Annotated in this window: 61 protein-coding genes and 1 tRNA gene; 30 read left to right on the forward strand and 32 right to left on the reverse strand. The window is 66.7% G+C overall.

Annotated elements, in window-relative coordinates; genetic code table 11:
* Positions 1–534 precede the first annotated feature (534 nt).
* The 14 genes from ACIRGA_RS06700 (at position 535) to ACIRGA_RS06765 (ending at position 54115) form a co-directional block, all read left to right on the forward strand.
* Positions 535–861 (forward strand): hypothetical protein, encoded by a 327-nt coding sequence (locus ACIRGA_RS06700; RefSeq protein WP_400937386.1) that lies wholly within the window; start codon positions 535–537, stop codon positions 859–861.
* Positions 862–935: 74 nt separating this feature from the next.
* On the forward strand, positions 936–42419 hold the full coding sequence (locus tag ACIRGA_RS06705) for a hypothetical protein (RefSeq protein WP_400937760.1): 41484 nt from the start codon (positions 936–938) through the stop codon (positions 42417–42419).
* Positions 42412–43089: a type VII secretion system-associated protein gene (locus ACIRGA_RS06710; protein WP_400937389.1), complete on the forward strand. Its 678-nt coding sequence runs from the start codon at positions 42412–42414 to the stop codon at positions 43087–43089. Before ACIRGA_RS06705 ends, ACIRGA_RS06710 begins: the two co-directional genes overlap by 8 nt.
* A gap of 384 nt (positions 43090–43473) precedes the next feature.
* Positions 43474–43740, forward strand: coding sequence for a hypothetical protein (locus tag ACIRGA_RS06715; RefSeq protein WP_400937391.1), 267 nt, complete (start codon positions 43474–43476; stop codon positions 43738–43740).
* 355 nt (positions 43741–44095) lie between these two features.
* A complete protein-coding gene (locus tag ACIRGA_RS06720; RefSeq protein ID WP_400937393.1) occupies positions 44096–44644 on the forward strand; it encodes a hypothetical protein in 549 nt (182 codons plus the stop codon).
* 305 nt (positions 44645–44949) lie between these two features.
* On the forward strand, positions 44950–45387 hold the full coding sequence (locus tag ACIRGA_RS06725; protein ID WP_400937395.1) for a hypothetical protein: 438 nt from the start codon (positions 44950–44952) through the stop codon (positions 45385–45387).
* Positions 45387–46505, forward strand: a complete 1119-nt coding sequence (locus ACIRGA_RS06730; protein ID WP_400937397.1) for a C40 family peptidase — start codon at positions 45387–45389, stop codon at positions 46503–46505. The genes ACIRGA_RS06725 and ACIRGA_RS06730 overlap by 1 nt, the downstream gene beginning before the upstream one ends.
* Entirely contained in the window at positions 46498–47253 is a 756-nt protein-coding gene (locus ACIRGA_RS06735; protein WP_400937399.1) for a hypothetical protein, read from the forward strand. Before ACIRGA_RS06730 ends, ACIRGA_RS06735 begins: the two co-directional genes overlap by 8 nt.
* Positions 47250–47552 (forward strand): hypothetical protein, encoded by a 303-nt coding sequence (locus ACIRGA_RS06740; protein WP_400937402.1) that lies wholly within the window; start codon positions 47250–47252, stop codon positions 47550–47552. The genes ACIRGA_RS06735 and ACIRGA_RS06740 overlap by 4 nt, the downstream gene beginning before the upstream one ends.
* Before the next feature lie 10 nt (positions 47553–47562).
* Positions 47563–48687 carry a hypothetical protein gene (locus ACIRGA_RS06745; RefSeq protein ID WP_400937405.1) on the forward strand — a complete coding sequence of 375 codons (1125 nt, stop codon included), beginning with the start codon at positions 47563–47565 and terminating at the stop codon, positions 48685–48687.
* A complete protein-coding gene (locus tag ACIRGA_RS06750; RefSeq protein ID WP_400937408.1) occupies positions 48687–50159 on the forward strand; it encodes an SCO6880 family protein in 1473 nt (490 codons plus the stop codon). The genes ACIRGA_RS06745 and ACIRGA_RS06750 overlap by 1 nt, the downstream gene beginning before the upstream one ends.
* Positions 50156–51589 (forward strand): ATP/GTP-binding protein, encoded by a 1434-nt coding sequence (locus ACIRGA_RS06755; RefSeq protein ID WP_400937410.1) that lies wholly within the window; start codon positions 50156–50158, stop codon positions 51587–51589. The genes ACIRGA_RS06750 and ACIRGA_RS06755 overlap by 4 nt, the downstream gene beginning before the upstream one ends.
* Before the next feature lie 728 nt (positions 51590–52317).
* The gene (locus tag ACIRGA_RS06760; RefSeq protein WP_400937750.1) at positions 52318–52968 is read left to right on the forward strand and encodes a helix-turn-helix domain-containing protein; all 651 of its coding nucleotides are present in this window, start codon (positions 52318–52320) and stop codon (positions 52966–52968) included.
* A gap of 232 nt (positions 52969–53200) precedes the next feature.
* A complete protein-coding gene (locus ACIRGA_RS06765; protein WP_007035048.1) occupies positions 53201–54115 on the forward strand; it encodes a LysR substrate-binding domain-containing protein in 915 nt (304 codons plus the stop codon).
* Here ACIRGA_RS06765 and ACIRGA_RS06770 read toward each other — a convergent pair.
* Positions 54081–54731, reverse strand: a complete 651-nt coding sequence (locus tag ACIRGA_RS06770) for a PQ-loop domain-containing transporter (protein ID WP_400937412.1) — start codon at positions 54729–54731, stop codon at positions 54081–54083. The genes ACIRGA_RS06765 and ACIRGA_RS06770 overlap by 35 nt on opposite strands.
* 207 nt (positions 54732–54938) lie before the next feature.
* On the opposite strand from ACIRGA_RS06770, the gene ACIRGA_RS06775 reads away from it, so the two are divergent.
* Genes ACIRGA_RS06775 through ACIRGA_RS06785 form a run of 3 tightly spaced genes read left to right on the forward strand, consistent with a single transcriptional unit; the run spans position 54939 to position 59062 of the window.
* Positions 54939–55694, forward strand: a complete 756-nt coding sequence (locus ACIRGA_RS06775) for an SDR family NAD(P)-dependent oxidoreductase (RefSeq protein WP_400937415.1) — start codon at positions 54939–54941, stop codon at positions 55692–55694.
* Between the two features lie 2 nt (positions 55695–55696).
* Positions 55697–57796, forward strand: a complete 2100-nt coding sequence (tkt, locus tag ACIRGA_RS06780; RefSeq protein ID WP_400937418.1) for a transketolase — start codon at positions 55697–55699, stop codon at positions 57794–57796.
* A 24-nt stretch (positions 57797–57820) separates the two neighbouring features.
* Positions 57821–59062 carry an aminotransferase class III-fold pyridoxal phosphate-dependent enzyme gene (locus tag ACIRGA_RS06785; protein ID WP_400937420.1) on the forward strand — a complete coding sequence of 414 codons (1242 nt, stop codon included), beginning with the start codon at positions 57821–57823 and terminating at the stop codon, positions 59060–59062.
* 231 nt (positions 59063–59293) lie between these two features.
* Here ACIRGA_RS06785 and ACIRGA_RS06790 read toward each other — a convergent pair whose 3' ends face one another.
* The 5 genes from ACIRGA_RS06790 to ACIRGA_RS06810 form a co-directional block, all read right to left on the reverse strand.
* Positions 59294–60502 (reverse strand): cytochrome P450, encoded by a 1209-nt coding sequence (locus ACIRGA_RS06790; RefSeq protein WP_400937423.1) that lies wholly within the window; start codon positions 60500–60502, stop codon positions 59294–59296.
* 20 nt (positions 60503–60522) lie between these two features.
* Entirely contained in the window at positions 60523–61494 is a 972-nt protein-coding gene (locus tag ACIRGA_RS06795; RefSeq protein WP_400937425.1) for an aldo/keto reductase, read from the reverse strand.
* Complete coding sequence (locus ACIRGA_RS06800) at positions 61491–62291, reverse strand: SDR family NAD(P)-dependent oxidoreductase (protein ID WP_400937426.1); 801 nt, start codon at positions 62289–62291, stop codon at positions 61491–61493. The genes ACIRGA_RS06795 and ACIRGA_RS06800 overlap by 4 nt, the downstream gene beginning before the upstream one ends.
* 73 nt (positions 62292–62364) lie before the next feature.
* Positions 62365–63558 (reverse strand): chromosome condensation protein, encoded by a 1194-nt coding sequence (locus ACIRGA_RS06805; protein ID WP_400937427.1) that lies wholly within the window; start codon positions 63556–63558, stop codon positions 62365–62367.
* Positions 63559–63937: 379 nt separating this feature from the next.
* Positions 63938–64552: a TIGR00730 family Rossman fold protein gene (locus tag ACIRGA_RS06810; RefSeq protein WP_400937429.1), complete on the reverse strand. Its 615-nt coding sequence runs from the start codon at positions 64550–64552 to the stop codon at positions 63938–63940.
* Positions 64553–64800: 248 nt separating this feature from the next.
* On the opposite strand from ACIRGA_RS06810, the gene ACIRGA_RS06815 reads away from it, so the two are divergent.
* Entirely contained in the window at positions 64801–64980 is a 180-nt protein-coding gene (locus ACIRGA_RS06815; RefSeq protein ID WP_400937431.1) for a hypothetical protein, read from the forward strand.
* Positions 64981–65255: 275 nt separating this feature from the next.
* On the opposite strand, the gene ACIRGA_RS06820 is transcribed toward ACIRGA_RS06815, so the two are convergent.
* From ACIRGA_RS06820 to ACIRGA_RS06885, 14 genes are all read right to left on the reverse strand, one after another.
* A complete protein-coding gene (locus ACIRGA_RS06820) occupies positions 65256–66281 on the reverse strand; it encodes an alcohol dehydrogenase catalytic domain-containing protein (protein WP_400937433.1) in 1026 nt (341 codons plus the stop codon).
* Positions 66278–66934 carry an O-methyltransferase gene (locus ACIRGA_RS06825; protein ID WP_400937435.1) on the reverse strand — a complete coding sequence of 219 codons (657 nt, stop codon included), beginning with the start codon at positions 66932–66934 and terminating at the stop codon, positions 66278–66280. Before ACIRGA_RS06825 ends, ACIRGA_RS06820 begins: the two co-directional genes overlap by 4 nt.
* 8 nt (positions 66935–66942) lie before the next feature.
* The gene (locus ACIRGA_RS06830) at positions 66943–68562 is read right to left on the reverse strand and encodes a CocE/NonD family hydrolase (protein WP_400937436.1); all 1620 of its coding nucleotides are present in this window, start codon (positions 68560–68562) and stop codon (positions 66943–66945) included.
* Positions 68559–69908, reverse strand: coding sequence for a cytochrome P450 (locus tag ACIRGA_RS06835; RefSeq protein WP_400937438.1), 1350 nt, complete (start codon positions 69906–69908; stop codon positions 68559–68561). Before ACIRGA_RS06835 ends, ACIRGA_RS06830 begins: the two co-directional genes overlap by 4 nt.
* Positions 69905–70450, reverse strand: coding sequence for a hypothetical protein (locus ACIRGA_RS06840; RefSeq protein WP_400937441.1), 546 nt, complete (start codon positions 70448–70450; stop codon positions 69905–69907). Before ACIRGA_RS06840 ends, ACIRGA_RS06835 begins: the two co-directional genes overlap by 4 nt.
* Entirely contained in the window at positions 70447–71817 is a 1371-nt protein-coding gene (locus ACIRGA_RS06845) for a class I adenylate-forming enzyme family protein (RefSeq protein ID WP_400937443.1), read from the reverse strand. Before ACIRGA_RS06845 ends, ACIRGA_RS06840 begins: the two co-directional genes overlap by 4 nt.
* A gap of 23 nt (positions 71818–71840) precedes the next feature.
* Complete coding sequence (locus ACIRGA_RS06850) at positions 71841–72707, reverse strand: patatin-like phospholipase family protein (RefSeq protein ID WP_400937445.1); 867 nt, start codon at positions 72705–72707, stop codon at positions 71841–71843.
* A 653-nt stretch (positions 72708–73360) separates the two neighbouring features.
* The gene (locus ACIRGA_RS06855; RefSeq protein ID WP_400937447.1) at positions 73361–73594 is read right to left on the reverse strand and encodes an acyl carrier protein; all 234 of its coding nucleotides are present in this window, start codon (positions 73592–73594) and stop codon (positions 73361–73363) included.
* Between the two features lie 20 nt (positions 73595–73614).
* Positions 73615–74577: a beta-ketoacyl-ACP synthase 3 gene (locus ACIRGA_RS06860; protein ID WP_400937449.1), complete on the reverse strand. Its 963-nt coding sequence runs from the start codon at positions 74575–74577 to the stop codon at positions 73615–73617.
* Positions 74574–76331, reverse strand: a complete 1758-nt coding sequence (locus ACIRGA_RS06865) for a type I polyketide synthase (RefSeq protein WP_400937451.1) — start codon at positions 76329–76331, stop codon at positions 74574–74576. The genes ACIRGA_RS06860 and ACIRGA_RS06865 overlap by 4 nt, the downstream gene beginning before the upstream one ends.
* Positions 76328–77596, reverse strand: coding sequence for an FAD-dependent monooxygenase (locus ACIRGA_RS06870; protein WP_400937453.1), 1269 nt, complete (start codon positions 77594–77596; stop codon positions 76328–76330). The genes ACIRGA_RS06865 and ACIRGA_RS06870 overlap by 4 nt, the downstream gene beginning before the upstream one ends.
* The gene (locus ACIRGA_RS06875) at positions 77596–78714 is read right to left on the reverse strand and encodes a monodechloroaminopyrrolnitrin synthase PrnB family protein (protein ID WP_400937456.1); all 1119 of its coding nucleotides are present in this window, start codon (positions 78712–78714) and stop codon (positions 77596–77598) included. The genes ACIRGA_RS06870 and ACIRGA_RS06875 overlap by 1 nt, the downstream gene beginning before the upstream one ends.
* A gap of 1 nt (position 78715) precedes the next feature.
* Positions 78716–79333, reverse strand: a complete 618-nt coding sequence (locus tag ACIRGA_RS06880; RefSeq protein WP_400937459.1) for a DoxX family protein — start codon at positions 79331–79333, stop codon at positions 78716–78718.
* Between the two features lie 170 nt (positions 79334–79503).
* Positions 79504–80154, reverse strand: a complete 651-nt coding sequence (locus ACIRGA_RS06885; RefSeq protein ID WP_400937462.1) for a TetR/AcrR family transcriptional regulator — start codon at positions 80152–80154, stop codon at positions 79504–79506.
* A 109-nt stretch (positions 80155–80263) separates the two neighbouring features.
* On the opposite strand from ACIRGA_RS06885, the gene ACIRGA_RS06890 reads away from it, so the two are divergent.
* A complete protein-coding gene (locus ACIRGA_RS06890) occupies positions 80264–80716 on the forward strand; it encodes a YybH family protein (protein WP_400937464.1) in 453 nt (150 codons plus the stop codon).
* An 82-nt stretch (positions 80717–80798) separates the two neighbouring features.
* On the opposite strand, the gene ACIRGA_RS06895 is transcribed toward ACIRGA_RS06890, so the two are convergent.
* The gene (locus ACIRGA_RS06895; protein WP_400937466.1) at positions 80799–80951 is read right to left on the reverse strand and encodes a hypothetical protein; all 153 of its coding nucleotides are present in this window, start codon (positions 80949–80951) and stop codon (positions 80799–80801) included.
* Here ACIRGA_RS06895 and ACIRGA_RS06900 point away from each other — a divergent pair.
* Positions 80935–81594, forward strand: coding sequence for a hypothetical protein (locus tag ACIRGA_RS06900; protein WP_400937469.1), 660 nt, complete (start codon positions 80935–80937; stop codon positions 81592–81594). The two genes, ACIRGA_RS06895 and ACIRGA_RS06900, sit on opposite strands and share 17 nt — an antisense overlap.
* A gap of 244 nt (positions 81595–81838) precedes the next feature.
* Here ACIRGA_RS06900 and ACIRGA_RS06905 read toward each other — a convergent pair whose 3' ends face one another.
* Positions 81839–82273, reverse strand: coding sequence for a DUF6069 family protein (locus ACIRGA_RS06905; protein WP_400937472.1), 435 nt, complete (start codon positions 82271–82273; stop codon positions 81839–81841).
* 663 nt (positions 82274–82936) lie between these two features.
* On the opposite strand from ACIRGA_RS06905, the gene ACIRGA_RS06910 reads away from it, so the two are divergent.
* Complete coding sequence (locus tag ACIRGA_RS06910; protein WP_400937473.1) at positions 82937–83770, forward strand: sigma-70 family RNA polymerase sigma factor; 834 nt, start codon at positions 82937–82939, stop codon at positions 83768–83770.
* Positions 83771–84168: 398 nt separating this feature from the next.
* On the opposite strand, the gene ACIRGA_RS06915 is transcribed toward ACIRGA_RS06910, so the two are convergent.
* From ACIRGA_RS06915 to ACIRGA_RS06930, 4 genes are all read right to left on the reverse strand, one after another.
* Positions 84169–84882, reverse strand: a complete 714-nt coding sequence (locus tag ACIRGA_RS06915) for a DUF2637 domain-containing protein (RefSeq protein WP_400937476.1) — start codon at positions 84880–84882, stop codon at positions 84169–84171.
* Positions 84879–86087 (reverse strand): tyrosine-type recombinase/integrase, encoded by a 1209-nt coding sequence (locus ACIRGA_RS06920; protein WP_400937478.1) that lies wholly within the window; start codon positions 86085–86087, stop codon positions 84879–84881. The genes ACIRGA_RS06915 and ACIRGA_RS06920 overlap by 4 nt, the downstream gene beginning before the upstream one ends.
* Positions 86068–86382 carry a hypothetical protein gene (locus tag ACIRGA_RS06925; RefSeq protein ID WP_400937481.1) on the reverse strand — a complete coding sequence of 105 codons (315 nt, stop codon included), beginning with the start codon at positions 86380–86382 and terminating at the stop codon, positions 86068–86070. Before ACIRGA_RS06925 ends, ACIRGA_RS06920 begins: the two co-directional genes overlap by 20 nt.
* 267 nt (positions 86383–86649) lie before the next feature.
* Positions 86650–86736, reverse strand: a tRNA-Leu gene (locus ACIRGA_RS06930).
* A 230-nt stretch (positions 86737–86966) separates the two neighbouring features.
* On the opposite strand from ACIRGA_RS06930, the gene ACIRGA_RS06935 reads away from it, so the two are divergent.
* Positions 86967–87989, forward strand: a complete 1023-nt coding sequence (locus ACIRGA_RS06935; protein WP_400937483.1) for an LLM class flavin-dependent oxidoreductase — start codon at positions 86967–86969, stop codon at positions 87987–87989.
* Positions 87990–88065: 76 nt separating this feature from the next.
* Positions 88066–88725 carry a S1 family peptidase gene (locus ACIRGA_RS06940; RefSeq protein WP_400937485.1) on the forward strand — a complete coding sequence of 220 codons (660 nt, stop codon included), beginning with the start codon at positions 88066–88068 and terminating at the stop codon, positions 88723–88725.
* A 116-nt stretch (positions 88726–88841) separates the two neighbouring features.
* Here the strand turns inward: ACIRGA_RS06940 and ACIRGA_RS06945 are convergent, their stop codons facing one another.
* On the reverse strand, positions 88842–89186 hold the full coding sequence (locus ACIRGA_RS06945) for a hypothetical protein (protein ID WP_400937488.1): 345 nt from the start codon (positions 89184–89186) through the stop codon (positions 88842–88844).
* Positions 89187–89287: 101 nt separating this feature from the next.
* On the opposite strand from ACIRGA_RS06945, the gene ACIRGA_RS06950 reads away from it, so the two are divergent.
* The 5 genes from ACIRGA_RS06950 (at position 89288) to ACIRGA_RS06970 (ending at position 95825) form a co-directional block, all read left to right on the forward strand.
* Complete coding sequence (locus tag ACIRGA_RS06950) at positions 89288–90445, forward strand: acyl-CoA dehydrogenase family protein (protein WP_400937490.1); 1158 nt, start codon at positions 89288–89290, stop codon at positions 90443–90445.
* Entirely contained in the window at positions 90442–91608 is a 1167-nt protein-coding gene (locus ACIRGA_RS06955) for a CaiB/BaiF CoA transferase family protein (protein ID WP_400937491.1), read from the forward strand. The genes ACIRGA_RS06950 and ACIRGA_RS06955 overlap by 4 nt, the downstream gene beginning before the upstream one ends.
* Positions 91609–91651: 43 nt before the next feature.
* A complete protein-coding gene (locus tag ACIRGA_RS06960) occupies positions 91652–92491 on the forward strand; it encodes an LLM class F420-dependent oxidoreductase (protein ID WP_400937494.1) in 840 nt (279 codons plus the stop codon).
* 117 nt (positions 92492–92608) lie between these two features.
* Entirely contained in the window at positions 92609–94237 is a 1629-nt protein-coding gene (locus ACIRGA_RS06965; RefSeq protein WP_400937497.1) for a GMC family oxidoreductase, read from the forward strand.
* Between the two features lie 13 nt (positions 94238–94250).
* Entirely contained in the window at positions 94251–95825 is a 1575-nt protein-coding gene (locus tag ACIRGA_RS06970) for a succinic semialdehyde dehydrogenase (RefSeq protein ID WP_400937500.1), read from the forward strand.
* Here ACIRGA_RS06970 and ACIRGA_RS06975 read toward each other — a convergent pair.
* Both ACIRGA_RS06975 and ACIRGA_RS06980 read right to left on the reverse strand, forming a co-directional pair.
* The gene (locus ACIRGA_RS06975) at positions 95822–97102 is read right to left on the reverse strand and encodes an MFS transporter (RefSeq protein ID WP_400937503.1); all 1281 of its coding nucleotides are present in this window, start codon (positions 97100–97102) and stop codon (positions 95822–95824) included. The genes ACIRGA_RS06970 and ACIRGA_RS06975 overlap by 4 nt on opposite strands.
* Positions 97099–98760, reverse strand: a complete 1662-nt coding sequence (locus ACIRGA_RS06980) for an amidohydrolase (protein ID WP_400937506.1) — start codon at positions 98758–98760, stop codon at positions 97099–97101. Before ACIRGA_RS06980 ends, ACIRGA_RS06975 begins: the two co-directional genes overlap by 4 nt.
* Before the next feature lie 212 nt (positions 98761–98972).
* On the opposite strand from ACIRGA_RS06980, the gene ACIRGA_RS06985 reads away from it, so the two are divergent.
* Complete coding sequence (locus tag ACIRGA_RS06985) at positions 98973–99878, forward strand: Lrp/AsnC family transcriptional regulator (RefSeq protein WP_400937509.1); 906 nt, start codon at positions 98973–98975, stop codon at positions 99876–99878.
* Here ACIRGA_RS06985 and ACIRGA_RS06990 read toward each other — a convergent pair.
* Genes ACIRGA_RS06990 through ACIRGA_RS07000 form a run of 3 tightly spaced genes read right to left on the reverse strand, consistent with a single transcriptional unit; the run spans position 99875 to position 103378 of the window.
* Positions 99875–101404 (reverse strand): AMP-binding protein, encoded by a 1530-nt coding sequence (locus tag ACIRGA_RS06990; RefSeq protein WP_400937511.1) that lies wholly within the window; start codon positions 101402–101404, stop codon positions 99875–99877. The two genes, ACIRGA_RS06985 and ACIRGA_RS06990, sit on opposite strands and share 4 nt — an antisense overlap.
* Positions 101405–101420: 16 nt before the next feature.
* A complete protein-coding gene (locus tag ACIRGA_RS06995) occupies positions 101421–102548 on the reverse strand; it encodes a DUF5938 domain-containing protein (protein WP_400937513.1) in 1128 nt (375 codons plus the stop codon).
* Positions 102549–102574: 26 nt separating this feature from the next.
* The gene (locus ACIRGA_RS07000; RefSeq protein WP_400937516.1) at positions 102575–103378 is read right to left on the reverse strand and encodes an SDR family NAD(P)-dependent oxidoreductase; all 804 of its coding nucleotides are present in this window, start codon (positions 103376–103378) and stop codon (positions 102575–102577) included.
* A gap of 165 nt (positions 103379–103543) precedes the next feature.
* Between ACIRGA_RS07000 and ACIRGA_RS07005 the strand changes: the two genes are divergently transcribed.
* Positions 103544–104152, forward strand: a complete 609-nt coding sequence (locus ACIRGA_RS07005) for a TetR/AcrR family transcriptional regulator (protein ID WP_400937518.1) — start codon at positions 103544–103546, stop codon at positions 104150–104152.
* The last annotated feature ends 260 nt before the right edge of the window (positions 104153–104412 follow it).

Below are 104412 nucleotides of genomic sequence, written 5' to 3' on the forward strand. Positions count from 1 at the left end.
ACTACCAAACACCCCACGAAACCCGCATAAGCTATCGTCAAGATCTCGCCCTCGTGGCATAAAACCCCGGTGTCCGGTTCCCGGGGACAACCTCAAAGTCACATCCCCGGCCTGGTGACGTGCATGAACGAAGAGGCGCTGAACATGACGCTGTGGCGACGGGATCACCGCGGACATCCAGTCTCGCGCCAGGACTCCTATGCGGCAGGTCCAGCCACGCCACAGGTGCCTACCTCTCAAAGGAACCCTCCTGCGTTCGCGGCCACCGCGGCTGACTGCGATCCCGTGCGGTCGGCGAGCCGGTCGCGGGGCGTCACGCCTCTGCCGCTCTCGGGTGAAGCAGGGCTGAGTTTGGGGGAATAAAGGGCAACAAGAACAAGAAAAGGACCCCAGGCCGCCTTGTCGATTGGTGCTAGGCCGAACGTGTGTAACCGTGGTCATTGTCCGGCGTTCGTGCCGGTCGTCCGAATGTGGCGGCAGCCGCGGCGAAGGCCGGGGCGCGCCAAGCGAGATCCAGTCGGGAGAGGAGGACGAATGGGTGAGACATTCCGCCTGGACCCGGAGGAGGCATCTGCCGCCGCCGCACGCCTGGGTGCGCTGGGAGAGAGGCTGAAGAACTCCCTGCAGGCGCTTGAGGTCACTCTCGACGACCATCACGGGTGCTGGGGTCAGGACGACATCGGCGAGGCGTTCGCCAAGAACTACGTGGACCCCGCGGAACAGACCCGTGAGGGCGCCCGTAAGGCCGATGAGGGGACCGGCCAGCTCAAGGACGGCATCGTCAAGAGGGTCTCCGTCCTGCGCGACTTGGATCAGGAAAGTGCCGCGCGGATCGACGCGGCGACGGGCCAGGGCAGCTGATGACGCGGGGAGCCTGAACTGCCCGTGCGTGGATGAGCGATCCAGGTGGCTGAGAGGCGAACAGAGGAGACGGGGTGAAGGAGAGCTCGGGCACAGGTGGTGGTGGTACTCAGCGGCCGATGGATGGCGCTGATGAGACTGTGCATCTGCCTCCGAGTTTGCAACATTTTTTCAAGGTTGTTCTTGGGATGGAGTGGCCGGAGGGTAGTGAGGGTGGGCTGAAGGCGATCAGTCGTGCGTGGGGGCAGTTTCAAGATGATCTTGATGCTGTTCTTGATGAGTTTCCTTCGGTGGCGAATCAGTTGGATCGGGCGTTCGATGGTGTGACGGCGTCGAAGGTTCTCGAGTTCATGCGTGGGGATTTGTCTGCTGGTCTCGATCAGTTAAGGCAGCAGGCGGCGGCTTTTGAGAAGCAGGCGAAGAACGCCGCGGCTGATATTCAGAAGAACAAGATCATGTTGGGCATTTTCGCGGCGTTGACGCTGGCTGCAATCATTCAGCTGCTGTGGACTTTGTTCGGTGCGATTTTCATTCCCGTGGTGCAGATGGCCGCCCGTCTGACGATCCAGGGGATTCTGCAGCTGTTGAAGGCCAAGCTGGGTCAGTTGACGGTTCGGCAGGTTGGCACGCAGTTGTGGAATTTGAGCTCGACGATCGGTAAGTGGGCGGCGGGTGGCGCGGCGTTGATGGTGGGGGTGGACGGGGGTATTCAGGGTGGTCAGATCGCGAGTGGTGATCGGGATGGGTGGGATACCGAGTCGTTGAAGGGTTCGGCGATCGGTGGTGCTATCGGTGGTGCGGCGGCCGGTGTGTTCCATGGTGTGGCCAAGGGGGCCGGGAATTTCTTTTCGAAGGAGATCCGGCATCAGTTGCCCCGGGGTTGGCAGAAGACGTTCGATATCGCGGGTCCGGCGGGTTACGGGATCGGCCAGGTCGCGATGGTCGCGTTCAGCAATCCCTTGGTCTTTCTCGCAACCAAGGACGACAAGGGCGTCATGTGGGAGGGGATCCTGGGTGCGTTGTCCGGCCCGGGTGGCAGGGGCGGCGGTGGTGTCACCGGGACCGGTGCGACGGTGCTGGGGCAATCCTTTTTGGGCAATCTCGACAAGCTGGGCCTGGGATGGCTGAAACCTGCGACGGCGTCGGTAGTGGGCAGCGACGAGAAGTCGGGGACTGGCGACGGTGACAGTGACGGCAGGGGTGAATCCGAACAGCAGTCACCTTACGCGGACTCGGAGAACAAGACGCCGTCCTTCAGCGAGAAGCCGGAGAAGCAACCGCTGGTCATACCCGAGGCGGGATCCACACCGGCAAAGAACGATTCCACAAAGGATGGCGTCACCGAAACAGTACGCGACGTCTCTGCTCCCGATAAGAGTCCATTAGGGACAATTTTCAGCTCGGACGCTCCTGCGCGGCAGGAAATCGCGACCGAGAGCGCCGGGCAGTCGAGCCTGCGCGACTTCCTTGCCGGCGAGGAAAAGGCGGCCGCTTCCGACGGTTCACCGAATGGACAGCAGCGTTCGCAAAGTCCAGCCACGTCGCAGGTTCCGGTCACGAGCGCAGAACCCGCCGTCCAGGCCGGTGGACGCACCGGTGAAGCATCCGGGCCCGCGGCGACCGTCGGGGGCGAGCAGACTCGGACGGACGGTTCTCGTGGGGAGACCACCGCCCCGGATGGTCGGCAGGAGCGAGTGACGGGCGTCACCGGGCCGTCGGTGGAGTCGGGTGAGCAGCCGGTCGCGGGTGTGACCGAACAGCTGGCGGCAGGTGAGGGCACTCGCGGGGAGTCTGTGACAGCGACGGATGGTCGGCAGACGGGCTCTGCGACGGAGTCCGGTACCCAGCAGGTTGCTGGTGGGCCGGTACAGGCAAGTGGCGGTGCCCGTGGGGACTCCGTGTCTGCACCGGCCGGCCAGCAGACCGGCGGGGATTCGCGTTCGTCGACGACGCCGGTAAGCCAGCAGGCGGCTGGTGACTCCCGTGCCGCGACGACAGGCGGCGAGAAGCAGGCGGCGGGGCTTTCGCGGCCGGCCATGGAGTCTGGCAACCAGTCGAGCGGCGCCGCGAACACACAGTCCCAGGGGCAGCCGGGCGCGGGTTCGCGCCCGGAGTCGGCTGCGCCTGCTGGGCAGACCCAGGGGCAGCCTGCCCGCCCCGGCTTGGCGACGGGGGGCCAACCGCAAACTCAGTCCCGTGCGGGTGGCGAGGTGCCGTCCGCCGCGCGGACACCGGGCCAGCAGGTTTCGCCTTCGTCACCTGGCGCCGTACCGGATCGCGTTACCACGACCGCGTCCGGCGCCACGACGCCGTCTGATCGTCCCGCGACGGCTCCGGGGACCGCCGATGGCTCCCGCACGGTAAGGGAGTCAACCCAGCCAGGAGCTGCGACGTCGACGACCGCCCCCTCACGACCGGGCGCGCCGGAGGCGCAGCAGACGCAGTCCCGTGCGGTTAGCGATGGGGCGTCCACTCGGCAATCGAGTGCTGCGAAGCCCGCGGGGCCGTTGTCGCCACAGGAGGGTGTGGGTGCGCGTCCGGCTCCGGAAACATCTACGCCCCGCACGACCTCCGCTCCTCGGTCGACGACGCCCGGCGCGGTCACTTCGGATGGCCCCGCCCGTCCCCCCACTTCGGACATGCCGGCACCCGCACATCTGACCGCTTCGGTCACGCCGAAAGCGGACACCGTAAGCGGGACCGCCGGTGCGTTGGGTGATCCGGTGTTGTTGTCGGATGTGGTGGGGGGTGAGTGGGTTGAGTTGTCTGATGTGGAGTTTGTGCCGTTGCGGGATGGTGCGGGGAAGGTGGTGGGTGTGTTTTTCCCGTTGGCTGCGTGGGAGGTGGGGGTGGTGCGGTCGGCGTTCGAGCGTGGTGCGGGGGTGCCGGGTGCGTATTCGGTGGTGGGTCATGGTGGGGGTGGTTTTTCGGTTCGGCGGAGGTCGGATGGGGTGCGGGTGCGGTTGGATGAGGTTGGGTTGTATCGGTTGCTCAGTAGTAGGGAGTTGCCGGGTGGTCAGGCGTGGCGGGGTAGCGGTGAGTTGGTGGTGTTGAGTTGCCGGGTGGCTGATCCGGTGGTGGGTGGGTTGCTGGGCAGGTTGCGGGGGTTGTTGCGGGAGAAGGATTATCGCGGTGATGTGAGTGGTCCGACGGGACGGGTGCGGGTGGTGGAGGACGGCCGGGTCCAGCATCCCGATGAGGACTCCTCGGCCGCCCGGGGTGAGGGATCAGGGGTGGGTGGTGAAGGGGCGCGGTTCGTGGAGCTGACTACTCCGCGGGAGTCAGATCCGGAGGCGCTGATCCCCCTGCCCTTCGCGACAAGTTCAGCACCTCGGCGTGGGGTCAGGATGCCAGGGGCGCCACGTGTGTCAGGTGCTTGGCGTGGTGCGATCTCGGGGACCAACCCGGTGCGGTTGTCCGAGACGCGGGAGGCCGAACTGTCGCAGTTCGCGGCTCGGTTCGCGAAAAACGTCAAATCGCTCCGCGCGGAGAACCGAGAGCTACCGGGTGTACGGCTGGAGGTGCACGACACCCCAGAGCGGCATAAGAAGTTCGGTCAGGCGCAGTTCTGGATGCTCGAGGAGAAGTTGCGGGCCGCGCTCCGCACCGAGGGGATGAACGCGGACGCGCTGGGAATCACCTTCGAGCGACGGACGTACGGACCTATCCAAGGCAAGGAATTCGGGATCTCGGTGCTCGATTCGCCGAACCGATCACCGCAGAGCTATCGGGCCGGGCGAGAACTCGACCTGAAGCTCAACCCAGCGACCGATGCCGACGCGTTACCGACTTCCGAGGTCCGCCGGCTGCGGTGGATGGTCGAGGGTCTGGTCCAGCGGGTCAACGACAATCAGGAACCGCAAAGGCTGCCTGTTCTCTACCTGCGTCTGGTGGCGCCCTTGAACTCGATGGTGGAACTTAGTAAAGGGGTCACGGCTGAGGTGAACGCGGCGGTGCGGGCCGCGCTGCCCGGCGCCGTCGAGGCAACGATCAGGAACTTCATCGACAATCACATCGAGCTCAAGCCCATCGGGCGTGTGGGGCACGGGGGGCTCCTCGCTTTGGATCTTTTCGGACCCGACCACGCCTTGGACCTGACTCCCCCGGATTCGCAGCTGGAATTGTCCTGGACCGGCGGTGGGCAATCTTCGACGCGAGAGGAGGCCGGGCAAGAGGCCGCGGCGGAGGCGGGGTCGTCTGCCGGCGGGCTGATTCCGATGCCTGCCGGTTCAGGTTCCTCGTTGCCTTCCGCGTCGACTGGCCGAGGTGAATACGAAGCCGATGTGGAGGCCGAAGTGTTCGTCGCGCTGACGACTTCCGATCCGCCGCGCATCTCCGACTCGGCTTGGGAGAGGCTGAACGGATTCCTCGATCAGGTCGCCCGCAACATCAAACTACTCGACCGGTACGGGCGGGAACCGCTGGACATCCAGCTGCAGCTGGTACTCCCTGTACAGCGGCTCAAACAGTACGGCGCGGGACTGCTGGGAATACTGGAGGAGGGGCTGCGGACACGCCTCAGGGAAAAGGGTGTTTCCCCGGCTGCGTTGCGGTTCTCCTTTGATCGATTCGAGCAGCTTCCAGACAAACGCAAGACCCGCGGAATGGGGATCTCCGTGCGCTCGTCGCCGAACCTGCCGCCGTGGAGCTATCAAGCCGCGAGAAGTCTTGAGTTGCTCTATCAGGCCCGTTCTGTGCAGCTTTCGCAGGCATCGCGTCGCCGCCTGAGCTGGATGGTGGAAGGCGTGGTGGAGCGTGTTCGAAGCAGTGCCGACTCGGGTCAGCCGGTTCGACTGATTCTCGATTTGCGTAGGCGGACCTGGCTCGTCGAGAAGCGGGCGGGAGTGGTCGAGGTCGAGGTGCGTTCGGCGGTGCGGGCGGCCTTACCGTGGGCGACCGAGGACCAGGTGACGAAGTTCATCACGGACCACATCAAGTTTCGTCAGGGTGATGAGGATACGAGTCAAGCGCTACATCTGAATGTCGAGGGACCGGAGCATGCCTTCGATCGGTTGCCGGGCGTGCGGGAGCTGGAACTGTCGTGGACCACGGAAGCCGGAGCGGCGTCCATCGCGGAGTCTCAGCTGAGGCTGCCGGATGGTGTGGTCCCGTTGCCGCCGGCGGCGATGGCTGTTCGTCCAGTGTCGGTTGGTGCTGGCGATCCTGGTGTGGAGGTGGTGTGGCGAGCCGGCTTGCCGGCTGGTGATCCGGTGGGGCTGTCGGTGGGGGACGAGGTGGTGTGGAGCGAGTGGGTGGATCGATTTGTGCGGAACAGTGTGGTGCTGGAGGGACTGGAGCGGGAGCCGCTGGATGTGAGGGTGCGGGTGGTCGAGAGGGCCGGGCGCCGGGAGGCGGTGTTCGAATTGGTGGAGGGGCGTTTGCGGGAGGCGTTGCGGGCTGGCGGGGTGGATGCGGATGCGCTGCGATACTCGTTTGACCGGCTGGCATCGGATGTGGAGGTGGATGGGGCGGCGAGTGTGGAGGTTTCGGTGCGTCGATCGCCGTATCGGTCGGCGGGTGCGTACCGGGCAGCGAGGTTGCTGGAGTTGCCGTTCTTGCCCGCGACCGCGGTCTTTTCACAGGCTTCGTGGCGTCGGTTGGGATGGTTTGTGGAGGGGTTTGCTCAGCGGGCGGCTGGGGGTGAGGGGCCTCGTCTGGTTGTCGATCTGCGGGCGCCGGCCGAGTTGGCGCCGGTGCTGGCCGAACTGGTGGCAGTGGCGACGGTGCAGGTGAACGCGGCGGTCCGGGCGGCGTTGCCGTTGGCGTTGGAGGAGCAGGTAAAGCGGTTCATCGAGGATCAACTCGAGTTCCGCCCGAGTCTGGTATCGGGTGATCCGGTGTTGGTCCTGCATGTGGAGGGACCGCTTCACGCGCTGGATTCATGGCCTGCCGAGCCCGAGGTGACGTTGTCGTGGACCGATCAGGGAACCGATACCGCGGAGCATGTGTTGTCGCTCTCCGAACCACCTGCGGTCGTTGACGAGGCTGTGGTGGCGAAGCTGCCTCAGACCGTCGAGTCAGTGTTTCCGTTGCCTGATGCCGAGGGCTCTTCGTTGCGAATGAGGGTCAACGGCAACAAGGTCGGGTTCGATGCTCTGGTGGAAGCGAGTTGGTCCGGGCCGGTGACATTGACCGACCCGCCCGCTGTTGACCGAGGTTCGCTGCTCGGGTTCGTGGAGGGTCTTGTTCGAGACAAAAAGGTGCCGACGCGTGCGCGAGAGCCGTTGGACATCAGGCTGCATGCGACGCTGAGTGTTGCCCAGGGCAAGCACCACGGACCTGCGGTGTTCGAGATGATGCATGATGCTTTGCGGAGGGCTCTGCAGGGCAGTGGTGTTGATCCGGAGTTGTTCCGCTTCGATTTCGATCAGGTCTTGCACCGGGCCAAGAGCGGTGAACCGACCACCGTCGGGATCACCATTCATCAATCACCGAACCAGTCCGCGGAAGCGTATCGGACGGTGCCGAGTCTGGAATTGGCGTTCTTGCGCCGCGGTAAGACTCTCTCGCAGGCGGAGCGGCGTCGCCTGGGATGGATGGTGGAGGGGCTTGTCCGGCGGGCCGAGGCGGAGGGCGATCCGGGCAAGCTGATGTTCGACCTCCGGAGCGCGGAGTCGATGATGGAGGACCGGGTGGCCTCGGTCACGACCGACGTGAACGAGGCGGTGCGGTCGGCGCTTCGGGGGGTGTCCGATGAGCGGATCAAGAGTTTCATCGACAAGCACATCGAGTTGAGGCAGAGCCCCACGACGCAGAACTCGGTGCTGTTTATCAACCAGGTGGAACCTGCTCCTGCTCCGACGTCTGTCCCGGATGGAGCCTACGCCGATGAAGTGATCCCTCTGCCCGACGCCACGGACGCCGTCCGATCCGTGGCGACCGCTCGTTCGCAGGATAGTCCGGTAGTGAAACGCTGGCGGGCCGAGCTTCCGGCGACGGGCAAACCACGGTTGTCGGCCGACCACGAGGCGTCACTGGAGGTGATTGCGGATCGCATCGCACGGAACGCCTTGAAGCTCAAGGAGGCCGGCTACGAGCCGCCGGACATCGAGCTGCGGGTGACCGACATGCCGGCACGACGCGTTCGGTTCGGTCCCACGTTGTTCGCGAAGTTGGAGGGTGCGCTACGAAAGGCGCTGCGGGAACAGGGTCTCGGTGCGGACGCGGTGCACAACGCCTTCGACCATCTGGAAGACGATGTGAAAAAAGACGCGTCTCCCGGTGTCGAAATCACCGTACGGGGTTTATTGAATCAGACTGTGCGGAGCTATCAGGCCACGAGGGATCTCTCGATACGTTTTCCCCCTCGTAGTAACAGTTTCGCGCATGCCTCACGGCGTCGGGTGAGGTGGCTTGTAGAGGGCTTGGCCGAGCGGGTGCGGGACAGTACCGGTCCCGGTGGGCGGCCTCGGCTGATTCTCGATCTGCGTAGTTTGCCCAAAACGACGGATAGTCGGCGGGAAGTGGTCACGGCCGAGGTGAACGCGGCGGTCCGGTTGGCGTTGCCGGGAGCCTCGCAGGAGACTGTCGAACAGTTCATCAAGAATCACATCGAGATTCACGTGGGTCAATCGGGCCAGAACACAGTGCTGTATCTGGATATCGAGGGCCCGGAGCATGCCCTCGACCGGTTACCGGAACAGCGCGGGATGCGATTGTCGTGGGATGACGAGGCGAACGGACACACCTCTTTGCCTGACGCGCCGGGTGTCTCATCGCGGTTCGAGATGGCAAGTAGGAATTCTGGGAAGGACCCTTTCGTCAAGGACGACTGGTCTGCTGTGGTGGAGGAGGGTGATCCGCCGCGGTTGTCTTCAGAGGATCAGAGGTTGTTGAGCGACCTGGCGGACAAGATCGCACACGACACCACGACCCATGTCCAGCAAGATCGGGAGCCGGACGACGTGCGGTTACACGTGACCGACGCGCCCGAAAAGCGGACGCGGTCGGCGCCGGGGTTGTTCGCGATGATGGAGGGCTTCTTGCGGACGGCCCTTGAGCGGCAGGGGCTGGACTCGAGTGCGCTGTGGTTCTCCTTCGATCATCTCGAGCATGACCTCGGTACGGCAGCGGCACGGAGTATCGCGGTCGCCGTGCACCGATCACCGAACCGGACAGTTCGGAGTTACCAAGCTGAGAAGCAGCTCGTACTGTCCTTCGTTCTGCGTAGCCCGTTGTTCTCTCAGGCTTCGCGGCGTCGACTGAGGTGGATGCTCGAAGGTTTGGTCGAGCGGGTGCGGGACAATACCGACCCGAGGCGGCTGCCTCGCATGACTCTCGAATTGTGGACCGCGCCCAAGCTGGCCGGGAAGCGGACGAGTGTCGTCGAGGCCGAGGTGAACGAGGCGGTACGGGCGGCGTTGCCGCAGGCTTCCGACGAGACGATCGAGCAGTTCATCAAAGATCACATCGGGTTCCGGCTGCGCGATTGGATCAGGACCCCGCGGGTGCTCGTGGAGATCGAAGGTCCTGAGCACCCCCTGGACGCGATAGGAGCCAATCCTGAGCCGGACTCCGGGCCGATTCCTTTGCCCGCCGCGTTGGACGGCCCGTTGCGGCTGCCGACGGCCGGCGGTGGAGAGCGGCCTCCTGTGATTGAGGCGGCATGGCGTGGAGTGTTGACGACGTCCAACCCGTCAGTGCTTTCGTCGGTGGTGGAGGCGTCGCTACGTGAGTTGAAGCAGCAGATCGCGCGGAACATGGCGGCATTGGAGCGGTACAACCTGGAGCCTCTGGACATCAGTCTGCGAGTGATCGACACCCCTGCGCGGAGGGAAGCGCACGGGCCCGCGTTGTTTGATTCGCTGGAGAACCATCTACGCACGGAGCTTCAGGTCTGGGGGGTGGACCCGAAGGCGGCGCGGATCACCTTCGACCACATCGAGGCCGACGTGTCCGAGGGCGAACCGCCCCGTGCCGAGATCACGGTGTACCGGTCGCCGAACCGGTCCCTGACGAGCTATCAGGCCGCGAGGACACTCGATCTGCTTTTCCTGCGTTCCAGCGGAGAGCTTTCGGCTGCCTCGCACCGTCGGTTGGGCTGGATGGTACAGGGGCTGGTCCAGCGGGTAACGGACAACGATGATCCTGGGCAGCGAGTCCGTCTCGTCGTCGATTTACGTCCGGGAGCGCGCAACGCACGACCTCGGGAGCAGTCGGTGACCGCGGCGGTGAACGCGGCGGTGCGGTCCGCGATGCCGGATGCCGGTCCAACACAGCTCAAGCAGTTCATCGAGAAGCACATCGAGTTCCGGCGACACGACTTGGTCGGTAAGCGCCCGGTGCTGTATCTGGACATCGAGGGTCCGGACCACCCCCTCGACAGGACGGCCACCGACCCCGAACCGATGTTGTTGTGGGCTCCCCTCGACGCGGCGGCAACGTCGAGTCCGGGGACCACCGGAATCTTCCTCCAGGTGGACGCGGACGGTGCCCGGTTGTTCAGTGACGACGAGGTCAAATTCCAGACGTACGGGCGGTGGGTGGGCGAGAAGATTCTGGCCCGGCATCCGGACACGGAACTTCCGGATGTGCGATTCACGGTACGGCTTCAGCGGAGGGCGGGTGACGAGGCCGTACGCCGGGTGACGCAGGACTACCTCACCCGGTTGCTCCGGGACGGAATGCGGGAAGCCGGCGTGACCGAGGCCGCGGCACAGGAATTCGCCTTCAGCTGGGTATGGGCACGTGGTGGTGACGGCTACGACGGCAAGGCGACCGTGCTGCGCCATCTCGACCCCGGCCAGACCCCGCAGGACTATCGGCAAGCGCGGGCACTCCAGGGCCTCTTCCATCGAAACCGCGACTACCTCCCGGTAGCGGTGGAGCGGCGGTTGATTTGGGCGGTGGAGGGCTTCTTCGACCGATTCAAGGCGGCCGCAGCCGAGCGGCCCAGCCTGGTCATCGACCTCACCGGGATCCCCTCGATCGGCCCGGAGCGCCAGAAGCGGATGGAGGAACTGGTCCGGGAAGTGCTGACCGAGCGGTGGAACGCCGGTGAGCGGCCACTTGGTTTGCCTGTGGTCCAGGCGATCATGCGCGAGCACGTGCGAATCACGTGGGATTCTTCGAAAAACCTGCGGAATCACAACGATTTCTCGCTTAGGGAGACGCCAGCGCGTGAGGTGGCCACACCGGTGGCGGACCTTCCGCCGGAGACACCGGAGACACCGAATGAGCCGGTATCGGGCGCGGTCCGCCCTGACGACTTGCCGAGCGTGCGGGATGAGACGGCGACGGTGGTATTGGGGGCTGACGAGTCCGAGGTCGTGGTGGACCGGTCGGGCGATGTGGTGATGTGGGGTACCGAGCCCCAGGTTGGTCAGGACCTGCCGGTTCCGTCGTGGAATGACGAGGGGCCGTCCCCCTTGGCCGACCCCGTGCTTTCGCTCTTCGACTCGGTTACCGATACTCAGCCGTCTTTGTCCTTTGTGGACCAAGGTGAGCTGTGGGCTGACGCCGGCGGGGTGGTGGATGACGCGTGGTCTGGGGATCCCGTGGATCCTGAGTTCTTCGCGTCGATGGGTTTCGAACCGGCGGATTTCGCTGCTTTCACGAGGAACTTGCCTGATGGTGCGAGGTCGGATCGTCCGGCGGGGGCGACGGAGACCCCTGTTCCGATAGCGGATATGGGCGGTGAGTCGTCGCTGTTCGTGGATTCGCCTCGGCCGCCCTCGGACTTGAGTGAGGGCACCCGGCTGATTTCCCTGCCGAAAGCCACAGGTCGGGAACCGGTGGGGCGGATGCCCAGGCCGGTGGTGCCCCATGTAGTGGATGGTTGGCGGGGCCGGACCCCGTTGGATAGCCCACTGCAGTTGTCCGGAGTGCAAATGGGGGAGCTGTCGGCATTCGCGGCTCGGTTCGCGGCCAACGTCAAATCGCTGTTCGTGCAGCACCGGGAGATGCCGGATGTGCAGTTGCAAGTGCACAACAACTCAAAGCGGCACGACGAGCTCGGGACGGCGCAGTTCTGGCTTCTCGAGGCGCCGTTGCGGGCCGCGCTCCGGGCCGAGGGGATGAACCCGGACACACTCGGAATCACCTTTGAACGTCGGCGTTTGAACAGCAAGTACAAGGAAATCACGATCGTCGTCTTCGACTCGCCGAATCAGTCACCGCAGAGCTACCGGGCCGGACGTCGACTGGACTTGTCGTTCAACTATGGCGGCTCCTTGGTGACTGCCGGGATCCGGCGGTTGCGGTGGATGGTGGAGGGGTTGGCTCAGCGGGTCGAGGAGAACAAGGACGCGAGCGATCCGCCTCTCCTCACCTTGCGCCTAGCCGGCGTGGCGAACATGTTGGAGTCGCGGACGAGTGCGGTCACGGCCGAGATGAACGCGGCGGTACGGGCGGCATTGCCTGGGGCCTCCGAGGAGAAGTTCAGGAATTTCATCGACAACCACATCAGGCTCGGCGTGTTAGAACGCGGTCGGGCGCTCCTCGCCCTCGATCTCTCCGGCCCCGATCACGCTCTGGACAGGATGTCTCCGGAGCACAAGGTGATGTTGCGGTGGGGCGGCGATCCACGGTCGGCGGAGGCAGGGACGTCGGGGTCCGAGCCCGCACGCGCGAGTGGCGCCACCGTGGAAAACCCTGAGGATCGTCTCGGTGGCGATCGGGCAACCGACGACGCTGAGCTTGTCACATCTGATCGGCTGTTCCGGTTACCTGACGCGGAGGGCCCGTCGTTGCGAACGATGGGCGTGAGCACCAGGGCCGAGGTTGATGCTCCGGTGGACGCCAGGTGGTCAGGGACAGTGGTGTTGACCGACCCGCCCGCCGTTGACCAGGAGTCGCTGGGGGCCTTTGTGGATGATCTTGTTCGTGCCGGCAGGGTGCCGGTGGCCGGGCAAGAACCGATGGACATCAGGCTGCATGCCAATATATCCCGTGCTCGGGGTAAGCGGTACGGACCCGCGGTGTTCGAGATGCTGCAGGATGGGTTGCGGGCGGCCTTCCGGGGAAGAGGCGTCGACCCGGATTTGCTGCGGTTCGGTTTCGATCAATTCCTGCACCGGGCTCGGGACGGTAAACCGGCCAACGTCGAAATTGTCGTTCATCGGTCGCCGAACCGGTCTGAGGACTTCTACCGGAGCGTGCCGAGTCTGGCTTTGTCTTTCTTGAAATTCGGTACGGGCATCTCCCTGGCGGAGCGGCGTCGGCTGGGATGGATGGTGGAGGGTCTGGTCCGGCGGGCCGAGGCGGGGGGCGATCCGGGCAGGCTGGTGTTCGAGCTCCGGAGCTTGGGGTCGTTGAGAGAGGAACGGGTGGGCTCAGTCACGGCAGAAGTGAACGCGGCGGTGCGGTCGGCGCTTCCGGGGGCGTCCGATGAACGGATCAAGCAGTTCATCGACGAGCACACCGCGTTGAGACAGACTTCGAGGACGGAGAAGTCGGTGCTGTTCATCGACCTGATCGGACGCGGGCCCGGTGAGGCTTCCACACCCGCTCCATGGGGCCAGGCATCGGTTTTCCCCCTGAATCCGGCTTTTACTGCTCCGGAGGCGTCGTCCTTTGCGGGGCAAGGCGACGTGGTTATGCCGGATTCGGGCGAAGCCTTGGCAGGTGAGCGTGAGGTGGGAGGTAGTGCGTGGTCTGGGGATCCGGTGGATCCTGAGTTCTTCGCGTCGATGGGTCATGATCCGGCGGATTTCGCTGCTTTCACGGAGGAGTCGCTGGAGGGTGTGACGTTGGATCGTCCGGTGGGGTCGGTGGGTGATCCGGTGTTGTTGTCGGATGTGGTGGGGGGTGAGTGGGTTGAGTTGTCTGATGTGGATTTTGTGTCGTTGCGGGATGGTGGGGGGAAGGTGGTGGGTGTGTTTTTCCCGTTGGCTGCCGGGGAGGTGGGGGTGGTGCGGTCGGCGTTCGAGCGTGGTGCGGGGGTGCCGGGGGCGTATGCGGTGGTGGGGCATGGTGGGGGTGGTTTTTCGGTTCGGCGGAGGTCGGATGGTGCGCGGATCCGGTTGGATGAGGCTGGGGTGTATCGGTTGCTCAGTAGCAGGGAGTTGCCGGGTGGTCAGGCGTGGCGGGATAGCGGCGAACTGGTGGTCTTGAGTTGCCGGGTGGCTGATCCGGCGTTGGGTGGGTTGCTGGGCAATTTGCGGGGGTTGTTGCGGGAAAAGGATTATCGCGGTGATGTGAGTGGACCGACAGGACAGGTGGAGATCCTTCGAGACGGCACCATTCGCGTTCCCGTCGGGGATCCTTCTCCGGACTCGGTGAGGCTTGGCGTCGCGGACTTCTTGCCGGAAATCGACAGGAACGCGTGGATGTTCACCGAGGACGTGCTTGCCGCGCTCGACGGCAAACCGGTTCCGGAGAACCGCCCCGAATCGGAGACGAGTTCGCTCGCCGGCACAGAACGCGCTTCCGAAGAACCGCCGAAGCTTCCCGAAATCGAACGCGAGGCGAATCGTTTCATCGAAGAGCTCTTCGATGATCTCGACCAGCATGTGTCGCCGGCGACGCCGGCGCCGCTGCTGCGGCAGAACAGCTGGGTCTCCCTTCAGTCCGCGCATTCGGATTTCGTCAGCGAACAGTCGCTCGAAACCCAGTACGGTCTCTCACGACAGGACCAGCGCCGGTTCCAGAAGATGGCCGATCGGTTCGGCGTGGTGTTCGACGTCCGCCCGGCCAACCCCGCCTCTGTGGGCTGGCGAGCCAGGGGCGCGGTGCCCAAGCCGGTGGAGATGAAGGCCAAGACACTCAACGAGCTCGACGTCCACCTGGGTATGCCGCGGGAGTTGATCGGCCTGGTGGCCTACTTCGAGCCGCGGAGGCCGGACCTCGACAGCCTGCCGCAAGATCTCCGTGAGCGCGTGACGAAGCGGTACCAGGACCGCTCGGTCGAGTACACGCAGCTGGGCGAGTCCATGCGTGGGCTGGAAGAGTCCGGCCGGTTCCGCGTCGTCGACGGCGTGGTCCAGGAACGCAAGGAAGACGGCTTCCGCAACATCACCGGCGACAACGACGTGTACGACATCCGCCTGCCCGAGGACGGGGCGAGCCTGCACCACGCAGACTACGAGCGCATGGTGTATCTGCTCACCGGGCGTGAGATGGGGGTCGAGCACGGTGCGCTCAAGTACTGGGAGCCGGAGACGGAGTTCCAGCGCAAGATCCGTGACGACATCGACGAACAGCACCGCACCGTGCCGCTCGTCCGCTTCGGGCCAGGCCTGCTGCCGACGCTGGTCCACGTGGGGGACGAACAAGGTGGACGGCGTCCTTCTGTCGCGCCTGTCGCGGCTCCCGCGCCGCGGCCGAACCTGACTTCCGGCTACCGGCCCGACCCCGTGGGCACGGAGCACTTCGAGTCTCTCCGGCCGCTGCGCCCGCAGGGCCGCACCGACGGCGCGTTCCCGGTCTTCGGCCGTCCGGAGACCGGCACCAAGACGGAGTATCGGCCGCCTCTGCGGGTAGCGCGGGACGGGACGCTGGGGATCAACGGCGCCCGGTCGGTGGACGACGGTGATGGCGTGATCGAGGCGAGGGAGTTCTTCGCCACCGAGGAGGTGCTCGAACAGGCTCGCGGAGCCCTGCGGCGTAGCAGGTCGGGAATCGAGCTGGAGGTGCGGGATTCCCGGATCGTTCTCGACGAACAGGGCCGGGACCAGACACTGCACCGGGTGGTTCCCCGGCTGCCCGAGCAGCTCACCGACGATTCCCGCGACTTCGCCGGGATCGTCCACGGCGCCACGCCGGACACGCTGCTTTTCGAAGGTTCCGGGGGGCACCGGGCGACGGCTCGGGTCGACACCGCCGACGGCGCGGAGGTGATCGGCACCTTCCACCTCGCCGAGGGCCTCGCCGAGATCGTCGAACAGGGTGATCCGTCCCTGGCGGACGAAAGCAGGGCCGCGGAGATCGCCGCACGGGACCAACGTGACACCGGCGGGACCGCGGGGCGCCCGCCTCCGGGACGGCGGTACGGGCGGATGCTGAACCACGCCTCGGAAATGCGGACGCAACGGTTGAAGCTCGACGAAGCCACCCGACGCATGGGTGTGAACCAGTTCGCCTGGGCGAAGCCAGGACAGATGTACGTGCGATCCTCGATTCCCGGTGAGAGCGCCGACGGCCACCCCGATTACCCGGGCATGGCCCGGAGCGGGGCGCACCAGCCGACGGGGTACCACTTCGCCACCGTGATCGCGGAGAGCGCCGACGGCCGGACGCAGATCACGCTGGAGAACCACCCGCACACCGCGGAACAGGACGCGGCCGTCCGGGACGCGATCGAGCGCAATCTGATGCACCACCACGCAGAACTCGAGAGTCTCTCGGCCGAGCTGTCGAGGCAGGTGTACCGCGCGCGGACCGCCGGAGACGACGCGGAGACTGCCCGGTTGGAGCGTCATCGCGAACTCGCGGAAGCCCTTGCCGGTATCGCGAGGACCGGGTATGACCGGGCTGAACCCTCAGCTCGGCAACGGGTCTGGCGGGCGATGGCCGACGAACTCGACCTCCTGCCCGGTCCAGAGCGTTGGTTTTTCCGGATGTACACCAAGGAACCGGGTGAGACCTTCTTCGACCAGCAGGCGCTGCTCCACGCCCCCGAAGGCACCGCTCCGGGGCTCAACCCGTTGGTGACGACGGCCCTCGGCGGGCTCCGTGAGATCCCTCCGGTGAAGGTGCGATTCGCACCGGGGCAGTCGATCCCGGACCAGGACGACCTCGCGGACGTCCGCATGGCCGCGCGCGAAGTGGCCCGTGTGGCCGTACTCCGGGAGGACCTGGGGCTGACCGGGGTCAAGGTGATGATCACCGGGTATGGCGGTGACAACGTCTTCTTCCCCGGACTGCGCGACACGACCGCTCAGCGACGGGCCGTCCAGGTGCGTGACCGTTTCCGCGAGACACTGGCCGAGGAACTCGCCGCGCTTCAAGACGACAACCAGACGGTCCGCTTGGAGGACGTCGAACTCCGTGTCGAAACCGGACCCGCTCCGACCCCGGGGGACCGGCACCGGGCAACCGTCGAAGCCGTCTTCGGCGACGTGTCGAACACCCCGGAGCACCAGGCCGCCGCCGGCTACGACCGCGCCATCCATGGGCTGCCCGAGCTGGAGATGCCCCGATCCGAACTGCGGGCCAAACTCGCCGAGTACACCGCGCTGGCCGGTGAAGGCAAGCTGGAGCACCACGCCCTGCCCGAAAGCACCCGGCAAAGGTTGATCGCACTCGACCGGTCGCTGGCCGCGCTGTCCGAAACCGCCAGGGCCCGCGTCCGCACTTTCGTCAACGACGCCCTTCTGTCCGCTTCCCTGGTGCCGACCCAGGAACAGCCGCTTCGTCCGAAGCGCTCCCACGGCGGCGTGGAAGTGGACCGGCGGGCCGTTCAGCCGGTGACACCCGCCCGGCTTACCTACTTGCTTGACACGTTGACCTCGGTGATCTCGCGCGGCGCGGACCCGCTCACGGCGACCACTTCACCGTTGCTGGGCCTGGCGATTTCCGCCGACGTCGCGCTGCCGGTGCGCCTGACGGTTCTCGGCTTGGCAAACCTCGACACGACCGCGCGGACCACGTTGGCCGGGGATCCGTTGTTCACCGCTTTGCTGGAGAACCCCGCGGTGCTGACGGAAGCGTTGTTCGCCGCCACGGGGCATGAGGAACAGTACTTCCTCAACACCGCCACACTCGCCGCCATCGACACGAGTGTCCGCAGCAGGGTGCCGACGCTGGCAGGACTGCTGCAGGTGGGCCGTGCCGTGGCGAACGCGACTGAACGCAGCCTCACCCAAGCGAGTACCGAGAGCCGATCCAGGCCCGATCGGCTCTTCGGCCGCACCCAGGAGGAGATGGTCCGGAAACGGGTCGCCGACGCACGAGCCGAGTTCTCCGCCCTCGAACAGCACGCACTCCGCCTGGCTGCCGCGGATCGGACAGACGGCGCCGGGCGGCGGGAATGGCGGGCGCTGACCGCGCGCTGGGCCAGGTCCATGCAGAAGCTCGCCGCCGCCGAATTGAATGTCGACCAGGTGCCGGTGCTCACGCGGAAGGTTCTGCGCGACAGCCGGCTGAGCAAGATGCTGGTGTCGCCGCTGATCGTGGACCGGGGAAGCCGCCGCCTGGCGCAGGTCGACCACGGGTCCTATCTGGACAAGGTGGGGACGCAGCTCGCGCCGGAACAGGACGACGCCCGGTTCGGCTCCGGCACGCTGCCCGACGACACGCGGGCAAATCTCCCGGTAGCGGGGACAGTGCGAACGCCGGCGCAGCTGGCGTCGTTCTGGCAACAGGTGGTGGCCGAAGGCGGCGCATTGCTGTCCACCCCGGATCACGCGGTCTATCTGCAGGCCACCACTGTGGACGGGAGGCAGGTGTTCGTACTGAACCACCCGAGGAACCCCGACCCGACCGTGTTCACGCCGGACGAGTTCGCCGCTTGGGCGGCCGACGGTGAGGTGTGGGCGAGCGCGAAGTTCTTCCCTTACCTCGCCGACGACGAGGCGAGTGCGGCCCCCGAGGAGAGCGGGGCTCCGGTCGAGGAAGTCACTGGCCCTGGCTCCGACGGCTCGCTTCCGCACCAGTCCGATGCGGAACAGTCGGATATAGCGTCCGTTACTTCCCGCGGACGCAGGCGGTCGAGCATCGCCTCGTCGAGCGGGGGGATCTCGCCCCTCGATCTACGCCGCACGGCGAGTGAAACCGAGTTGAACCAGCATCGGACGTCCAGCCTTACGTCGTCGCGAGGAGGCGGGACGCTGCGTAGCGACAGCCCCGAAACCTTCCGGCGCGGGCGACGTCCCTCGCCCGCGCGGAGGTTCGGTGGCAACGACGGCCTTCTGCAGGTTTCGGTCCACGGACCATCCGGTGGATTCGTCGGCAACTTCTTCCCGACGCACGAGTCCCCGCCTGAGACGTTCGCGCACTGGCGGTTTCCCTTCGACGACATGTACGGACATCTGCCCGAGACGATCCAAGAGGTGCCGGAGGAGGTGGACAACGTCGCCCGGCCGGTGGGCGACGCCGCCTTCGGGAACGGAGGGGCGGCGCCCATCCGGTTGGAGGGGACGTTCAAGGGCTTCTCGGATGACGCGGACGACGGGTATACCGACGACAGCCATTCCGAGGACGGGCTGGTCATGGAAGGTCCGGCGTCGCGAACTTCACCGAGGCCGTACCCCGATGTCGATTTGCCCGAAGCGGACTCGGTGGCCGTGCGCTCGCGTTCCGGTGCCGAGGTGGGAATCGGGTTCCCGCTCCCCGCTCTCGAAGACGTCGTGTCCGATATGGACAGTGAACGGCCGGTGTCGGCAGGACACGACGTCCTCGAGAGGGCGGACGTCGCCTTGGCGGAGTGGTCGGAGGCGATCATGGAGGTGGCCGGCCGGGTCGGGGAGCGGGAGGAAGGTTCGCTGCCGTCGGCGGTGCCCGTCGAGACGGCGCGTGCCGAGGCCGAAGGGCTGGTGCGCGAACCGCCGTCCGTGCGGTCCGCCGTCGACGAGGATACGTTCCAGTTCCTGCATGACGGTCTGGTGTCGATGCTCACCGACCTGATCGCCGAAGGGGTGCGTGCCGAGGCTGCCTGGGCGGAGGCGGATGTCACGCGATTGCGTTCCGAGCTCGAAGCGTTGCGTGGGCGAGTGGAAGGTGCGCACTACACGCTGACCGCGGCGGAGATTTCGCGGCAGGCACCGGAGCCGGAGACAATTGCCGATCTGGTCGCCGACGCCGAGCGAGCGTTGGAGAAGTGGTTGACGCCGATCATGGAGGCTTCGGGTCGGGTTGAGGAGCTGGAGGACGGTCCGCCGGAATCGGTGGGCGCGGTCGAGCGAGCGCGGGCCAAAGCAGAGGAGTTGACACGTGGGTTGCCCTCCGCTGTGGAGGGAGCGGACGAGGAGGCGCGTCAGCTTCTGCACGATGGTCTGGCGTCGATGCTGACCGATGCGATCGCGGGGGGTACCGAGCCGCGTTTGGCTTGGCACAGTCCGGTTGTGGCGGGGTTGCGTGGTGAACTGGAGGCGTTGCGCGGCCCTGTGGGGGAGGCGCATTACACGCTGACCGCGGTGCAGCTCCTCGGCCCGGTCCGGCCCGCTTCCGCGGAGGTGTCTCCCACCGTGTCCGATGTGGACCAATTGGCGCACAGCTACAGGGTCGACCAACGCGAGTTGACGGCTGTGGCGGTCTTCGATGTGCCTGTGAGCGAGATCGAACAGTGGGACCCGGTGTGGCGGACGTCGGACGAACCGCTCTACCGATACGACCACCGGACACCGGCGAACGTATTCGGCGACGGGCTGACACCGTACGGCCGGGTCGGTTACGACCTGATGGGCAGAACGGTCGCCGACTCCGTCACGGTCTTCGTCTCGTCGACCCGTGACCCGCGGCTACACCTCAACCCGCTGACCGGCGGGGCCTACCTGGGACGGTTCCGGTACGAGATCGAGGCGCCGGGCGGAATCGTCATCAACGACACTCCCTTGGCCCATGATCGGCTGTACGAGCATGAGGAAGAGATCGTGTTCCCCGGCGGCGTGCGGCCGCGCTTCATCCGTGGTGCCCATGAGATCTCCGAGGGTGGAGAGCTGGGGACGTATCATCCGAATCCCGGCTTCCGCCCCGGGATCGAGGCGCTACCCCAACCCGGACCCAGGACCTGGATCGATGAGGAGTTCTCGTGGTCTGACATCGAGCCTGACGAAGACGTCTCGTCACAGCAGACCGGCTTCGACGAGGACGGGCTTGCGGAGGCCGAAGAGAATACGCCGGCCGCCGAGGCCCGTGAGGCGACGCGGACGTGGTCCACGCCCATCACGGAGGTTCAGGCGCGGCTTGACGAGCGTGCGATCCACTCGCCGGATGAGGTAAGGCGAGCCCGTGGGCAGGCGGAACGGTTGCTGCGCGGGTTGCCCGACGCGGTCGCGGAAGCCGATGACGGGGTTCGCCTCTTCCTCCACGAAGGTCTTGTGGCGTTGCTGACCGATGCGCTGCTGAACGGGACCTCGTTCCAGGCCGCCTGGCGGGATCCCACGGTGACTCAGGTCCGGGAGGCTGCTGAGTCGTTGCGAGGGCCGGGACATCCGTCGCATTACATGAGGCTGCCGTTCGCTGAAATCGCGGCATTGGAAGCCGAGCGGGCCGAGGCCACCACCCAGACCTTGCCGGAGTTCGAGGAACAGTGGGACGGCGCCGCCTACGAGGACACCGGCTCGGTGGAGTCCGCGCGGCCGAGCGAGTCCGGAATGGACAATGCCGGATCGTCCGCTGCAGAGGATCCGGGCGAGCGGGCGCTGGAGGAGTGGCTGGAGCCGATCCTGGAGGCATCCGGTCGGGTGGAGGAGCGGATGGAGGGTTCGCTTCCGTCGGTGGTACCGGTCGATCGGGCGCGAGCCGAGGCCGAGGAGTGGGCGGGAGAGTTGCCGCCCGGATTGGCCGGTGTGGACGAGGAGACCCGCCAGACCCTGCACGACGGCCTCATCTCGATGCTGACGGACCTGATCTCCGGTGGCGTGAGTCGCGTGGACGCTTGGGAGGACGCGGATGTCACGCGATTGCGTGATGCTCTGGAGTCGCTGCTGGCACCGACGGAGAACCCGCACTACACCCGGACCGCGCTGGAGGTGCTGGAGCAGCTGGCGATGGGGAGGTGGATGGAGGCGATTCTGGCGGCGGACGAGCGGGTCGAGGGGCGGGAGGAGGGCAGGCCGGTCTCCAAGGTGCCCGTCGAACAGGCACGCCGCGAGGCCGAAAGATTGGTGGGCATGCTGCCGGCCGCGGTGTCCACTGTGGACGAGTGGTTGCGGCAGACCCTGCACGACGGGCTGGTGTCGATCATGACCGATCACATCGCCGACGGGAGGAACCCCCGTGTCGCCTGGCACCTTCGGGATGTCGTCCGGCTGCGCGAAGATATGGAGACGTTGCGTGGTCCGGCGGAGACCGCGCATTACACCCGGACCGCGTTGGCGATCCTGGGGCAGGTCCGGCAGGAGAACACGAACGAGCAGCCCGCGACCGCCGATCCGGCTCCGGCCGACGTACGGTCGACGGCCCAGCGGGAGTGGGAGAAGTGGAAAGAGCAGGTCAACGCCGCCGGGGACCGGGTACGGCAGCGTGAGCAAACCGCGCCGCAGGCGGTGACGTCCGCCCGGCAGGTGGTCCAGTCGCTGATCGGTGCGCTGCCCCCTGCGGCGGCCGGCGCGGACACCGCGGCCCGGCAACTCGTCCACGACGGCCTCGCGACGCTGTTGACGGACCGGATCTCCGCAGGCGCGTCTCCTCGCGAGGCCTGGGACGATCCGGATGTCACGCGGCTGCGTGGCAAGGCCGAGGACTTGCGGGATCTGTCGGGCGTCCGTACGCACTACACCGGTGTGCCGCTGGCCCTGACCAGGTTGCAGTCAACGGTCGCCGTGCCCGAGCCAGTGGATCCGGCCGCCCGCGAATGGCTGGGCTTTGAAGAGCCTTCGACACCTTCCCCGGTGCCGACCGAGACGGCACGCGGGGGCCTGATCACCGACGACTCGAATGAGCCGTCAGGCGACGACGACAGCCTCTATGCGGACGAAGACGTGCTCAGGCGCCAGGCCGACGGGCGGTACGTCACGGACCTTCAGGAGCCGGCCGAGTGGATGAGCGAGCCTGGCCCCGAAGGCGGATCCACTCTGGAACCGGGCAGGCTGCTCGCGGCGGTGGCCGAGTTCGAGGCCCCGATGTCCCGCGACTCCGGGCAGATGGCCCCGGTGGCCGCACTCCGCGAGGAGGCGGCGGCGCTGCTCGGAGAACGTCCGCGTCCCAGGGCGGGTTATGGTCCCGACGCCGCCGAGCAGCAACGGTTGTGGCAGTCGATGACCGACTCGGTGGCACTGGCGTTGTCGCGAGGTTCGGACGCCGAAAGCCTGGCCTCGGAACTTCGGGCCGGATTCGAGCGGCTGGCCGCGTTCGACGACCTCGCCGCATGGGCCGAGACGGAGCTTGCGCGCTTCCAGGAGCGGTTCGACCAGGCCCGGGCCCGCCTGGATGAACGACGGCGGGGCGAACCGCTGCCCTCGGAAGAGCACCAGAGCCGGGACGAGGACCAGCGACGACTGCGGGAACAACTGCACTGGCAGGAGCAGTTGCGCCGCCAGGAGGCGGAGGACCTGCTGGGCGCCCTGCCGCCGACGGTGCCGGGCGGGGTCCCCGAACGAATCCGGCAGGCGTTCCACGACGGCATCACGATGATGCTGACCGACCTGCTGGTCCACGGTGAGCACCCGACCTACGCGTGGACCGAACTGGGAGACGTACGCCAGGCGGCCGAAGCCGTTCGCCTGAGCAGCCGCCGAATGCGGAACGCGGACCGGGAGACGCCGTTCGGCCAGTTCCCCGAGCCGGGCCGCGGGTTCTACAGCGAAGATCTGCAGGAAGCGGACCTGCCGACCTACGACGAAGCGGAGAATGCGGGCAGCAGCACTCGGCACTCCGACGGTGCACCGGTCTACAGCGAGCATCTCGTCGCCGACGAGCCCCCGACCTATGAGGACAGCCTGGCGCAGTTCGACGAGGATTCGCGGTCGTCGCTGGCGCAGCAGGTGGAACAGATGGCCGATCTGCTCACCGAGATCCCGCGGAACGAGATCGTCGCGCTGCGGACGCGGCTGCTGCCCCACGTCATGCCGCCGGAAGGTCTGACCCCGGACGAACTCGCGCGGCGGTTCCCGCTGCACAACCTCATGTTGAGCGCGCTCGCCTATCACACCTTCCTCGATGGGGAACAGCCCGGCGCGGCGTGGGAACGTGCCGAGATGGTCGCGTTGCTCGGCTGGCCGGGCGTCAGCGACATTCTGGGGGCCGCGGCCCGGCGACACGATGTCCGCGACGACGCGCACCACGCCCTTCGGAACATGTTCACCGTCGCGAGGTCCTACGCCGAGGCGCCGCCGGAGACACTGGCCTCCGAGATGCCGGCCGCGCCGCGACCAGAACTCGCTCCAGTGGGGGATTTCGATCCGTCCGAAGTGGACTTCGTCCCGTTGCGTTCGCGTTCCGGCGTGGTGGTGGGCGTGGGGTTCCCGCATTCGGACTGGGAACGAGGCGTGTTGCTGGAGGCGTTCGAGAACCGCGCCGTGTCGCCGGGGGAGTTCAGCGTTCCGTTGCATCACGGCGAAAACGGCTTCTCGGTCCGAACCAGGAGCGGCCGCGTCGTATCGCTGGACGAGCGCTCGGTGGTGCGCTTGCTCTCCGGCATCGCTTTGCCGGGCGACGCGGGCCTGCTGCAACGGTCGTCCCTGGTGTTCCTCAGCTGCCGGGTGAGTAGCCCGCGATACGGCAACCGGGTGGTCACGCTGGCCGAGCTGTTCCATGACGCCGGTTTCCGGGGCGATGTCCACGGTTTCGACACTCGGGTGGAGGTGCGGCGGGACGGGACGGTGCTGCCGTTGGCGGATGGTGTCGAACCCGCGGAGGGCTCCGTGGTCTTCTCCGCACCGCGGACCGGAAATGAAGTGGTCAGCGAGCCGGACGCTGGATCCGGGCCGGGTGACACTTTCTCGTCGGACGGCGGTATCGAGGCCCTGCGGGCGGAACTCTCCGGACAGCGGGTTTTTGCCGTGGACCCCTCGGCGCCGCGAATGTTGACTCCCGCTAGCCGGCACGCTCTGCGGAAGCTGGCCGGCGCTCTGCGGTCCGTGACCATGCTCCAGCGGGCAGACAGACTGGCGGTGCGGGTCGACATCTCGGGTGCGCCGGGGGATGCACAGGTTGTCGCGGATCAGCTGCGGGCGGAGCTGAGCGGCGACCCGGCGCAGCCGAGGGCGGACATCGTGGTCGGCCTGGGGATCTCCGGCCCGGTCACCGTCGAGTTGTCGTTGGACGAGATTCCGAAGGGCTCCTCGTATGAGCCGACGGCGACCACGGCCGGCGGGCTCAGCTTCGATTCGGGCCCCTCCGCGGAGAACGCCACTTGGGAGCGCCTGCATGCCACACCGTCCCGCGAGCGGACCGTGGCCAAACCCTTCCACGTCTATGTCACCGGTCGAGACGGCAAATTCCTTGTCGGCGGCGCGTTGATCGACGGCGCTGCCCTGGCCCGCCATGTCCGGAATTCGCCGGCGTTCCAGGAGCGTGCCGGCAACCCGTCGGTGCCGGTGACCTTGATCGGGGCGGGGGTCCAGGGCATCGAGGCGGCGAAGGAGTTCGCGGAGGCCCTGCGGGGCGACGGGCCGTATCGCAGGGTGACCATCGCGACCGGATGGATCAAACCGGACGAAAAGGGACAAATACACATTTATGGCTCCTATTTGAGGGTTTCGGCGATCCAGCCGGACGACGTGCTTTGGGCGCCCTTCAAAGACGTCAACGGCCAGCTGTTCGGTATGGGCTTCAAGACCGACGAGGATGCCGCTACGGCCTACGCGGCGGACCTGGCGATGACCAGCGACCACAGCCTGCGGACGGTGGTCGAGATCTCACCCGGAACAGACCACAAAAAGCCGACCACCTCGCTGTGGGCCGCGGCCACGGAAGGCATACGGGCCCGTCCCAGGATGCTTTTGCTCAACCTCAGCGGAGACAACTTCTCGGCTCCCTTGTCGAACGGAACCGAGGAGGTCCTCACCCCAGAGGTGACCGCGGAGCTGCTGGCGAAGTCCACCGCGTTTCAGACGCTGAACCCAGGTCCGACGCGGCCGCCGCTGGTGGTGCTCTCGGGGACCGACCGAGAGGAACAAACCCCACTGAGAACGGCGAACAGGCGGTTGCTGGCCAAGCTGCGTGCGCTGACCGGGCCCCGGCTGACCTACGACCTCACCGGTTCGTTCTTCTACGACTGTTTTTCGATGCTGACCGTGCTGCCGGGTGCCGTATTCGCCGAGAGCCCTCCGCCGTCGTTGGCGGAATTGACGCACGTGTCGTGGGACGGCGTGTTCAGTTTTCCCGTTCCCGGTGGCATGCGGGAACCAGCGGCCGAGACAGCGGCCCTGAAGGATTTCGTGGACGCGGTCAAGAGCGGCGCCGCCGATCTCGACGGGGTGTGGGCGAAGAAGCCTTTGATCGTCTCGGTCGATTCCCCGGACGGGACTTTCGCCCGCATCGGCACGAAAACAGGGGCTGTTCTCGAGCTCGACGGCAAGCAACTTGGGGAGATGATGCTGGCCGATCCGGTCTTCCGGCGGCAACTGGAGAGTGACCGGGACCGGCCGGTGGTGCTGGTCGCCCGCAACGGTGGGGCCCGGGTCAACTTCGGACACCTGGGTTTCGACTTCGCGGGAGCGTTGCGGGCGCAGAAGTTCTACACCGATGTCTATTCCCCGGTCGGCGACGTGAAGCTCGAGTCGGACCGGAGGGTCGCGGGCGGCCCGGCCGGGTTCGCGAAGGTGTCCGAACTTCGCGTCGGTGACGTGCGGACCGACGTACTGCGAGACAGGAACGACAAGCCGGTGGCGCTGTTCGTACGGTACCCGGGAGACGCCGCGGACTTCGCACGGGCCGTTACGTGGGCTGAGAACACGACAGCCGATCGGCTGAGGAAGTACCGTGCCGACGCCGCTTCCACCAGGATGAAGTCACCATGGACAGCCGGCACCATCCCGATGTTCGTGTTCCACGGCACCGGAGACCGCGGTTCCCAGGCCATCCGCAAGGACGGAGTGCCCCAACAACTCACCCAGCTGGAGCTGGGCCGGATCGTGCGAAACGATCCCGGTCTGCGAGACGCGCTGGACCGCAGCCTCGGATCCGACTTCCGGTCGCTGGTGTTCGCCGCGCTGAACGGGGAAACGAAGGGGGCAGGCGAGTTCGCCCGGTCGCTGCCTTCCGGCGGCTACTCGCGCGCCGTTCATCATCCCCGGGGCACACTCACGCTCTCTAAGAGCGGGGGCTTCGCCACCTCCGGTGGGACTCTCGAAACCCAGCCCGCCCCGCCCACGCCGGAGGGCGTCGTCGGCTACGCCATGGCCAACGAAAGCCTCGGTGTTCACGGCGAGTTCTTCCCCCTGACGGAGCAGGACGCGCAGAGCATGTTCCTGGCCGCGCGGCACGACTCTCCGGCATGGCAGCGGTACTACTTCCGCCGGGTGAAGGATCAGGCAGACGGCGTGACCGAACGCCACGTCCCGGTGGTCGCCCGGTGGGCGGGGAGCAAGCTACCGGTGTGGTCCTTGGAAGGCCACGGCCACCGGACAGGATTCGCGTTCGCGCTGAAGACCGATCGGCCCTTCCACTTCGGCGACACCGTGCTGGTCAGTGGGGGTATCGCGGCTCAGATCGCGTTCGGCAGTGAGGTGTTCCGTAAAGCCGGCGTCGACCCCACTGCCCCGGTGGCGATCAATCACTGCCTGACGATGGCGGCACCGGGCGCCACGGACGCGACGCCCGCGGAACAGTTCAAGGCCGAGGGACAGCGAACCATGGGCAGAACCGGCCGCGTCTTCGGGGCCACCGACAAGGTCTTTGTCAGCGAGTCGAACGCCAGCCTTTCGGTCGCGAAGTCCGGAGTGTTCGCCGAAGCCCTACCGGACGAGGACCTCGCTCAGGAGGTCGAGCTGGCCGATCTCGCGGCGAACCGGATCGAGCCGGTGGAGATCACTTTCCCGACCACGAGCAAGGCGGTGCCGGAAACCGAGGCCGCGCTGGTGCGCGAGGTCGCACGGAAGGTGGCGCGAGCCTCGGCCTGGCGTCTGCGCAATGGCGTGGAACTGCCGGAGGTGACGATCACCGGCTTCGGCAAGATCGGAATCCTGGGTGCTGCCGGACGCGCCCGGAAGACGGGCAAGGAGCGGGCGAACGCCCTGAACAGAGTGTTCCACGACGAGCTGCGCGCCGAATCCGCGCGCTTGGCCGACCTGGGCCTGGAAATCCGGCCGGAGCAGGTCCGGGTGTCGATCACCGGCGTCGAGACGACGTCCGAAGCCGGGCCGAACGGCAAGATCGAGGTCACCATGCCGCAGCACGAACTCGGTGAGGAAGCCCTTCGTCTGGTCGACACCCACGGCAACAAGGACATCGCCGTTTTCGCGCTCAACAAGGCCTTCGCCCTTCTTGCTCCGGGGCAGGCCGTGAACCCGGCCGCCCAGCCTTCTGGCACCGGTAGGGAGACCTCTTCTTCGAGGGCGATCGACGGGCATGTGACCGCTCGATCCACTATGGACGTGGATTCGATCGGCCAGGTGGAACAGGCCGGCTCGATCGTTTACCTCCAGTCTCGGCCGGGGGTTTCCGGTGGATTGCTGTTGATGGCGGATGGCGCGGACGCCGGGTTCTGGGAGCGGGTCTATGCGTCGTTGCCGGTCGGGCCTGAGGCGGGGGCGCGGCCGTTCTTCGTCTTCGCGACCGCCCACGAGCGCGGGTTCGTCGTCGACGGCGAGGTGGTCGACACGGCGGCTCTGGTCGTGCTGGTCCGGGAAGCCGAGAGTTACCAGGACATGCTCGTGTGGGACCCGGATGCCGAAGTGGTTCTGGTCGTCGATGGCACAGCGGATGTGTCGACGCTCGTGTACGAGGCTGGTCGCTTCGCCGAGCAGTTGAACCGCGGAGAGAAGTATCGGCTCGTATCGTTCTTGTCCGCCGGACCCGTCGCCGATCTGAACGGCACTCCGTATCTGCCGGACGTGGAGGATCGCCGAATCGTCTCTTCGCCACCTTCGCGACTGCGCCCGAAGCCGCAGATCAACGCGCACGGCAGGGAGAGCGGTGCCGTTTTCGCTGCGACCAATCGCGTCCAGCAGGACCACACGACGCGATTCAATGTCCTCGACGGGGACTTCGTCGAGGCGTTACCACCCGGTGAGGTTCCTCCTGCCCGTGTCAAACACGCCGGTTTCGTCCACTCGACACCGAACGCAGTGGGAGGCATTCAGTACGGCACCGGTAGCCGGATAGAGGAGCTACCGGACGACTACCGGGTCGATGGGACCGAAACCGGTGAACCGGAGGTGCTTCCCCCAGCGACGGAAAACTCCCGCTCCGCGCCGGTGCGGGAGTTCTCCGGCTTGGGGCTGACTTCCGGTACCGGGCCCGCCCCCACCACCGCGGCCCCGGCTTCGTCGTCCCGGACATCCTCGTTCGAGTACTTTGTGGACGAGGACCAGGTGCTGCGCGACACGGTGAACGCCGAACTCGGCAGACAGCGCGTTTTCGAGGTGCGCGGCCGGCCGTTGCGTCTGGACGGCCCGGAACCGCAGCAGGAAATGCGGACCTTGGTGGACACGCTGAGAGCGTCCGCCGGATTCCAGCAGGCCGATGGATTGCCGATGCCGCGGGTGACGGTCCGCGGGCTGGGGCCGGGGGCCGAGTTCGTCGCCGCCTTGCTGCGCGCGGGACTCGAGGGCGCCGGGCCCGTGCCGCACGTCCGGACCCTGGCCACCGTGCAGAGCACGATCACTGTCGACGTGGCGGTGCAGACCGCCCCCCGCGGGTCCGTTCATGGGCCCACGGCGTCGTCCGTGGGCGCGATCGGTTTCGATTCGCTGGTCCAGGAGGCGGGCCGCTGGGAGCCGCTGCACCAGGCGATGGAGAGGGAGGGCAAGCGTCGGGCGTTCCGCGTGTTCGCCGAGGGACGTGACGGTGGCTTCATGCTCAACGGCACTGTGGTCGACGGTGCCACGCTTGCGCGGCACGTGCGGAATTCGCCGTGGTTCCGGGCGCTCGCACGGGATCCGAAGGTACCGGTGACGCTGATCGCGGCGGATTTGACACAACCGGATGGCGGTTTGCGGGCGGCGAAGGAATTCGCCGAGGCGTTGCGGGGCGGCGGGCCTTTCCGCACCGTGCTGGCGGCGTCCCAGCCGTTGACCATCGTCGACTCCGGACGGACGGTGCCCCTGCAGGACGGAAGGTTCTCGATGGTCGCGGAGATCCGGCCGGATGATCTCCAGTGGATTCCGCTGAAGGGTGTCGGCAAACGTCAGTTCGGTATGGGCTTCGCTTCAGCGGAACGCCTCGGCCAAGACCTGCGAAGCCGGGGGCTCCTGGTGAACGACCATACTCTGCGCGCCCGGCATGAGGTCTACGCGGACAGCGAAGGCAAGCGGCGGACGCGGACCGCCATGCAGGCCTGGGCATCGGCGACCGACGGGAAGCGGACACGCCCGGTCGTGCTCCTGCTCGACGAGGAGGGCGGCAGCTTCGCCGCGCCACTGAGCGATGGCAGTGTCCGGTATGTGCTCCCCTCGGCAGCGGCGGAACTCGTCTACAAGTCTTCGATGTTCCAGCAGATGACAGGGGGAGGGGTCCGTCCTCCTCTCGTGGTGTTCACCCGGAACCCACTTGTGGGGATCGGAAGGTCGAGCGCGGCCAATGCCAGGCTGCTGGCGAGACTGCGTGAGCTGGCGGGGCCGTGGAAGGCCTACGACTACGCGGGTAAGTTCAAATTCGCCAAGACCATGGTGGTCGAGTTGCCTCGTGGTGCGAAGATCGTCGAAAGCGGCGTGCCCTCCTGGCAGGACGTGACACTCGTGGCGTCGGGATCGGTGTGGGGCTTCCCGGTACCGGGTGGCGCGCTGGAAAGGGCGATGCTGGAGAACTTCGCCGCGGCCGCTGCGAGCGGCCGAGCTGCCCTGAATGGGGTATGGGGTTCGGAGGAGCCACTGATCGTGGCCGCGGACTCACTGGACGGGACCTTCGTCAGGATTTTCCTCGAGGCCGGTGTGCAGCTGGAACTGGATGGCCGTGACCTCGGGCAACTGCTGCTGAGTGATCCGCTGTTCCGGCACGCGCTGAGGACGGACCCGGGGCGGCCGGTGGTACTGGTGGCGCGGGGCGGCGGCAACCGAGTGAACTTCGGCGGCCTGGGCTTCGACCTTGCAGGCGCCTTGCGAGACAGGGGTCTCTACAACGACGTGTTCGCGCCCACAGGTGACGCGAAGCTCGAATCGGGCCGGATCGTCACGGACGGTCAGTCGGACTTCGTGAAGGTGTCGGAGTTGCGGGCCGGGGATCTGCAGACTGCGGTGCTGATGAACGCCGGTGGCGACCCGGTCGCGCTGTTCGTGCGCTTCCCCGGCGACCAGCTGTACTACGCAAGCGCCAAGCGGTGGGCTGAGAGGGCCACGGCGGACCGCCTCCGGACGTTCTTGCTCGCAGACGGCCATGGGGAACCTTACGCGGTGAACTCCCCGTGGCAGGTCCTGCCAGGGTTCCTGCTGACCGGGGTGGACCGGCGCGGTTACCTGGCCATCCGCAAGGACGAGGTGCATCTTTCGCTCACCCCGGCGGAGCTGGTGAAGATCGTGCGCGCAGATCTCGATCTGCGGGAGTTGCTGGGCCGGGGCGTGGCCTCGGTCAAAGACAAGGCGCTGGTGGTCGCTGCCCTGAACGGCAGGGCCACCGGACTCGCCGAGATCGCCCGTGGCATGCAACGCGGTGGCTACTCGCGCCTCGTCTATCGGCCTCCGGCCCGGATCAAACTGTCCATTGACGGTGGGATCACGGTGGATCAGGACGTCTTCGAGGTCGAGGAGCCGCTGGCTCCAACGCCGGACGAGGTCCTCAGCTACGCCATGGCCAGTGACCTTCTCGGTATCCACGGGCAGTTCTTCCCCCTCCACGAGGAAGACGCTCACTACATGTTTTTGGCCGCCTTCAACGATTCCGCGGTGCGGCAGTCGTACTACTTCCGGCGGACGACCGAGCGGGACGCGAGTGGCGCGACGATCACTGGACTGGCGCCCTACCTTGCACCGTGGGCGGGAAGTCCACGGCGACCTTGGTTCCTCGACGGCCATGGCCTCGAAGAGGCGATGCAGGTCGCGCTGAAGACCGATCGGCCACAACACATCGGGGACGAGGTGGCCGTCACCGGGCGGACGGCCGCGCACATCGTGTACGGCAGCGAGATCTATCGGCGGGCCGCGCCGGATACCGAGAGCCCGGTCGTGCTGGGGCAGTGCTCACTGAACTCTCCGGCCAATGGAGCTGTCGGCGCTCCCGCCCTGCATTACGTCGTGGAGTGGCGAAAGCTGGTGCGGAAGCCGGTCAAGGGCTACGGCGCCACCGACACCGTCCATGTGGCGGATACGACCAGCATCCGCAGGTTCAAGGAGAAGGACGGACATTTCACCGAGGCACTCCCGTACGGCGAGGCGTCCGACCCGCCGGTACCCTTGGGTGATCTCGCGGCGAGCAAGATCGGCCCGGTGACGGTCGGCTTCACCGGTGACGGCGGGACCCTGGCCGGAATTGAGATCGAGGACGTACGTGACGCGGCCCGGCGGGTGGTCAGGGCGGCGGCGTGGCGGCACCGGAACGGGGTCGCTCTCCCCGACGCGACGATCACCTGGTTCCAAAGCCGGGACAGCGCGGATAGCGTCGTCGCGGTATTCCGGGCCGAGGTGGAGTCGGAAGTACTGCGGATGGCCCGGCTGGGCCTGCCCGTCGACCCCGACGACATCGTCACCCGCGTCGTTCCGGCCGAGATGTCCCCGCGCACCGGCGTGGATGCGAGCACCCCGCGCCGCGTGACACTCGACATCGTGCTCCCGCCTGCGGAACTCGGGGAGTGGGAGATCGCCCGGACGGCCACGGACTCGAGTGAGAAGGCCATCAGGGCGCTCAACAAGGCGTTCGCCCTCCTCGTACCGGGGCAGCCGGCGAACAACTCGGCCGTGACCGGGAGCGCGCCGACCGAGCATGTCCGTGGATCCCGGACGGACGTCGGCTCAGACAGCGCCGCTCAGAAGCCCCTGGAGCGTCACGACTCCGCCTTCGACGAGGACGTCGTCCTGAACCGGCGGATGGAAGGACTGCGGCAGTTCGCGAATCGGCGGGCCGAGCAGATGAACTCCGTGGCTGAGCCTGAGAACAAGGGAGCGCGGCTGCCGGAGGAAGCTTCCACCAGCCGTGACACACCTTGGGGATCCGAGGTGGACGACCTGGCGGCCGAACGTGGCGCCTTCCGGCGCGTCGACGTACCGGAGCTCGTCATCGAGCAACAGCCGGCCGAGACCGGCCTGGCCCGGGAGCAGACGGGTGCGCTGGCGGAGCAGGCGCGTTCCCTGGCCGAGCACGCCTTCATCCGGGCCGCCCAGGGTTTCGCGCCGCCGGTGGTCACGCTGCGCGCGGGTGACAACGCCGACTTCGCGGCACAGGCGGCGCGGGTGCTGACAGGTGCCATCACCGAGCACGCGAGCAGGCTGAGCGGCGTTCCGACCACTGCTGCCGACCTCGGTGTGGTCCCGAGCCTCGAATCGACGCCGCCCTCGCGTCCGGGCACGGTCGAATTACGGGTGGACTGGGAGCTGCGCGGTCCCGGGCATCAGACACTCGGGAAGACCGGGCCGGAACGGCTGGTAAACGCACCGACCATCACCACCGAACTGCTGCCCGCGAAACACCCGATCCTCGACGACCCTGCCTGGGCCCACAGCAAGGCGCCTACCGCGGATTGGATGACCGACCCCGAACCGGTGACCAGGATGGAACTCGACGCCGCTCGCTCGCGGGCCGTCCCGGTCACCGTGTTCGGCGAGGACACCGGGCCGACGGTCATGGAGGCGGCGCCGCGGCCCGCGGCGGGCCGGTGGCGGCACCCGATCGCCTATGACCACGGCCGGTACGAGGTGTCGCCGGGCAAATGGGTGCAGGAGTACACGGTCCGGTTGAACTTCGTGGCGCCCGCCCGTTTCGACGTGAACGGCTATGTCGAACACGCGCAGGCCGGGCTCGACAGGCTCTACAACCATCAGCATCGCCTGCCCAGCGGAGATGCCTTCCACTTCCGGGTGGTTCACGATCCCACCGACGCGGCGCACGCGACGATCACCGTCGGCCCGGACGGCGGCAAGACCGACCAGTTGCACTGGGCCGCGGACATCGACGAATTCACGGTGGCCCACGAACTCGGTCACTTCGTCGGCGTCTATGACGAGAACGTCCGCCGCGGCCCCGCAGGCACTCCCTGGGTGTTCCGGAGCGCATCGTCGGACCGGGTGGTCGCCGACGACGGTCTGTTCACCGTGCATCTGAAGAACTTCTTGAAGGAACTGCGGGAGAACGGCCGTACCGACCTCGCCGAACCCTCGCTGAAGCCCCGCAATCTCTGGCTCGTGGAAAACCGGGCGAGGGCCTTGGGTGCGACGATCGACGTGCCGTCCGGTCGTCCGCTGCCCTACGACGACACGGCGCCTGTACCGGAAGCGCCCCGGCGGTCTCACGACTCCGGCGAGGGGCCGTCGTCGCCTGAGGACGGCGGCTCTCCGGCGAAGAAGGTCAGGTTCACCGCACAGGTGAAGACCTTCGACGGTGGGCCGCAAGCGGTCGGCGCGGTGCTCTTTTCCACCGACGAGGCCGAACTGACGCAATGGAGACGGATTTACGACGAATTGCCGGAGCTTCCGATCAACGGCCTTCGCAACCCATTCTACGTTTTCGTCACCGCGCGCGACGGGGGATTCGACGTCAACGGGCGACTCGTCGACGGGACCGAACTCGCCTCGTATGTGAGCCGGGACCAGAAGTACCGGGTCGCGCTCGCGGCGGAACCCGACCTGCCGGTGAGCGTGATCGGTGTCGATCCCACCCGGCCCGGCGAGTCCGATCGGGCGCTGCGGGAGTTCAGCGATGCCCTCCGCGGCGAAGGTCCATTCCGAGAGATGTTCGCGGCGGACCTTCCCGCGTCGGAGCAACCGCAGCACGGCGGTTTCCACCGCATCTCCCGCCCCCGGCTGGAAGACCTGAACTGGAAGCGGCTGGTCGACGCGCACGGACGGAACTACGGGGTGGGCTTCCCAGCGAGCAAGCGGTCGGCGGAGCGCATGGAGTCGGGCGCGCTCCGAGCCACGGATCACGCTCAGCGCGTGATCGCCGGACGCCCTGACGACGTCTCGGCCGCCCACTCTCGTGAGATAGAGGACGAGAAGTTGGTCGAGACGGTCGCGAACTGGGCCGGTGCCACCGAGGGTGACCGCGCACGGCCGCTGCACCTGCTGCTGGACAGCGATGACGGCAGGATCCTCGTGCAGTTCACGAACGACCTCGAGATGGAGCTGACGGAGACCGAAGCCGCGGAGCTGGCGCTGGCGACCGACGTGTTAGCGCGCGCGAGCGAGCAGGAGATTCGGCGGCCGCTGGTCGTGGCCATCAGCGAAACGACCGGAATCAGCGATATCCATGACCCTGCCCCCGGCATCCTATCGGCGCTGAAGGCACTGTCGGGCCCATGGCAGAGCTACTTCTTGACGGGCGCGGTGGTGCTCGACAAGAGAGCCGGCTTCCTGAGCGTGCCGGAGGGTGAGGGGTTCACCCGAACCCCCTTGACCCTCGGCGACGTCGACCACGTGGGTTTCGGCTCGGTCTTCGGCTTCCCCACCGGGCCGGATCGCGCCGCCGTCGCCGACACCCTCCGGCGGTTCGCCGAGGCGATCGCCGCGGGAACGGCTCGGATCGCCGGCGAGTGGGGCGACCGTGAGCCGATCTTCGTCTCCCTCGACGGCGCGATCGGCCACGCGAAGGTGGGACTGCCGAACGGGCCGCACGCGGAGGTCGAAGGCGGCGACCTGGGGGAACAGCTGCTGTCGGATCAGGCTTTCGTGCGCTTGCTGCGCGACGAGCCCGACCGGCCGATCGTGCTGGTCTCTTCGTACGGCGCAGTCCGGAAGAACTTCGGCGGGCTGGGCTTCGACCTCGCGGGTGCCCTGCGCGCGGCCGGCTACTTCCCGGACGTCTACGCGCCGACCGGAGGCGCCTGGATCGAAGCACACGGCATCACCCGGCAGACCGGTTCCACGTTCGAACTCGTCTCAGGCTGGCGCGCCGGCGATCTCTTGACCACCACGCTGAGGACTGACGACGGCTCCATCGTGGTCAAGGTGATGCGTTCCCCCGATGACGGAGACCTTCTCGAGCAACTGACGACCTGGATCAGCGAGGCGAGCAGCGACTCCCTGCAGGTCTTCCTCGACCAGCACGGTCGGCAGCAGAAGGTGCCGTGGAACCTAGACGCGCCGCCGGTACTCATCGTCGGTCGTCGCGGCCCTGGCGACAGCTACTCGGTGACCCGCAGCGACGGGGCCGCCGTCACCGTCTCGCAGAAATCGCTCGGTGAGGTGCTGAGCGACGACGAGGGGTTGCGGACGGACATGGGCGACCGCGGCTCGCCCCCGTTCCTGTTGGTCGGTGTCGGGGGCAAGCCGCTTCCGCTCGGGGACTTCGCCGCCGCGATGGCGGAGGGTGGCTACTCGCGCACCATGTACCGCCCGCTCGGTGATATTTCGTTCGCGGAGCCAGGAAAGCTCACCCTCGCCAGGAAGGGCCTCGAGACACTCGCCGCCATCCAGCCCGGGCCCGGACAGCTGCTCAGCTACCCGGTGGTGCGATCCGACGGCGTGGTGCACGGACAGATCTTCCCCGCTGACTCCATGGACTCACCCTGGTTCGCGTTGCACGGCCTGAACTTCGTCAGTGAGAAGCCGAGGACGTATTTCCGGAGGCTGCAAGGGCCAGGGCCGAACCCGCTCGACGAGGAGGTGGAAGCGCCTTGGGCTGGACGGGACCCGTGGCTGATCCACGGCCACGGCTCCCGCGGGGGGCTGGTCTTCGCGATGACCACCGGACGGCCGCACGTGCGCGGTGACCTGCTCGTGCTGAAGGGGCGGGAAGCGGCGCGGGCGTTCTACGCCAGCGAAATCTTCGTGACGGCGGGAGTCGGGCCGGAGCGATCGATACTGCTAGCCCACTGCAAGAGCAACGCCACCTCGGACGGTCCAGTGTCGGTGGCCTACCGGATCAAGCAGTCGTGGGAGGAGGACTTCCGGCCGGTGACGATGTTCGGCTCCGACACGGATGTGCTGACGAACACGACAGGGAAGAGCATGGCGGACGGCGGTCGGTTCTCCGAAATCGGCGCCGATCCCGACGCGGCGCAGCCGGTCGTCGGTTCGGGGCCGGGCGGTACTGGGCCGACCCGCCGCATGGGCGGCCCCGAGCGCGGTCGCGAATCCGAGCCGGACGGGGAGCCCGAGCCGGTGGACACGGTGCCCGAGGTGGGGCTTGCCGACGTTCCGGAACTGATCGGGCGGTTGTCCGGTCAGTTCGCTCAGATAAGGCGACATCTGGCGGTGTTCCCGCCGGACTTCGTACCGGAGGTCCGAGCGAGGGTTGAGTGGTGGACTCAGAACCTGGCCGGAATGGAGATCTCCGAGCAGGACATACCCGAGCTGATGAACCGGTTGGCCGATGCCCGGACACTGAGAACCGAGCTGCGAGACATCAGGCTGATGGGCCTGGTCCAGATCTACGAGGCCGCAGCGGTGAAGATCGAGGACGATGCCAGCCCGTTGACCTTCTATCCCGAAGGTATTCCGGGTGGAGTGAGCAGCAGACCGGACGCGAGGTTCGGCTTCGAAGTCGAGTTCCAGCTGCTGAAGGGCGATTTCGACGAACTGGTCCAGAGCCTCGGCCGGAAATTGGAGGAAGCCGACTATCTCGAGTGGAATGACGGCGCGCTCTTCAGCGACAAGTATGCCACCACGCTGGACAAATGGGCGTTGAAGATGGAACTGGCACACGATAGGGGTGCGGAGGTCGTCTCGCGGATCCTGCCTGGTGTGCCGGGCAGCTGGTCGGAGCTGCACGACGTGCTGGGGATCATCCGCAGTCACGGGGATGGTGATTCGCCGGACGCCAAGCGCACCGGCGGACACGTCAACTTCAGCTTCGAGCAGCAGCTCGACCTCCCCGTTTACGGGCGAGTGGCGCAGCTGAACAAGGCGTTCGAGAGCCTGCTCTACCAGCTGGGAAACCACCACGGCAAGACCGCCCCCCAGCGAAAGTTGGAAGCCGTAGGTCCCAACCCGGTTCCGCCGGATATCGCCTCGATCACCACGGACGGGGCGGTCCAGGCGCTGTGCAGCAGCAAGAAAGACGCGATCAGCTTCGAAACGATCCTCGACGAACCCGACGACCGCTTGGAGTTCCGGTTCTGGGCGGGAAGCCTCGATCCGGCGGTGTGGCAGATCCGCGCGGAGATCTCGGCGGCGATGGTGCTGGCCGCACAGGACCCGTCGATTTACCGTCGCCTCGACGAGCTGATGACCGAGCCGAGGCTGCTCGGCCATGATCCACAGTCCAGCACCAGGGAGGAGCGGCTGGGCCTCCTGCTGGACTTCCTGGAGCTGCTGCCCTTGAGCCCGGCCGCGCAGCAGCTTGCTGTGGGACTGTTCGCCTGGACGGCGCCGTGGAAGCTGGAGGGCGACAACGACCACCAGCTTCGTGCGCAAACGGTCACGGGTCATGGCGGGCTCGGGTGGTTGTTTCCGACGTGGGGGGAGAGCGTGCGTGATGCCGTGCGCACCATCAAGCAGATGCCGGAGTATCTCGGTGCGCAGATCGTCGCCGCCACGATCACCCCTGGTCAGGACACCGTGGAAATGTGGCGGCGCGAGCCCGTGCCGTTCGAAGGGTTCGCCAAGGCGCTCTCGGCCCGAGGCGTGCTGGACCCAGCCGTCTATCTCGTCCCGGACGAGATAAGTCTCGACAGCCACCTCGTGCTGGCTGTCCAGTACGGAGCCCGGCTGGGCGCGGCGGTCGTTCAGGAGCTGGAGGTACCGGTTCTGGTGACCAACGGCCGGGCGCGGATCACTGAGGACGGCCGTCTCGAAGCCGACTCCGGATGGATCCAGCTCAGTCCGCAAGAACCGACCATGGTGCACACCGGCGTCACCGATCTCCAGCAGGCGCTGGACCTCGTGCGGGCGCTCGCGGCGGAGCACCGGCCGGTTCCGACCACCGCCCAGCCGGGGAGGCACCCGGACGTGAGTCCGTCCTTCCCGCTGTCGGCCGACACCGGCACAGTTCCGGCCAAGGTGACGGCACCGATGAACGAGCCGTCCACGACCGCGGCGCCGGTGCCCGCGGACGAAGTGACCCCGGAGGACATCGAATGGTCCACGCTGAAGAACGCGCACGGCCAGGAGAACGTGATTGCGAGCATCGGTGGTGAGGCAGCCGAAGAGCTGACTCAGGTGATCCACCGGAACACCGAGCACACCGAGCGGCTCCTCGGGCTGTACGCCGATGACGGGGAGGGGGGCAAGCGGATCATCGAGTCCACAGTGGACTGGCCAGGTGATGTCAGTCCGCTGCGGCTGATGCTCTCGGCGAGTGACGGCCGGTTCTGGGTACCGTTGCGCGACGGGCGTCACTCGCTGCTGCCCCCGGAGCAAATGGCGGAGTACGTGGCAGCGAGCGGGCAGTTCCAGCGAGTGACCGCCGGCGCGATGCGCCCGCCGTTGGCTGTGATCACCAGGGACATCTCAGAGAGGCCGGGAGACCGTTCGGTCAACGAGGCGTTCCTGGCGAAGCTGATCGAGCTGACCGGCCCGTGGCAGTCCCGTCATTACCTCGGCGAGTACGGGGTGGACGACTTCGGTGTGATGATCTTCGACAAGCCTTTCACCGCCGGTCCGCCGCTGACGCTGGCCGACGTGCGGTACTCCACGTCCGGCCTCGCCTTCGGGTTCGGTGATCTTCCCGCTTACACCGACGAGCGGGACCCGCTGGTGGTGGGACTGCGCGGGAACGAGTCCTCGGCGCTGCTGGAGCTGTCGAACGGCAAGTTCACCCACGTGGGTGGCACAGAGCTGGGCCGCATGCTTCTGGCGAACAAGGACTTCCGACGGCACCTGGAGGCGGGCCGTCCGGTGGTGCTGGACACCGACGCCCCCGACGTCCGGGTGAACTTCGGCGGGGTGGGCTTCGATTTCGCCGGTGCCTTGCGTGAAGCGAACTTCTTCAACGACGTCCAGGTGCGGGCCGCGGACGGCACGGTGACGCTGGTGTCCGTTCCGCGCGCGGGAGACTTGAAGACGGTGCCGATCATCGGCCCGAAGGGCACGCCGATCGGGGAGTTCGTGCGTTTCCCCGGTGACCGGGAGACCCTCGCCCGGGTGCGTCGCTGGGCGAAGAAGAACTCCGGTCCTTTCACCGTTTTCCATGACGACGAAATGAAGTATGTGCCGTGGCAGAAGCGCCCCGTGCTGCTGTTCGCGCAGCGCGGCGAGACAGGCTACCGGGCGCTCCGCAGGGATGGCGAAGAACTGGAGCTCACCTCGAGTGTGCTGGCCCAGTCGCTGCGTGACGGACAGGGCCTGCGCGAGATACTGGGCACCCAGAGCGGGGATCAGTACCAGGCAGGAGAGGCAATCCCGGTCATGCTGGCGAGCCTGGGTGGCCCGGCGGTCGGCTTGGCGGAGTTTGCCGCAGGTTTCGTTCCAGGCGGTTACTCACGCTCCTTCTACGGTCCGGAGGGTCAGCTCAAGTTCGGGCAGGACGGTGTGCTCAAGCTGGCCGGTACCGGATTCCAGCGGATCGCGCCGATCGTGCCCGGCCCGCAGCACTTGGTCAGCTACGAACGAGCGAACGCGAAGCTGGGCACGCATGGCCAATTCTTCCCGTCGCAAAAGTTCGACCGTGCCAAGCTGTCGGCGAACGCCGCCTATGAGGACGCGGTTCACCAGCACTTCTACTACTCCGCCACCGAGACATCGGACGGTCAGGGCGTCCACCGGCAGAAGTATGTCGCCTACCTGACACCACTCAAGCCGGACGCCGGTCGGCCGTGGGCCAACATGGTGCACGGCAACCCAGGCACCGGTTTCACCTTCTCCATGCACACAGGGCGCCGTGACGGCTCCGGCGACCGGGTCCGGCTCGCCGGGGAGCCGAGCGCCGCCGCGATCCACGGCAGCGATGTGTTCCGCCGGGCCCAGCCGGGCGTGGGCACCCAGCAGGTGATGCTCAGTTGCTGGGCTGACGCGACCCCTGGGGAGGGCGGGGACAGCTCGGCGGTCCAGCTCAAGAGGGCTTGGGGCCAGCGACAGCCGCTGACATCGCTGATAGCCGCGGACAACGTCGTCTACTTCCATTGGGGCGGGAGGCGAATCGTCGCGAAGGGCGGGCATTTCCGTGAAGTCGGAGTTCGGGCCGAGCCGATTCCGTTGAGCGACCTGGCGGCCGGTCGGATCGCGGAGGCGGCCGTCTTCGGCGACGGGGACAATCCGGACCTGCGGCGGGTGGCCCGCCAGGTAGCGAGGGCGGCCGCGTGGCGGGCGCGCAACGCCGCCGCACTGCCCATCGTCGAGATCGTCGGTTACGGCTATGACATCGAGGAGGGGCTGGAGCGGGCGGACGACATCCTGCCGGTGTTCCGCGACGAGTACCGCCTCGAGCAGACGCGGCTGGCGGGGCTGGGGTTGCCCGCCCCGGACGTCGAGGTCCGGCTCGCAGGCGCCGCGTACGCGGATCTGATGAACGACCTGCCGGACTCCGAGGGTGTGATCAAGGTCGAGCTGCCTGCTCACGAACTGGGTGAACAGGCGTTGGCCACCGGCGACCACGCGGCGATCTCCGCGGCGTTCGCCGCGCTGGTCCCTGGCCACCGACAGGGCGACCCGATCTCGGCGAAGACCGCGCCGACGCCGGTCATCACCATGGGACCGTCGGCTGAGCGGGCGGTCGAACTGGTGCGCCGTCTCGACCTGACCGGGTCCATGCGCGACGTCGGTATAGAACGTGACGAACCGTCCGCGGAGCGCCGCCACAACTGGGCCGGGCGTGATCGGCTGCCTGCGGTTCCGCCGTTGCCCGAACTGCTGGCGCTGCCTCGGCTGGTGCACTCTGCGTGGTTGCGCGGCGGCCTGCGCACGGCCGAGGCGACGGCGAGGTTCCGGAACAACCTCGAACACGCCGTACGGGTGGCCGCCGATCGGTGGCATGTCGTGCTTTGGACCGATGTCACCCGCGAGAAGCTTGTTCGCGCGCTGCGGCCGCTGACCTCCGTCCGCCACGACGTCGAAGACGCGGACGAACTGGCCGAGATCGCCGACCTCTACGGCTGGGCACGGCGCGCGGGCATCGCGTTGGTGAACATCCAGCAGGGGCTCGAAGCGGCGGAGCTCGCCCGCGACACCTCGCGGTCGACCCCATCCGTGTCGGACGAGGACACCGCCGGCGAGATCCTGTCCCGCTTCGGTGGCGTGTACCTGCCTCCGGACTACCGCGTCGACGACCTGGAACCCGCCGAGAACGTGGTGCGTACGCCCACCGGATGGGCGGGGGACGGCCAGGTCCTGGCGATACCCCAGAGGCACCCGGCTGCCCAGCTCTACCGGCGGCCTCTGCCGGGAATGGAAGTGCCTCCGTTACGCGGCTTCACGCCCGTCGTGCCGTCGACACCGGCCGGCACTGTCCCGGAGACCGACCCTCCGGGCGTGGAGACACCGGCCACCCCCGGCTCGGATTTGCCGGTGAGCCTGAGCGAGCAGGTGCTGCGGGCGCTCCTCGACGGGCTCCGCGACCACCCGGGTCATCTGGACCTGGCCGCCGTGGCCGCACTGGTGGAGGGCTCCCCGGAAGCCGGCGAGGTATGGACCACGGTGCTCGCCTTCCTCGCGGCGGATCCGGGACTGGCCACGCAGGTGCGCACCGTGACCCTGCAGTCGGTCGACGAGTCAGGAGTGCCTCGTCGCGTCGTTCTCCCGCCTCTGGCGGCCGAGCTTCTCCACCTCGCCGAGGAACCGCCCGTCTCGCCGACCCCCGGCGAATTCACCTATCGGGCGGAATTGACCCGCCCGGCGTGGTTGCCTATCAGCCGGAAAGCACACCCGACAACGAAGGAGGATCATGGTCGCCATGACTGAGACCACGGACAGCACACAGGCGGAAGGTCCGCTGGAGAACTGGTTCCTGCTGATGGATCCCGCCTGGCGCCCGGCCTCGGAGAACGACCCGCCGCCGATCGAGGCCGTCGTCGGCCTGTGGCCGGTGGAGGAGGAAGGGAAACTCGGCAAGTTCCGCGCCAACCCGGACTACACGCCGACCGACGAGAATTCGCCGTCGGATCCGCTGGACGCGGTGCTGCGCCTGGTCCTGCAGGGCCGGGCCGAGGCCGAGCACATCCAGCTGATGCTGCGTGACACGTTGTTCGACATCGCGATGAACGGCGACGGCAACCCGCTGATCACCAAGTCCCCGGACGACCTCCTCTGCGTCATCGTGGCCACCGGTGAACCGCACCGCCAGCGGCTCGCGTCGCCGGACTGGCGCCGGATCGACCTCGGCGAGCTGGTCGAACTGCTGGCTGACGAAATCGACGTGCTGTTCAACCCGGCAGGCCCGGCCGCGGTGCGCTTGAGCGGTGAATTCATCCGCGAGACGCTGGAGCTGGATGACGACCAGGTCGCCGCGCTCTACGCGAAGAGCAACCAGGACGCTTCGGGGCTGCGCGTCGTCATGTGGGAGCCTACAGCGGAAGGAGCGGATGTCCCGAAGGCGCCCGAGCCGCGTCCGGACGCGCCCAAGGCCGAATAGGACACTCGACGACATATTCGTCTTTCTTGATAAGTTGCTGTGGCATTTAGTCCTCTGGTTGCGGTACATGCACGCGCAAGTATCGCAACCAGAGGACTAAATGCTTCCCTGCTTGAAACGGCACCTGTCCTGGGTTGGCGGTCGCACTGAGTATTCCCCGGATAACTGATCGGGTGTGGAAATACGTCTGAATGGCGGTGGCTCATGCGCGCCCGTTGCGAAAGCATGCAACGGGCGTCGAAAACGAGGGTTTCCTCAGGCTGACCAGTACGTAACGACAACAAAAGGCGGGGCATCGTGCGATCAGAGGGGCATGGCCATCGAACCGCGGAAAGCGTGTGGCCGGAACTGGCGGCCGGAAACGGCGAAGGGGGCGCCCCGCCCATGCCGCTGGGTGTGCTGATGCCGAGCCTGGAACTGGCGAGCTGGCTGGACCGCTACGTGGACCGGATCGTACGGGCCGACACCAAGGCCGACGACGCGCTCGCCAGTGAGCAACGGGTGGACCTCATGGTCGGCCTCGCGAAAGCCGCGGAGGCCCTCCGTGCTTCGGCGCGGTGTGATCCCGAATCCGCCGAGCACGAGCTGCGTTCGGCGCTCGAACTCATGCGGGGGATCGACTTGGATCGATTTGCGCTTTTCGCCCACTAGAGCCCGGGTAGGCCTTCTCTTAGTACCTGCGGCGCTTCTTGCGTGATGCCAGGTTTGAAGTACATGAAGGCCCCCTGCCTGTACCTAGGCGCAAGGAAGGGGGCCTTCATGTACTGGGGAAGGCGTGAAGCTCACGGACCTTCCGAATCGCCACTCACGACCCTCCTGCGAAAACGTACATATAGGCATCAACCGGATGTCTGGCCGCAGAGTAGAGTCCCTTATGGACAGTCGAGAGCTGAGGGGCCTTCACGTACTGTCAGTGCCCGCTCACTCGGGCAGCATTCGCCGACGGAAGTCCCGAATCGTTTCGGGTGCGCTGTGTGAAATAGCGGCACGCACTAGACAGGGAACCATGTCAGCCGGCGACGTCACAGCAGCGCATCCCGATCGGGTCGACTGCGTTCTCGATGCGCAGCACCCGTACTTCTATCTCAGCGAGAACACCGCGCTGATCAACCCCGGGGTCTCCACCTGGACCGGCATGGTCACCGCGTCGAGTGGAAAGCTGAAGCTGCAGGTGCCGTGGACCGCGACGCGGGTGCGGGTCGTCACCGAGGTTCACCCCGGCAGACCGGAAGACGTGATCGGACTCTACGACGATGTCATCGAGTTCGGCTACTGGTCCGCGACCGGACTCGCCGCGGTGCTGGACTGGTCGTGGACACTGGCCAGTCCGCTGAACCTGCAGCCGGGCGGAGCGGGCGACTACCGCCTTCGCTATCATGTGCGGGACTCGTCCCACGGAGCCGCGGATCCCGGAAGCGGACGAGGTGCGGTGGCGGAAGCGTTGATTCAGCTCTGGCCCGCGAAACTCGGCGGCAAGGAAGAGCTGCGGATCACCGGCGCGCTCGGAAACTTCTGGCATCCCGGGTCGCGACTGAAGAGCGTCTGGAACGGCTGAATACGCCCGTCACTGCCCGAGCACACCCCTGCTGTACGCAGTTCGGACATAAATAGCGGACTTCGCTGGTCTTCGTCCGGCCCGGCTCCACAGACTGCGATTACTCGCTCAAGTGGACTCCGGAGGTGAACGTGAAGCGTGCCCCGTTGTCTGTGTCCTTGCTGGTCGCCCTTGGCTGTACGGCCTGCGGGACCGCAGCTCCCTCCGACGTCCGCCCGTCCGAACCCCGGTCCTCCGCAGAGACTCCGCGGATTCCGGTCAGTTCCGTCGCTCCTCGGCCGCCGCTCCAGACCGTTCCCACCACGGTGATTCCGCTGTCTACTGGCGAAAGCCCCCGCCCGGACGGCGCCGGGATCTTCGCGGATCCCGCGACGGTGAGCGCCGAATGGCTGCGGCAGTGGTGCACACTCGACTGGCGTGAGCCGATGAACGCGAACCTCGATCGCGCGGCGCGATACCAGACTTCGTCCTCGGCCAAGGACGACCGCCGCGAAGGCGACACCGACGACACCTACCGGAGCATGCGGGAACAACAGCTGAGCAGCGGTTGTGACGAAGTGACCGCTATGCCGAGCCCGGAAGCACCACAAAGCGCCGACGTGGCCTATCTGGTGCTTTCCGCCCGCCGCGTCAATTCCGCGGCGGGCGTGGCCTTCGAGGCCGAGCAGGTCCGTTCGGCGCGCCGGGTGCTCCGGCAGACCGACGGGCGCTGGCTGGTCGACACCAGGGTGGAGGCGGGCTGATGCGGATCAGGGCCTTGTTCGCCGTCGTGGTGCTCACGGTGGGCGGCCTGCTGCTGGTGCTGCCGCACCCCGAAGAGGCGGAGGCGTTGACCTGCACCGGTGCGGCTCCTCCGACGGCGGCGCCCGCGCCGGGCGGAACCGCCACTCCGGACCTCGCACTGCCACAGCTCGAAGTCGCCAAGGCCATCGTCGCCACCGCGAAGGGCATGGCGATCACCCGGCGCGGTGTCGTGATCGCCCTGCAGATCGCGAGGCAGGAATCCCGATTCGAAGCCGGCGTGGTCGTCGGCCGGGCGACCGGCGCCTTCCAGCAGATCGCGCCGGGACCGAACAACGCCTACGCCGGTTACGACCGGAAGAACGCGGGCATGGCGGCGAAGGGCTTTTTCACCGTCCTGCTCGCCCGTGTTCCGGGCTACGACACCGACTCCCGTTCGAACGCCGACATCGGCCAGGTCGTCCAGGCCAGTGGCGCCGGAGCGAGCAAGTACGAACCATGGCAGCCACTGGCCGAATCGCTGGCGAACGTGCTCTACGACGGCACGGCCGCGATGACCTGCCAGACCGGCCAAAGTGGACCGACGGCGGTGCGGGCCAACGGCGTCGACGTCGAACTGCCGCCGGGGGCAGGCCTCACCGGGACGGTGAAGGCGCCGACTCCGGAGACGGCGCGAGTACTCGCGGCCGCGCTCTCCTGGCTGGGCACGCCGTACGCCTGGGGCGGCGGGACCGCGGCAGGGCCGTCCCGCGGCATCCGTGACGGCGGTGTCGCCGACGCGAACGGGGATTTCGCCAAGGTCGGTTTCGATTGCAGCGGATTGATGCTCTATTCCTACGCCCAGGTCGGTGTTTCCCTGCCGCGGACCTCGCGCGCGCAGCACGCCGGTGGCGGTGTCGTCGTGCCGTGGGGTTCCGCCCTGCCGGGAGACCTGGTGTTCTACGGCGCCGTCGTGCACCACGTGGCGCTGTTCCTCGGCGTTGTCGACGGCGTCCCGTACATGGTGGAAGCGCCGCAGAGCGGCGATGTCGTCAAGGTCTCCCCGGTACGCACCGGTGGGGACTTCCGGGCGGAAGCCGTCCGGCCCATTCCAGGAGGAGGGGCTGATCAGCATGTCTGAGCACCCGCCGGGCTACGAGGCCGAACAACCCGTCGACCTCAGCAGGCCGGTCACCTACCGGCCGCCCCCGGCCCCGGAGTCGCCCGCGCCCGCCCGCCGCCCGGAGGGGCGTAAGGAAAAGCAGAAGAAAGCGACGGAAGAGGCCGCTCCCGAAGCCGTCTACGGGCTTGTCACGGTCGCCAACGTCCAGCCACGGACTTTCAAGAGCACAGTCGCCAGGAAGCTCTACGCCGGCCTCGAACCCCGCCATGTCAACGTGCGGCTGTGGAACGGTGTCGGCACGATCAGGCTCGACGGCCTGGTCGTCGCGGACATGCCCGCCGATCCGCACGGCACCGACTGGCGACGGCAGAGCTGGACCACCGACCAGCTGGTCCTCCCGGTCCCCGACGACCTCCACGCGGCAAGGGCGGCTTGGTGGATGCTCGATCGGCTGGCGGCCGAAGGCCGTCCGGATCTGGTGAGCACGGCGATCGTCGTCGGCATCCAGACCGGCGCGCACCGGATGCTCGGCCGCAAGATCGCCAAGACCTTCGGGGAACGGACGGCGGAGGTGATCCGCGTCAAGCTGCCCGGCGGGATCGTTCCGGCCGATGACGAAGCACGGTGGGAACCCCTGGTGACCGCGGTGTCTCGCGCGCTGAAACAGCTGTCCTCGCGAAGCCGCCCGGCGATGCTCCCGCCGAGGACTCCGAACCAGGTCGTTCAACTCGACAGCCGACGCCACGGGAAGGCCGCGAACCAATGATTCTCCACTTTCTCGCCCAGTCACCGAATCCCTTCGACGGCGTCGTGCCCAACTTCGACGTCTTCGGTGTCGACTTCAACGCCGCCTGGAAGAAGCTGCTCGGTGGGGCCTGGGGGCTCGCTTTCGTCGTGATCGCGTTCGGCACGATCCGCGCGACGCTGGAATTGCAGTCCGCGAAGCGGCACGGGTACCACACGTCGGTCGCGGAACATTCGGCTTCGCTCAAGCGCTCGGTGATCGGACTCGCCGTGCTGGCGAGCCTGGGTCTGATCTTCGGCGCCATCCTGTCCGTCTTCTGAGAGGCCTGCGATGCCTGGAATCGACGGCCGCGGTCACCTCGCGGAGTTCGTGCCCGACCCGTCGACCCCGCTCGACGACCTCGCGAACTCGGTGCACGCCTCCGCGTTCGATCTCGTCAAGCAGGTGCTGAACGGCTTGGGGGAGCAGGGAAACGTCAATCCCGCCGCACCGGATTTCCTGGCCCAGTACGCCGCAGCGGCCGGTCTCGGGCTGGTGGTCATGGCGTTCGCCGCCATTTTCGCGGTCTTCCACGGACTGCGTCGCGGCGGCCGGGACGATCTGCGCGAATCCCTGTTCAAGTATCTGCCGCTGGCGGTGCTGCTGATCGTCTTCTTCCCCGCGATCGGGGTGCTGGTATCGAACGTCGCGAACGCGGCCACCGAGGGGATCACCGGCTGGGGTGCCGGAACGATCGGCCAGACCGGTGCCCGTGTGGAGAAGCTGGCGGGCATCCCCGCCGACAAGCTGCCGGGTGGCGCGTTCGTGGGCTTGATCGTTTCGATGCTGATCGTCGCCGGCGCGCTCGGGATCTTCCTCATCCTCGCGGTGGAGAAGATCGGCCTGCCGGTCGCCGGGATCATCGCCGGGGTCGGCTGGGGGATGCTGGTACATCCGGTCTGGCGGCCGAAGGCGCTGCGGGTGCCCGGCCTCTGGCTCGGCCTGATCTTCGCGAAGCCACTACTCTTTCTGCTGCTCGCCGCCGCGTTCGGCGCTTTCGGTGCGGCCGGCGGGGATCCGTCGGGCGTACCCGGCCTGATCCAGCTGTGCCTGCTTGCCGTCGCGCTCCTCGTGTCGAGTGTCGCGCCCTTGATGATCCTGCGCAGGCTCCCGGCGACGCGAACCGGCGCGGCGGCCCGGTCGAGCGCGCGGCCTTCGGCTCCGGTCGGCGTTCGCGAATCGGTCGCCGTTTCCCTGGAACGAGGTACGACGATCTCGACGCCGTCGCTCGATCGCGGTCCGGCGCGGACGCATTCCATCGAGCAGGCGTACGAACAACGGCAGCGGGAACGGCAGAGCTCACAGCGTGACCGGGGACAGCCGGCGCAACGGCAGAACGCGCCCGCGCCACCGGGGCACCTCGAAACAGAAACCCACACCGAAAAGATCTCGTCCCCGAACAGGGGGCGTGCCTGATGCGCACTTCGATTCTGGGTGGCGAAGTCGTCGGCCGCGGCCTGCTGGGCAAAGTGGACGGTCGCACCGGCGTCGCCCTCGGCATGGTCGGCTTGCTGGCAGGCTGGCTGTGGCTGGGGATCGGCGGCGTCGCGGGCACCATCGTGGGTATCGCCGTCCTTCTCCTCGGCGTCACCGTCCTGTACCCGTGGAACGGGCAGCGGTCCGTCGCGGCGGGCTGGGCCCGCCGGTGGCGGTTCCTGGTGCGCCGACGTCGCGGGGTCACCGCCTTCACCGCCGAGCCGGGCAGCGAACAGGCGGTCCTGCCACCACCGCTCGGCCGGGTGGCGCCGCTGGACCTGGCCGGGACACCGCACGAGGACATGTTCATCCTGCGGCACTCGAATCCTGGCGAAACCCCGTATCTGTCGGTGGTGATGGAGGTCGACGGGCAGCCGCAAGGGCTGCGCACAGTCGCCGAGTTCGAGTCAGCCTCGGCCCGGTACGGCGTGATGCTGTCCCAGCTGGCCAGGGACGGCTCCTTCCTGCGCGGTCTTCAGCAGATCAACCGGATCCTGCCCCACGACCCCGCGCGCCATCGCGCGTTCGTCGCGGCCAGGGTCTCCGAGCGGCCGGGTATCGAGGCGCTCGTCAAGTCCTATGAGGACCTGATCGACCTCACCGCGCACACTGCCGAACAGCACCGGAACTACCTCGTGGCCCGATTCCCGCTGAACGGCGAGTTCGCCGCCGCCGCCCGCCGGCACGGGCAGGGCGAGACGGGCTGGGCCGGACTGGTGCGCGAGGAACTGGCGAGGCTCGCCGATCTGGTGAGCCGGGCGGATCTGGTGCGGCCCCGTGTACTGGGCGAACAGCGCACCTGCGCGGTCCTGCGGTCGATGCAGGATCCGGCGTTCCCGGTGGATCAACACGAGGGGATCCGCTGGCACAACTGCTGGCAGGACTACCGCTCCGACCGCGGGCACATGACGGTGAACGACCGCTGGCTGCATCGGGTGGCCGTGGTGCCGAGGGACGGTATCGGCGCCGTGCCACTCGGTCCGCATTGGCTCGCGCCGCTGCTGGTCGAAGTCAACCCGGCGGTGATCCGGACGCTCAGCGTGCGGATGGAGTTCGTCCCGGCGCGGATCGCCAGGGCGCGGGCCGTCCGCGACGTCACCGTCGACGGCGCGAGCAGGCACAACGCCGCGGAAAAGGGTCAGGTCGGCGACGGTACCGACGACCTGCTGCTGTCCGCGTCCCGGCGACGGCTCGACGACCTTTCACCCGGCAGCGGTCACCACGGCGTCGACTGGTCCATGGCCCTCTCGGTCACCGCCGCCGACGAGGGTGAGCTGGCCAGGGCGTCCACGCGGGTCGGCAACGCCGCGGCCAATTGCGCGATCGGAAGACTGGAATGGCAGGACACGTGGCACGACGCGGCGGCGATCACCACCTATCCGTTGGCGCGGGGAATGGCGGTACCCAAATGACGGTACGGACGTCGGCGGCCATGCCCGGTGCTCCCGAAGCACGGCAGGTGCCGCCGCCGGTGGCCGAGCCAGGGGCGCGGCGGAAGAAACGCCGCGACGTGCGCCGGACGCGCTGGCTGGACCGGGCGGGCTGGTACGAACCCCGTGAGGCCGGCGCGCGGTCGACGACGCGGCAGGCGGAGGCGCTGAACCTGGCCCTGTCCTCACCGCCGACGACACACCGGGGCCTGATCCTCGGCACCGACAGGCTTTCTGGGCAGTTGGTGTGCCACGACCCCTTCATCGCCTACGACGACAAGCTGGTTTCGGCGCCCAACGTCGCCGTGATCGGCGACGTCGGCAAGGGCAAGAGCTCTCTGCTCAAGACCTGGGGAACGCTCCGCCAGCTGCTGCTGTCCGGACGCCGCGTGGTCGTGCTCGACAAGAAGACCCAAGCGGGACAAGGGGAGTACACCCGGCTCGCCCGCGCTGTCGGCGCTCCGTCGATCCGGTTCGCGGTGGACGGCACCGGGAGCAGGCTGAACCTGCTCGATCCGGTCATCTCGCTGGGCGAGGCGGGCGAACTCGGCAAGCAGGCAGGGCGGCCCACCGGGCAGATGATGCTGCTTCGCGCCGTCCTCGCCGAAGCGCTCGGCCGCGAGGTGAGCGAACGTGAGGGCAAAGCGCTGCGGATCGCCCTGTTTGCCGCGACGAGGGACGCGCGGGAACGCGCCCGCGTCCCGGTGATCGGCGACATCGTCCATCACCTGATCAAACCCGCCGCCGAGGCCGCGAAGAACATCGGCATTCCCGTCGCCGAACTGCGAGAGTGGGGTTTCGACCCGGCCTTCGCGCTGGAGCGGATGATCGAAGAAGACCTCGCCGGTCTGGTGGACGGGGAGACCTCGCCCGACGTGCAGCTCGACCACCCCAGCGGGTTGGTCCACTTCGACATCTCGGCCCTTCCGGTGGAGGGGCCCGCCCTCCGGATCGTCATGACGGTCATCAACACTTGGCAGACGAACATGCTCGCGCAGCGTTCGCAGCGGCTGATGCAGACGGTCAACATCGTCGAGGAAGGCTGGCACGTCGCGGAGGGCGCGCTCGGCAAGGTGTTCCAGCGCAACACGAAACTCGCCCGCGGACTGGGTCTGGCGACGATGGCGGGGTTTCACCACGTATCGGATCTCCCCGCGGAATCGGCCGCCCGCTCGTTGCTGCAGGAAGCCGAGACGGTGTTCATCTTCGGACAGTCCTTGCGTAGCGATGCCCTCGCCTGCGTCGACCTGTACGACCTGCCGGCGGGGACTGAGGACACCATCATGGGACTCGGCCGCGGAACCTTCCTGGCCAAGATCGGCTCCGAGGCGCCGCTGCTGGTCCAGCACATCCGCTCACCGGCCGAGATCCAGCTCACCGAGACCGACGACGCCATGACCGGCAGGAGATAAGGGCCGTGGCTGGGGTTTGTCTTCATGCGGGCGCGCGCGTCAGGGTCGGTTCGTTCGTGGTGGTCACGAGTCTCGTGCCGCTGACCCAGCCGTAAGGCGTTGCGAAAGCCACTTTCGCAACCCCGTTTGCCTGGCGGACAGCGCTGGGTCGAGGGGGCGTTAGTGATAATGACGGTCATTATGGAACCCGAATCGCCACTCACGACCACCGCGAGGCGGACCTTCATGCACTTCGGGCTCGGTGCGGCATCGATATCGGGGGTCGCGGGCACGTTCCGGTTGCCACGTTCATCGTCTCGTACGTGGCGCTCAGGACGCTCGCGGCCATGCTCGACCCGCGGATGGACGAATGCCGATGAACCCAGCTCTTCTCGGCCGCCACGGTCTCTTGTCCGACCGCTGCCGTCGCGAGCCGTCGCGCACGCCGGCCGTTGGCCCATATTTCGATGAGGAAGGTTCGTTCATGATTCTCCGCGATGAATGGATCGCTCTCTCTGGTTGTCCTTTGTGGCCGCGTGCTACGGTCAGTATGCGTTGCGCATTGCCGCATATCGGCCGGTCAGTGTCATACGCGGAAGAACGCTGTTGTTGAATCGTGAGGACTCGCTCTCCGAACTCTGCCGGCAACCTTGACTATCGCAGGAGTAAAATTGACGACCGCTTGTTCACCTCGTGCGGAACGGACCGTTGTGGATGTGGCGAATTCATCGAATAAATCGCGCAATATCGTGGGTAAAATCACTCTGATCATTCGCTTTCTGGGGCAGAAAGAAATTCCATGCGGGCTTGCTGAGATAGCCAGAGGAGTGTGCTTGGCCAAGACAACTGCGCATCGTCTACTGCATACTCTCGAGGCCGAACGAGTGGTCCGCCGCACGACCGCGGGATACGAACTGAGCGATCGCGATTCGACGATGGGTATGGCCGGTGACGGTCACGCGGTCGTGCGCCGTCACGCACTGAAGGGCATGTTGTCCTTGTACGAGTCGACGCACATGCTGGTTCAGTTGATGGTCGTCGAGGACCGTGTAGTCCGCTGTGTCGACCAGTTCGAGCCGCCGGGTGACAGCATGCTCAGCAGGCCGATCGACTTCAGGCGACGGTGGCAGGCGCACCAAGTGGCAGCCGGGCGGGCAGTGCTTTGGAGCAGGCGGCAGGAATCGCCAACCGAGCGTGTCGCCCCCAGGATTGCCTTCGATGACGGTATGACGCACCACAAGCTGTTCACCGCCGCAGTACCCATCATGATCCGCGGAGATCGGCTGGCAGCGATCTCCTTGTCCGGGCCCCGTATGGCGGTATTCCGAGCCGATATACGGGAAAGGATGTCGTCCATCGCCTACCGGTGTGAGCACGAGCGCGGTCGGTGGGTCAGCTGACCCGCGGTTCGGGCGGCTCGCCTGAATGTACGGCCGCCTGGATGGCCGAGACGGGACCGCAGGGCGTCTATTCGGCCGGATGGCTCAACAGTCGAGGCTTCGCCAGGGTTAAAACATGCCTTTTCTGTGCCTCTTTCAGCAAAGTTCTTGCTTCCTTCGTGCGGTCCGGAGAAATTCGTATCAGGCCCGGCTGTCGAGGGCGGATCGCGCACGACGCGGAAGAGGGGAGCCTATGAAGACCAAGGTGGAGCTGCGGCACCTGCGTTACTTCGCCGCAGTGGCGGATACGTGTCATTTCGGCAGGGCGGCCAGGCTTCTGCATATGGCCCAATCCGCGCTCTCCTCCGCGATCCGCCAGCTGGAAGACGAACTCGGCGTGTCGTTGCTGGCGCGCACCACCCGGCAGGTTCGCCTTACCCCGGCGGGCGAGTTCTTCTTGGGGGAAGCGCGACGGATACTCCAGGGGGTGGATCTGGGGATCCGCGGTGTCCGGCTGATCGGGGAAGGCCATCTGGGACTTGTCCGGGTCGGATTCACCGGAGCGTCCACCGTCGCTCATCTTCCGGCCGTCCTACAGGCGATCAAGCGGCGGTTGCCCGAGATCAAAGTGGAGATTCACAACGACCTCTCCACTTCCCTTCAATGTGACAGGCTGCGGGACGGCACTTTGGATATAGGAATCCTGCACGCCCCGCTCACCGGCGACGGACTCGATGCCAAGGTGATCGGGAGCGAGTCGTTGATCGTGGTGGTGCCCGCGGGGCATCGGTTGGCTGGGAAGTCGGTGGTGACGATGGCCGACTTGCGTGACGAAGACTTCGTGACCTGCCGGGAGGTGGATTCGGCGGTCAGTCGCCTTGTGCTGCGAGGATGCCTGGATGCCGGATTCACACCCCGTGAGAGGCATGGGGCGTCCAGTACGGCGACGGTGCTCGCGCTCATCGCCGGCGGACTCGGGATCGGCGTCGTTCCGGCATCGGCGGGGGGTTTGCCGATGCCAGGCATCATCTGCCGGGAACTCACCGGTGTGGCATCCGTTCGGTTGGCCCTGGCCTGGCGGAAGTCACAGGTGGCTCCGATGATGTCCGCTGTTCTCGCGGCACTGGACGAGATCACTTCGGTACCGCGCCCACTCGCGAACGGATAGGTGGGGGCGGGAGGCTTTGGTGGCGAGTGGCACGCCGCCGGCGCGCGACCAGGATCGCGAGGTACAGCAGTGCGGGTGCGGTGACCACCTGAGCCGCCCATAAAAAGGTGTTCCCCATCGAAACCCCGTAGATGAACCACAGGGAAAGCCGGGCCGCGAAAATGGCCACGAAACAGCCCGATATCTCGTTCGAGTTCGAGACGGATCGCAGCCGGAGCACCTGTGGCACCAGTGCGGTCGTCGTCGCCGTGACCGCGACCCAGCCGACTTGCGCCGTCGGGAGCTCGGTCACCTGCGAGGCCAGCGGGAGACCGAGGATCACTGTGATGCCGAGGGCCGCGTCCCGAGAAGACCGGTTGCCGAACCGGACGGTCAGGCAGACGAGGATCAGGACGGGACCGATCGCGGCGATCTGCGCATACTGGAAGGCCTGTGCCTGTCCGAACCTGAGCCCGTAGACGAGCCACAACCCGATTGCGACGCCTTGGATCACGAGAAAGGCGATGCTCAGCTGGTCCGCACTACGAGTCGTGCGAAGAATCCGGAAAATCTGCGGGACAAGCGATCCGGCAGTACTCAGTCCGGCGACATAACCGACGAGATCGATGATCGACATGAGTCCTTTCCTGTGCATGGCTTTTACTGCTCACGGTTCACAGTGCCTCCTCGGGATCACCTTGACAAGGTGATGTTCCGTCGATCAGAACGGAGAAGTTGCTCGCGTTCCGCGCAACGGAATGGGGACTTTCGCCGATTTCCCCGCCATGCGACGCTCAAGTGAACAAAGAGTCGGTACTACGGCGAAAATGGGGGCAAGGTGGACATGGCGAACATTCCTGCGGCGGTAGTCACCGGAGCGACCACGGCGCGTGGCATCGGCCGCGCCATTGCGTCAAGACTCGCCGAGAACGGTCATCCCGTGGCGTTGCTCGGCCGGAATCTGGTCACCGCTCGCGAGTACGCGGCCGAGATATCCGAGAAATACGGAGTTCCCGCCGTTGGCGTGAGCTGCGATGTGACAGACCCGAAGTCGGTCGATGAGGCCGCCGGCGAGGTGGATGAGCGATTAGGGCCGGTCGGCGTCCTGGTCAATAACGCGGGTATCACCGACCCCGGCAGGTTCGTCGATATCGATGTGGCCTCCTGGAACGCCGTCGTCGACGTCAGTGTGGCCGGCACGGTGAACATGATGCAGAGAATGGTTCCTGACATGATGCGACGGAAGGCCGGCCGCATCGTCAACATCACCTCGGTCAGTGCGCAGAATGGCGGAGGTGTGTTCGGCGGCGCCCACTACGCGGCTGCCAAGAGTTCCGTCGCAGGCCTCACTCGTGCGGTCTCGAGAGAATGCGCCCATGCGGGAGTCACCGTCAACGCCGTCGCCCCGGGACTGATCGACACGGATATTCGCGGTGAGGTCGATCCAGCGCTCATAGCCGAGATCGTCAGCGGCATTCCTGTCGGCAGGATAGGAACGGCGGAGGAAGTAGCGGCGACCGTCGCGTTTCTGTGCGGCATCGAGGCCGCGTACATCACCGGCGCGACGATCGACATCAACGGTGGGCTCTACCTGCGCTGACGATGGCCTTCAGTCAGTCGAGAAAGGAAGTCGTGCAAGAATTCAGCTGGACCGCGGTGGAGCAACGAGCCGTCGACACGGCGCGAGTGCTTGCGATGGACGCGGTGAACCGCGCGGGAAGTGGACATCCAGGCACAGCCATGAGCCTGGCTCCGGCGGCCCACTTGTTGTTCCAATCCGTGATGCGACACGATCCTTCACAACCCGATTGGAGTGGGCGCGATCGCTTCGTGCTGTCAGCGGGCCACGCGTGTCTGAGTCAGTACATCCAGCTCTACTTGACAGGATACGGGCTGGAGCTGGCCGACATCGAGGCTTATCGGACCTGGGGGTCCGTCACGCCGGGACACCCCGAGTTCGGGCTGACCGCTGGAATCGAGACCACCAGCGGTCCGCTGGGCCAGGGCGCGGCGACGGCGGTCGGCATGGCCATGGCCGCCCGCTACGAACGCGGCCTGTTCGATCCCGGCGCGGAACCCGGTCAGTCGGTCTTCGACCACACCATCTGGGCGATGGTCTCCGATGGCGACCTACAAGAAGGCGTGTACCTCGAGGCCACTTCGCTCGCGGGCCACCAAAAGCTGGGCAATCTGGTCTTCCTCTACGACGACAACCGGATCTGCAACGACGGTTCGACGCTCGCGGCCTGGTCCGAGAACGTGGTCGCACGGCACGAGGCATGCGGCTGGCACGTGCTGGAAGTCGAGCCGGCTCCGTCCGGAGACATCGCTCCGCAGGAGCTCCTTGCCGCTTTGATCGAGGCCAAGTCCATTCTCGATCGACCGTCGCTCGTCGTTCTCAGAACGACCATCGGCTGGCCCGCTCCTACGGTAGGCGGTACTTCCGTCGCGCACGGCACACCACTGACGACCGAAGAACTGGCGGCGACCAAGCGACTGCTGGGTTTCGACCCCGAACGGTTCTTCGACGTCGATCCAGAGGTGATCGAGTACACGCGGCGAGCGCGGGAACGAGGCCAGGCCCTGAGACAGTCGTGGGAGAAGCGGTTCGAACGGTGGCGCCGAGAGCATCCTCTGCGTGCGGAAGAGTTCGACCGTGTTCAAGCGAAGTCGCTGCCTCCGCACTGGCGCTCCAAAGTGCCGATCTTCCAGCCAGGAGAGTACATCCCCACGCGTGTGGCTTCCGGGCGGGTGCTCACCGCGTTGGGCGGTGTTGTGCCCGAACTGTGGGGTGGTGCCGCGGATGTGGCCGCCTCGATGAACACGACGATCGACGAGAGCTCGCATTTCCTTCCCGAGGGCAACCCGCTTCCCGGGGGTGACAGGTACGGCCGGACGGTCAACTTCGGAGTCCGGGAACACGCGATGGGCGCGATCATGAACGGCGTGACGTTGCACGGAGGAACCAGGATCTACGGTGGCACTTACCTGGTCTTCGCCGACTATATGCAGCCTGCGCTGCGGATGGCGGCGATGATGGGTCTTCCCGTGATCCACCTCTGGTCGCATGATTCGATCGGGGTCGGCGAGAACGGCATGACCCACCAGCCGATCGAGCAACTGGCCGGACTGCGTGCCATGCCGGGGTTCAACGTCGTACGCCCCGCCGACGCCAACGAAACCGCGGTGGTGTGGGAGGAGATCCTGCGCAGGCAATCCGAGCGTCCCGCACCGCACGGCATCGCGCTGACCAGGCAAGCGACGCCGGTGCTGGAGATCAACCCTGATGCGGCACGCGGTGGTTACGTCGTGCACGAGGCCACCGACGACCCGGCGGTCATCCTCATGGCCACGGGATCAGAGGTCCAGATCGCGCTGCGGGCCCAGCAGATCCTGGAAGACGACGGGACCGCGACCCGTGTCGTCTCGATGCCCTGCGTCGAATGGTTCTGCGAACAACCCGCCACCTACCGGGAATCCGTCCTGCCGAGGACGGTTCGAGCCCGTGTCGCGATCGAGGCCGCGGCGTCACTGAGCTGGCACCGATTCGTCGGCGACGCCGGCCGAGTCGTCGGCATCGATCGTTTCGGCGAGTGCGGTCCCTACGAGTTGCTCTACCGGCGCTTCGGTTTGACACCGGAAGCCGTTGTCGCCGGCGCGCGCGAAGCCATCGAAGCCGCCCGCGTCCACACCACGATCTGAACATCATCCGGAGCGGAGTAGGTAATGACGACTGACCCCCTGGAAAAGTCACTGCGTAACCGAGCGGCGGCGGTGATTCCCGGCGGTATGTACGGCCATATGACCCGTGTCTTGCTCAGTGAGGACCATCCGCAGTACGTGACGGAGGCGCACGGCTGCCGGTTCACCGGCGCGGACGGGCGGGAGTATCTCGACCTCATGTGCGGCTGGGGACCGGTGGTTCTCGGCTATGCCCACCCCGCCGTGCGCCGGGCCGCCGACGAACAGACTCGCCTTGGCGACTGTGTCAACGGCGCCGCACCGGTGATGGTGGAACTGGCCGAGCTGCTGGTGGACACGGTGCCCTCCGCGGACTGGGCGATGTTCGCGAAGAACGGCACGGACGCGACGACCACCTGCGTGACGATTGCGCGGGCGGCCACCGGACGTCGCAAGGTGCTGACCGCCCACGGCGCTTATCACGGCGCGGTGCCTTGGTGCACCCCGGGGGCGAGCGGGGTCACCGTGGAGGACCGTGCGCATGTCGACCACTTCGAGTACAACGACATCGCTTCACTGGGAGCCGCGGTGGACCGGGCGGGTGGCGACCTCGCGGCCGTCGTCGTCTGTCCTTTCCGACATGACGTGCGGCGGGATCAAGAGCTGGCCGATCCGGAGTTCGCGCGTGCCGTCCGTGCCCTGTGCAACCGCACGGGCGCGGCGATGATCCTGGACGACGTCCGCTGCGGGTTCCGCCTCAGTCTCGGCGGAAGCTGGGAACCTCTCGGAGTGAGACCGGATCTGGCGGCGTGGTCGAAGGCAATGGCGAACGGCTATGCCCTCGCGGCCGTCACCGGAATCGCTGCTCTCCGCGACGCGGCCTCCGACGTCTACGTGACCGGGTCCTTCTGGTATTCGGCGGTGTCGATGGCGGCTTCCGTCGCCACGTTGACCGAGCTTCGCGAGACCGATGCGCTGGTCAGAATGGACCGGGCGGGACAACGGTTGCGGGACGGGCTTGATGCTCAGGCCAAGCGGCACGGGCTGGAGGTCAACCAGACCGGACCGGTGCAAATGCCCCTGCTGACCTTCGCCGGAGATCCGGAATTCACGGTGGCAACGCGGTGGGCACGTGAGGCGGCGACACGCGGCGTATACCTGCATCCCACGCACAACTGGTTCCTGTCCGCCGCGCACACGGAAAGTGACATCGACGAAATACTCGATCGAACCGAGGATGCGTTCGCCGCTATCGCGCGGTCCGTCGGCGGCCTGTCTCCGAACTAGTATATCGAGCGCAAGTCGAATTATGGCGTGGCGGAGCCGACGGCGGGGGCGGACTCGCCAGGGATCCCCTGGCGCTCCTCGGACTGTCCGCGAGGGACGCTTGACCTGCGAGTGTCCAGTTTGGGTCCTTTGCATGGTTTTGTGAGGGGCGTGAGTGGCGATCAAGAACCTCACCACGCGCCACGCCCGGGCCAGGCCGGCGGTCACTGGAGGCAAGCACGTGAAGCCGATTCAGTCGAGTATCGCCGGCAAGCCGTCAAGGCGTCGCATGAAGGAACCAGGACGCCAGATCAGGTCTTCGGGCGCCGCCATGAGCCGGGTCCGCGGAAATCTGGTGATCAGCATGCGCAGTGCGATCTCGGTTTCCAGCCTGCCCAAGGTGGCGCCGAGACAGCGATGCGCCCCGTGCCCGAACCCCAGATGCCCGCGCGTGTCGCGCTCGATGTCGAAGGTGTTCGGGTCCGGGAACCGGGCTGGGTCGCGATTCGCCGCACCGGGTGAGACGGCGATCATCTCACCGGGCGGGATCGTCACCCCGTCCACTTCGACGGGCTTTTCGCAGAACCGCGGGGGGAGCAGTTTGAACGGTGACTCGTAACGCACGATCTCTTCGACGGCCTGGCCGAACAGTTCCGGCGTGGCGATCAGCTTCTTCACCGCGTCCGGCCGGTCGAGCAGCAAAGCGAGTCCGGTGCCGATGCTGGTCGCCGGTTCCGAGCCGCCGATGAGCAGCACCACGTAGGTGGAGGCCAGTTCGTCGGCGTCCATGGCGCCGTCCGCTTCGTGGATCCGCAGCAGGCGCGTGAAGAGGTCGTCTCCCGGTTCGCGCTTCTTCACTTCGATCATGCGGAGGGCGAGTTCGTGCAGTTGGTGAGCGCCGTTTTCCGCCTCGGCGACACTGTTGCCGGTCAGCATCGACATCTGCCAGCCGGGGAACTCTCCGCGTTCGTGCTCGGGAAGTCCGAGCAGATCGGCCAGCACCGTGGTCACCAGCGGCCGGGCATAGGCGGTGACAAGGTCGACCGGTTCGCCGAGTGGCAGGCGATCCATGAGGGAGGTGGCGGTCCGTTCGATGGCGGGCCGCAGCCGGGCGACACGCGCCGTGCTGAACTCACCGCTCAACTGTGCCCGGAGCCTGCGATGGTCGGGGCCGTCGCGATCGAGCAGGCTGCGCCGCGACCTGTGCGCGAGTTTGGCGCTGTGGTCGGGGCGGAGAATGGACTGCGGGACGACTCTCTTCCGGTGCTGCACGATGTCCTTGCACGCGTCGGGATCGGCGAGGATCTTGCGGACGTCGGCGTACTGGGTGACTGCCCACATCCGGAAACCGTTGACCTGGACGGGTACCGCGGGCGCCGTGTCCCGCAATCCGTCGAACACCGCGTAGGGGCAGGCGGTGTATCGGGGCGTCGCGAGGTATTTCGGTCGGTTCTCGGTCATGACAGCCTCCTGCCGTCAGGTCAGATACTGACTTCCGGATAGCCGCGCCGAGGCTTGGAAACCTCGTCGAGCCTGAGCCGGTGCTCCTCGGGCAGGCAGAGATCCGCGCCGGCCAAAGATTCTTCGAGTTGCTCCGTGGTCCGCGCGCCGACCAGCGGGGCGACCACGCCCGGACGATCACGAACCCACGCCAGTGCCACGGAAACCGGGGTCACTCCCAGTTCGTCGGCGACGGAGGCCACGACCTCGACGATTCCGGCCGCCCGGTCATTGAGATGCCTGCCCACATACCACTTGAAGAACCGGTTCCCGGCCCGCTTCTCCGGTACACCGTGCCGGTATTTCGCGGTCAGCACACCCCTGCCCAAGGGTGCCCACGGGAGGATCCCGAGGCTCTGATGCTTCGCCGCGGGCACGACTTCACGCTCGATGCCTCGCTCGAGGAGCGAATACTCGACCTGGGCGCTGGCCAGCGGCCGGCCGTTCTTGCTTGCCTGCCGGACAGCGGCGACGGCGGTTTGCCAACCCGAGTAATTGCACACACCGGCGAAGCGCGCTTTTCCGGAGGCGATCGCGGTGTCGATGGCCTCGAGGGTCTCGTCGATCGGAACCTTCCTGTCCCACGCGTGCACCTGCCACAGGTCGACGTGATCGGTGCCCAGCCGGGAAAGTGAAGCGTCCAGCGCGCTCAGCAGGTAGCCGCGTGAGGCGTCCGCGAAAGGCTTCCCGTCGACGATGACCGCCGCGGATTTCGTGGTCAGTACGACGGAATCACGCAGCAGGCCCGCACCGAGCATCCGGCCGACGAACCGCTCGGCATGGCCATCGCCGTAGACGTCGGCGGTGTCCAGGAGATTGCCGCCCGCCGCGAGATAGGTGCTCATCTGGCTCGTCGCGACGTCGAAGTCGGTCGTAGTGCCCCAGGTCGACGTACCCAGGCCGAAAGGAGAAACGATCAGGTCGCTTTCGCCGAGTCGGCGTGATTCCTTCATCGTGACGATGCCCTTCGCTCGGAAATTCGCGCATCGAGGTCGTCCTCGGCGTTGATGACGAGTCCAGTCAGGACGTCGGCGTCGCCCCTTGCCAACCGCACCAACGCTTTGACGGCGGTGTCGAGTGGGGTGAAGGCACCCGAGTCGCGGGCTTCGATCGCCCAGCGGCCGATCCGGTCGAGCCAGGGGTCGTCGGTGTTGCCCACGAACCGCATGCCCTCGCGGGTCAGCCCGGCGTCGACGATGCCGGGGTTGTAGCTGAGCACGGTGACACCGGTGGACCGCAGTTCGGCCGCCAGGTTCTCGGAAAGCTTGAGCAGGGCCGCCTTGGACACCGAATAGGCGGTGGCGTACGGCCAGCGTTTGATTCCGGCCGGGCTGACGAGATTGATGATCCTGCCGCGGCCTGCCGGGATCATCACCGCCAGCGCGGCCTGAGCGGTGACCAGCGGACCGGCGACGTTGACCTGCTGGGTGCGCCACCAGGCGTCGAAGTCGACGTCGGCGGTCGGTCCGACCGGGCCGGGATCGACGGCGTTGTTCACGAGCACGTCCAGCCGTCCGGTGATGGCCATGATCCGCGTGACGACGTCCTTCATCGCGCCGCCGTCGACGACGTCGGCGCGCATGGCCTCGACGAGGATCCCGTCAGCGGTCAGCTTTTCGGTGGTTTCTTCCAGTGCCGCGACATCCCGCCCGGTGATGAAGACCCGCGCGCCCGCTTGTCCCAGTGCCTCGGCGAACGCACGACCCAAGCCCTTCCCGCCACCGGTGACGAGAACCGTCGAATCCCGCATGAGGTATCACTTCCGTCGGTCTCGAAACTGCTGTTCGGGCGGGTCGGAGGTGGTGGCGGGGGAGCCGTCCTGGTCATCGGCTCACAGGAGCGCGCAGTGTGGCCTCGACCGAAGCCATGACCTCACCGATTTCCCCGGAGTTGTGGAAAGCACGGTCGTAGACGACGTCGACAGTGAGGCGTCCACTCACCGTCGTCACGAACATCGCGGGGACCGGGCCGTGCAGCGTCGCGGCGAACCGGCTACCGGTGACGCGCAGCCCTTCGGGCAGCACGGGGTCCTCCACGACACCGATGTTCGAGACCATGAAGGTCATGGGCGGCGGTGGTGCGGGGGTGAGGCATCGGGCCAGCAGGACACGCTGCGGTTCATCCCGGCCGAGACCCGCGAGCAGCTCGGCGGCGACGCGTTGCCCGACGTCGAGCGGTTCGTCGTCGGCGGCGACCGGGACGGTGACCAGCGTAGGAAGGGCGCCACACAGCTGGGCGTCTGGAGCGATCGGTGGATCGAGTCGTGCACGCAAATCCACCGGGATGCAGAAGGTGACCGGTCGCGGGCCGTCCTCTTCGGGCAATCGCGCCAGTACCGCTTTGGAAAGCGCTCCACACAACAATCCCGTGACCGAGATCCGGCTTGCGCGGGCGAACGCCACCACCTCGGCCGTGTGCTCGGGCTCGAACTCGAGGTGGTGCACGCCGATGCCCGACGGTGGTTCACCGGAGCCACCCGGAAGGACCGCGGGCTCGCCCGGCACACCGTGCGGCTCAGGCCATCCTGGCTCGTAGCGTCCGGAGAAGAGCTCTTCCAACCCCGCTTCGAACACCGGGCGTGGCGCCGAGGGCGGGACTTCGTCGCGGAGCAGGGCGGTGTAGATACGGAGCAGAGAGCGCAACAGCGCCTGCACCAGGCGTGCGTCGGAAACGGAATGGTCGACCGCGAGGGCCAGGACGGTCGTGTCGGTCGTCTCGTAAAGGGACAACCGGCTGATCGCGCCATCTTCGAGCCGCTGAGAGATCTCGTGTTCGAACGTGTCCGCGCCGACGGCCACCTTCGGCATGCTGTCCCGCAAGGCCACCAGGAATCCGTCCGGGCTTCCGAGAATCCCGCAGCGCAACAGCGGGTACTCGCGGCCAAGCCGCTGCCACGCGCTTTCGAGCAGTACGGGGTCGAACTGCCCGGTGAAGGCGGTGCGGACCACGACCGGGCCGAATCCGGCGAGGATGTACGCGGTCTCGCTGACCGTCAGCGGCCGTTCGGTGGTAGTCATCGCTTCCTGCTTACATTCAGAGACATCGGTTGGTGGTTGGGAACGTCCCTCATCACCGGAACGGTGGTCAACGCGCAGTGTGTAAAGCCTGCCCGGTTTTCTGGGAGGGGTGACCGGTCGGACATGGCCGGGTGAACCAAGGGTGCTCGCGTCGCCCGAACGTGGCGGCCACGGGCCTGCGCGTGGTCCGCACGCGTGACCCCGGGGTCGGCCGCGATTCGGCCAGGGATCGGGGGCTAATGGGGCAAACATGCCGGAGAGGCGCCCTCGATGTTCCACGGGTCTGTTCTCCTGGAAAGGGAACACCGGGTCAACGGCTGGTGGCGGGGTGTACTCGACCTCTGCCGTCAGCCGTCCCTCAGGTCACGACGTCGGCAGATCAGCCGATTTCCGACAAGAGCCCGGATTCGGCAGGCCTGGTGGCAGGGTTCCCGTAATGGTTCTGCGGCTCCAGCGCCGCCAGGACCTTGTCCAGCAGAGCCGCGGGATTCACCGCGATATGAAGCCGATCCCGGCATTTCTCACGCAGGAATCCTTCGGACACCATATGGTCGGTGAATCGCAGCAGCATTCGGTAGTAGCCGTTGGTGTCCAGCAGGCCGATCGGCTTTGCGTGCATGCCCAGATCCGCCGAGGTCCACACCTCGAAGAGCTCCTCCACTGTTCCGGCTCCCCCTGGCAGGGCGATGAATCCCTGAGAGAGCTGGAACATCCTGGCCTTGCGCGCATGCGTATCGGCGACCACCTGCAGTTGGTTGATACCGCGATGCGGGGCCGCGCCGCCGGCGGATTCCCTGGTGATCACGCCGATGACGTCGCCCCCGGCGGCGAGCGCCGCATCGGCCAGCGCGCCCATCGTCCCGTATCCCGCGCCGCCGTATACGACACCAACGCCTCGTTCGGCGAGCAGGGCGCCGACGGTCGCGGCCTGGTGCAGATATCGCGGATCGTTACCCGTCGAAGAACCACAGAAAACACTGATGCGTTTTTTCACCGGAGTACCTCCTGGTGCCCTTGTCACCGCATCGGGAGTCTCAGTCGGCGGCTGCGGGACGAGGAAACCCGAGATGTCAAGACAGTACTCTTGAGCGGCGCATACGCCGGAAAACCTGCACGAACTCGCACTTTTGGTAGACGCGTAGTCTGTTGGCGGGCAAATACTTGACAGCACGCCAGCGTATTGCTAGAGCATGCTGGTGCTGGAATCGATAACCGATATCCGATCGTCTTTGCCTACTGGCGATGCTCGACCGCGGTCAGGCCGAGCATCGCCAGCAGGCCGGCACGTTCGTTCTCATCCCGCGCCAACCGGCAGACGGTTCGAGCAGCGCGGGCACGTATTTCCTCGCCGTGGGCCTCCATGTGCACTTCGCCATTGGTGCCCGGCAGTCGGTAGACCGGCGTCCGACGGGGTTTGCCTGACGTGGATCGGTGCGAAGCGTTCGTCATGGGGAGCCTTCGGTCGTGGCAGTACGCGGCTTCTGGTCATCAGGAGGGCGTCGCCGAATCGAATGATCGGCCTACTCCCGCACGGTACTGTAGAGGTGATTCCGCGCTCGAAACCCCGTTCTGAGGGGGAATGTGTCCGTTCGGGAATGATCGCGATGCAAGGGGGCAGATCATTGGTGCGGCTTATGCGGATTCCTATCAGTGTTACAGGAAGTTCGCGCCGATAGGACGATCGCTGTACCTCTGCCTCACAAGGTGATCAGGACCTTGGTCGCCTGGCGATCCATCATCGCCTGGTAGCCGCTGTCCACACAGGCGAGCTGGACGGTGTGATCGAAGATCGGGCTCGGGTCGAGGCGACCGGCGACGACGTCGTCGAGCAAAGCCGGGAGGTAAGCGCGGGCAGGCGCGAGGCCACCGGTGACGGTGACGTTCCGCAGGAAGCATGCCATTGAATCAAGGACACCGTGCGGTCCACCCACCGTGCTGATGGCTCCGCCGTCAGCGCATACCGCCATCGCGGTGTCCATGGCACCTTGCTCGCCGACGGCCTCGACCACCAGGTCGGCACCGGCACCGCCAGTGGCTTCGATCACCTGAGTCCAGCCCTCGGCGCCTTGGGCGCTGACGAGGTCTGTGGCGCCGAACTTGTGTCCGATCCGCAGTCTCGTTTCATGGTGGCCGATCAGGAAGATCCGTTCGATGCCCGCTCGCTGTGCCGCCAGGACAGCACACAGGCCCACCGCCCCATCGCCGACGACGGCGACTGTCGCGGGCTTGCGCCCCGCGGACGCGTGGATGGCGTGGTGGCCGGTCGCCATCACGTCCGCCAGGGTCAGCACGGCCGGAATCCGCTCGTCGTGCTCGTCCAACGGCACGGGAAGCAGGGTGCCGTCCGCGAAGGGCACACGGACGCCGTCTGCCTGACCACCGCCCGCCGCGACGCCCCACATTCCGCCGTTCTGGCACGAACTCTGCATGCCGCGAACGCACTGGACGCAGTCTCCATCGGAGAACATGAACGGTGCCACGACCGGTTGCCCGGGTCGCACCGTGCGTACGTCCCGGCCCACGGAGGCGACCACGCCGACGAACTCGTGTCCACAAGCCGGTCCCTGGACCGGCCCTGGCCGCCCCTGGTAGCCGCGTAGATCGGTTCCGCAGATCCCGGCGGCCACCACTCGCACGACGGCATCCGACGGATGTTCGATTCTGGGGTCGGGTACGTGAACGACGTCTACGTGACCCGGTGCGCGCAATATCGCCGCTCTCATCGTCCTGCCTCCTGCGGTTGTATGGGTTTCTTGCGTGCGACGGTGATTCCGTCGGTGACCGTGGGCAGGACCGGCTCGACCCGGTGGTCGGCTTGCACATATGCGTCGAACTCACCGATCGCGCGTGCGTTCCCCGTTTCCTGTGGTGACATCATCCTGTCCGCGATCAGCAGTCCGCCAGGGCGGACCCTGGGCACCAGGGCTTCCCAATACTCGACGTAGCGGGCCTTGTCGGCGTCGATGAAAGCCAGGTCGAAAAGGGGGCATTCGGGAAATGCGCGGATGGTCTCGGTTGCGGGGCCGAAAATGGGCTCGATCCGGTCGGTGAAACCCGCTCGATGCCACGCGGTTCTCGCGATCTGCGCCCATTTGCCGGTGCTGCCGCAGGTGATGACCGACCCGCCAGGACCGACGGCCTCGGCCAGCGCCATGGTCGAATAGCCGGTAAGGGCGCCCACCTCGATGATCGTCCGAGCGGATGTCAACCTGGCGAGGAAGGTCAGAAGCGCGCCCTCCTCGGCGGGTATGTGCATCTCGGCGACGTTCCCCAGCGCGAAAGTCGAGTTCGCGACGGGCTCGCCGGCCAGTTCCAGGTCTTCGAGGCGCGACACGGTGCCTGACTCGATCAGGGATGCGGAGAGGGTACGGGTCATCGCTGCTCCTACAGCAGGCGGATGGGCAGCAGCACAGCCGAGGGACGAGTTCGATCGTGGTATACGAATTGTTCGGCCGCGTGGACTGTGGTGGCCGTGGCGTGTGGTTCTCCGGTGCCGAGATTGCGGGCGTAGCGGGGAAAGGCGCCGCTGGATACTTGGACCCGGATGCGGTGGCCACGTTTGAAACGATATGCGGTCGGCCATAACCGCACCGTGACGCGGGATATCTCGTCGGCGCCGGATAGGCTGGTCAGACCGTCGCAAATGTTGTATGAGCGGCCGCGCGGATCGACCTCGCACAACCGGACGAACACATCGGCATAGGGCAAGCTCGAGCGAAACCAGATTTCGGCGCTGACCTCGCCGACGACTTCGACGTCCTCGCCGAGCACCTCACTCGTGTAGGTGAGTACATCCGCGCGGGACTCCAGAGCCGTGTTGTCCACACGGCCGCCGCGGGTCATCCGCACGCCACCGACGGCAGGCGTGGGATCGGCCGGGTCATAGCGATACCGGTCGGGCTCCGACTCGTCGGTTACCTGGCCGGTCAGCACCCCATCGGCCTCGAGATGGAATCGCCGTTCCTGACAGCCTGCCGGAGGCCACGTATCGAAGTCTCGCCATTCCTCCGCGCCCATCACGAACAGACGAACCGGAGCGCGCTTCGGTGGCGGGTCACCGTGCGCGCAGGTCAGCCCGAACTCGACGGCCTCCTGGACAGCCGTGTTCGTCCTGGCGACGAAGTCACTGAAGCCGGCATGCGTCCACGGGCCGATCGTGAGCCGTGCCGGTCGTCCTGAGTCCTGCATGGTTCGGAAGTCACGGATCTGGCCAGGCAAGAAGATGTCGTACCAACCACCTACAGAGCTGACGGGCACGGTCACTTGCGCGACGCGCTCTCGGTGGTCGAGATCGGCCCACCGCGGATGGGACGCGTCACAGGTGAGAACGTCCTGGACATAGTCGACGCGGTGGCCGACGACGGCGACATCCGCGCGGCCGAGCGGCAGCGCCGCGAGCGCGTTGTCGATTCGCCGCGCACGCGCCAGCTGCCGGAGCATGGACCGCGGGCGCTCCTGGACCGCGGTCTGCATGCCCCACCCGAACGGTGTCTCCAGCGACAGACCGTCTCCACGCAGGAACTCCAGTGTCATGGCGGAGTCTGTCGCCTGCGGGATCATCGCCTTGACCTCTGGAGGCAGGCGGTCGGCCACCGCCCACTGCACGTATCCGAGATAGCTGCCACCGACCAGTACGAGCGAGTCGCCGAACCACGGCTGCTTCACCACCCATTCCAGGGTTGCCTGTCCGTCTTCGCGCTCTTGGCGCATCGGATCGAAGGCCCCGCCGGAACCCGACGTGCCGCGAACACTCTGGATCAGCACCTGATAGCCGCGCTCGGCCAGTGGCCGAGCCAGCAGATCGAACATGCCCGAGCGGCCGTACGGGCCTCGGATCAAGGCCGTGGGAAGGCTTTCTCCGCCCGTGCGCGGCGCCCAGCGGTCCGCGAGCAACTCGACGCCGTCCGGCATCGGTACCCGGAGATCACGCTGGACGACGAGAGCACGCGTCGCAGGCGGAGGCAATCTGAGCATCCGCTGGAGAATGTGGCTGCCCAGGTTCATGGCGTCCGGCCGAGGATGACCGGCATTGTCGCCACGCGGCGGGAGAAAGTGCTCGGGCGCCATGCGATGGGCTGGTCAGGATCGGCGAGGCGCACCGCCGGATATCGGCTCAGCAGAGCGTGCAGGCCGGTCGTGGCCACCATCGTTCCGAGGCGCGCGCCGACACAACGATGGCCGCCGTGGCCGAAAGCCAGATGGCTGCCGGCGTCGCGGTCGATATCGAGAGCGTCAGGGTTGGCGAAATGTGCTGGGTCATGGTTGGCCCCCGCGAGCGATACCACGATATACGCTCGTGGTGGAATGGTTGCTCCTTCGAGTTCGACCGGACCATTGGTGTGGCGTGGCAGGGTCAGCCGGAGTGGGCTCTCAAACCGGAGCAGTTCGTCGATTCGACCGGCCAGTTTCGACAGATCCGACGTGACTTCCGCCATAGCCCGGGGATGGCGCAGGAGGCAAGCCAAGCCGTTCGTCACTACGCCTGTGGCCTCCTGGCCGGCGTGCATGAGCAGCGCTGCCGCCCCGTAAATCTCGAATTCACTCAGTACCCCGTCATCGTGCGCGCGCCACAGGTCCGAGAACCCGTCGTCGGCGAGCGAGTGCCGTTTCGCGCTCATCACCGACGCGACGAAACCGTAGAACTTGCCCGCGGCGACCCGTGCGGCTTGTGGATCGAGCATGTGGTAGTTAAGCAAGTCGCTCCACTGTGGATAGGTCATGGACAGGTCCGCGGGAATTCCCAGTACTTTCGCGAGCGTCGCGTTGCCGAGCGGTACTGCGTACTGGTAGTGGAGGTCGACCGGTTCGGCCTCGGACAGGCCGTCGAGTAGCTCGACGGCGGTCTGTTCCAGGAACGGGCCTACCGCCTCGACCCGGCGGGTGCTCATCGCTTTCACCAATGCCGGGCGTGTCCTGGCGTGTCGTTCGTCCTCCATCGCGAGCGGTATGGTCCTTGTGTGGTGGTACTCGTCAGGAGTCGCGTCCTGCGGGTCGCGGGCCTTGTTCACCCACCAGGGTGCGTCGTAGAAGTCGTTGCTCACGTATGGGTGCACCAGCACTTTGCGTACATCTTCGTAGCGGGTGACCAGCCACACCGGAGCGCCGCCGAACTCGCCGATCACGGTGGGCGGCGCGCTGTCGCGGACCGCGGCCAGTGCTTCGTAGGGTTTGGATACGAACGGCATCTCGCGCAGCTGATGCCAGCGTGGGCAGGTGTCTTGGACGTCCGAGCGGGTCGTACCGGCGGCGATCTCGAATGTCTCGGAGAAGAGCTGCACGAAGTCGGCCATTTCGATGATGATCATCTCGCCCAGTTCGCTTGCGAAGGTGCGCGCTTCTGTGTTTGTCATGGCGTTGGCTCTCTGTCGAAGGATTCATGCGAACCGTTTTGTTGCAGCACTTCCTTGAACATCTCCACCGCGCGGTCCACTGAGTTCATTTCCGCCAGGCGGCTGCTCGGGATGGTGTCCATAGGCACGTGGTGGCGTTGCTCCATCGAGTGCAGCAGCCACATCCGGGTAAAGGAGTCGATCTCTTCGGAGACTTCGGCCGGCTCGACGCCGCGGGCGGTGGCCACCAGGAGCAGGATGTCTTCGCGGGTCGGTAACGGTGGAGGTTCGGAGGACGAGCGATCGCTCAGCAGAGTCGCGAAGAGTGTCGTGATCTCTCCGATCGTCGAGGATTCCAGGCGGTCGGTATGGTCGTCCGGAAGGTGGACGTTCCAGCGATCCTCCAGCTCCAGTACCAGCTGGATGCATTCACCACGGGTGAGTTCAAGGCCGGGCGTGCCCAGCCTGGTGTCCGGGGCGAAGTGCCATGTTCGCCGATCTTCGGAGCGCAGCGTGCCGATGATCTGGGCGGCGGCCAACTCGGCGACGGTGGAAGAATTCATCGGAAAGCTCTCTCCGTGGGCATCGCGGCGGACGAAAGTCGTTCAGGATCACGGACACTTTTGCCCGTAAGTGTCTTAGGCAGACTGGGTACCACGTGATATGCGGCGGGTCGCTGGTGCGGCGCCAGCACTTTGTCGGCCTCGCCGCTGATGCGAGGGAGTGCGTCGGGAACATCCAGAACCAGATAAGCGTGTATCGCTTTCCGGTGAATGACCACGACATCGCGCACGCCCTCGATCGCGGCGAAGATGCGCTCGAGGGCCATCAGATCGACCTTGAGCCCGCCGACGGCGACTTGGGAGTCCACGCGTCCTTGCAGATTCACCCGGCCGTCCGGGTCGATCGTGGCCGCGTCTCCTGTATGGAGCCACCCGTCTTGCCAGGCACCCTGCTGCATCGCGAGTTCCGGTACGTAGGGCGACGAGCGCAGCCTGACAAGCAGTTCACCGTCCTCGGCTCGTGCTTCCATGCCCGGTGCGAGCACACCGGCGGAGGGGCCCAGCAGGCCGTCGAGATCAGCTGAGATCATGCCGGTTTCGGTCATGCCGTAGAGCTGGCCGACCCGGGTGCGGTAGCGATCGGCGACGAGGTCGCAAACACTGCCAGGCGCGGCTTCGCCGGACCACACGAATCGCTTGAAGTGGGGGAGCGCCGGGGGTTCAGGGACCGTGGCGAGCATCTGGAGATGAAAGGGAACACCGAGGACAGACGTCGGTCTCGTGGCACCCCGCAGCGTTCGAACGATCCCCAACGCGGTCCCGTGGTCGGGAACGATCAGGTTCGCGCCCGTGTAGAGGGCCGTGAGCAGCCCGGCGAAAAGCCCGTAGGCGTGCGCGAAAGCCGTCAAGACCACGATGTCTTCGCCGCTTGTGGGAGCCCCGTCGACGCTGGCGGACTTGGTGACCTCTGACACTATGTCGGCGACGTGCCGTCCTATGCCCTTGAAATCTCCGGTCGACCCGGAGCTGAACTGGATGAGCGCGTGTCCGGTCGCTCGTGGGGCTCCCGGCAGGCGCGTGGGGACGCAGACCGGCCGTCCGTCCGCATACGTCCCAGAGCTGAAGGTGAGACTCGCGCCGTATACGTCGACGATTCGTTCCCACTGGAGGTCTGGGACCCGATGGTCCACCAGAATGAGCCGGGCGCCGCACCGCCAGGTGGCCAGCGCGATCGTGATGAATTCCGCGCACGGTGGAAGCCGGATGGCGACCGAAGATGCCGGTCCCACTCCGTACCCGCGCAACATCTCTTGGCGGATGCCGACTTCTTCCCGCAATACGGAGCGTGGCAGCGCTTCTCCGAGCAGGAATTCGCCATCGGACCGGCTCAGCAGGAGGTCGTCGATCCAGTGGGTGTCCGTTGACATCAAGGTCTCCTGTCTCGCAGGCGCTACCGGACCGCCTGGGGCCGCGGTGCCGACGGCGCGTTCCAGACCGCGGCGACCTCGGTCGCCGCGGATTCGGCCTGGGCACGCCCGGCGCGGGCCGCGTCCGGGAGGAGGGCCGGGTCAAGAGGCCGAACCGGCACCTCGTCGGCTACGACTGTCGCGATCATGGCGCCGGTACGAGACGCGAGCTCGGCCGTCTGGTCTATCACGCGGCTGCCCGCCGCGAATCCCTCCGGCATCGGCGCCAGTACGACGATTCGTTCGTAGTCGCCGGCGACGTCGGCATTCGCGGGGGACTTGATGAATCCGTCCATCCAACGCCGCCCGAGTGCTCGCGCGGGCGGGTAGATGAAGGGCAGCGCACAACTGGCTGTCACGGCGTCGAGGAGCGATAACCCGGATCCGCTGTCGAAGACGACGAACTCGCCCGTTTCCGCGTCTACGGAGGTGACGCAGAGCTCTCGATCCGGCCACTCCGCGTCTGGAAGCCGAGCACCGATGAAGGCGCTCAGGCTGGTCGAGGCGCTTTCATCGGCCAAAGCGGCCTTCCCTACGCGCGCCCGGCAGAGTTGGGGACTCTGTGCGCCACCCAGCATTCCGCCCAACGCGGTGTGGGCAGCAGTGCTCAACTCAAGAGCGGGCTCTGGAGAAGCTTTGTCGATCACCTGGCTGTAGAGCACTTCAAGGTCGCATCCGGTGGTGAGCTGTGCGCCTACCAAGGCGCCGGACGAAGTGCCCACGACGAGGTCCGCTCGCAGGATGTCTATTCCGGCGTCGACGAGTCCGCACAACATACCGATCAGCCAGCCGCTGCCGGTGAGACCTCCTCCGCCGAGAACGAGGGCTTTGCGTTTCTCTTTGCCCGGCATGGCAGTCCTTCCTGGGTCCGAAGGACCCGCGGCTCACCTTCAAGTGTGCGGACTTCTTGGCGCTCAGGAGTTTTGTGGCGACTGGAATAATGATTCCAAGTCTGATTTGCATCGCTTGTGACGTAGCGGGTGACTGCGGCACGGAAGGGCTCATCCGTGGTGTGCAAGCGGAGTGCTTCGCTCAAGCTACGTCTGGTGTGACGGCCTAAGATGGTGGCGTGGCAGCGGGTTCGCTCATAGGCCGCTCCTCGGCAGATAGGCCACACGGGATACCGGACGAAGGAAATGATTCTTCCGCCCAAAGGGGTTTTCGTTCGAACGAATTAGACTACTTGGGCAGGTCGGCTAGCAAACGCCTGTTCCGTAGAATGGAACAGGCGACGTCATCGCCCCGTACCAGCGCAGAGTGCCGGCCAGGGTAGACGACCGTCAGCGCGGTGGCGCGTCTTCCGCTTCGCCGGGACGTCATGCCGACATGACTCGGCTGAGGCGACGGTCACGGTGAAGGCTCTTCGGCAGGGCGCTCCGCCCGTCGCGGCGGTCGGTGAGCTCGCCGCGACCGAGCGCGCAGAGCAGGTCGGCGGATGTCCGCGCAAAGATGGCGAGCGGGAATCGAGTGCTGCCGTCGTCACTGCGGACGATAGCCGCGCGGTTCAGTCAGACGCCGGGACGAGTTTCACCAGGTCGTGCACGGTCCTTGCGGCGAAGACGTCGACGTCGTCGAAGTCATGCCCGAACTCCTTGTTCATGGCGAGTACCAGCTCCAGCCGGGTGATGGAGTCGATGTCGAGACCGCCGTCTATCTCCGACTGCGGTGTAATGTCTTCGCCCGCTACTTTGGACCAACGCTCCAGTATCTTGCTCAACCTGCGGAAGTTCTCATTCATGGTGACTCCTCATGATCACTTTAGTTGACGTTCTCCACTGCGAGTTCGGGCCATCGCAGCGTCGTCGATCCCCAGGTGAAACCTGCGCCGAAGGCGGTTACGAGAACGAGCTCGCCGGGGTGCAGCTGGTTCGCTGTGACACCGTCCGCCATCGCGAGTGGGATTGACGCGGCGGAGGTGTTGCCGAACCGCTCGATGTTCGTCACCAGCCGGTCTGGTGGCAGTCCGAGCTGGTCGGCGATCGCGTGGAGGATTCTGATGTTCGCCTGGTGACCGATGACACGGTCCAGGTCAGACAGTGCGTAGCCGGCAGCCTCGACTGCCGCTGCCGATGACGCCGTCATGTTCTGCACCGCGGACATGAAGACTTGCCTGCCCTGCATCACGACGCGGTCCCCATGTTCAGCTTTGAGTAATCCGAGGTGCTCACCCTCGCTATGCAAGTCGAAGGTGTGCAGAGCGCCGAGTTCCTTCGCGTGCCCCGCTCGCAGGACGACCGCGCCCGCGCCGTCCGCGAGTAAGGGTGCGGTCATCGGGTCGGTGGGGTCAGTGATCGAGGAAAGCGTGTCGGCGCCGATCAACAGCACACTCTCCGCGGCACGGGCCATGATCAGGCTCGACGCGACGGCGAGACCGTAGACGAAACCGGTGCACGCGGCGTTGAGATCGAATGCGGGCGCGGAGAGTCCCAGCGCGGATGCGATCGCCGGCGCTGTGGCCGGCGTGATCCGGTCTGGAGTGGTGGTTGCCAGAACGACGTGGTCTACAGTGCTGACTCCGGCCGAACGCAGCGCACGCCTGCCCGCGGCGACAGCCAGCGTTCCGGTGGATGTACCGGGTATGGCCCTCCGCCTGCTGCCGATTCCCGTCCGGGCACGGATCCATTCGTCATCGCGACCGATCAGCGCCGCCACCTCGTCATTGGACACCTCATGGGGTGGGGCCCACGCCCCCAGACCGGCAAGCACTGCTGCGCGCGTCATGACGTCACCGCCGCGTCATCAAGCCAGAAGTCGATTGTCTGCCAGGGGTAGTGAGGCAACGACACAAACTCGCCTTCACCTTCGAACACCTCGGCCCAGTCGGGAGAACCGCCCGCGCGGTACACCGCCGCCATCTCCGTCGCGGCCTCCACATCGGTCTGACCTGCGAGGTGTCGCTCCATCTTGTTCACGAGTTCAGCTGCGGTAGAGGCGTCGAAAATAAGGCGATGAGCGTGGTGCTCCCTGCTCGTCGCGGCGCTGAAGCACACGTCGAGGAGGGATTCCTGTCGTCCCTGGCCGCCTGGCGAGAGGTAGGTGATGTAGCGACGCAGCATGTCGTCCAGTGCTGCGGGCGTACGCGCAGACACTGCGAACGGCAGTGCCCGGGTTACCTGAGCCTTCGACGCACGTCGCCAAGCAGGGTCTGCCTCTCCCACCACGAGGTGGCAGTTGACCGAGGAGATTCCCTGACCGCTGATGCCCGCGATGGCGAGCCTGCCAACAGGCTCGATCGGGTGCGGTTCGGTCGGCACTCGCACCGGCAGTTCGCTCCACGGCACCTTCGGGTTGGGTACGTGGTGATGCAGGCTCGGTGCGACTCGGCGGTGCCGCAGGCACAACGCCGTCTTGATCAGCGCCGCGATGCCCGCCGCGCCTTCGGGGTGGCCGATGTTCGACTTGACGGACCCGACCAGGAGCGGACGGTCCTGGTCGCGTCCCTCACCGAGCACTTCGCTCAGTCCGGCGAACTCGATCGGATCGATCATGGGCGTGCCGGTGCCGTGTGCCTCGACGAAGTCGACTTCACTGGGCGTTACTCCGGCGTTCTCGTAGGCCCACCGCAGCATCTGCACGTGCCCCTCGACCGAGGGTGCCAGCAATGACCCGCTGCTGGCGCCATCATTGGTGACCGCGCTTCCGAGAACGACGGCGTGCACACGATCTCCATCGGCGAGTGCGTCGGCGAGCCGTTTCAGGACCACCACACCGACGCCGTCCGACGGTGCGAACCCGTTCGCCGACGCGTCCCCGAACTTGCACCGGCCATCCGGTGCCAGCATCCGAACCTGAGAGAGCAGCACGTCCTCGTCCGGGGTGAGCTTGAGATTCACGCCTGCCGCGAGCGCGATGTTCGTCTCGCCCAGACGCAAGCTCTGGCACGCCAGATGTACGGCGACGAGCGACGATGAGCACGCCGTATCCAGGGTGATGCTCGGCCCGCGGAGATCGAACGTGTAAGACAGGCGGCCCGAAAGCACCGACCGCTGGTTGTAGACCGAACTGGGGCTGATCGCTTCGACACCGAGCTTGGCGACGAGGTCCCAGTAATCGAGGTGCATGCTGCCCACGTAGACACCTGTTCGGCTGCCCGCGAGCGTTGAGGGCACCTGTCCCGCGTCCTCGAACGCCTCCCACGCTGTCATCAACAGAAGCCGTTGCTGCGGATCAAGGCTGCGAGCTTCGTTCTCCGGCATGCCGAAAAACTCTGCGTCGAAGTTGCCGACGCCGTCGACGTACCCGGATCGGAGGCTGATCACCTTGCCCGGTGCCGGATGTGGCGAGTACATCGCCTTCGCGTCGTAGCGCTCCACCGGTGTTTCACCGGTGGCGTCCACCCCCTCCCGGAGCAACTGCCACAACGTATCCACGTCGTTGGCGCCTGGGAAACGGCAGGCCATCCCCACTACCGCGATCGCTTGATCCCCGCAGGCACCGCCCCAACTGGACGCGTGCTCTGGATTCTTGGTGCTCATGTCGTGCGCCTCGCTTCTGGTGAGACCCCGGGGCCGGTTCGGCGGTTCACCGAGTCGATGTCGAAATTTCCCGCCAGTGCGTACTTCTGCGAGATGGCAGCGAGCTCTCCCTGGGTGAACACGTCGTTCACGTTGGCGAAGCCATGTGGTGCTCGTTCGTGTGCCACAGTGATCACCGCTTCCGGCCCCATGCTCCGGTTCTTGATCTGCAATTCGGTGGTGATCGGTCTGCGCTCTGTCTCGTAGGCGAGTAGCGCGTCATCGAAGGAATCGTGCTCTGCCAACGCTCGCGCGAGAACCGAGGCATCCATCACAGCCTGTGTCGCGCCATTGGAGCCCATCGGGTACATCGCGTGCGCCGCGTCGCCGAGCAAGGTCACCCGGCCAGACGTCCACCTCGGCAAGGGATCTCGGTCCTGCATCGGGTACTCGTGCACCTGCTCGGACGCGGCGATGATCGCCGAGATGTCCAGCCAGTCGAAGTTCCACACGGCGAAAGACGACGAGAGACGCCCGAGATCGGAAGGGCCTCCGGTCCGAGGCGGTATGCCTCCAGGAGCGGGTTGAGCTGCGACCCAGTTCACCATCACACGGCCGGACTTGTCATCGGCGCGAATCGGGTACAGCACGATGCGCCGGACGTCGTCACCGCTGACGATCATGGTGCGTCCGTCCAGGAACGGTTCTGTCCATGACGTTCCGCGCCACATGACGACCCCGTTGCGCACTGGTGCGCCTCCTCCGGGCCAGAGTGCCGTGCGGACCGCGGAATCGATGCCGTCGGCACCGATCACGAGATCACCAGAGATCATGGAAGAGGTACCGTCGGCGTGTTCGACTCGCACGTGCGCGCCAGTCTCGTCTTCGGCGACACCCGTGATCGCCGCGCCGTTGACAAAGGCTTGACTGCCTAGCCGTTCCCTTACGGCGGCTAGCAGGACTCCGTGTAGATCGCCACGATGGATCGAAAGCTGCGGAACCACGTATCCGGCCGCGACGCCACGGGGCTCAGCCCAGATGAGATCGCCGTGACAGTTGTAGTAGCGCAGTTCACTGGTCTGAATCGCCTGAGCGGTCAGCTTGTCGAGCACATCCAGATCGCGCAGCACCCGTACCGCGTTGGGCAGGATGTTCAGCCCTACGCCGAGTGGCTCGATACGCTGCGCCGCCTCCAGCACAACGATGTCACCGATTCCGCTGTGGTGCAGGCTCAAGGCCGCTGCGAGGCCACCGATTCCGCCGCCGGCGATCACCGTCCTCGCCATCAGCTCATGTCCTTCATGTGCGTGGTGACGGATCGTCGCAGCAACGTCGAGATGGCCCTGGTCGCGTCGGTGATCGCTTCGAGCATCGCCACACTTCCGCCGCCACTGCCGAGTTCGTAAAGACCGACGTCGGCCGCATACGCCTTCCTCGCGATGGAGAGATGCTTGCCTCGGAACACCATGAGCGATCGCATCGTGCGGCAAAGTGCCTCCGCGCTCGCGTACATCCCCAGCGGGAGCATCTCCTCCGTCGAGCACCCCCGGAGCTCCTCGGTCACTCGGGTCACGAGCGACCTCGTTCGCCGCCACTTCCCGTGCAACGGCTTCCAATGCTGCAAGCCGTACACAACGGAGTCGTCAGCGAACTCGAGGTACTCGTCTCCGCCGTGATCGCACGCCCACACCAGGAGGTCCACGACTGACAGGGGCACATGTGCTGCGGCCGGCCCGAGGTATGTCTCGTCGCCGACACGGATCTCCTCGAAGAACGGCCGCATCGTCCTGGCGAAGAACTCCGGTGTGACGCTGGCGAGAACCGTATCGATCGAGTCCTCCAAGGACCCGACCAAAGCAGCGAGCTCGTTGGCGGCCAAGGCAAAGGCGAGATCACCCGGATCCGCGGAGTCGAGCACGGCACACAGGTCGACGGCATCACTGAGACGCGGCAAGCTGATCCGCACCGCAGCCATGAGGAGCCGTTCCATCGGCAGACCGGTGTACATCCGCTCCCGACGCCCTGTCGGGTTCCACCTGATGTAGTGATGGATGGTGTCGCGAGGAATCAACCCGCTGCGCTGAGCAAGCAGCCGCAGCACTTCCTCGAGAGAAGAAATCTCAGATACCGGCTCTGCGCCGTTCCGCTTTATTGACCCGAGCAAAATGCCAAGATCGCGCATCGTGGCGAGAGTCTCCGGAGTGGACATCCGCTCGACATCCGCCACCGGCGGGACTATCAGCCGGGTTAATGAGAGCAGTGCCTGCACATCGCCGGCAGCGTTCGCCTGCCATACGGTGGCGAGCAGCCGATCGAAGTGAATCGGATCCAAGGTGCGAACGTGCTCGTCGGAAAAGCCCATCTCACCGGTGTCATTGATGGTTCGCAAGCGAAGCAGGGACATCTCAGCTCGCCGCGAAGAAGTATGCGATCGCCGCTGTGACGAGTCCGAAGATCGCAGCGGGTACCGCCTTCGTTACAGCATCCTTGGCCTTCAAGTGCACCGCCACAGCGCCGGACATCAACACGGCCAGGCCAGTGGCCGCAACGATGCCGAGTAGGGGCTGCTGCGCTAATGGTGTGATGCACAACGCCAGTCCGCCGGCGAGCTCGGCTGCACCGATGAAGCGGTAAGTGCTGTACTTGAAGCCGAACCGCTCAGCGTCCCCCCGCATCACGGCTACTCCTGCGAGCTTTGCCGAACCTCCGCCCATGAACAGCAAGCCGGTCACCACAACGAAGGCAGAGAACGCCACCGCAATCCCCATTTCTGAGTTCATCGATGCTTGCAGCGGGGCGCCTGCCCCTGGATGAGGTCGAACCCAAGCACCAGACAACACGGGTTGGCTATGTCCAAAATTTTCGTATTTTCTGCCCGAAGGGCCCGTTGCGCCATGTCGTCCAGTGAACGTGATGGGGTTTTGAGGTTGCTGCACCGCGAGCTGGTGGTCGTGGGCTGTCAAACCTTCTTCACTCCACTGGTAGAGACAGGTCTGCTGCCGCTTGGGCGCAGCGATCAGCAACTACGTGCTGAACCCGTGACGGTGCGAGTTCGGCTGCGTAGCCGGACGGGCGTTGCCGGCGTCGTGTGTCCAGCGGGGGGCGCACGGGCCGCCACCCGCAGTCGCGGGCTCCGCCGCGAACACGAACGGCTGCCATATGCTCAAGCCACTGGTGATGGCGATCCGCCTGCCTAACGGGTGGCCGGCAGCCCGGCCGCGGTCGCGGCGATCATGTGTTGCAGTGTCGGCCGGAACGGGGGAAACACCCGGGCGATCTCCGGCTCGCGGTCATACAGCTCCCGCAGGGAGGCCGAGGGGCGGGTCAGCGGGAACAGTTTCGCGACGAACGCGCTGGCCGCCATGACCAAGGACGCCCCATCGGTGCCGGTCAGATCAGGGCAGGCGATGGAGAGCTGCTGACCTACGGTGAAGTAGGTGTCGATGGCCCACCGCTTGTAGACCTCCAAGGCCTCGACCGACACGTTGTGCTCCAGCATCGTCTCGGCATGCGTGGTTAGGTCGCAGTACAACGGCCGGTCGGCGTAAGCGTCGGCCAAAGCCGCCGCCGCCGCGGAAAACCCGCTCGCCCCGTGCAGCGCGGCGCCGGCGGCGACCGCCCAATCCGCTCCCTCCCGCATCGTCAGCTGCAGGTAGATCTCTTCGCGTGTGCCGAAGTAGCGCAGGACGTTGGACTTGGCCAGCCCCACCGCCGTGGCGATGTCGCCCAGGCTGACCCGGGCCACGCCCGACGCCAGGGCAAGGTCGGTGGCGGCGGCGAGGATCGTCTCGCGCCGCTGGTTCTTCTGCTCCGGGCGACGGGCCCGCTGAAACGACGTTTCCATGGCAGCCACCACCCTAGCCCCGCACCTAGGAGAACGACGTTCTCTTGGTAAAGGGACGCTGTTCTTATACGTTCGGCCCGAACCGTCCCCCAACTCGAACGGCACGCACATGACCGCCAGTGGCACCGATCTCAGCCGAACCATCGACGCCTTCGTCGGCTCCTTCAACGACCCCGACCTCGACCGGGTCATGTCGTTCTTCGCCGAGGACGCCCGTTACCTGCCTGGCCGTGGCCCCAAGCTGCGCGGCCTCCCGGCGATCCGGGCGGCGTTCGCGCCGCAGTTCGCCGACCGCTTCGGCGCGATGACCTCCGATGTCTACGACCGGGTGATCGACGAGTCCCGGGGCCAGGCGGCGATCCGGTGGGCGTGCCGGTTGGATCTGACCGGCGCGCAAGGCAAACGCGCGATCCCGCCGCTGCGGTGGTTCGCCCGACTCCGCTACGGCGGCCGCATGCAGTGGCACGGTTTGGACGTCTTCCACTTCGACCCCGCCGGGAAGATCACCGGCAAGTTCACCTACGCGGCCTTTCGTCTGCCGCTCTGGGAACGGGCACGCTGACCATCCGCGCTGACGAGCGGGCATCCGATCTTGCCCATCGGCCGGGATGTCGCTGACTCTGGCTTCAGCCGTTGGCGCCGGACTACCTGTTTCCCGCGACCTCGGTTCGCCAGCCGAGAAGGAGCGCGCGCAGCGCCTGTTCGGCGAGTCGCCGGGCGCGTTTGTTGTCGACGGTGCCGAGATAGCCGAGCGAGGCTACGCCGTAGAGCGTGCCCCAGATGATCTCGGCGCTCACCGGCAGCCTCTACGCTTACGGACCGCGGCCCGGCGGCAGGATGAACGAGCACACACCCGTGGCCGCCACCGGACGTAAAGGTCGCCTGCGCAAACGGATGTGGGAACAGGCCCTCGCCGCCGGTATCCGCACCGTCGAGGTCCGCGGCTCCGACTACATCGGCAAGGACGCGGTCGGCATCTACGCCATCCTCATCGAGCCGGCCATGAAGAAGGGCCGCGCCGCCTGGGTCACCGGCCACCTCGACATGCCGCACACCTTCACCTTCAACGGCGACATGGCGCGGGCCTTGGTCACGCTCGCCCAGGATGAACGCGCGTGGGGCCGCGCCTGGCACGTGCCGCCCCCGCCGGCCGTCACCATCCGCGAATTCGCCCTTGCGCTGCGCGCAGGCCGCCGGCAGACCGCCGGTGAAACTGTTCCAGCTGCCGCGCTTGGTGATGCGTGCGGCCGGGCTGGTCGTGCCCATCGCCCGCGAAATGGCCGAGATGGACTACCAGTGGTACGCGCCATTCCACATGGACGCGACGGAGACGGCGGACACCTTCGGCCTGGCCGCCACCGACCTCGACACCGCCATCCGCGACCAGGTCGGCGCGATCAGGGGGAACACGCCGACGGAGGACCGCGCCCGGACATGTGACCAGCTTGTCGTCCCTTGCCGACAGGCTGATCTCGCCGCCGCGATGATCGCGGACAAGGCGCACGGAGCCGGCACCACCGCGTTCATGAGACCCGGCCCGTTGCCACCTCGAATGATGTTGCGTTCGCGTGTCACAGCCCCACCCGCACCGCCCGTATCGACCTGCCCACAGTGAGACTTGCAACCGAAACCCGACCACGGCGGCAATGCCGGCGAACTCACAGAACCTCATGCAAGATCGAGGCTAGCGTTGACCTCGGCGCCCGTCTGCGCGGCTGACGTCGGCCGTCCTGTATGGACGGGAGCGAAGGGGTAGGACGTATCCGTATGCCGGCACGGCGATCGCGGCCACGACTACGTGCATGACCATCAGACCGGAAATGCCCAGCAGGTCGGCACCCGGAGATTTCACGGCAAGCAACAGGATGTCCGGGACGAACGAGGCCACAACGACCAGCGGTACCAATATGCGGAGGAGGGCTGCCGGGTTCCGGCTCTTGGCCCGCACCAGCACCCACCCGGCCGCGCCGCCAATCACGCCGAGGACAGTGAATGAAATATACGCGGCGGGTTGTAACGCTGCGAGATCACCGGAGGCGCCAAGAGCGCGAAAAGCAAGTGATACCAACAAATTGACGACGCTGGCGAGGAGAGCGGCGAGTGCAATGCCGCCGGTCACGGCCACCTTGCTGTGTGAATGTCCCATGATTTCCCCTACTCAGGCGAAGTGCTTTAAATCGCAAATCTGAAGTCCTTGCCCCAGGTGTGGACAGAGAATTCTCGGTGCAGGAACTCCTTAAACGATTAGTTTCATCCATTCAACCATTGAATATAGACTTCAGGGTAGTTAAGGGCAGAATGATTGCACGTACACCCGCCGCCCTTTCAGTGGGCTCGCAAATCGCAGCACCTGGGACGAATCTCCATGGGGTGATGTCCGGCTTGACCAGCTGACCGGGGCCGGTCGTTGGCCTGCCATGATCATCTGTGTCTGAGATGGCGATGCTGATCGATGTGGCGTTTCGGGCTTGTTCGCTCAGGGTAACAAGTCGGCATTGGGGTAGAACGCTTCCGGGAAACGAGGGCAGCCTGGCAAGACAGATGGGCACCGTATGGTTGTGGCCGTTGTCACGTCCTGCCCGTTCACTCGATGCTTCCTTCCTGGTCTCCCGGTTCACGAGAGGTGTGAAGGCGCATGCCGAAAAGATCATCGCGGGCGCTGGGACGCCTCCACGTTCGCCGCCGCTGCCGTAGCTATGCAGTGGCCAGGTAAAGCGGCCGACGGAGGCGGGCAGACTGGCTACGCCGACGCCGATCTGGATCTTGGCTGCAAGCCGGGATCGTGACTGGTTCGTTTGTTCTCAACGGAAATTCACAGGGTCGGGCGAAGTGCGCCAAGGCGTTTTCGCCGGATCATGTCGACGACGCCGATCGTCGCCCGGTTCACGCGGAGCTTGCCATGACCGTTATTCCCACAGCAGAGCAACTCTCGCGAGACCGCGCAGAAGGTGCCGAATCCAGGCTCCTGCTCGACCTTGTGAAGGCGGTGCAACGCGAGTCGCGCCAGACTGGCCAGAGTGGAGGCGGCGGTAGTGCGACCGAGCAATTGCTGAGCCGAATTTACCCGAGGATCGAAAGCTACTGTCGTCGGCGGCTCGGCGGGGTCAATCAACGGATGCTCTCCGTGGATGACGTGACCCAGGAGGTCGTCATCGCCGTACTCGGTGCCATACCGAAATACGATGACCGGGGCTCTCCGTTCATGGCATTTGTCTACATACTCGCCGAGCGGAAACTGATCGACGCCTGGCGGAAGAACTCGCGCGACCGGAGCAGACCGGTGGCGCTGGTGCCCGATGTTCCCAGCGGTGCTCTGCTGCCGGAGGAACTCCTCATGTCTCGCGAACTGGGCTCGCAGCTGGGCAAGCTGCTCGAGATGCTTCCTGAAAAGCAACGTCGCGTCCTGTGGTTGCGCGTCATCGAGGGCTTGTCGGCCGCTGAGACCGCGATGCGGATCGGGTCCACTTCAAGCTCGGTTCGGGTGATGCAGCATCGTGGTCTATCCACGCTGCGAAGTCGTCTCACTGCTCAGCGCAATCGGCCCGAATGCTCAATCGACGGTGTGTTGAGACGGGATGTCGTCCCGCGTCAGGCGCGGACCACGCGAGTGGCGTGAGAGGTCGCCAGCGGAATCGCAGGTGTGGCTGCGGCTCCAGTCCCGCTGTCCGGATCAAACGGAGGGCAATGCGGCTCAGTGGCCGAACGCGATGGCGCTGCTCACCTCGTCGAGGAGGGAAAGGTGAGCAGCGCGACCGCGCGCTGCGGTTTTGGACCACCGCCAGCGCGATCGCGGGCCGGCTTCTCGGCGGACAATCTCGTCTCAGCGCGTATGGTGAGCGCATTGGTGATTCCGGCAAAGTCCAGACCGGTTGTGCGAACCGGCTGACTTGCACCGGATGTGCGGTGTTGGACATGCAGCGAGCGGGCCACCTGAGCGCAGCAGAGTCTCCAGGGCTTCGAGTAGTTGGGTGTTCTGATGGATCAGCTCCTTGCTGCCGGTCGGGGTCAGGTTCGTCAGCTCGATGGTTCCGGTGTCGACGGCGGGCCGTGGCCCGTGGCCCGCCACTGTCGGAGGACCCGGCGGCCATAGTTGTTGGTGCCTGCGATGCGATCCAGTTCGGCTCCGGTCGGTGTTCGGCCTCGTGTTCGCTCGCGTTGGTAGTGCTGCCACATCCGTTGCTCGGCGGTCGGCTCGACCTGCTGAACCGCGTTCTCCGAGACGGCGACTCGGCTCTCGTCATCTGTCTCGGCTCGCTCCGTGTCAGTTGCACCGGTCTCGACCACTTTCCCGGCAGGCTCGGTCGTCCCGCTCGGGTCGTCGGCGCGGTGGCGTTTCAGCGCGCGGTTCAGCAGTTCGACGGCTAGCAGAAGAGCAAGTGGTGGGCATGCCGCGACCGTGATCGCGAAGACGCTCGGTTCCGGAGCGGTGCCGATGTTCGCGCAAAGAGACAGGGAAATCCCGAAGAAGAAGGCAAGCCAGGCGGCCCAGCGGCCAGGAGATCGACTGTCGTCAGCAGGTTTCCAGAGTTCGACAGTGGCCGTGGTGAGCAACCCGTCGACGATCAGTGGCCACATCGAGGCGGTGGACGCATCGGCACCGTGCCGGAGGGCAAATTCTCGGCCGTGTCGATAGGAGACGTAGGCGGCGCCGGTTGCCACCAAAACTGTGCAGGTGCCTTGCACCCAGAGTGCCCGATCTCGTCGGCCTTGCCCGGCAACGGCGCTCACCTTCCCGGCCCTTCGGATGCCGCGACGACGGTATGCAGGACGCGGTGCGGAACGGGATGGCCGAGACCGGTAGTTCCGCAGAGACCATCGGCTTGCGGTGCCCTCAACCCGGTGACGGTGTCCTCATTGGCTTTGTGCAGCGACAGCTGGACGGCCGTAGACGTCACAGCGCTCCCTCCCGGACGGTGTGGGGCCAAGGGATGGGGTTCACCGGTGAGTGCGGCCAGTGCGGTGGCAACGTCGGTGAGACTGGCTTTGACGTAGGTGGCAGTGGCGCTGTCCGAGGCGTCGTGGTGCCCGGCATAGGCGTGGGCGATCGCGTAGCCGAACTGGCGCTCGACCCAGGTCAAGGTGGTGTGCCGGAGCCAATGGGTGGAGATGAGCTGGGTCCGGACCCAGGGGACATGTCGGCCGATTCGGTCCCACAGGTGGTCGTAGCGGCGTTTGGTGATCGGCTCACCATGCGCATACCGCAGCAGCGGTCCGTCGGGATGGGCGGCGCCCCGGGCCTCGGCATGAGCGAGCAGATAGGCCATCAACGTCGGAGACACCGGTTGCCAGCGAACGGCGCCGTCCTTCTCCCGGAGATAGATCAGGCATTGGACCTCGTCGAGATCCCTGGGTCGGAGGTTGAGTGCGCCGCCACGACGACAGGCTGTTTCGGTATGCAGCCGGATCAGCAGGGTATCGAGTTCGGGATCGTCGCCGGTTGTGGCGGCGGCGTTGTTGATCTCGACGAGACCGGCGTCGGGCAAGGCTCGTCGTGTCGAGGGCAAACGGCGGGGTTTGCTGACTTTCCGGGCCGGATTGGCTGTTTCGGCGATGAGTTCGTCGTTGACGGCGTGCTTGTAGAGGCAGCGGGTGGCGGCGATGAAGTTCTCTTTCGCACTTCGGCCTCCGCGCGAGTTGCGGCGTACCAGCGCTTGCGCCTGGGCTTCCTCGGCGAGCTGCTGGATCTCGGTAGGTGTCGGCTCGTCGATGCGGCGCGAACCCCACCGAGCGTCGAGCCGTTTCCAGTAAGAGGAATACGCCCGGCGCGTGCTCTCCGAGACCGCCTCCGAGACCATCGGGATGTATTCCGAGAACGTCGGCACATCCGTCCGACCGAGAGGCTCGGCGAGCAGCTCGGCGGGATCGATGCCCATCTTCGACAACAGCAACCGCGCCGCGTCGAGCTCCGCGGAGCTAGCCGGATTCACGCTCATCGTGTTCACCTCCTGCCAGCGAGGCGTGGTGGGCGACGAGCAGTTCGTCGAGTGCCGCGAGCGGGTGGACGACGAGGGCACCGTGGCTCGGGTCGGCCGCGAGCAGGAGTCGATCGCCGGCATGGATTCCACATCGACGCCGCACCAGCGCGGGCAGCACGAGATACGGCCGCGGCGGGACAACGAAAACGCCTGCCGAATGTGGATGGACCACGACGGCGCTGTCGATCACGGTGATCTGGAGCGAGTCGCCGGGGCCCCAGCCGAGTGTCTTCAGTATCGAACGGTCCGACACCCGACCTGACGCGTCGATCCGGGCGAGCCCGTAGTGCATCGAACCCGATCGGGGCGCTGCCGGAAGCAGTGGAATGGGAAGCCCCGCGGCGGTTGACGAGGTAGCAGCGAACCGTGCCGTGCTGACGGTCGATCGGGGCGGGATGATCGTGGGAACCGGCCGCTCACTCATGGCGACCACGACGTTCGGAAACTAGAAAGGCCCGGTCACAGACCAACTGGCTGTGACCGGGTGAGTACTTTCTGGTGCGGGAAGATTCACCGACTTTGGTGTCCGAGGGGGGACTTGAACCCCCACGTCCGTTAAGGACACTAGCACCTCAAGCTAGCGCGTCTGCCATTCCGCCACTCGGACTTGCTGATATGAGAAGAGTATACGTCGCCTGCGGGGCCTCAATCAGGGGGGTCCGTATCGTCACGCAGACCTACATTGAGACGATGATCGGTTACCCTCCGCCAGCTTCATGGGGTCGGGCGGGCAAGGATCCCCAGCTCGGGAACCATAAGTGCGTAACGTGAACCATGGAATACAGAGGGTCACAGGCGGCGGGGAATCAAACCCGGTCACGGAGCGCTTACACGTGCGTGAAGAAGATTGGTTTCCTGTCCTTCGGCCACTGGTCACCGGGCGCGCACTCCGAGACGCGGTCCGCCGCCGACTTCCTGCACCAGTCGATCGACCTGGCCGTCGCGGCCGAGGAGCTCGGCGTGGACGGCGCGTACTTCCGGGTGCATCACTTCGCGCGGCAGGCGGGTAGTCCGTTCCCGTTGCTGTCGGCGATCGGGGCCCGGACGTCGAAGATCGAGATCGGGACCGGCGTGATCGACATGCGCTACGAGAACCCGATGTACATGGCCGAGGAAGCCGGCGCCGCCGACCTCATCTCCCGGGGCAGGCTCCAGCTCGGGGTCAGCCGGGGATCCCCGGAGCAGGTCATCGACGGCTGGCGGTACTTCGGGTACGGGCCGGCGGAGGGGCAGACCGCTGCGGACATGGCCCGTCAGCGCACCGAGGTCTTCCTCAAGCTGCTCGAGGGCGAGGGTTTCGCGCAGCCGAATCCGCGGCCGATGTTCGCCAATCCGCCGGGGTTGCTGCGGCTGGAGCCGCACTCGGAGGGGTTGCGCGACCGGATCTGGTGGGGTTCCAGCTCGAACGCGACCGCGGTGTGGGCAGCGGAGCAGGGCATGAACCTGCAGAGTTCCACGCTCAAGGACGACGAGACGGGCGAGCCGCTGCACGTCCAGCAGCGCAAGCAGATCGAGGCCTACCGCGAAGCCTGGAAGGAGGCCGGTCACTCGCGCGAGCCGCGGGTGTCGGTCAGCCGCAGTATCTTCGCGCTGACCAACGACCTGGACCGGGCGTATTTCGGCCGCGATCGTGACTCGCGCGACCAGGTCGGCATGATCGACGAGACGACCAGGGCGATCTTCGGGCGGTCGTACGCCGCGGTGCCGGACGAGTTGGTGCGGGCGCTCAAGGAGGACGAGGCGATCGAGGCCGCGGACACCCTGCTGCTGACCATCCCGAACCAGCTCGGCGTCGAGTACAACGCGCACGTGCTGGAGAGCATCCTCACGCACGTGGCGCCGGAGCTCGGCTGGCGCTGAGAATGCGCGGTTCGGCGGATGGGCCGGGGCGCCTCCCTCGTTACGATCGGGACATCCCCGGCCATCGGAGGGTCCCGTGAGACTGCCCCGATCCATGTTCTGCCTGGTCCTGGCCTTGTGTCTGGCGCTGCCGCCAGCCGCGCAAGCGAGCGCTCCCGCCCCGCTCGGCGGCGGGAGTGTGTTGCAGAGCAGCGCCTCGTCGCGGTGCACGGCCGGGTTCGCCGCCGTCGCGGGGAGCGTCGGCTACCTGATCGCGAGTTCCGCTTGCGGCAGGCCCGGCGACACGATCCGCAGCGCGGGCCGGGTGGTCGGGGTGGTCGTGGGCGCCCAGGTCCCGCCGACCGGCGCGATCATCATCCGGGTCACCAACACGACCGACTGGCGGCTGGTCGGCTCGATCCCGCCCACCGACGGCCGGGTGACGATCACCGGGTCGGTCGAGGCCCCGGTCGGCACGTCGGTGTGCCGGTACGGCGCGACCACCGGCTGGCACTGCGGGATCATCCAGGCGAAGAACGTGTCGATCACCTTCCCCGAAGGGACGCTGACCGGCTTGACCCGCACTTCCGTCTGCGCCGAGCCGGGGGACAACGGCGGGCCGTTCGTCAGCGGGACGCAGGCGCAGGGGGTGCTGATCGGCGGCTCCGGGAACTGCTCCACCGGCGGCTCCAGCTACTTCGTCCCGGTCAACCGGGTCCTGTCGGCCTACGGGCTGACGATCCTCGCCGGAACCTAGAACGGCAGCACCCTCGGATAAGGGCTTCGGAGTTCAGCGTGGCGGGCCCACGCTGGCCGCGGGATCGGTGATCCGTACCAGAGCTGCAGTCGTGCGTCGAGCAGGGGCCGCTCGGCCTAACTGAAGAGGACCGAGCGCAGCAGAAGTCTGTCCGAACCGCGGCCGCCGAAGGGGCGGAGCGAAAAGTAGGAGTCGCTCTTGCAGTCGTCGTCCAGGAACACCACCGCCGTCGAGTCGGTGTCGTTGCGCGGACGGAACGCGTCGACGTCCCAGTCGGCGATTTCGGGAATTTCGATGCATTCGCCGCTGGGCGGGTCCACCAGAGTGCCGATCTGGAGTTCTTCGTTCTCGTCGTAGTAGCGGTAGGTGAATTCGCCTTCGGCCGCGGAAGCCACCGCGGGGATCGTGAAGCACAGGGTGACGGCGCTGGCCATGGCGAGGAAAGCGGTACGTGTACGCATGGGACGACGTTAGGTCGATGATCAAGATCTCCGGTAGGGCTCACCGCAAGGTCCACTCTGGGGAGTGGACCTTGCCACGTTGGTGATCGATAGTGAGGGACATGTACACCGGCAACCCGGACGTCCCCGACGACGTGTTCGCGGACGTTCTCGGCCAGATCAAGGACTTCGTGCGCACGCGGGTGATGCCCCGCGAGCTGGAGATCATGAACACGGACGCCATTCCGGCCGATCTGCGGGCGCAGGCGGCGGAGATGGGATTGTTCGGGTACGCAATCCCCCAGGAGTGGGGCGGGATGGGGCTCGACCTGGTCCAGGACGTCGAGGTCGCGATGGCTCTGGGGTACACGTCGCTGGCGTTGCGGTCGATGTTCGGGACGAACAACGGGATCGCCGGGCAGGTGCTGGTCGGATTCGGCACGGACGAGCAGCGCGCGCGGTGGTTGCCGGGGATCGCGTCGGGGGAGGTCGTCGCGTCGTTCGCGCTCACCGAGCCGGGTGCGGGATCGAATCCGGCCGGGTTGCGGACCAGCGCGAAGCCGGACGGTGACGGCTGGGTGATCGACGGCGGCAAGCAGTTCATCACCAACGCGACCGAGGCCGGGTTGTTCGTCGTGTTCGCGCGGACGGACACCGGGATCGCGGTGTTCCTCGTGCCCGCCGACGCGCCGGGCATCACGGTCGGGGCGAAGGACGCGAAGATGGGGCAGGAGGGTTCGCGCACCGCGGACGTGACGTTCTCGCAGGTCCGTGTCGGGCCCGACGCGTTGGTCGGCGAGGACGGGGATGTCGGCTACAAGGCGGCGATGACGTCGCTCGCACGCGGCCGGATCCACATGGCGGGCCTCGCCGTCGGGACGGCGCAGCGGGCGTTGGACGAGTCGGTCGCGTATGCCGCGACGGCGACCCAGGGTGGCACGCCGATCGGGGATTTCCAGCTGGTACAGGCGATGCTCGCCGATCAGCAGACCGGTGTGCTCGCCGGCCGGGCGCTCGCCCGCGAGGCGGCGCGGTTGTACGTGACGGGGGAGGACCGGCGGATCGCGCCGTCGGCGGCGAAGCTGTTCTGCACCGAGATGGCGGGCAAGGCCGCGGACCTCGCGGTGCAGGTGCACGGCGGCAGCGGCTACATGCGCGAGGTCGCGGTCGAACGGATCTACCGCGACGTCCGGTTGATGCGGCTGTACGAGGGCACGAGCGAGATTCAGCGGTTGATCATCGGCGGTGGCCTGGTCCGCGCCGAGAAGAAGAAAGCATGACCCGGCCACTCGACGGGGTCACGGTCGTCGCCATCGAGCAGGCGGTCGCCGCGCCGCTGGCCACGCGCAATCTCGCCGATCTCGGAGCGCGGGTGATCAAGGTCGAACGAGTCGACGGCGGGGATTTCGCCCGCGCCTACGACCACGCCGTACACGGCAGCGGCGCGCATTTCGTCTGGCTCAACCGCGGTAAGGAATCGCTCGCCGTCGACCTCAAGACCGCCGAGGGCCGTGACGTCGTCCGCCGGCTGGTCGCGAAGGCCGACGTGTTCGTGCAGAATCTCGCGCCCGGCGCGGCGGAGCGGCTCGGATTCGGCGATCTGCGGGCGGAGCACCCGGAGCTGGTCGTGGTGAACCTGTCCGGGTTCGGCGCGGGCGGGCCGATGGAGCAGCGCAAGGCCTACGACATGCTGATCCAGGCCGAGGCCGGGCTCATCGCGATCACCGGCACCCCGGACGCCCCGGCGAAGACCGGGATCCCGACCGCCGACATCGCCTCGGGCATGTACTGCGCGCAGGCGGTGCTCGCGGCGTTGCTGCGCCGCTGGCGTACCGGCGAGGGCGCGACGATCGAGGTCTCCATGCTGGAAGCCACCGTCGAATGGATGGGCTACGCGCTCAATACCCGGATGTACGCCGGAACAGAGCCGGAACGGATGGGGCTGAGCCACAGTTCGATCGCGCCGTACGACGCATTCCCCACGCGCGACGGCCAAATGCTGATCGGCGTCCAGAACGACATGGGTTGGCGCACGCTCGTCACCGACGTCCTCGACGCGCCCGAACTCGCCGACGACCCGCGCTTCACCACGAACGTGCAACGCGTGGCGCACCGCGCGGAATGCGACGCTGCCGTCGCGGCCCGGACTTCGCGGTGGTCCAACAGCGAACTCGACGAACGGCTCGCCGCGGCAGGGGTGCCCGCCGCCCAGCTCAAGGACGTCGGCCAGGTCGCCGATCATCCTCAGCTGCGGGCCCGCGATCGCTGGCGCAAGGTCGGCACGGAATTCGCGAGGGTCGACGCTTTGCTGCCGCCGGTGACCTTCGACGATTTCGAGGCGTGCATGGGCGACGTCCCGGCATTGGGAGAACACACGCACGCGTTGCTCGTCGAGTCCGGAGTGGACGCCGACGACTACGTTCGCCGTGGTATCGCCCGTTGATTTCGAGAGCGACTGGAGGAACTCCAGGTTTACGATCGAAATCATGCGATTCGCCATCAAGACTTCGCCGCAGGACACCGTTTGGTCCGACATGCTCGCCGTCTGGCAGGCCGCCGACGAGATCGAGCTCTTCGAATCCGGTTGGACCTTCGATCACTTCTATCCCATTTTCTCGGATTCGACCGGTCCGTGCCTGGAAGGGTGGGTGACGCTCACCGCGCTCGCGCAGGCCACGAAACGGCTCCGGCTGGGCACGCTGGTCAGCGGCATCCACTACCGTCACCCCGCGCTTCTCGCGAACATGGCCGCGACGCTGGACATCGTTTCCGGCGGTCGCCTGGAGATCGGCGTCGGCGCGGGCTGGAACGAAGAGGAATCCGGCGCGTACGGCATGGAACTGGGCACCATCAAGGAACGCAGTGACCGGTTCGAGGAGGCCTGCGAGGTCCTCGTCGGCCTCCTGACCCAGGAGACCACGACGTTCCAGGGCGAGCACTACCAGCTGACCGACGCCCGCTGTGAGCCGAAGGGCGTGCAGAAGCCGCATCCGCCGATCTGCATCGGCGGCAGCGGTGAGAAGCGGACCCTGCGAACGGCCGCGAAGTACGCCCAGCACTGGAATTTCGTCGGCGGCACGCCGGAGGAGTTCGCGCACAAGCGCGAGGTGCTGCACCGGCACTGCGCGGACATCGGCCGGGATCCCGCCGAGATCACCTTGTCCTCGCACGTCCGCCTCGGCGCGGACGGTGACTACGCCAAGGTCGCCGCGGATGCCGAAGCCCTCGGTGAAGCGGGGCTCGACCTGGCGATCATCTACCTGCCGCCGCCGCACACCCCCGCGGTGCTGGAGCCGCTGGCGAAGGCGCTCGAGCCGCTGCGCTGAGGTCTCGAAGGCCGGCCGGGGAGCGACGGCCCGTTGCGGAACCGGCCGGTCTCGCTATACGGTGACAGAACTAGAACAGGTTACAGTTCTGCACGGTGGGCGGACCGAGGAGCGGACATGGCGAACAGGGCTGCGCGCGGCGACGAGGCCGACTACGTGGTCGTCGGATCGGGCAGCTCGGGTGCCGCGATCGCGGGCAGGCTGGCGGAGTCCGGGGCCAGCGTGATCGTGCTCGAGGCGGGTAAGACCGACGAGAAGATGCTCGTCAAGAAGCCGGGGCTGGTCGGCCCGATGCACGCGGTGCCCCAGCTCAAGAAGCCGTTCGACTGGGGTTACTACTCGGTGCCGCAGAAACACGTTCTCGATCGCCGGATGCCGGTGCCGCGCGGCAAAGTGGTCGGCGGCTCCAGTTCCATCAACGGGATGGTCTACGTGCGCGGCAACCGCGCCAACTTCGACTCCTGGGCCGCCGAGGGCAACAAGGGCTGGGACGCGGACAGCGTCAACGCCGCGTACAAGCGGATGGAGGACTTCGAGGACGGCGAGAGCGCGTTCCGGGGCGCGGGCGGGCCGATCCGGGTCACCCGCAACAAGACCCCGCAGGAGGGCACGCTCCAGTTCCTCCAGGCGACCGCTGACGCGATCGGCTGCGACATCCTCGACGACTACAACGCCGAGTCGCAAGAGGGCGTCAGCCGGATGCAGCAGAACGCCGCCGACGGCCTGCGCTACAGCGCCTCACGCGGCTACATCCACCATCTCGCGCCCGCCACGCTGCAGGTCCAGTCGGGGGTGCTGGCGAAGAAAGTGGTCATCGAAAACGGCCGTGCCGTCGGTGTCGAGGTCGTCGACGCGAACGGCGGGCAGCGGATCCTGCGCGCGGGCAAGGAAGTCATCCTCTCGGGTGGTTTCGTCGGCTCCGCGCAGCTGCTGATGCTGTCCGGGATCGGCCACGCCGAGCACCTCAAGGAGCACGGCATCGACGTCGTCGCGGACCTGCCGGTCGGGGACAACCTGCACGACCACATGTTCCACGCGCTGACCTTCCGCGCGTCGTCGAGCAAGAACAGGGGCACGCCGCCGTACTTCGCGCGCGGCCTCGTCAGCGAACTGATGCGCCCCGGCACGACGTTCCTGGCGAACTCGGTCTTCGAGGCGGTCGCCTTCCTCAAGACCTCGCAGGCCGCCGAGGTCCCGGACCTCCAGCTGCACCTCCTGCCGTGGGCGTACGTGACGCCCAACCAGGACGCGCCGATCCGGCACGACGTCGACAAGCGGCCCGCGCTCACCGTGCTCACCACGCTGATCTACCCGAAGAGCCGCGGCACGCTGCGCCTCGCTTCGGCCGATCCGACGGCGGCGCCGCTCATCGACCCCCAGTACCTGTCCGACCCGGCCGATCTCGAGGTGCTCGGCGAGGGCTCGGAGATGGTCCGCGAGATCTTCGCGTCGGGGGCGTTCAACGGCTCGATCAAGGAAGAACTCCACCCGGGCAAGGGATTGCGCGGCCAGGAGCTGCGCGACGCGATCCTGAACCGTGCGACGTCGGTGTATCACGGCGTCGGCACTTGCCGGATGGGCGTCGACGAACTCGCCGTCGTCGGTCCCGACCTCAAGGTCCGCGGGGTCGACGGCCTGCGGGTCTGCGACGCGTCGATCATGCCGTCGATCACCGGCGGCAACACCAACGCGCCCGCCATCATGATCGGCGAGATGGGCGCGCAGCTCGTCCTGTCGGACAACTGACGGAAAGAGGGCCATGACCGTCACAGCGCTCGCGCTCACCCGTCCGGCGTCGGTGACCGACGCGTTCCTTCAGCGCCTCGCCGCGCGCGTGCCGGGCTCGTCCGGCGCGACCTGGAAGCTCACCGAGGTCTACACGGGTGACGTGCTCGTCGAGCTGCCCCAGTCGACTCCCGCCGACATCGAGCAGGCGTTCGCCACGGCGCGCGCCGCGCAGGAGAAGTGGGCCGCCACCCCGCTCAAGTGGCGGCTGGAGGTGTTCAAACGGGCGCACACGCTCTTCGTCGACAACGCGCCGGCCGTCACCGACCTCATCCAGGTCGAGAGCGGCAAGAACCGCCGGATGGCGATCGAGGAGACCTGCGACCCGGCGATGGTGATGAGCCATTACCTCACGCGGGCGACGAAACTGCTGGCGCCGGTCAAACGCGGGGGACCGGTCCCGTTCCTGACGACGTCGACTGAGATCAGGCAGCCCAAGGGCGTGGTCGGGATCATCGCGCCGTGGAACTTCCCGTTCGCCACCGGCATTTCCGACGCCATCCCGGCACTGATGGCCGGGAACGCGGTGGTGTTGAAGCCCGACAACAAGACCGCGCTTTCGCCGCTCTACGGCGTCGAGCTGCTGGAGCGGGCCGGGCTGCCGAAGGGGCTGTTCCAGGTGGTGTGCGGCGAGGGCCCGGACGTCGGGCCCACGCTCATCGGCCAGGCGAACTACGTGATGTTCACCGGTTCCACCGCCACCGGCCGGGTGATCGGCGAACAGGCGGGCCGCAACCTCATCGGTTGCTGCCTCGAACTCGGCGGCAAGAACCCGATGATCGTGCTCGAAGACGCCGACCTGACCGAGACCGTGCAGGGCGCGATCTTCGGCGCTTTCGGCAACACCGGACAGATCTGCATGCACATCGAGCGGATCTACCTGCCGGAGTCCCGGTACGACGAGTTCAAGAACGCTTACGTGGCCAAGACCAAGGCACTCGACGTCCGCGCCGCCTACGACTTCGGGCCGGACATGGGCTCGCTCGTCTCCGTCGACCACATGAGCCGGGTCAAGTCCCACGTCGACGATGCCGTGGCCAAGGGGGCGACCGTCCTTTGTGGAGGTAAGCCGCGTCCCGACCTCGGCCCGGCGTTCTTCGAGCCGACGATCCTCGAAGGTGTCACGAAGGACATGCTCTGCGGTGTCACCGAAACCTTCGGACCCGTTGTCGCACTGCACAAGTACCGCACGGTCGACGAGGCGGTCGCGCTCGCCAACGACACCGAATACGGCCTCAACGCCTCCGTCTGGGGTGCTGACGTCGCCGCCGCGCGCGCAGTGGCGGCGCGGATCGAATCCGGCAACGTCAACATCAACGACATCCTGGCCACCGCGTACGCCTCGAAGGGGACGCCGTCCGGCGGAGTCAAGAACTCCGGCGTCGGTGCCCGCCACGGGGACCAGGGCCTGCTCAAGTACACCGACGTGAAGAACGTGGCGGTGCTCAAGAAGCAGGTCATGGGTCCCCGCGGCGGTCAGACCTACGAGAAGTACGTCGAAGGGATGCTGTCCAGCCTGAAACTCATGCGGCGCTTGCGCATTCGCTAAACCTCGTCGGTGTGCTGCGGAGCGGCCAGCACACAGGCGATGCTGAGCACGCACATGCCGATCAGCAGGCCGATCGCCGGCCAGACACTGCCCGTCGCCTGGAACAACAGGGTCGACACCAACGGCGAGAGGCCGCCGAAGAGCGCGCCCGCCAGCTGATAGGACAGCGAGATGCTGGTGTAGCGCGCCCGCGGGCGGAACATCTGCGACAGGATGGCGGCGATCGGGCTGTAGGTCGCCGTCATCGCCAGGCGCATCGCGACGAACGCCGCGATGATCAGCGCCGCGTTCTTGGTCGAGAGCACCAGGAACTGCGGAGCCGCGAGCACGGCGACACCGGCGAGGCCGATCACGACCACGCGCACCCGGCCGAAGCGATCGCCGAGCCAGGCCGCGCCGAAGCTGACGACCAGTTCGACGAACGCGGCGATGGTGAGCGCGTTGAGCACGAGCGATTCGGAGACGCCGACGGCCGGATCGGTCGCGTACGCCGTCGCGAAGGTGGTGACCAGGTAGTAGCCGCCGACCGCGACCGGCAGCACGCAGATGCCCAGCAGGATCGGCTTCCAGTTCGTGCGGACGGCATAGAGGATGGGCACGCCGGTTTCTTCGGCGGTTTCCTCGAAGACCGGCGACTCCTCGACCTTCAGGCGCACGATGAGACCGACGCCGATGAGCAGCACGGACGCGAAGAACGGGATCCGCCAGCCCCACGTGGTGAGCCATTCGGTGCCACCGGTGCTCAGGAGACTGAACAGGCCGGTGGCCAGCAGCGCGCCCGCCGGGTTTCCCGCCTGCGCGAAGGCGCCGTAGAAGGTCTTCTTGTCCGGCGGCGCGTGTTCGACGGCCATGAGCACGGCGCCGCCCCACTCGCCGCCGACGGCGAGCCCTTGGACGAACCTGAGCACCACGAGCAGGATGGGCGCCCACGTGCCGATCTGCGCGTATCCGGGCAGGCAGCCGACGAGGAAGGTCGCCGCGCCCATCATGGTCAGGGTCACCACGAGCGCGGTCTTGCGGCCGACCCGGTCACCGATGTGCCCGAACACGATGCCGCCGAGCGGCCGGGCGAAGAACCCGACGGCGTACGTCGCGAAGGCCGCCGCGACGCCGGTCAGCCGGTCGCCGGTTTCGGGGAAGAACACGGTGCCGAAGACGAGGCTCGCGGCCGTGGCGTAGATGTAGAAGTCGTACCACTCGATGGTGGTGCCGACGAAGGCCGCTAGCCCGGCCCGGCGGGCTCGGCGCAGGGAGTGTGTGCCGGTCTGGACGGTCATCGGGCCACCTCGCCGTCGATCCAGGTTTCGAGCACGCGGATACCGGCGATCCGGTCCGGCTCGCAGGTGAGGGGATTCTCGCCGAGCAGCACGAAATCCGCGCGTTTGCCGGGCGTGATCGAACCGAGGTCGCGTTCACGGCCGAGCACCCGGGCGCCGGCGATCGTATGCGCGGCGATGGCCGACCGGACGTCGATCAGCAGGTCGTCCCCGCCGAGCCGGTGGCCGCGGCGGGTCGTCCTGGTCACCGCGGTCTGGATGGCTTCGAGCGGATTCGGTTCCGCGACCGGGGCGTCCGAGCTCAGCGTGACCGGCACGCCTGCCGCTTCGAACTCGCCGAGGGGGTTGAACCGTTCTCCGGGGGTGCCGACGGCGTCGGTGACGCCTTCGCCCCAGTTGTAGTAGTGCTGCGGCTGGTTGACCGGATGGACGCCGAGCGCGGCCATCCGCTTGATCTGTTCCGGGGACGGCAGCCCGCAATGCTCGATGCGGTGACGGGCGTCAGGCCGGGGATTCCGCCGCTGCGCGTCCTCGATGGCGTCGAGCACCATGGCGATCGCGTCGGGGGACTGGGCGTGGGTCGCGGTCTGGAGCCCGGCCTCGTGCGCCTTGCCGATCAGCGCGGTGTAGTCCTTCGGGTCGTGGTAGAGCTGCCCGGTGCGGCAGGGGTCGCCGACGTAGCCGTCCGGGAAGTACGCGGTCCAGCCGCCGAGCGTGCCGTCGGCGTAGAACTTGATCCCCGCGAAAGCGAGGCGAGGGGTGCCGAAAGCGCCGTGCAGCCCCATTTCCAGGGCCTGGTCGAGCAGATGCGACAGCAGGTACATGTGGACGCGCGTCTTGAGCAGGCCGGCTTCGTCCAGCCGCAGGTACATGTCGAACTCGCGGCGCGTGACCTGCGCGTCGCCGATCGCGGTCACCCCGGCGGCGAGGAACTTCTCCTGCGCGGCGGCCAGCTGCCGCGCGTGCTCATCCGGCTCGTCCTCGAGGTGGAAGTTCGGCCCGTGCCGCCCGACCTTGACGCCGGTGACCCCGGTGAGGATGTTGCACGCCGCGTCCGAGAGCTCCCCGGTGAGTTCGCCGTGCTCGTCACGGAAGAACACCCCGCCGTCGGGATCCGGCGTGTCCCGGGTGACACCGTTGCGCCGCAACGTGAAGCTGTTCACCACGCCACCGTGCCCGCTGGCGTTCATGAGGTAGACCTCGCGATCGCCGGCGACCGCGTCGAGTTCCTCCTTGCGGGGATGGCGTTTCTCGGCGAGGTTGCGGTGTTCGTAGCCGTACCCGCGGACGGGCCTGCCCGCCGGAGTGTTCTCGGCCGCCTCACGCAACAGCGCGACGATCTCGGGGATGCTCGAAGCCCGTTCGGGGCCGCAGTCCACCCAGGTCATCATCTGCCCGTACATCAAGGGGTGCGCGTGCGGATCGACGAATCCCGGCAGGAGCGTGCCCGGCAGGCGCCGCACCTCCGGCTCGGGCCTGCCGAGGCTCGCCGCGCGGGCACGGCATTCGTCCACCGAACCGACCGCGGCGATCTCCTCGCCGAACACGAGGACCGCTTCGGCGCCTTCGGTGGCGTCGTCGACGGTCACCAGCTCGTCGGGACGCAGGATCGTCGCTCGCGCGTCGAGGATCGAACGATCGAGGGGTAACAGGCGCATCGGGCGGACTCCTGGGGTTTTCGACGGTGAAGTGGGGCGAAGGTAAGCGACGAAAACCGCGAGCGCAATCAGATCGGTCGTGTACTGATGGTGTTCACAATCGATATGTGCGTGATCATGAACAGAACGCGCAATCTCGGCTGTCATCTGGGCCTGCTAGCGGGTGATATGGTGCTGCGTGCCGACCGAAATTCAGCGGAGGAGAAATCGCCTTGGACGACGCGCTGGTCGCCGCTTTGCGCACGGACGGCCGGATGAGCGTCGCCGATCTGGCCAAGCGCGTCGGGGCTTCGAGGTCGGCCGTGTCGGCTCGGCTGGAGCAGCTGAAGGCCGACGGCTCGTTGAGCGTGGTCGCGGCGGTCCATCCCGAGTTCCTCGGCCTGACCGCGTACGCGCACCTCGCGATCCGCACGTCGGGCCGTTCGCAGGCGACGACGGACGCGGTCGCGGCGCTGCCCGCCGCGGCGTTCGTCTCGGCGGTGAGCGGGGAGTACCAGACCGTCGCCGAGCTGCGGTTGCCCGACTCGCCCGAGCTCTATCGCACGGTGGCCGACATTCGCGGCCTGCCGGAGGTGGAGCAGGTCAACACGCTCGTCTACGTGGACGTGGTCAAGGGCCTGTTCATGCCGGGCCGTCCACTGCCGCCCTGGTTGCGGCTGGACGACCGCGATCTCGCGATCATGCTGCGGCTGCAGGCCGACGGGCGGGAGAGTTACGCGAGCATCGCCGAGCACGTCGGGCTGTCGCCGTCGGCCACACGCACCCGCGTGCGCTTCCTGGTCGAGCACGACGTCATCCGGATCGCGCCGGTGCTCAGCCGTGCCCGCCCGGACGCCGGCCTCGTGTGCGGGATCGGCCTGAACGTGCGGGGCGCCGGGGACGCGGTGACGGCGGCGCTCGCCGCTCGTGAAGACACCGAGTTCCTCGCCAGGACCATCGGCCGGTTCGACGTCGTCGCCACCATCGCCGCGCAGTCCGCCCACGCCCTCGACCGGGCGCTCGAAGAGATCACCGGCAGACCCGACGTCGTAACCGCGGAGACGTGGGTCCACCTCCGCATCGCCAAGGAACGGTACGAGTGGCCGCTGCCGACCGCGGAAGAGCTCGCGCGCCGCTAGCCGTTGTCCAGCAAGGCTTTCCGGATCTCGGTCTTGAGCACTTTGCCGATCTTGGACCGGGGGAGATCCGGCCAGATCAGGATCTCCTTGGGGGTCTTGATGCTGCCCAGCCGCTCCTTGACCGCGGCGCGGAGTTCTTGCGCTTCCGCGGTCCTTTCGGTGTGGAGCTGGACGACGGCGGTGATCTGCTCGCCCCATTTCTCGTGCGGCAGACCGATCACGGCACAATCCTGCACGGCTTCATGGGTCATGAGCGCTTGCTCGACCTCGGCCGAATAGACGTTGAAGCCGCCGGTGATGATCATGTCCTTGGCGCGATCGACGATGTAGAGGTAATGCTCGTCGTCGAGGTAGCCGATGTCGCCCGTGTGATGCCAGCCGTGCGCGCTCGCTTCCGCCGTCGCGTCAGGATTCTTGTAGTAGCCCAGCATCACCAGCGAACCGCGCACGACGATCTCGCCGCGTTCGCCGGGCGGGAGCAGCTCGCCCGTCTCGGACATGATCGCGACCTGGGTGAGCGGGGTCGGCCTGCCGGCCGAAGTGAATCGTTCGAGGGCAAGGGATCCGTCTGGATGGACGTGGTCGGCGGGGGAGAGGGTGGAGATCATCATGGGGGCTTCGCTCTGCCCGAACAGCTGCCCGAAGACCGGGCCGACCCGGGTGATCGCCTCGGCGAGTTTGGTGGCCGACATCGGCGCGGCGCCGTACCAAAGGCATTGCAGCGACGAGAGATCGGCGTCGTCCAGTGCCGGATTGTCGAGCAGCAGGTAGATCAGCGTCGGCGGCAGGAAGGTGTGCGTGACGCGGCGGCTTTCGACCAGTCTGAGGAATTCGCCGAGATCCGGCGAGGGCATGACCACGATCTCGCCGCCGAGTGTCATGACCGGGAAGCAGAGCACGCCCGCCGCGTGCGTCAGCGGGGCGAGCGCCAGGTAGCGCGGCCGCCCGGTGAACGGGTAACTCATCAGCGTGAGCGCCGACATCGTCTCGACGTTCGCGCCGCTGAGCATCACCGCCTTGGGGTGACCGGTGGTGCCGCCGGTGCCGACGAGCAGGACCATGTCGTCCGGCGGCGTTTCCTCGCAGGGCCCGGACTCGCCGAGCCAGTCGGAAAATGGGACGGCGCCGGGCATCGAGCCGTCGAGACAGACCACTGTGGACAGTTTCGGCAGTTCGGGGAGTATCCGGGAGACGAGCGGTGCGAAGGACTCCTGCACCAGCAGGCAGGTGCAGTCGAACAGGTCGAGCAGTTCCCTGTTCTCGGTGGCCTCGTTACGCGGGTTGACCGGGCACCACACGGCACCGGCCCGGCTGATGCCGAAAACGCAGCCGAACGACAGGGGATCGTTCCCGGACAGGATCGCCACCTTGTCGCCGGGCTTGACGCCCGACCTGGCCAGCGCCCGCCCCACCCGCCACGACAGTTCCCGCACTTCGCCGTAGCTGAGGGACGTGTCGCCCATGGTGAGGCAGGGCGCGGCCGGGTCGAGGGAAGCGCCCTTGTCGAGGTAGTCGGTCAATCGCACGCGCTCGTCCTTCCGGTCAGTCGTGGACGGTCAAGACCGGCTTCGAAACCAGCCCGAAGCTTCGTAGCACGCCGAGCAGCTCGCGGTGGCCGAAGGCCTGGCACCCGGACGCGAACCCGACCCGTTTCGGCGGCTGTTGCAGCAGCGAGTAGGCACCGTAGGCCTGCATCAGCCCGGTCTGCTTGTAGTTGCAGGTGCCGTGGATGACGCAGTGCGCGCGGCCCAGCGGTCCCGAGGCGTGCACCGAATCCAGCGAGGTGTTGAGCCGCTGGTTCTCGCGCGGCGGCATCTCGTCGCGCACCGCGGCGGCCTGCTCGGCCAGCACGCGCATCTTTTCGTCCAGTGGCAGGTCTTTCACCTGCTCCAGCACGGCCGCGACGATCTGCGGCACCCCCTGCATGAGTGCGCGGTCGAAGACGCCGCCGACGGCCTTGACGTTCGCCACGCGGGCGTCGTTCTTGAACCAGACCGGATGCGAGGTGCCGCCCCAGGGCAGGGCCAAGCCGGTCTCGTGATGGCCGGGCACGGTGACGTCCTGCAAACCGCCGTCCGCGGGCCACGGCAGGTACTCGTTCTGTCCGAGGTAGTACGCGGCGGACAGTGCGGCGTTGACCAGGATGGTCTTCGTCGAAGCGACCGTGGGATACCCCTTCCAGAACACCAGGATGTCCAAAGTGTCCAGTCCGGGTGTCTCCAGGCACAGGTTCGCCGCGATCTCGCCGGTGGTGTACATCTGCGCGATGCCGGGGGAGAGCAGCAGGCCCTTCTCGGCCATCTGCGCGCCGTAACGCTCTTCGGCGGCGATCAGCCAGTCCTGCTCGCCGGTGGTGTCGAGGTAATGCGTTCCGGTGCGCAGGCAGGCTTCGACGACTTCGTGCCCGTACTCGCTGAACGGGCCGACGGTGTTGCACACGACCTTGGCGTCGCGAAAAAGCTCGGTGAGCGCTTCGACGTCGTGCGAGACCTCGACGACCTCGTGGTCGATGGTGTCGAGGCCGGGAACGTGGTCGATCGCCTCCTGGATGCGGGCCTTGTCGCGGCCGGCGGCGATGAACGGGACGTTGTACTCGCGCAGGTACTCGCAGATCAGCCGTCCGGTGTAGCCGGAGGCGCCGTAGACCACGACGGGTTTGGGGCTGCTCATGGTGATTCCTTTCGGGTTCGTGCTGGTCACATGCCCATTCCGCCGTCGACCGGGAGCCCGGCGCCGGTGATGAAGCGGGCGGCGTCGGAGGCGAGGAACACGACGGCGTCGGCCATGTCCGCGACCTCGCCGAGCCGTCCGGCCGGGGTCAGCCCGATGACGGCGCCGATGGCCTCTTCGACGCTGGGGAACAGGCCGACCTCGACGACGTCCTGCGCGAGCTGATTGCCCATCTGCGTGGGTACGAGACCGGGGTAGACGCAGTTGACGCGCACGCCGTAGCCGAGTTTCCCGGCCTCCATCGCGGCGACCCTGGTGAGGCGGTCGACCGCCGACTTCGTCGCCGAATAGCCCGCGATACCGGGGAAAGCGATCGTGGCGGCGACCGAAGCGATGTTCACGACGGAGCCGCCTGCGCCCGCGGGACCGCCGGGCCGCATCGCGCGGAAGGCGTGCTTCACGCCGAGGGCGGTGCCGAGCACGTTGACGTCGAGCATTTTGCGCACGTCGGCGGGGTCGAGATCGGCGACGAGCCCGGTGATCTCGACACCGGCGTTGTTCACCACGATGTCCAGCCCGCCGAGCTCGCCGATCACCGCGGCGACCGCGTGCTCCCAGCTCTGTTCGTCGGTGACGTCCAGCCGGACGAAGCCCGCGTTGGCGCCTTTCTGCTTGATCTGATCGGCGGTGGCGCGCCCGAGATCCTCCTGGACGTCGCCGATGACCACCGAGGCGCCCGCCAGGGCCAGCGCTTCGGCCATTCCGGCGCCCAGGCCCTGTGCTCCGCCCGTGACCAGGGCTTTTCGGCCCGAAAGGTCGTACGAACCCATGGACTTCTCCTCCTTGAGACGGTCCGCGGTTGCGGTGTGGGTCACATCCTGAGCCAGTTTTGGACAGTCGTCAAGATTTTCTTGGACAGTCGTCAAGAAATCCGCGACGCTAGACTGTGGGACCCCGCGGCAGGCGCGGGCTCCCGGACCGGACAGGAACTCGTGGTGACCGAGACGAGCGAGCGGATCGCACGCCGGAGCGTGGACAAGTTCGCCCAGCGGCGGGCGGAACTGGCGGAGTCCGCGCTGCAGGCGCTGTCCGAGCTGGGCTACGCGAGGACGAGCCTGCGGGAGATCGCGCAGAAGTCGAACTTCTCGCACGGGGTCCTGCACTACTACTTCACCGACAAGGTGGAACTGCTGACCTACGCGGTCCGCAAATTCGAAGAAGTGTGCGTGACCCGCTACGACGAGGCCGTGGCCATGGCGCGTTCGGCCGAGGAGCTGGAGCGGGGCTTCGGTGTCGCGATGGCGGACACGCTGCGAGCCGACGCCGTGATGCACCGGCTGTGGTACGACCTGCGGAACCAGAGCCTGTTCGAGGCCGCGTTCCGCGCCGACGTGCTCGAGATCGACACTCAGCGGCAGGCGATGATCTGGCGCGTCGTGGAGCGCTACGCCGAACTCGCCGACGCGTCGCCGGTCGTGGCGCGGCAGGTCGCTTATGCGGCTTTCGATGGGTTGTTCCAGCAGGCGTTGTTGCACCATCTTGCCGGTGAAGAGGTCGATCTCGCCGAGGATGTCGCTTCGCTGCTCAAGCGGTTGGTGTTGTAGGGCGGCGCCGGCGTCGTCTTGTTGAGCCGAAAGTCAAACGTGTCGTGGTGAGACCGTGAGCAAGGAGACCTTCGGCGCGAGGCACGGGCACCGACGGCGCACTGCCGCACCTTGAGCGTCCACATGGGACTATTTTCGGCGACCGAATGCCCGTTTGATGCTCGCATGACCGGTTTTCCATGGGGTGGGGGGGGGGGGGGGGGGGGGGGTGGGGGCAAGCCGGCAACACACACCCCCACCCCCCCAAAGCCACCCACAAA

The organism is Amycolatopsis sp. NPDC102389, from assembly GCF_044765885.1.
In the GTDB taxonomy this organism is placed as follows: domain Bacteria; phylum Actinomycetota; class Actinomycetes; order Mycobacteriales; family Pseudonocardiaceae; genus Amycolatopsis.

Coding starts and splice junctions, on each gene's coding strand:
- ACIRGA_RS06700 (WP_400937386.1), top strand. CDS start 535: ATGGGTGAGACATTCCGCCTGGACCCGGAGGAGGCATCTGCCGCCGCC.
- ACIRGA_RS06710 (WP_400937389.1), top strand. CDS start 42,412: ATGACTGAGACCACGGACAGCACACAGGCGGAAGGTCCGCTGGAGAAC.
- ACIRGA_RS06715 (WP_400937391.1), top strand. CDS start 43,474: ATGCCGCTGGGTGTGCTGATGCCGAGCCTGGAACTGGCGAGCTGGCTG.
- ACIRGA_RS06720 (WP_400937393.1), top strand. CDS start 44,096: ATGTCAGCCGGCGACGTCACAGCAGCGCATCCCGATCGGGTCGACTGC.
- ACIRGA_RS06730 (WP_400937397.1), top strand. CDS start 45,387: ATGCGGATCAGGGCCTTGTTCGCCGTCGTGGTGCTCACGGTGGGCGGC.
- ACIRGA_RS06735 (WP_400937399.1), top strand. CDS start 46,498: ATGTCTGAGCACCCGCCGGGCTACGAGGCCGAACAACCCGTCGACCTC.
- ACIRGA_RS06740 (WP_400937402.1), top strand. CDS start 47,250: ATGATTCTCCACTTTCTCGCCCAGTCACCGAATCCCTTCGACGGCGTC.
- ACIRGA_RS06745 (WP_400937405.1), top strand. CDS start 47,563: ATGCCTGGAATCGACGGCCGCGGTCACCTCGCGGAGTTCGTGCCCGAC.
- ACIRGA_RS06750 (WP_400937408.1), top strand. CDS start 48,687: ATGCGCACTTCGATTCTGGGTGGCGAAGTCGTCGGCCGCGGCCTGCTG.
- ACIRGA_RS06755 (WP_400937410.1), top strand. CDS start 50,156: ATGACGGTACGGACGTCGGCGGCCATGCCCGGTGCTCCCGAAGCACGG.
- ACIRGA_RS06765 (WP_007035048.1), top strand. CDS start 53,201: ATGAAGACCAAGGTGGAGCTGCGGCACCTGCGTTACTTCGCCGCAGTG.
- ACIRGA_RS06770 (WP_400937412.1), bottom strand. CDS start 54,731: ATGTCGATCATCGATCTCGTCGGTTATGTCGCCGGACTGAGTACTGCC.
- ACIRGA_RS06775 (WP_400937415.1), top strand. CDS start 54,939: ATGGCGAACATTCCTGCGGCGGTAGTCACCGGAGCGACCACGGCGCGT.
- tkt (WP_400937418.1), top strand. CDS start 55,697: ATGGCCTTCAGTCAGTCGAGAAAGGAAGTCGTGCAAGAATTCAGCTGG.
- ACIRGA_RS06785 (WP_400937420.1), top strand. CDS start 57,821: ATGACGACTGACCCCCTGGAAAAGTCACTGCGTAACCGAGCGGCGGCG.
- ACIRGA_RS06790 (WP_400937423.1), bottom strand. CDS start 60,502: ATGACCGAGAACCGACCGAAATACCTCGCGACGCCCCGATACACCGCC.
- ACIRGA_RS06795 (WP_400937425.1), bottom strand. CDS start 61,494: ATGAAGGAATCACGCCGACTCGGCGAAAGCGACCTGATCGTTTCTCCT.
- ACIRGA_RS06800 (WP_400937426.1), bottom strand. CDS start 62,291: ATGCGGGATTCGACGGTTCTCGTCACCGGTGGCGGGAAGGGCTTGGGT.
- ACIRGA_RS06805 (WP_400937427.1), bottom strand. CDS start 63,558: ATGACTACCACCGAACGGCCGCTGACGGTCAGCGAGACCGCGTACATC.
- ACIRGA_RS06815 (WP_400937431.1), top strand. CDS start 64,801: ATGCTCGACCGCGGTCAGGCCGAGCATCGCCAGCAGGCCGGCACGTTC.
- ACIRGA_RS06820 (WP_400937433.1), bottom strand. CDS start 66,281: ATGAGAGCGGCGATATTGCGCGCACCGGGTCACGTAGACGTCGTTCAC.
- ACIRGA_RS06825 (WP_400937435.1), bottom strand. CDS start 66,934: ATGACCCGTACCCTCTCCGCATCCCTGATCGAGTCAGGCACCGTGTCG.
- ACIRGA_RS06830 (WP_400937436.1), bottom strand. CDS start 68,562: ATGAACCTGGGCAGCCACATTCTCCAGCGGATGCTCAGATTGCCTCCG.
- ACIRGA_RS06835 (WP_400937438.1), bottom strand. CDS start 69,908: ATGACAAACACAGAAGCGCGCACCTTCGCAAGCGAACTGGGCGAGATG.
- ACIRGA_RS06840 (WP_400937441.1), bottom strand. CDS start 70,450: ATGAATTCTTCCACCGTCGCCGAGTTGGCCGCCGCCCAGATCATCGGC.
- ACIRGA_RS06845 (WP_400937443.1), bottom strand. CDS start 71,817: ATGTCAACGGACACCCACTGGATCGACGACCTCCTGCTGAGCCGGTCC.
- ACIRGA_RS06850 (WP_400937445.1), bottom strand. CDS start 72,707: ATGCCGGGCAAAGAGAAACGCAAAGCCCTCGTTCTCGGCGGAGGAGGT.
- ACIRGA_RS06855 (WP_400937447.1), bottom strand. CDS start 73,594: ATGAATGAGAACTTCCGCAGGTTGAGCAAGATACTGGAGCGTTGGTCC.
- ACIRGA_RS06860 (WP_400937449.1), bottom strand. CDS start 74,577: ATGACGCGCGCAGCAGTGCTTGCCGGTCTGGGGGCGTGGGCCCCACCC.
- ACIRGA_RS06865 (WP_400937451.1), bottom strand. CDS start 76,331: ATGAGCACCAAGAATCCAGAGCACGCGTCCAGTTGGGGCGGTGCCTGC.
- ACIRGA_RS06870 (WP_400937453.1), bottom strand. CDS start 77,596: ATGGCGAGGACGGTGATCGCCGGCGGCGGAATCGGTGGCCTCGCAGCG.
- ACIRGA_RS06875 (WP_400937456.1), bottom strand. CDS start 78,714: ATGTCCCTGCTTCGCTTGCGAACCATCAATGACACCGGTGAGATGGGC.
- ACIRGA_RS06885 (WP_400937462.1), bottom strand. CDS start 80,154: ATGGAAACGTCGTTTCAGCGGGCCCGTCGCCCGGAGCAGAAGAACCAG.
- ACIRGA_RS06890 (WP_400937464.1), top strand. CDS start 80,264: ATGACCGCCAGTGGCACCGATCTCAGCCGAACCATCGACGCCTTCGTC.
- ACIRGA_RS06900 (WP_400937469.1), top strand. CDS start 80,935: ATGATCTCGGCGCTCACCGGCAGCCTCTACGCTTACGGACCGCGGCCC.
- ACIRGA_RS06920 (WP_400937478.1), bottom strand. CDS start 86,087: ATGAGCGTGAATCCGGCTAGCTCCGCGGAGCTCGACGCGGCGCGGTTG.
- ACIRGA_RS06945 (WP_400937488.1), bottom strand. CDS start 89,186: ATGCGTACACGTACCGCTTTCCTCGCCATGGCCAGCGCCGTCACCCTG.
- ACIRGA_RS06950 (WP_400937490.1), top strand. CDS start 89,288: ATGTACACCGGCAACCCGGACGTCCCCGACGACGTGTTCGCGGACGTT.
- ACIRGA_RS06955 (WP_400937491.1), top strand. CDS start 90,442: ATGACCCGGCCACTCGACGGGGTCACGGTCGTCGCCATCGAGCAGGCG.
- ACIRGA_RS06960 (WP_400937494.1), top strand. CDS start 91,652: ATGCGATTCGCCATCAAGACTTCGCCGCAGGACACCGTTTGGTCCGAC.
- ACIRGA_RS06965 (WP_400937497.1), top strand. CDS start 92,609: ATGGCGAACAGGGCTGCGCGCGGCGACGAGGCCGACTACGTGGTCGTC.
- ACIRGA_RS06970 (WP_400937500.1), top strand. CDS start 94,251: ATGACCGTCACAGCGCTCGCGCTCACCCGTCCGGCGTCGGTGACCGAC.
- ACIRGA_RS06975 (WP_400937503.1), bottom strand. CDS start 97,102: ATGACCGTCCAGACCGGCACACACTCCCTGCGCCGAGCCCGCCGGGCC.
- ACIRGA_RS06980 (WP_400937506.1), bottom strand. CDS start 98,760: ATGCGCCTGTTACCCCTCGATCGTTCGATCCTCGACGCGCGAGCGACG.
- ACIRGA_RS06995 (WP_400937513.1), bottom strand. CDS start 102,548: ATGAGCAGCCCCAAACCCGTCGTGGTCTACGGCGCCTCCGGCTACACC.
- ACIRGA_RS07000 (WP_400937516.1), bottom strand. CDS start 103,378: ATGGGTTCGTACGACCTTTCGGGCCGAAAAGCCCTGGTCACGGGCGGA.